At 65.8% G+C, this 107,993-nt stretch carries 126 protein-coding genes, 5 tRNA genes and 1 pseudogene (2 of these 132 only partly in view); 82 read left to right on the top strand and 50 right to left on the bottom strand.

What is annotated here, in order from left to right:
• From ffh to AC23D6_RS13355, 8 genes are all read left to right on the top strand, one after another.
• Window positions 1–1,347, top strand: partial view of a signal recognition particle protein gene (gene ffh, locus AC23D6_RS13390; RefSeq protein ID WP_487749737.1) — the 3' portion only. It extends 24 nt beyond the left edge of the window; the window shows 1,347 of its 1,371 coding nt (coding positions 25–1,371); its start codon lies beyond the left edge, outside the window; the stop codon is at window positions 1,345–1,347.
• 120 nt (window positions 1,348–1,467) lie between these two features.
• Entirely contained in the window at window positions 1,468–2,268 is an 801-nt protein-coding gene (locus AC23D6_RS13385) for an aminotransferase class IV family protein (protein ID WP_487749736.1), read from the top strand.
• A 105-nt stretch (window positions 2,269–2,373) separates the two neighbouring features.
• Window positions 2,374–2,631 carry a 30S ribosomal protein S16 gene (rpsP, locus tag AC23D6_RS13380; protein ID WP_056878379.1) on the top strand — a complete coding sequence of 86 codons (258 nt, stop codon included), beginning with the start codon at window positions 2,374–2,376 and terminating at the stop codon, window positions 2,629–2,631.
• A 35-nt stretch (window positions 2,632–2,666) separates the two neighbouring features.
• Entirely contained in the window at window positions 2,667–3,194 is a 528-nt protein-coding gene (gene rimM, locus AC23D6_RS13375) for a ribosome maturation factor RimM (protein WP_487749735.1), read from the top strand.
• Window positions 3,195–3,257: 63 nt separating this feature from the next.
• The gene (trmD, locus tag AC23D6_RS13370; RefSeq protein WP_487749734.1) at window positions 3,258–4,016 is read left to right on the top strand and encodes a tRNA (guanosine(37)-N1)-methyltransferase TrmD; all 759 of its coding nucleotides are present in this window, start codon (window positions 3,258–3,260) and stop codon (window positions 4,014–4,016) included.
• A 149-nt stretch (window positions 4,017–4,165) separates the two neighbouring features.
• Entirely contained in the window at window positions 4,166–4,558 is a 393-nt protein-coding gene (rplS, locus tag AC23D6_RS13365; protein ID WP_271249440.1) for a 50S ribosomal protein L19, read from the top strand.
• Between the two features lie 116 nt (window positions 4,559–4,674).
• On the top strand, window positions 4,675–5,739 hold the full coding sequence (locus tag AC23D6_RS13360; protein WP_487749733.1) for a hypothetical protein: 1,065 nt from the start codon (window positions 4,675–4,677) through the stop codon (window positions 5,737–5,739).
• A gap of 91 nt (window positions 5,740–5,830) precedes the next feature.
• Window positions 5,831–6,238: an RNA-binding S4 domain-containing protein gene (locus AC23D6_RS13355; RefSeq protein ID WP_487749732.1), complete on the top strand. Its 408-nt coding sequence runs from the start codon at window positions 5,831–5,833 to the stop codon at window positions 6,236–6,238.
• A gap of 47 nt (window positions 6,239–6,285) precedes the next feature.
• Here AC23D6_RS13355 and AC23D6_RS13350 read toward each other — a convergent pair whose 3' ends face one another.
• From AC23D6_RS13350 to AC23D6_RS13335, 4 genes are all read right to left on the bottom strand, one after another.
• Window positions 6,286–6,900, bottom strand: coding sequence for a DUF937 domain-containing protein (locus AC23D6_RS13350; RefSeq protein WP_487749731.1), 615 nt, complete (start codon window positions 6,898–6,900; stop codon window positions 6,286–6,288).
• A 155-nt stretch (window positions 6,901–7,055) separates the two neighbouring features.
• Window positions 7,056–9,302 carry a catalase/peroxidase HPI gene (gene katG, locus AC23D6_RS13345; protein ID WP_487749730.1) on the bottom strand — a complete coding sequence of 749 codons (2,247 nt, stop codon included), beginning with the start codon at window positions 9,300–9,302 and terminating at the stop codon, window positions 7,056–7,058.
• Between the two features lie 395 nt (window positions 9,303–9,697).
• Complete coding sequence (gene mutS, locus AC23D6_RS13340) at window positions 9,698–12,238, bottom strand: DNA mismatch repair protein MutS (RefSeq protein ID WP_487752638.1); 2,541 nt, start codon at window positions 12,236–12,238, stop codon at window positions 9,698–9,700.
• A 29-nt stretch (window positions 12,239–12,267) separates the two neighbouring features.
• The gene (locus AC23D6_RS13335; protein ID WP_487749729.1) at window positions 12,268–12,459 is read right to left on the bottom strand and encodes a hypothetical protein; all 192 of its coding nucleotides are present in this window, start codon (window positions 12,457–12,459) and stop codon (window positions 12,268–12,270) included.
• Window positions 12,460–12,635: 176 nt separating this feature from the next.
• Here AC23D6_RS13335 and AC23D6_RS13330 point away from each other — a divergent pair, with 176 nt between their 5' ends.
• The 8 genes from AC23D6_RS13330 (at window position 12,636) to AC23D6_RS13295 (ending at window position 21,591) form a co-directional block, all read left to right on the top strand.
• Complete coding sequence (locus tag AC23D6_RS13330; RefSeq protein ID WP_487749728.1) at window positions 12,636–15,203, top strand: TonB-dependent receptor; 2,568 nt, start codon at window positions 12,636–12,638, stop codon at window positions 15,201–15,203.
• Window positions 15,204–15,331: 128 nt separating this feature from the next.
• Window positions 15,332–15,823 (top strand): CinA family protein, encoded by a 492-nt coding sequence (locus AC23D6_RS13325; RefSeq protein WP_487749727.1) that lies wholly within the window; start codon window positions 15,332–15,334, stop codon window positions 15,821–15,823.
• Between the two features lie 84 nt (window positions 15,824–15,907).
• Window positions 15,908–16,552 (top strand): transcriptional repressor LexA, encoded by a 645-nt coding sequence (gene lexA / locus AC23D6_RS13320; RefSeq protein WP_487749726.1) that lies wholly within the window; start codon window positions 15,908–15,910, stop codon window positions 16,550–16,552.
• A 187-nt stretch (window positions 16,553–16,739) separates the two neighbouring features.
• Window positions 16,740–17,777, top strand: a complete 1,038-nt coding sequence (gene recA, locus AC23D6_RS13315) for a recombinase RecA (protein WP_487749725.1) — start codon at window positions 16,740–16,742, stop codon at window positions 17,775–17,777.
• Window positions 17,778–17,804: 27 nt separating this feature from the next.
• Window positions 17,805–18,317 (top strand): recombination regulator RecX, encoded by a 513-nt coding sequence (gene recX / locus AC23D6_RS13310; RefSeq protein ID WP_487749724.1) that lies wholly within the window; start codon window positions 17,805–17,807, stop codon window positions 18,315–18,317.
• 93 nt (window positions 18,318–18,410) lie between these two features.
• Window positions 18,411–21,062, top strand: coding sequence for an alanine--tRNA ligase (alaS, locus tag AC23D6_RS13305; protein ID WP_487752637.1), 2,652 nt, complete (start codon window positions 18,411–18,413; stop codon window positions 21,060–21,062).
• A gap of 151 nt (window positions 21,063–21,213) precedes the next feature.
• Window positions 21,214–21,423, top strand: coding sequence for a carbon storage regulator CsrA (gene csrA, locus AC23D6_RS13300; RefSeq protein WP_056878398.1), 210 nt, complete (start codon window positions 21,214–21,216; stop codon window positions 21,421–21,423).
• Window positions 21,424–21,498: 75 nt separating this feature from the next.
• A tRNA-Ser gene (locus AC23D6_RS13295) sits at window positions 21,499–21,591 on the top strand.
• An 80-nt stretch (window positions 21,592–21,671) separates the two neighbouring features.
• Here AC23D6_RS13295 and AC23D6_RS13290 read toward each other — a convergent pair.
• From AC23D6_RS13290 to AC23D6_RS13200, 19 genes and pseudogenes are all read right to left on the bottom strand, one after another.
• Complete coding sequence (locus AC23D6_RS13290; RefSeq protein WP_487749723.1) at window positions 21,672–21,899, bottom strand: helix-turn-helix transcriptional regulator; 228 nt, start codon at window positions 21,897–21,899, stop codon at window positions 21,672–21,674.
• Window positions 21,900–22,483: 584 nt separating this feature from the next.
• Window positions 22,484–22,774: pseudogene (locus tag AC23D6_RS13285) on the bottom strand (DNA cytosine methyltransferase); the annotation flags it as partial.
• 146 nt (window positions 22,775–22,920) lie between these two features.
• Window positions 22,921–23,253 carry a hypothetical protein gene (locus tag AC23D6_RS13280; RefSeq protein ID WP_487749722.1) on the bottom strand — a complete coding sequence of 111 codons (333 nt, stop codon included), beginning with the start codon at window positions 23,251–23,253 and terminating at the stop codon, window positions 22,921–22,923.
• Window positions 23,254–23,464: 211 nt separating this feature from the next.
• Window positions 23,465–23,833, bottom strand: coding sequence for a hypothetical protein (locus AC23D6_RS13275; RefSeq protein ID WP_487749721.1), 369 nt, complete (start codon window positions 23,831–23,833; stop codon window positions 23,465–23,467).
• A complete protein-coding gene (locus AC23D6_RS13270; protein ID WP_487749720.1) occupies window positions 23,830–24,180 on the bottom strand; it encodes a hypothetical protein in 351 nt (116 codons plus the stop codon). Before AC23D6_RS13270 ends, AC23D6_RS13275 begins: the two co-directional genes overlap by 4 nt.
• Window positions 24,173–25,459, bottom strand: coding sequence for a hypothetical protein (locus AC23D6_RS13265; protein WP_487749719.1), 1,287 nt, complete (start codon window positions 25,457–25,459; stop codon window positions 24,173–24,175). The genes AC23D6_RS13270 and AC23D6_RS13265 overlap by 8 nt, the downstream gene beginning before the upstream one ends.
• Complete coding sequence (locus AC23D6_RS13260) at window positions 25,456–25,647, bottom strand: hypothetical protein (RefSeq protein WP_487749718.1); 192 nt, start codon at window positions 25,645–25,647, stop codon at window positions 25,456–25,458. Before AC23D6_RS13260 ends, AC23D6_RS13265 begins: the two co-directional genes overlap by 4 nt.
• Window positions 25,644–25,799 carry a hypothetical protein gene (locus AC23D6_RS13255; protein ID WP_487749717.1) on the bottom strand — a complete coding sequence of 52 codons (156 nt, stop codon included), beginning with the start codon at window positions 25,797–25,799 and terminating at the stop codon, window positions 25,644–25,646. The genes AC23D6_RS13260 and AC23D6_RS13255 overlap by 4 nt, the downstream gene beginning before the upstream one ends.
• The gene (locus tag AC23D6_RS13250) at window positions 25,796–26,281 is read right to left on the bottom strand and encodes a hypothetical protein (protein ID WP_487749716.1); all 486 of its coding nucleotides are present in this window, start codon (window positions 26,279–26,281) and stop codon (window positions 25,796–25,798) included. The genes AC23D6_RS13255 and AC23D6_RS13250 overlap by 4 nt, the downstream gene beginning before the upstream one ends.
• Window positions 26,282–26,445: 164 nt before the next feature.
• Window positions 26,446–26,703, bottom strand: a complete 258-nt coding sequence (locus AC23D6_RS13245) for a hypothetical protein (RefSeq protein ID WP_487749715.1) — start codon at window positions 26,701–26,703, stop codon at window positions 26,446–26,448.
• On the bottom strand, window positions 26,704–27,285 hold the full coding sequence (locus AC23D6_RS13240) for a hypothetical protein (RefSeq protein WP_487749714.1): 582 nt from the start codon (window positions 27,283–27,285) through the stop codon (window positions 26,704–26,706).
• Complete coding sequence (locus AC23D6_RS13235) at window positions 27,285–28,181, bottom strand: ATP-binding protein (RefSeq protein WP_487749713.1); 897 nt, start codon at window positions 28,179–28,181, stop codon at window positions 27,285–27,287. Before AC23D6_RS13235 ends, AC23D6_RS13240 begins: the two co-directional genes overlap by 1 nt.
• Entirely contained in the window at window positions 28,181–28,621 is a 441-nt protein-coding gene (locus AC23D6_RS13230) for a hypothetical protein (RefSeq protein WP_487749712.1), read from the bottom strand. Before AC23D6_RS13230 ends, AC23D6_RS13235 begins: the two co-directional genes overlap by 1 nt.
• A gap of 172 nt (window positions 28,622–28,793) precedes the next feature.
• Window positions 28,794–29,030 (bottom strand): DUF551 domain-containing protein, encoded by a 237-nt coding sequence (locus AC23D6_RS13225; protein ID WP_487749711.1) that lies wholly within the window; start codon window positions 29,028–29,030, stop codon window positions 28,794–28,796.
• Window positions 29,031–29,169: 139 nt separating this feature from the next.
• Complete coding sequence (locus tag AC23D6_RS13220) at window positions 29,170–29,757, bottom strand: hypothetical protein (protein WP_487749710.1); 588 nt, start codon at window positions 29,755–29,757, stop codon at window positions 29,170–29,172.
• A complete protein-coding gene (locus tag AC23D6_RS13215; protein ID WP_487749709.1) occupies window positions 29,754–29,906 on the bottom strand; it encodes a hypothetical protein in 153 nt (50 codons plus the stop codon). Before AC23D6_RS13215 ends, AC23D6_RS13220 begins: the two co-directional genes overlap by 4 nt.
• Window positions 29,903–30,226 carry a hypothetical protein gene (locus AC23D6_RS13210; RefSeq protein ID WP_487749708.1) on the bottom strand — a complete coding sequence of 108 codons (324 nt, stop codon included), beginning with the start codon at window positions 30,224–30,226 and terminating at the stop codon, window positions 29,903–29,905. Before AC23D6_RS13210 ends, AC23D6_RS13215 begins: the two co-directional genes overlap by 4 nt.
• Window positions 30,226–30,447, bottom strand: coding sequence for a hypothetical protein (locus AC23D6_RS13205; RefSeq protein ID WP_487749707.1), 222 nt, complete (start codon window positions 30,445–30,447; stop codon window positions 30,226–30,228). The genes AC23D6_RS13210 and AC23D6_RS13205 overlap by 1 nt, the downstream gene beginning before the upstream one ends.
• Before the next feature lie 878 nt (window positions 30,448–31,325).
• Window positions 31,326–31,883, bottom strand: coding sequence for a hypothetical protein (locus tag AC23D6_RS13200; protein ID WP_487749706.1), 558 nt, complete (start codon window positions 31,881–31,883; stop codon window positions 31,326–31,328).
• 160 nt (window positions 31,884–32,043) lie between these two features.
• Between AC23D6_RS13200 and AC23D6_RS13195 the strand changes: the two genes are divergently transcribed.
• From AC23D6_RS13195 to AC23D6_RS12975, 45 genes are all read left to right on the top strand, one after another.
• A complete protein-coding gene (locus AC23D6_RS13195) occupies window positions 32,044–32,427 on the top strand; it encodes a phage regulatory CII family protein (protein WP_487749705.1) in 384 nt (127 codons plus the stop codon).
• The gene (locus AC23D6_RS13190) at window positions 32,428–32,607 is read left to right on the top strand and encodes a hypothetical protein (RefSeq protein ID WP_487749704.1); all 180 of its coding nucleotides are present in this window, start codon (window positions 32,428–32,430) and stop codon (window positions 32,605–32,607) included.
• Entirely contained in the window at window positions 32,607–32,906 is a 300-nt protein-coding gene (locus AC23D6_RS13185) for a hypothetical protein (RefSeq protein ID WP_487749703.1), read from the top strand. The genes AC23D6_RS13190 and AC23D6_RS13185 overlap by 1 nt, the downstream gene beginning before the upstream one ends.
• On the top strand, window positions 32,903–33,172 hold the full coding sequence (locus AC23D6_RS13180) for a hypothetical protein (RefSeq protein ID WP_487749702.1): 270 nt from the start codon (window positions 32,903–32,905) through the stop codon (window positions 33,170–33,172). Before AC23D6_RS13185 ends, AC23D6_RS13180 begins: the two co-directional genes overlap by 4 nt.
• Complete coding sequence (locus AC23D6_RS13175; protein ID WP_487749701.1) at window positions 33,169–33,330, top strand: hypothetical protein; 162 nt, start codon at window positions 33,169–33,171, stop codon at window positions 33,328–33,330. Before AC23D6_RS13180 ends, AC23D6_RS13175 begins: the two co-directional genes overlap by 4 nt.
• A 3-nt stretch (window positions 33,331–33,333) precedes the next feature.
• The gene (locus AC23D6_RS13170; protein WP_487749700.1) at window positions 33,334–34,326 is read left to right on the top strand and encodes a DUF1376 domain-containing protein; all 993 of its coding nucleotides are present in this window, start codon (window positions 33,334–33,336) and stop codon (window positions 34,324–34,326) included.
• A gap of 2 nt (window positions 34,327–34,328) precedes the next feature.
• Entirely contained in the window at window positions 34,329–35,699 is a 1,371-nt protein-coding gene (locus tag AC23D6_RS13165; protein WP_487752636.1) for a replicative DNA helicase, read from the top strand.
• A complete protein-coding gene (locus AC23D6_RS13160; protein ID WP_487749699.1) occupies window positions 35,696–35,860 on the top strand; it encodes a hypothetical protein in 165 nt (54 codons plus the stop codon). Before AC23D6_RS13165 ends, AC23D6_RS13160 begins: the two co-directional genes overlap by 4 nt.
• Window positions 35,857–36,225 carry a recombination protein NinB gene (locus AC23D6_RS13155; RefSeq protein ID WP_487749698.1) on the top strand — a complete coding sequence of 123 codons (369 nt, stop codon included), beginning with the start codon at window positions 35,857–35,859 and terminating at the stop codon, window positions 36,223–36,225. Before AC23D6_RS13160 ends, AC23D6_RS13155 begins: the two co-directional genes overlap by 4 nt.
• Window positions 36,222–36,620 carry a hypothetical protein gene (locus AC23D6_RS13150; protein WP_487749697.1) on the top strand — a complete coding sequence of 133 codons (399 nt, stop codon included), beginning with the start codon at window positions 36,222–36,224 and terminating at the stop codon, window positions 36,618–36,620. Before AC23D6_RS13155 ends, AC23D6_RS13150 begins: the two co-directional genes overlap by 4 nt.
• Entirely contained in the window at window positions 36,610–36,876 is a 267-nt protein-coding gene (locus tag AC23D6_RS13145; protein ID WP_487749696.1) for a hypothetical protein, read from the top strand. Before AC23D6_RS13150 ends, AC23D6_RS13145 begins: the two co-directional genes overlap by 11 nt.
• A 110-nt stretch (window positions 36,877–36,986) precedes the next feature.
• A complete protein-coding gene (locus AC23D6_RS13140) occupies window positions 36,987–37,298 on the top strand; it encodes a hypothetical protein (RefSeq protein WP_487749695.1) in 312 nt (103 codons plus the stop codon).
• Window positions 37,295–37,606, top strand: a complete 312-nt coding sequence (locus AC23D6_RS13135; protein ID WP_487749694.1) for a hypothetical protein — start codon at window positions 37,295–37,297, stop codon at window positions 37,604–37,606. Before AC23D6_RS13140 ends, AC23D6_RS13135 begins: the two co-directional genes overlap by 4 nt.
• A 9-nt stretch (window positions 37,607–37,615) precedes the next feature.
• The gene (locus AC23D6_RS13130) at window positions 37,616–37,918 is read left to right on the top strand and encodes a helix-turn-helix domain-containing protein (protein ID WP_487749693.1); all 303 of its coding nucleotides are present in this window, start codon (window positions 37,616–37,618) and stop codon (window positions 37,916–37,918) included.
• 30 nt (window positions 37,919–37,948) lie between these two features.
• Window positions 37,949–38,212, top strand: coding sequence for a hypothetical protein (locus tag AC23D6_RS13125; RefSeq protein WP_487749692.1), 264 nt, complete (start codon window positions 37,949–37,951; stop codon window positions 38,210–38,212).
• A 1-nt stretch (window position 38,213) separates the two neighbouring features.
• Entirely contained in the window at window positions 38,214–38,417 is a 204-nt protein-coding gene (locus AC23D6_RS13120; RefSeq protein WP_487749691.1) for a hypothetical protein, read from the top strand.
• A 2-nt stretch (window positions 38,418–38,419) separates the two neighbouring features.
• Window positions 38,420–38,785 (top strand): hypothetical protein, encoded by a 366-nt coding sequence (locus AC23D6_RS13115; protein ID WP_487749690.1) that lies wholly within the window; start codon window positions 38,420–38,422, stop codon window positions 38,783–38,785.
• 49 nt (window positions 38,786–38,834) lie between these two features.
• Window positions 38,835–39,584, top strand: a complete 750-nt coding sequence (locus AC23D6_RS13110; RefSeq protein ID WP_487749689.1) for a ribonuclease H-like domain-containing protein — start codon at window positions 38,835–38,837, stop codon at window positions 39,582–39,584.
• Entirely contained in the window at window positions 39,581–40,096 is a 516-nt protein-coding gene (locus AC23D6_RS13105; RefSeq protein WP_487749688.1) for a hypothetical protein, read from the top strand. Before AC23D6_RS13110 ends, AC23D6_RS13105 begins: the two co-directional genes overlap by 4 nt.
• Entirely contained in the window at window positions 40,093–40,521 is a 429-nt protein-coding gene (locus AC23D6_RS13100) for a hypothetical protein (RefSeq protein WP_487749687.1), read from the top strand. The genes AC23D6_RS13105 and AC23D6_RS13100 overlap by 4 nt, the downstream gene beginning before the upstream one ends.
• Window positions 40,522–40,642: 121 nt before the next feature.
• Entirely contained in the window at window positions 40,643–40,891 is a 249-nt protein-coding gene (locus AC23D6_RS13095; protein ID WP_487749686.1) for a hypothetical protein, read from the top strand.
• A gap of 68 nt (window positions 40,892–40,959) precedes the next feature.
• Window positions 40,960–41,035 (top strand) — tRNA-Thr (locus tag AC23D6_RS13090).
• 4 nt (window positions 41,036–41,039) lie between these two features.
• Window positions 41,040–41,117: transfer RNA gene (locus tag AC23D6_RS13085), tRNA-Met, on the top strand.
• A gap of 5 nt (window positions 41,118–41,122) precedes the next feature.
• Window positions 41,123–41,197 (top strand) — tRNA-Asn (locus AC23D6_RS13080).
• A gap of 24 nt (window positions 41,198–41,221) precedes the next feature.
• Window positions 41,222–41,455: a holin gene (locus AC23D6_RS13075; RefSeq protein ID WP_487749685.1), complete on the top strand. Its 234-nt coding sequence runs from the start codon at window positions 41,222–41,224 to the stop codon at window positions 41,453–41,455.
• Window positions 41,452–41,934 (top strand): lysozyme, encoded by a 483-nt coding sequence (locus tag AC23D6_RS13070; protein ID WP_487749684.1) that lies wholly within the window; start codon window positions 41,452–41,454, stop codon window positions 41,932–41,934. The genes AC23D6_RS13075 and AC23D6_RS13070 overlap by 4 nt, the downstream gene beginning before the upstream one ends.
• A gap of 1 nt (window position 41,935) precedes the next feature.
• On the top strand, window positions 41,936–42,061 hold the full coding sequence (locus tag AC23D6_RS13065; protein ID WP_487749683.1) for a hypothetical protein: 126 nt from the start codon (window positions 41,936–41,938) through the stop codon (window positions 42,059–42,061).
• The gene (locus AC23D6_RS13060) at window positions 42,058–42,558 is read left to right on the top strand and encodes a lysis system i-spanin subunit Rz (RefSeq protein WP_487749682.1); all 501 of its coding nucleotides are present in this window, start codon (window positions 42,058–42,060) and stop codon (window positions 42,556–42,558) included. Before AC23D6_RS13065 ends, AC23D6_RS13060 begins: the two co-directional genes overlap by 4 nt.
• On the top strand, window positions 42,555–42,737 hold the full coding sequence (locus AC23D6_RS13055; RefSeq protein ID WP_487749681.1) for a hypothetical protein: 183 nt from the start codon (window positions 42,555–42,557) through the stop codon (window positions 42,735–42,737). Before AC23D6_RS13060 ends, AC23D6_RS13055 begins: the two co-directional genes overlap by 4 nt.
• On the top strand, window positions 42,734–42,910 hold the full coding sequence (locus AC23D6_RS13050; protein ID WP_487749680.1) for a hypothetical protein: 177 nt from the start codon (window positions 42,734–42,736) through the stop codon (window positions 42,908–42,910). Before AC23D6_RS13055 ends, AC23D6_RS13050 begins: the two co-directional genes overlap by 4 nt.
• A gap of 117 nt (window positions 42,911–43,027) precedes the next feature.
• The gene (locus AC23D6_RS13045; protein ID WP_487749679.1) at window positions 43,028–43,276 is read left to right on the top strand and encodes a hypothetical protein; all 249 of its coding nucleotides are present in this window, start codon (window positions 43,028–43,030) and stop codon (window positions 43,274–43,276) included.
• On the top strand, window positions 43,264–44,526 hold the full coding sequence (locus tag AC23D6_RS13040) for a hypothetical protein (protein ID WP_487749678.1): 1,263 nt from the start codon (window positions 43,264–43,266) through the stop codon (window positions 44,524–44,526). Before AC23D6_RS13045 ends, AC23D6_RS13040 begins: the two co-directional genes overlap by 13 nt.
• Before the next feature lie 20 nt (window positions 44,527–44,546).
• Window positions 44,547–46,655, top strand: a complete 2,109-nt coding sequence (locus AC23D6_RS13035) for a portal protein (protein ID WP_487749677.1) — start codon at window positions 44,547–44,549, stop codon at window positions 46,653–46,655.
• Window positions 46,642–46,926, top strand: coding sequence for a hypothetical protein (locus AC23D6_RS13030; protein WP_487749676.1), 285 nt, complete (start codon window positions 46,642–46,644; stop codon window positions 46,924–46,926). Before AC23D6_RS13035 ends, AC23D6_RS13030 begins: the two co-directional genes overlap by 14 nt.
• 179 nt (window positions 46,927–47,105) lie before the next feature.
• On the top strand, window positions 47,106–48,056 hold the full coding sequence (locus AC23D6_RS13025; RefSeq protein WP_487749675.1) for a hypothetical protein: 951 nt from the start codon (window positions 47,106–47,108) through the stop codon (window positions 48,054–48,056).
• On the top strand, window positions 48,053–48,988 hold the full coding sequence (locus AC23D6_RS13020) for an SU10 major capsid protein (RefSeq protein ID WP_487749674.1): 936 nt from the start codon (window positions 48,053–48,055) through the stop codon (window positions 48,986–48,988). Before AC23D6_RS13025 ends, AC23D6_RS13020 begins: the two co-directional genes overlap by 4 nt.
• 63 nt (window positions 48,989–49,051) lie before the next feature.
• The gene (locus AC23D6_RS13015; RefSeq protein ID WP_487749673.1) at window positions 49,052–49,324 is read left to right on the top strand and encodes a spike base protein, RCAP_Rcc01079 family; all 273 of its coding nucleotides are present in this window, start codon (window positions 49,052–49,054) and stop codon (window positions 49,322–49,324) included.
• 57 nt (window positions 49,325–49,381) lie between these two features.
• Window positions 49,382–49,669 carry a hypothetical protein gene (locus tag AC23D6_RS13010; protein WP_487749672.1) on the top strand — a complete coding sequence of 96 codons (288 nt, stop codon included), beginning with the start codon at window positions 49,382–49,384 and terminating at the stop codon, window positions 49,667–49,669.
• Window positions 49,670–50,302, top strand: a complete 633-nt coding sequence (locus AC23D6_RS13005; protein ID WP_487749671.1) for a phage adaptor protein — start codon at window positions 49,670–49,672, stop codon at window positions 50,300–50,302.
• A complete protein-coding gene (locus AC23D6_RS13000) occupies window positions 50,302–52,728 on the top strand; it encodes a packaged DNA stabilization protein (RefSeq protein WP_487749670.1) in 2,427 nt (808 codons plus the stop codon). The genes AC23D6_RS13005 and AC23D6_RS13000 overlap by 1 nt, the downstream gene beginning before the upstream one ends.
• Entirely contained in the window at window positions 52,725–52,943 is a 219-nt protein-coding gene (locus tag AC23D6_RS12995; RefSeq protein ID WP_487749669.1) for a hypothetical protein, read from the top strand. Before AC23D6_RS13000 ends, AC23D6_RS12995 begins: the two co-directional genes overlap by 4 nt.
• Window positions 52,943–53,386, top strand: a complete 444-nt coding sequence (locus AC23D6_RS12990; protein WP_487749668.1) for a hypothetical protein — start codon at window positions 52,943–52,945, stop codon at window positions 53,384–53,386. Before AC23D6_RS12995 ends, AC23D6_RS12990 begins: the two co-directional genes overlap by 1 nt.
• Complete coding sequence (locus tag AC23D6_RS12985; protein WP_487749667.1) at window positions 53,368–54,018, top strand: hypothetical protein; 651 nt, start codon at window positions 53,368–53,370, stop codon at window positions 54,016–54,018. Before AC23D6_RS12990 ends, AC23D6_RS12985 begins: the two co-directional genes overlap by 19 nt.
• Complete coding sequence (locus tag AC23D6_RS12980) at window positions 54,018–55,382, top strand: hypothetical protein (protein WP_487749666.1); 1,365 nt, start codon at window positions 54,018–54,020, stop codon at window positions 55,380–55,382. Before AC23D6_RS12985 ends, AC23D6_RS12980 begins: the two co-directional genes overlap by 1 nt.
• A complete protein-coding gene (locus AC23D6_RS12975) occupies window positions 55,382–57,313 on the top strand; it encodes a hypothetical protein (RefSeq protein ID WP_487749665.1) in 1,932 nt (643 codons plus the stop codon). Before AC23D6_RS12980 ends, AC23D6_RS12975 begins: the two co-directional genes overlap by 1 nt.
• Window positions 57,314–57,447: 134 nt before the next feature.
• Here AC23D6_RS12975 and AC23D6_RS12970 read toward each other — a convergent pair whose 3' ends face one another.
• On the bottom strand, window positions 57,448–57,735 hold the full coding sequence (locus AC23D6_RS12970) for a hypothetical protein (protein ID WP_487749664.1): 288 nt from the start codon (window positions 57,733–57,735) through the stop codon (window positions 57,448–57,450).
• A 72-nt stretch (window positions 57,736–57,807) separates the two neighbouring features.
• Here AC23D6_RS12970 and AC23D6_RS12965 point away from each other — a divergent pair, with 72 nt between their 5' ends.
• From AC23D6_RS12965 to AC23D6_RS12950, 4 genes are read left to right on the top strand one after another with little or no spacing between them, the layout of a single operon-like run.
• On the top strand, window positions 57,808–58,650 hold the full coding sequence (locus AC23D6_RS12965; RefSeq protein WP_487749663.1) for a hypothetical protein: 843 nt from the start codon (window positions 57,808–57,810) through the stop codon (window positions 58,648–58,650).
• Window positions 58,650–59,468 (top strand): hypothetical protein, encoded by an 819-nt coding sequence (locus AC23D6_RS12960; protein WP_487749662.1) that lies wholly within the window; start codon window positions 58,650–58,652, stop codon window positions 59,466–59,468. Before AC23D6_RS12965 ends, AC23D6_RS12960 begins: the two co-directional genes overlap by 1 nt.
• A complete protein-coding gene (locus AC23D6_RS12955; RefSeq protein ID WP_487749661.1) occupies window positions 59,465–60,349 on the top strand; it encodes a hypothetical protein in 885 nt (294 codons plus the stop codon). Before AC23D6_RS12960 ends, AC23D6_RS12955 begins: the two co-directional genes overlap by 4 nt.
• Entirely contained in the window at window positions 60,349–60,540 is a 192-nt protein-coding gene (locus AC23D6_RS12950) for a hypothetical protein (protein WP_487749660.1), read from the top strand. The genes AC23D6_RS12955 and AC23D6_RS12950 overlap by 1 nt, the downstream gene beginning before the upstream one ends.
• Before the next feature lie 36 nt (window positions 60,541–60,576).
• On the opposite strand, the gene AC23D6_RS12945 is transcribed toward AC23D6_RS12950, so the two are convergent.
• From AC23D6_RS12945 to AC23D6_RS12935, 3 genes are read right to left on the bottom strand one after another with little or no spacing between them, the layout of a single operon-like run.
• Window positions 60,577–60,840, bottom strand: a complete 264-nt coding sequence (locus tag AC23D6_RS12945) for a hypothetical protein (RefSeq protein WP_487749659.1) — start codon at window positions 60,838–60,840, stop codon at window positions 60,577–60,579.
• A complete protein-coding gene (locus AC23D6_RS12940; protein WP_487749658.1) occupies window positions 60,837–61,772 on the bottom strand; it encodes an SOS response-associated peptidase family protein in 936 nt (311 codons plus the stop codon). Before AC23D6_RS12940 ends, AC23D6_RS12945 begins: the two co-directional genes overlap by 4 nt.
• A 2-nt stretch (window positions 61,773–61,774) precedes the next feature.
• On the bottom strand, window positions 61,775–61,963 hold the full coding sequence (locus AC23D6_RS12935; RefSeq protein WP_487749657.1) for a hypothetical protein: 189 nt from the start codon (window positions 61,961–61,963) through the stop codon (window positions 61,775–61,777).
• 63 nt (window positions 61,964–62,026) lie between these two features.
• On the opposite strand from AC23D6_RS12935, the gene AC23D6_RS12930 reads away from it, so the two are divergent.
• The gene (locus tag AC23D6_RS12930) at window positions 62,027–62,365 is read left to right on the top strand and encodes a hypothetical protein (RefSeq protein WP_487749656.1); all 339 of its coding nucleotides are present in this window, start codon (window positions 62,027–62,029) and stop codon (window positions 62,363–62,365) included.
• Window position 62,366: 1 nt separating this feature from the next.
• Here AC23D6_RS12930 and AC23D6_RS12925 read toward each other — a convergent pair whose 3' ends face one another.
• Complete coding sequence (locus AC23D6_RS12925; RefSeq protein WP_487749655.1) at window positions 62,367–63,536, bottom strand: tyrosine-type recombinase/integrase; 1,170 nt, start codon at window positions 63,534–63,536, stop codon at window positions 62,367–62,369.
• A gap of 274 nt (window positions 63,537–63,810) precedes the next feature.
• A tRNA-Arg gene (locus AC23D6_RS12920) sits at window positions 63,811–63,887 on the bottom strand.
• A gap of 252 nt (window positions 63,888–64,139) precedes the next feature.
• Here AC23D6_RS12920 and AC23D6_RS12915 point away from each other — a divergent pair.
• Window positions 64,140–65,711: a right-handed parallel beta-helix repeat-containing protein gene (locus tag AC23D6_RS12915; RefSeq protein WP_487749654.1), complete on the top strand. Its 1,572-nt coding sequence runs from the start codon at window positions 64,140–64,142 to the stop codon at window positions 65,709–65,711.
• 223 nt (window positions 65,712–65,934) lie between these two features.
• The gene (locus tag AC23D6_RS12910; protein WP_487749653.1) at window positions 65,935–67,332 is read left to right on the top strand and encodes a TIGR03013 family XrtA/PEP-CTERM system glycosyltransferase; all 1,398 of its coding nucleotides are present in this window, start codon (window positions 65,935–65,937) and stop codon (window positions 67,330–67,332) included.
• 31 nt (window positions 67,333–67,363) lie between these two features.
• Here the strand turns inward: AC23D6_RS12910 and AC23D6_RS12905 are convergent, their stop codons facing one another.
• Window positions 67,364–68,278 (bottom strand): glycosyltransferase, encoded by a 915-nt coding sequence (locus AC23D6_RS12905; protein ID WP_487749652.1) that lies wholly within the window; start codon window positions 68,276–68,278, stop codon window positions 67,364–67,366.
• Here AC23D6_RS12905 and AC23D6_RS12900 point away from each other — a divergent pair.
• The gene (locus AC23D6_RS12900) at window positions 68,265–69,299 is read left to right on the top strand and encodes a polysaccharide deacetylase family protein (RefSeq protein WP_487749651.1); all 1,035 of its coding nucleotides are present in this window, start codon (window positions 68,265–68,267) and stop codon (window positions 69,297–69,299) included. The genes AC23D6_RS12905 and AC23D6_RS12900 overlap by 14 nt on opposite strands.
• A gap of 27 nt (window positions 69,300–69,326) precedes the next feature.
• Here AC23D6_RS12900 and AC23D6_RS12895 read toward each other — a convergent pair whose 3' ends face one another.
• Genes AC23D6_RS12895 through AC23D6_RS12880 form a run of 4 tightly spaced genes read right to left on the bottom strand, consistent with a single transcriptional unit; the run spans window position 69,327 to window position 73,151 of the window.
• A complete protein-coding gene (locus AC23D6_RS12895) occupies window positions 69,327–70,382 on the bottom strand; it encodes a GNAT family N-acetyltransferase (RefSeq protein WP_487749650.1) in 1,056 nt (351 codons plus the stop codon).
• Window positions 70,383–70,385: 3 nt separating this feature from the next.
• A complete protein-coding gene (gene nadE, locus AC23D6_RS12890; protein ID WP_487749649.1) occupies window positions 70,386–71,366 on the bottom strand; it encodes an NAD(+) synthase in 981 nt (326 codons plus the stop codon).
• On the bottom strand, window positions 71,363–72,877 hold the full coding sequence (locus AC23D6_RS12885) for a class I adenylate-forming enzyme family protein (RefSeq protein WP_487749648.1): 1,515 nt from the start codon (window positions 72,875–72,877) through the stop codon (window positions 71,363–71,365). Before AC23D6_RS12885 ends, nadE begins: the two co-directional genes overlap by 4 nt.
• Window positions 72,878–72,896: 19 nt before the next feature.
• Window positions 72,897–73,151: an acyl carrier protein gene (locus tag AC23D6_RS12880; RefSeq protein ID WP_487749647.1), complete on the bottom strand. Its 255-nt coding sequence runs from the start codon at window positions 73,149–73,151 to the stop codon at window positions 72,897–72,899.
• Window positions 73,152–73,291: 140 nt separating this feature from the next.
• Between AC23D6_RS12880 and AC23D6_RS12875 the strand changes: the two genes are divergently transcribed.
• A complete protein-coding gene (locus tag AC23D6_RS12875; RefSeq protein WP_487749646.1) occupies window positions 73,292–74,524 on the top strand; it encodes a PQQ-dependent sugar dehydrogenase in 1,233 nt (410 codons plus the stop codon).
• A gap of 8 nt (window positions 74,525–74,532) precedes the next feature.
• On the opposite strand, the gene AC23D6_RS12870 is transcribed toward AC23D6_RS12875, so the two are convergent.
• From AC23D6_RS12870 to AC23D6_RS12860, 3 genes are read right to left on the bottom strand one after another with little or no spacing between them, the layout of a single operon-like run.
• Window positions 74,533–75,477, bottom strand: a complete 945-nt coding sequence (locus AC23D6_RS12870) for a methyltransferase domain-containing protein (protein ID WP_487749645.1) — start codon at window positions 75,475–75,477, stop codon at window positions 74,533–74,535.
• 35 nt (window positions 75,478–75,512) lie between these two features.
• A complete protein-coding gene (asnB, locus tag AC23D6_RS12865; RefSeq protein WP_487749644.1) occupies window positions 75,513–77,474 on the bottom strand; it encodes an asparagine synthase (glutamine-hydrolyzing) in 1,962 nt (653 codons plus the stop codon).
• Window positions 77,475–77,528: 54 nt separating this feature from the next.
• Window positions 77,529–78,716, bottom strand: a complete 1,188-nt coding sequence (locus AC23D6_RS12860; protein ID WP_487749643.1) for a glycosyltransferase — start codon at window positions 78,714–78,716, stop codon at window positions 77,529–77,531.
• Between the two features lie 92 nt (window positions 78,717–78,808).
• Here AC23D6_RS12860 and AC23D6_RS12855 point away from each other — a divergent pair, with 92 nt between their 5' ends.
• From AC23D6_RS12855 to AC23D6_RS12845, 3 genes are all read left to right on the top strand, one after another.
• Window positions 78,809–79,843, top strand: coding sequence for an acyltransferase family protein (locus AC23D6_RS12855; RefSeq protein ID WP_487749642.1), 1,035 nt, complete (start codon window positions 78,809–78,811; stop codon window positions 79,841–79,843).
• An 88-nt stretch (window positions 79,844–79,931) separates the two neighbouring features.
• The gene (locus tag AC23D6_RS12850; RefSeq protein WP_487749641.1) at window positions 79,932–81,440 is read left to right on the top strand and encodes an oligosaccharide flippase family protein; all 1,509 of its coding nucleotides are present in this window, start codon (window positions 79,932–79,934) and stop codon (window positions 81,438–81,440) included.
• Window positions 81,437–82,066, top strand: coding sequence for a GNAT family N-acetyltransferase (locus AC23D6_RS12845; protein WP_487749640.1), 630 nt, complete (start codon window positions 81,437–81,439; stop codon window positions 82,064–82,066). The genes AC23D6_RS12850 and AC23D6_RS12845 overlap by 4 nt, the downstream gene beginning before the upstream one ends.
• Window positions 82,067–82,076: 10 nt before the next feature.
• On the opposite strand, the gene AC23D6_RS12840 is transcribed toward AC23D6_RS12845, so the two are convergent.
• From AC23D6_RS12840 to AC23D6_RS12815, 6 genes are read right to left on the bottom strand one after another with little or no spacing between them, the layout of a single operon-like run.
• Entirely contained in the window at window positions 82,077–83,171 is a 1,095-nt protein-coding gene (locus tag AC23D6_RS12840) for a GNAT family N-acetyltransferase (RefSeq protein ID WP_487749639.1), read from the bottom strand.
• Window positions 83,168–84,310, bottom strand: coding sequence for a GNAT family N-acetyltransferase (locus tag AC23D6_RS12835; protein WP_487749638.1), 1,143 nt, complete (start codon window positions 84,308–84,310; stop codon window positions 83,168–83,170). Before AC23D6_RS12835 ends, AC23D6_RS12840 begins: the two co-directional genes overlap by 4 nt.
• Entirely contained in the window at window positions 84,294–86,354 is a 2,061-nt protein-coding gene (locus tag AC23D6_RS12830; RefSeq protein ID WP_487749637.1) for an NAD-dependent epimerase/dehydratase family protein, read from the bottom strand. Before AC23D6_RS12830 ends, AC23D6_RS12835 begins: the two co-directional genes overlap by 17 nt.
• 28 nt (window positions 86,355–86,382) lie before the next feature.
• Window positions 86,383–87,558 carry a glycosyltransferase gene (locus tag AC23D6_RS12825; protein WP_487749636.1) on the bottom strand — a complete coding sequence of 392 codons (1,176 nt, stop codon included), beginning with the start codon at window positions 87,556–87,558 and terminating at the stop codon, window positions 86,383–86,385.
• The gene (locus AC23D6_RS12820) at window positions 87,551–88,162 is read right to left on the bottom strand and encodes a class I SAM-dependent methyltransferase (RefSeq protein WP_487749635.1); all 612 of its coding nucleotides are present in this window, start codon (window positions 88,160–88,162) and stop codon (window positions 87,551–87,553) included. Before AC23D6_RS12820 ends, AC23D6_RS12825 begins: the two co-directional genes overlap by 8 nt.
• Window positions 88,163–88,185: 23 nt before the next feature.
• Complete coding sequence (locus AC23D6_RS12815) at window positions 88,186–88,857, bottom strand: hypothetical protein (RefSeq protein WP_487749634.1); 672 nt, start codon at window positions 88,855–88,857, stop codon at window positions 88,186–88,188.
• A 186-nt stretch (window positions 88,858–89,043) separates the two neighbouring features.
• Here AC23D6_RS12815 and AC23D6_RS12810 point away from each other — a divergent pair, with 186 nt between their 5' ends.
• From AC23D6_RS12810 to AC23D6_RS12770, 9 genes are all read left to right on the top strand, one after another.
• Complete coding sequence (locus AC23D6_RS12810) at window positions 89,044–90,111, top strand: polysaccharide deacetylase family protein (RefSeq protein ID WP_487749633.1); 1,068 nt, start codon at window positions 89,044–89,046, stop codon at window positions 90,109–90,111.
• Window positions 90,112–90,133: 22 nt separating this feature from the next.
• Window positions 90,134–91,429 carry an O-antigen ligase family protein gene (locus AC23D6_RS12805; protein WP_487749632.1) on the top strand — a complete coding sequence of 432 codons (1,296 nt, stop codon included), beginning with the start codon at window positions 90,134–90,136 and terminating at the stop codon, window positions 91,427–91,429.
• Complete coding sequence (locus AC23D6_RS12800; protein ID WP_487749631.1) at window positions 91,426–92,979, top strand: oligosaccharide flippase family protein; 1,554 nt, start codon at window positions 91,426–91,428, stop codon at window positions 92,977–92,979. Before AC23D6_RS12805 ends, AC23D6_RS12800 begins: the two co-directional genes overlap by 4 nt.
• Window positions 92,976–94,322, top strand: a complete 1,347-nt coding sequence (locus AC23D6_RS12795; RefSeq protein ID WP_487749630.1) for a phenylacetate--CoA ligase family protein — start codon at window positions 92,976–92,978, stop codon at window positions 94,320–94,322. Before AC23D6_RS12800 ends, AC23D6_RS12795 begins: the two co-directional genes overlap by 4 nt.
• A 7-nt stretch (window positions 94,323–94,329) precedes the next feature.
• Complete coding sequence (locus AC23D6_RS12790; RefSeq protein WP_487749629.1) at window positions 94,330–95,475, top strand: glycosyltransferase; 1,146 nt, start codon at window positions 94,330–94,332, stop codon at window positions 95,473–95,475.
• Between the two features lie 28 nt (window positions 95,476–95,503).
• Window positions 95,504–96,145, top strand: coding sequence for a polysaccharide deacetylase family protein (locus AC23D6_RS12785; protein WP_487749628.1), 642 nt, complete (start codon window positions 95,504–95,506; stop codon window positions 96,143–96,145).
• 84 nt (window positions 96,146–96,229) lie between these two features.
• Window positions 96,230–97,426: a hypothetical protein gene (locus AC23D6_RS12780; RefSeq protein WP_487749627.1), complete on the top strand. Its 1,197-nt coding sequence runs from the start codon at window positions 96,230–96,232 to the stop codon at window positions 97,424–97,426.
• Entirely contained in the window at window positions 97,423–98,214 is a 792-nt protein-coding gene (locus tag AC23D6_RS12775; RefSeq protein WP_487749626.1) for a glycosyltransferase family 2 protein, read from the top strand. The genes AC23D6_RS12780 and AC23D6_RS12775 overlap by 4 nt, the downstream gene beginning before the upstream one ends.
• Window positions 98,215–98,216: 2 nt before the next feature.
• A complete protein-coding gene (locus AC23D6_RS12770) occupies window positions 98,217–99,140 on the top strand; it encodes a glycosyltransferase family 2 protein (protein WP_487749625.1) in 924 nt (307 codons plus the stop codon).
• Window positions 99,141–99,143: 3 nt separating this feature from the next.
• On the opposite strand, the gene AC23D6_RS12765 is transcribed toward AC23D6_RS12770, so the two are convergent.
• The 7 genes from AC23D6_RS12765 to AC23D6_RS12735 all read right to left on the bottom strand — a co-directional run.
• Window positions 99,144–101,147, bottom strand: coding sequence for a heparinase II/III family protein (locus tag AC23D6_RS12765; protein WP_487749624.1), 2,004 nt, complete (start codon window positions 101,145–101,147; stop codon window positions 99,144–99,146).
• Between the two features lie 262 nt (window positions 101,148–101,409).
• Entirely contained in the window at window positions 101,410–103,269 is a 1,860-nt protein-coding gene (locus AC23D6_RS12760) for a heparinase II/III domain-containing protein (protein WP_487749623.1), read from the bottom strand.
• A 10-nt stretch (window positions 103,270–103,279) separates the two neighbouring features.
• The gene (locus AC23D6_RS12755; protein WP_487749622.1) at window positions 103,280–104,581 is read right to left on the bottom strand and encodes an outer membrane beta-barrel protein; all 1,302 of its coding nucleotides are present in this window, start codon (window positions 104,579–104,581) and stop codon (window positions 103,280–103,282) included.
• Window positions 104,582–104,601: 20 nt separating this feature from the next.
• Window positions 104,602–105,339: a P-loop NTPase family protein gene (locus tag AC23D6_RS12750; RefSeq protein ID WP_487749621.1), complete on the bottom strand. Its 738-nt coding sequence runs from the start codon at window positions 105,337–105,339 to the stop codon at window positions 104,602–104,604.
• 38 nt (window positions 105,340–105,377) lie between these two features.
• Window positions 105,378–106,970: an XrtA system polysaccharide chain length determinant gene (locus AC23D6_RS12745; RefSeq protein ID WP_487749620.1), complete on the bottom strand. Its 1,593-nt coding sequence runs from the start codon at window positions 106,968–106,970 to the stop codon at window positions 105,378–105,380.
• Complete coding sequence (locus tag AC23D6_RS12740; RefSeq protein ID WP_487749619.1) at window positions 106,970–107,590, bottom strand: XrtA/PEP-CTERM system exopolysaccharide export protein; 621 nt, start codon at window positions 107,588–107,590, stop codon at window positions 106,970–106,972. The genes AC23D6_RS12745 and AC23D6_RS12740 overlap by 1 nt, the downstream gene beginning before the upstream one ends.
• Window positions 107,591–107,685: 95 nt before the next feature.
• Window positions 107,686–107,993, bottom strand: partial view of an NAD-dependent epimerase gene (locus tag AC23D6_RS12735; RefSeq protein ID WP_487749618.1) — the 3' end only. The gene runs 700 nt beyond the window's last position; 308 of the gene's 1,008 nt are visible here — the last part of the coding sequence; the start codon falls outside the window, past its right edge — the gene reads right to left on this strand; its stop codon occupies window positions 107,686–107,688.

The raw sequence follows: 107,993 nt of genomic DNA, 5'->3' as shown, positions 1-107,993 counted from the left end.
CTCTCCGGCACTATCGAACGCCTGCGCGGCCGTGGCCGCCTGAGCGAGGAGAACATCCGCGAGGCCACCCGCGAGGTCCGCATCGCCCTGCTGGAGGCCGACGTCGCCCTGCCGGTGGTGCAGGCGCTGATCGAGCGAATCAAGGTGCGCGCCGTGGGCCAGGAGGTGCTGAAGTCACTTACGCCCGGTCAGGCGCTGATCAAGGTGGTCCGCGACGAGCTGACCGCGGTGATGGGTTCGCAGGCCAGCGATCTGAACCTCAACGTGCCCGCGCCCGCCGTCATCCTGATGGCCGGCCTGCAGGGCGCCGGCAAGACCACCACTGTCGGCAAGCTGGCCAAGCACCTGCGCGAGAAGCGCAAGAAGAAGGTCATGGTGGTCAGTGCGGACGTGTACCGCCCGGCCGCGATCGAGCAGTTGAAGACGCTGGCGCAGCAGGTGGACGTGCTGTTCTTCCCGTCCGACGCCGGCCAGAAGCCGGAGGACATCGTGCGCGCCGCCATCGACGATGCGCGCAAGTCCTTCGTCGACGTGCTGCTGGTCGATACCGCCGGTCGCCTGGCGATCGACGAGGCCATGATGGCCGAGATCAAGGCGCTGCACGCGGCGGTCAAGCCGGTGGAAACGCTGTTCGTCGTCGACGCGATGACCGGCCAGGACGCCGCCAACACCGCCAAGGCCTTCAGCGAAGCGCTGCTGCTCACGGGCGTGGTGCTGACCAAGACCGACGGCGATGCGCGCGGTGGCGCGGCGTTGTCGGTCCGCTACATCACCGGCAAGCCGATCAAGTTCATCGGCGTGGGCGAAAAGCCCGACGGCCTGGATGTGTTCCACCCCGAGCGTGTGGCCAACCGCATCCTCGACATGGGCGACGTGCTGTCGCTGGTCGAGCAGGTGGAGCAGAGCGTCGACCGCGAGAAGGCCGAGAAGCTGGCCGCGAAAGTCATCAAGGGCAAGAAATTCGACCTCAACGACATGCGCGACCAGCTGGAGCAGATGCAAAACATGGGCGGCATCGGCGGCCTGATCGACAAGCTGCCCGGCATGGGCCAGATCCCCGAGCATGTGAAGCAGCAGGTGCAGCAGGGCAAGGAAGTGCCGCGCATGATCGCCATCATCAATTCCATGACGAAGAAGGAGCGCCGCAATCCGGCGCTGCTCAATGGCTCGCGCCGCGCGCGCATCGCCAAGGGCGCCGGCCTGACGCCGGCCGACGTCAACAAGCTGATGAAGCAGTATCAGCAGATGGAAAAGATGATGGGCAAGCTCGCCGGCGGCGGCATGAAGGGCATGATGCGCAACATGAAGAGCATGATGGGCGGCCGGGGCGGCATGCCGTTCCGCTAAGGCTTTCGCTTGTTGTGGGAGCGACGTAAGTCGCGACCGTACACCTACAGCTTTCATGATGTTTTCTTTGCCGCGGTGGCGACTCACGTCGCTCCTACAAGGGAATCAGGAGTCGCCCGCATGACCTCGGCCTTCCTCAACGGCAAGCCTGCCACCGCCGACGACCTGCGTGCGCTTGCGCTGGCCAACTACGGTCACTTCACCTCGATGCAGGTGCGCGACGGTGCCGTGCAGGGGCGCGACCTGCACGTCGAGCGACTGGAAACCGCCACGCAAGCGTTGTTCGGCACGTCGCTCGATGGCGCGTCTGCGCTGCGGCAGTCCGCGCATGCGATGGAATCGGTCGGGCTGCGCGACGCGTCCGTGCGCATCACCGTGTTTTCCCTGCATTTCGACTACCGCGATCCGGCGCGCGCGGTGACGCCGCATGTCCTGATCACGTTGTCGCCTCCCGCGGCGAGCGAAAAGCCGGCGCTGCGCGTGAAGACCTACCCGTTCGTGCGTCCACTGCCGCAGTTCAAGCACGTGGGCACGTTTCCGCTGTTCCACTATCGCCGGCAGGCGCTGGCGGACGGCTTCGACGATGCGCTGTTCGTCGATCCGGCGGGGCAAGTGGTGGAGGGCTCGATCTGGAACCTGGGCCTCTGGGACGGCGACACCGTCATCTGGCCCGAGGGGCCGGCCCTGCGGGGCACGGCCGAACGGCTGCTGCAGGCCGCCCTGACCCGGGCCGGCGTGCCGCAGCGGTCGACGCCGGTGCCGCGGGAAGACCTCGGGCGGTTCAAGGCCGCTTTTGCCTGCAACGCCAGTGGGTTACAGCCGGTGGTGGGTGTCGACGCTGTCGCATGGGGCATTGATACGGCCCTGATGACACGAATGGCGGGGGCGTTGGAAGCCTCGCCTTGGGAGCCACTTGCCTGACCGGGAAGGCCGAAGACCTCAGGTGGGTTTTCCAGACCGATTCAATGGCTTAGAATAGCCGGCTTACCTCGCCATTCTGGCGACTGGGCAACACTGGAAAACACCATGGTCAAGATCCGTCTCACCCGCGGCGGCGCGAAGAAGCGTCCGTTCTACCACATCATCGTCACCGACTCGCGCAGCGCGCGTGACGGCCGCAACATCGAGCGCGTGGGTTACTACAACCCCGTCGCCGCCGGCAACGAAAAGCGCGTCGAGCTGGACATCGCGCGCGTCGACCATTGGGTCGGCAATGGCGCCCAGCTGACCGAGAAGGTCCGCAACCTGTACAAGGAAGCCACCAAGTCCGCTCCGGCGGCCTGAGTGGTCCGGCCGCGCTTCGCGCGCGGCCTTTTCGCATGAGCCAAGAGCGCCCGACCGATCCGCAGAAGATGATTCTGCTGGGCAGGTTCCTGGGCGCTTTTGGTGTGCGCGGCCAGGTGAAGATCGAATCCTGGACCGAGCCGCGCGACGCCATCTTCCGCTATCAGCCGTGGACGCTGCGCGATGCCCGTGGCGGCGAGCGCGAGCTCACCGGCGTGCGTGGCAAGGCGTCCGGCAAGCACCTCGTCGCCACGCTGCCCGAGATCGAGGACCGCGACGCGGTCGAAGCGCTGCACGGCATCGAGATCCACGTGCCGCGTTCGGCGCTGCCAGCGCCGCAGCCTGGCGAGTTCTATTGGGTCGACCTGGAAGGCCTGCGCGTGGTGAACAGCGACGGCACCGACTTCGGTACGGTCTCCCACCTGTTTTCCACCGGTTCGAACGATGTGCTGGTGGCGCGCGGCGACCGTGAACGGCTGATTCCCTTCGTCGAACCCGATTTCGTCCGCTCGGTGGATTTCGAGGCGGGCGTGGTCACGGTGGACTGGGACCCCGAGTTCTAGCCGCTTCGCCGGCGACCGCCTTGGCGGTTACCCTGCTTCCCCAACGAGCTGCAGCCGATCGCCATGCGCATCGACGTCATGACGCTGTTTCCCGACTTCATCGCTCAGGCCGCGGCCGTGGGTGTGGTCGGGCGTGCGCAGGAGCGCGGGCTGCTGTCGCTGCACGGCTGGAATCCCCGCGACTACGCCACCGGCGGCTACCGTCGCGTGGACGACCGTCCGTTCGGCGGTGGCCCAGGCATGGTGATGCTGGTCGAACCATTGCTGGCCTGCCTGGCGGCGGTGCGCGCCGCGGATCCGGCGCCGGCGCCGGTGATCTACATGAGCCCGCAGGGCGCCCCGCTGACGCAGAAGAAGGCGCGCACCCTCGCCGCCCTGCCGCGCATGATCCTGCTTTGCGGACGCTACGAGGGTGTGGACGAGCGGTTCCTCAAGGCGGAAGTCGACGAGGAACTGTCCATCGGCGACTACGTGCTGTCCGGCGGCGAACTGGCCGCCGCCGTGGTCATCGACGCTGTGGGGCGGCTGCAGGAGGGCGCGCTGAACGATGCGGACTCCGCCGTTCAGGACAGTTTCGAGGGCGATGGTCTGCTGGATTGCCCACACTACACCCAGCCATCGAGCCATCCGCTGGGTGATGTGCCTGCCGTCCTGCGCTCGGGCGACCACGCCGCAATCGCGCGCTGGCGGCGGCAGCAGGCCCTGGGGCGGACCTGGCTCCGTCGCCCGGACCTGCTGGACGAAACCGGCCTGTCCAAGGCCGACCGGGCCCTGCTGGATGCGTTCCGTGCCGGCCTGGCAGGGCAGGATGGGTCAGGGTAGCCACCCGGGCGGAAAATCCGGTAGAATGCGCGACCCTTGGGCGGTTCACGCCCCCGGACCCTATAAGAATATCGTGCAGCGCAATCCGGCGACTGCATCAGTTTCCGTTGTCGCAAGACACGATCACGCATACAAGCATTGGTGCCAACATGAGCAAGCTCCTCCAGGAATTCGAAGCCTCCCAGATCACGCGCGAGCTGCCCGCGTTCGGCCCCGGTGACACGGTCGTCGTCAACGTGAAGGTGAAGGAAGGCAATCGCGAGCGCGTGCAGGCGTACGAAGGCGTCGTCATCGCCAAGAAGAACGCCGGCCTGAACTCCGCCTTCACCGTGCGCAAGATCTCGCACGGCTACGGCGTGGAGCGCGTGTTCCAGACCCACAGCGCCTCGATCGACTCGGTCGAAGTCAAGCGCCGCGGCAAGGTCCGCGCCGGCAAGCTGTATTACCTGCGCGACCTGGAAGGCAAGGCTGCCCGCATCAAGGAAGACCTGGCCGCCAACGCCGCCGCCAAGGCCGCACGCCTGGCCGCCGCCGCAGAGTAATCCTCGTCGGTTACGCGTCCTAAACGGCCACCTTCGGGTGGCCGTTTGCGTTTGGGCGTTACGTGTTCACTCCTGATCGCCGAGGCGATCCGTCATTTTGCCGAACGAGCGCCTGCATGCCGAACACCCCATCCACGCCGATCTTCCGTGCTCTCGTGGTGATCGGCGGCCTTCTCGCGGGGGGCAGCATTCTTGCCGCTAACTCACCCAGCAAGAATGTCACGCTGGACACCCTCTCGCCGCTGGCGTCCGCCCCCGAGCTGACGTCGCGCCTGCTGTCACCGGTGACGCAGGACCGCATCGCCAAGTTTCGCGAGAAGGTGAACGTCAGCCTCAAGGAGCAGACGATCAAGGTAGGTGAGGAACCGTTCGAAGTGTTCGTTCCTGAACCTGCCGCCGACGGCACGTACGGTCTCATGGTTTTCGTCTGGCCCGCCGACGACATCCAGGTGCCCGAGGGTTGGTGGCGGGTGTTCCGCGACGAACACATGATCTACGTGGCATCGCGGAGGTCGAGCAACGTCGAAAACATCTTCGACAGGCGTGTGCCGCTGGCGCTGCACGGCTACGAATACGTGCGCAGCCGCTACGCCATCGATCCCGCGCGGGTTTACATCGGCGGTTTCTCGGGCGGCTCGCGGACCGCCCAACGCGTGGCGATGGCCTACCCGGATGTGTTCAGCGGCGTGTTCCTCGTGGGGGGCAGCGACTCCTTGGGCGGGGAGAGCGGCTTCACCCTGCCGTCGGCGGCGCTGTCGCGCCTGATGCAGCGGCAGACGCGCTTCGTGTTTGCGACCGGCGGCAACGACTTCCCCAACCGGGCCAAGGATGCGCGCACGCGGAAGAATCTGGAGGCGCTGTGCATGCAGGGCCTGCGGGTGGTCCCGCAGAACGGCGTGGAGCACTGGGTGCCGGACGGCCGAGGTTTCCGGCGGGTGATGAACGAACTGGAACGACCGGTCGACGCGACGCCCGACGCTGACACGTGCCTGGCGGGCCTGGACCACGACATCGGCAGGCAGCTCGATCAGGTGGCGGCAAAGGTGGACGAGGGCAAGCTCGACGAAGCCCAGCGATTGCTGGCGCAGGTTGACGCGCAGTACGGCGGGCTGGCCGCACCTCGCAGCGTGGAATTGTCGCGCGCCATCGCCAACAGGGCGGGGCTTTATGAACTGCCGTAGCGCCTCGCAGTGCGCGTCCTGACAATGGCATGATGGTCCTGCATTATCGCGCTCCAATTCTCCAGCTTACGCTACGCGCCACCGATTCACGATGCAGAAACAAGAATCCACGGTTGAGGCCACCCGCCTCGATATCTGGCTATGGGCGGCACGCTTCTTCAAGACCCGCAGTCTTGCCAAGCATGCCGTCGAGACAGGCAAGGTCGACGTGGGTGGGCAGCGGGCGAAGTCCTCGCGCGCGGTGCGTGTGGGTGATGTGTTGGCGATCACGCGCGGCGAGGAAACCTATGAGGTCGAAGTGCGCGGGGTGAGCGACCAGCGCGGTCCTGCGCCCGTGGCGCGGATGCTGTACCTCGAATCGGAAGCGTCGCGTCAGAAGCGCGAAGCGGTCCTCGCATCACGGCGTGCAGAGCGCGCCGGTTACCAGGCACCGGAATCCAAGCCCGACAAGCGGGCGCGGCGCCTGATCCGCGCGCTGGGCGACATCGACGCGATGTAAAAAAGGGCGCCGAGGCGCCCTTCTTCTTCTTGCATCATGCGGGCCGCTCAGCGTCCGCCACCGAACATGCCGCTGCCCATCTTCAGGATGTCGCCCAGGCCCAGCTGTCCGTCACCATCCTGATCCAGCACCGCACCGAGCAGGCCACCGCCTAGGCCGCCTTGCTGCTGCACCTGGCGCTGCTCCTGGCCCAGCACTTCGGCCAATCCCAAAGGATTGTTCTGCGCGCCGCCCTGGGTCATGCGCTGGGCGATGAAGGCGAGCACGATCGGGGCAAGGATCTTCAGCAACTGGCCGGCACGTTCGCCGCCCAGGCCGGTCGCCTGGCCGAGGCCGAGTTCCGCGCGGTTCTGTTGGCCGCCGAAGACATGACCGAGGATGCCGGCACCGTTGGCTTGCGGCGACGCCGCGCCGCCCAGGACCGCACCCAGCACGCTGCCGATATCCAGACCGCTGTGGTTGCGCTGCAATGCGCCGAACAGCGCTTCCGCGCCTTGCGGCTGTGCCGTGTTGCGGCCCAGTGCGCCCAGCAGCAGCGGCAGCGCGGCGCCGACGGCGGTGGAAGCCTGCATCTGGCCGATGCCAAGCTGTTGCGAGACCTGCTGCATCGGCGCGCCCTGCAACTGGGCGAAGAGTTCTTCTGCGAGGGAAGCGGTGCTCATCGTGCGTTCGTCCTCCTGGACGGGTGGGAAGCCGCGGATGATGCTAGCGCCAATCTGACCGTTTACCGACTCACAGTTGCAGCGGCCCGACCGACGGAAACGACGACGCCGCATGCCTCGCAGGTCATGCGGCGTCGAAGGCGCGGCGTGCGCGATCAGCGCAAGTCGAAGCGATCCAGTTCCATGACCTTCACCCACGCGGCGGCGAAGTCCTTCACGAACTTGTCCTTGCCGTCCGCGCTGGCGTAGACCTCGGCCACGGCGCGCAGCACCGAATTGGAGCCGAACACCAGGTCCACCCGGCTGCCCGTCCACTTTTTCGTCCCCGTCTTGCGGTCGTGCCCGGCGTAGCTGTTCTCGCCGGTGGGCTTCCACTCCGTGCCCATGTCGAGCAGGTTGACGAAGAAGTCGTTGCTGAGCGTGCCCGGCTTGTCGGTGAGCACGCCCGCGTCGCCACCATCGGCGTTGGCGCCGAGCACGCGCAAGCCGCCGACCAGGGCGGTCATCTCGGGCGCGGTCAACGTCAGCAGCTGCGCCTTGTCCACCAGCAAGTGTTCGGCGGGGATGGCGGAGCGCCCCTTGAGGTAATTGCGGAAGCCATCGGCGAACGGTTCCAGCACGGCGAACGATTCCACATCCGTCTGGTCCTGTCGTGCGTCGGTGCGGCCCGGTCGGAACGGCACGGTGAGCGCGATGCCCCCGGCCTTTGCCGCCTGTTCGATGCCTACACCGCCCGCCAGCACGATCAGGTCGGCCAGCGAAACCTTCTTGCCGCCGCTGGCGTCCAGGTTGAACTCCATCTGGATGCGCTCCAGCGCTTTGATCACCTTCGCCAATTGTTCCGGCCGATTGACCGCCCAGTCCTTCTGCGGCGACAGGCGAAGGCGCGCGCCGTTCGCGCCGCCGCGCTTGTCGCCGCCGCGGAACGTGGACGCCGACGCCCAGGCGGTGGACACGAGCTCCGCCACGGACAGACCGGCCGCGGCGATCTTGCCTTTCAACGCGTCGATGTCGGCCGCGTCGATGGTCGCGTAGTCGGCATGGGGCAGGGGGTCCTGCCAGATCAGCTCTTCCTTCGGCACTTCGGGGCCGAGGTAGCGGACGCGCGGGCCCATGTCGCGGTGGGTCAGCTTGAACCACGCGCGCGCGAATGCGTCGGCGAACGCCTGCGGGTTTTCGAGGAAGCGCTTGGAGATCGGGCCGTAGATCGGATCGAAGCGCAGCGACAAGTCGGTGGTCAGCATCTTGGGGCGCTGCTTCTTCGTCTTGTCATGCGCGAACGGCACATCCTCCGGCGCGTCCTTGGCGACCCACTGGTGGGCACCGGCGGGCGACTTCTCCAACTCCCATTCGAAGCCGAACAGGTTCTCGAAAAACTTGTTGCTCCAAAGCGTCGGTGTCTGCGTCCAGGTCACTTCGATGCCCGAAGTGATGGTGTCGCCGGCCTTGCCGCTGCCGAACTTGTTGTGCCAGCCGAAGCCCTGTTGTTCCAGATCGCCGGCTTCGGGTTCGGCACCCACGTTGTCGGCCGGGCCGGCACCATGGGTCTTGCCGAAGGTATGGCCACCGGCGATCAGCGCAACGGTCTCTTCGTCGTCCATCGCCATCCGGCCGAAGGTATCGCGGATGTCCTTCGCGGCGAGCAATGGATCGGGATTGCCGTCGGGGCCCTCCGGGTTCACGTAGATCAGGCCCATCTGCACGGCGGCGAGCGGGTTCTCCAGCCGGCGCGAGTGCACGTCGCCATCGGCGTCGTCATCGGACACCAGCACGCCGGCATCGCCGGGCTTCTCGACGCCTTCCGAGCCATGCGCGTAACGGATGTCGCCACCCAGCCATGTCGTCTCGCGGCCCCAGTACACGTCCTGGTCCGGTTCCCACACATCCTCGCGGCCGCCGCCGAAGCCGAACGTGCGGAAGCCCATCGTTTCCAGCGCGACGTTGCCGGCCAGGATCATCAGGTCGGCCCAGGAAATCGCCTGGCCGTACTTCTGCTTCACCGGCCACAGCAGCCGGCGCGCCTTGTCCAGGCTCACGTTGTCCGGCCAGCTGTTGAGCGGTGCGAAGCGCTGCTGGCCCCGTCCGCCACCGCCACGGCCGTCGCCGATGCGGTAGGTGCCCGCGCTGTGCCACGCCATGCGGATGAAGAGACCGCCGTAATGGCCGAAGTCCGCCGGCCACCAGTCCTGCGAGTCGGTCATCACGTCGCGCAGGTCCTTCTTCAGCGCGTGGTAGTCGAGCTTCTTGAAGGCCGCTGCGTAATCGAAACCTTCGTCCAGCGGATTGGAACGCTCGGAGTGCTGGTTCAGCAGCTCCAGCCGCAACTGGTCCGGCCACCAGTCGCGGTTCCCGGTACCACCGCCGGCGGATGCGTGGAACGGGCATTTGGATTCGGTCGTCATGGATTTCCTTCCTTTGGCGGTGGATGAGCGGACGGGAGTTGGAACACGCGAAGGCGACGCAGGCGGTCCCCGACAGGGCCTGCGTATGGATTGGGTCAGGGAGGCGGAGCGGGAGGATCCGCAGGTGCGGCGTCGGGACGGACCGTCGTGGGAAGCATGGGCTCACGTCCTCGGGGCGTTGGCGAATGTCGACCAGACTAGGGACTGCGGACGATCAATGAAAATCGTTTGTGGCAAACAATCCGATAGCGTCATTCAATGGTGCGTTGCGCCATCAGATGCCCCAAAGAGCGCCACGATACGCCGCGTGCGTTACGCAAGTGTTGTAGCCACGTGCGCGCATCGCCCCTGCAGGAGCGCAGGACCGCCGGCGAGGGCGGCACCGCTGCGCAAGGTCAGAGCAGTGCCTTCAGGCGGTAGAGCGCTTCGAGGGCCTGCTTGGGCGTGAGGTCGTCGGGGTCGAGCGCCGCCAGCGCTTCCTGCGCGGCCGAGGGCGCGGCGGCGAAGAGTCCGAATTGCTGTGGAGCATCCAGCGCCTGGGGCGCCATGTCCGATGCGTGCGTTTCGCGGCCGCGCTGTTCCAGTTCCGCCAGGCGCCGGCGCGCCTGTTGCAGCGTGGCCCTTGGCAAGCCGGCGAGCGCAGCGACCTGCAGGCCGAAGCTGCGGTCCGCCGCGCCTTCCTTCACCGCGTGCATGAAGACCAGCGCATCGCCGTGCTCGACCGCATCAAGGTGGACGTTGGCGATGCCGCTGCCGGGCTCGCCGGCCAGCGCGGTCAGTTCGAAATAGTGCGTGGCAAACAGCGTGTAGCAGCGGTTCGCCGTCGCGAGATGGCGGGCCACTGCATCGGCGAGCGCGAGGCCGTCGTAGGTCGAGGTGCCGCGGCCGATCTCGTCCATCAGCACCAGCGACTGCGCGGTGGCGTGGTGGAGGATGTAACTCGTCTCCGCCATCTCGACCATGAAGGTCGACTGGCCGCGGGCAAGATCGTCGCCGGCGCCGATGCGGGTCAGGATGCGGTCGATCGGACCGAGCACGGCGCGCGAGGCGGGCACGAAGCTGCCGATGTGGGCCAGCAGCACAATCAGCGCGTTCTGCCGCATGTAGGTGCTCTTGCCGCCCATATTCGGGCCGGTGATCACCAGCATCCTTCGCGCCTCGTCCAGGCGCAGGTCATTGGGTTCGAACGGCTCCTTGCGCACGGCCTCGACGACCGGATGGCGGCCGCGCTCGATGCACAGTCCGGGCGCGTCGCTCAGTTCGGGCTGCGCCCAGTCCAGTTCCTGCGCACGCTCGGCGAAGGCGGCCAACACATCGAGTTCGCTCAGCGCGGCGGCGCAGCGCTTGAGCGGTTCCAGGCGCGCGTTGAGGGTGTCCAGCAGGGCGTCGTAAAGCAGCTTCTCGCGCGACAGCGAGCGCTCTCGCGCGGAGAGCACCTTGTCCTCGAACTGCTTCAACTCTTCGGTGATGTAGCGCTCGGCGCCGGTCAGGGTCTGCCGCCGCGTGTAGTGCACCGGCGCGCGTTCGGCCTGGCCCTTGCTGATCTCGATGTAATAGCCGTGCACGCGGTTGTAGCCGACCTTGAGCGTGGCGATGCCGCTGCTCTCGCGCTCGCGCGCTTCCAGGTCGACCAGGAACTGGTCCGCATTCGTACTCAGCTGCCGCAGTTCGTCGAGTTCGGCGTCGTAGCCGTTGGCCAGTACGCCGCCGTCGCTGAGTTTCGGCGGAGGCTGCGGCGCCACGGCGGCGAGCAGCAGGGCTGCGGTGTCGTCGTGCTCGCCCAGCGCGGTGGCGAGCGCCTGCAGGCGCGGTGAGTCGAGGGGAACCAGATGATTGCGGACGTCCGGCAGCAGTGCGAGGCCATCGCGCAGCGTGGACAGGTCGCGCGGGCGCGCCGAGCGCAGCGCGACGCGAGTGAGGATGCGCTCGAGATCACCAAGTGCACGGAACCCGGTCCGCAGGTCCCGTTCCGCACCGCCCATCAGCGTGGCTACGGCGTGGTGGCGTTCGCCGAGCACGCGACGGTCGCGCAGGGGTCGGTGCAGCCAGCGTCGCAGCAAGCGGCCACCCATCGGCGTCACGGTGGTGTCCAGCACGCCGAGCAGGGTGTGCCGGGTATCGCCATCGACGCGGGTGTCGAGTTCCAGGTGCCGGCGGGTGGCGGCGTTCATCGCGATGGCATCGCCGGCCGACTCCACCGCGATCGCGGTGAGGTGCGGCAGCCGCTGCTTCTGGGTTTCTTCCACGTAACCGAGCAGCGCACCGGCGGCGCCGGTCGCCAGTGCCTTGTCGTCGATGCCAAAGCCGGTCAGGTCGTGCAAGCCGAAGAAGGCCAGCAACTGTCGACGCCCGCTGTCGGGATCGAACAGCCACGGTGCGCGCCGACGAAGGCCGGTGCGCTGCTGCAGGAAGGCCGGGAGCCCTTCTTCGTCGGGGACCAGCAGTTCGGCCGGTTCCAGTCGCGCGAGTTCGGCCTCCAGGGCGTCGTCGCTGTCGACTTCGTTGACCATGAAGCGTCCGCCGGCCAGATCGGCCCAGGCCAGGCCATAGCCCGAGCGGCCGCGACTGATGGTCATCAGCAAGGTATCGCGACGTTCGTTGAGCAGGGCTTCGTCGGTCACCGTGCCCGGCGTGACCACGCGGACCACTTTGCGCTCCACCAGCCCTTTCGCCAGCGCCGGGTCGCCGATCTGCTCGCAGATGGCCACCGACTCGCCCAACGCCACCAATCGCGCCAGGTAGCCCTCGCAGGCATGCACGGGCACGCCCGCCATCGGGATCGGCGCACCGCCGGAACTACCGCGCTGGGTCAGGGTAATGTCGAGCAGCCGGGCGGCCTTGCGGGCATCGTCGTAGAACAACTCATAGAAATCGCCCATCCGGAAGAACAACAGCAAGTCCGGGTACTCCGCCTTGGCGGCGAAGAACTGCTTCATCAGGGGCGTGTGTTCCGACTTGTCTTTGCTCACGAGGTCAGCAGGGAAGGGGAGGCAAAAGGACGCTGATTGTAGCCGCTGGCCGGTCCCACGCCGGCGCCCTGCAGAAGCCCCATGGCACCGCATCGGCCGTGCGGTGGGCCGCCTTCCGAGTCCAGATGGAGCATCGCGGCGTAACCGAAGTTCCGCACGATCGTTCGAAAAATCAGTGGGTTATCCATGCCAAAGTGATGTCCTGCGTATCGACGCAGTGCAGAATGCCGCGCTGTGAAGCGGGTGTTAATTTCGCATTGACGCAAGGGGAGTTGCGTTCGTCATCGGCGGCATCGCCGCCCGTCAACATCGGGATCACTGCAAGTACGCGTCGCTCAGAACATGACCCTTGGGAGGGGAGAACATGGTCACTGCATCACCCAGGCATAAAGCGCTTTCGCTCGCCGTCTTCGCTGCGCTCTGCAGCTCGCATGCCTATGCGCAACAAGCCGCCGCACCGGCTGGTGAAGAGGAGCCCACCACGCTGGCCACCATGACGGTGACCGCGCAGAAGCGCGAGGAGGCCATGCAGGATGTGCCGATCGCCGTGACCGCGTTGCCCGAACAGCTGTTGCAGGATACCGGCGTGCGCGACATCAAGGACCTGCAGGTTCTGGTGCCCGGCCTGACGGTGACCAGCACGCAGAGCGAGGCCATCACCACCGCGCGCATCCGCGGTATCGGCACCGTCGGCGACAACGTCGGCCTGGAGTCCTCGGTCGGCGTGGTGATCGACGGTGTTTACCGCCCGCGCAACAGCGTGGGTTTCGGCGATCTCGGCCAGCTTGAGCGCATCGAAGTGCTGAAGGGCCCGCAGGGCACGGTGTTCGGCAAGAACACCTCGGCCGGCGTCATCAACGTGGTGACACGCCGTCCCGGTTACACGCAGAGCGCCGAAGGCGAAGTCACCGTGGGGAACTACGGCGCGATGGGCGTGTCCGGCAGCTACAACGATGCGCTGGGCGAAGCGGGCGCCTTCAACATCTACGCGGCGAAGCGCAAGCGCGATGGCTGGATGGACGTGCGCACCGGCAGCGGTCCGCGCCAGGAAACGGACGATTACGACCAGAACTTCCACACGGTGCGCGGCAAGCTGCTGCTGGAGCCGACCGACACCCTGGATATCCTGGTGTCGGGCGACTTCACCAGTCGCGAAGAGAATTGCTGTACGGCCGTGCAGACGACGGTCGGCGCGACTGCCGCCATCCTCAACCGCCTGGTGAATGGCCAGGCCGTGGCTGCACCGGGCGACGATCCGTTCGATCGCGTCGCTTACAGCAACCGTCCGACCACGCAGGACATCAAGGACAGCGGCGTCTCGGTGGAGGTCACCTGGGACTCGCCCTGGTTCGGCAATGCCACGCTGACCTCGATCACCGCGCAGCGCAAGTGGGAGGCCATCAACGGCCTGGACTACGACTTCAGCACGGCCGACATCCTGTACCGCAACGCGGACGAGGACGAATCCTTCACCGGCTTCGACACCTTCAGTCAGGAATTCCGCCTGACCGGCGCCACCGATCGGATCGATTGGATGGTGGGTGCGTTCTATTCCGATGAGGACCTCGACCGCACCGAGACCTACCGGATCGGCCCGCACTACGAGCCCTACCTGTCGGTTGCGCTGCTGTCGATCATCAATCCCGCGTTGGGCCAGTCGCCGACGGCGCCGCTGTTCCTGTCGCAAGCCAGTGGTCGCCCCTTCGGCACCGTGTTCGCCGGCCTGGGCGCGCTGGATACCTATCAGCAGAACGCGAAGAGCACCGCGCTGTTCACCAACAACACTTGGCATGCCACCGATGCGCTCGACATCACCCTGGGCCTGCGCTACACCCGGGAGAAGAAGCACCTGATTTCCAACTACAGCAATCCCAACGGCGGCGCCGGCTGTGGTGCGATGCTCGCCAACCCGGCGCAGGTGGTGGCGGCACTCGTGGCGCGCGGCCTGACCGTCGCCCAGGCATCTGCCGCGGCGCCCACCGTCGTGGGCTACGGCTGCCTGCCGTGGGCAAATCCCCTCCACAACGCGCCCACGCGCGACACCGTGCAGGAGCGCGAGGAGAAGGAATGGTCGGGTACGGTGAAAGCCGCGTACCGCTGGAACGACAACATCATGACGTACGCTTCGTTCGCGCGCGGCTACAAAGGGGGCGGTTTCAACCTCGATCGGGTGCAGTCGTCCAACGGGCTCAGCAGCGGCAGTGCGAACGGCATCATTCCGGTCCTGGACACGTCGTTCCCGGGCGAGTTCGTCGACAGCTATGAACTGGGGACGAAGACCACCTGGCTGGACGGCAACCTGTTGTTGAATGCCACGTTGTTCCACCAGAAGTATGAGGACTTCCAGCTCAACAGCTTCCTCGGCACGAGCTTCGTCGTGCGTTCGATCCCGGAGGTCACCTCGCAGGGCCTCGACGCGGAACTGCTGTGGCAGCCGCGCTCGATCCGCGGGCTGATGTTTCAGAGCGGCCTGATGTACGCCGATACCAAGTATGGGGACAACATCCCCGGCGGCGACTTCGTCGCCCCGACCGGCGCGCTGTACAAGCTGCCGGGTGCGCAGATGAGCTTCGCGCCGAAATGGTCCGGCTCCGCGTCCGTGACGTACGAATGGGACGTGGGCAGCCTGATGGCGCGCTTCAACATCGGCGCCAAGTACGTGTCCAAGTACAACACCGGCTCCGACCTGGATCCGGAGAAGATGCAGGATGCCTACACGGTGGCCAACGCCCGCTTCGGCATCGGTGCGCAGGACCAGCGGTGGATGCTGGAATTCTGGGGCACCAATATCACCGACGAGGACTACGTGCAGGTCGGTTTCGACGGTCCGCTTCAGAACGTCTCTCCGGCACCCAACAATCCCTTCAACACCTTCAACGCGTTCCTGGGTGCGCCCCGCATGTATGGCGTAACCCTGCGCGTCCGCTACTGATCCCCCTTCGCTGATCGTGGCGAGCGGCCCGCCCCTGGCGGGCCGTTTTCTTTCCTGCGCCCTGAACCGGCGCGACAGGCGGTGGGGAAATGGGCTAAAACACGCATACCCCACCTGCAGGAACCCTGATGTCCGCTCCCTCGGATGAAGCACTGCGTGTCCTCGCCCAGGCGCTGGGCGAGCAGCTGCGGCTCGCACGCGACCGCCTGGTCACTGCGGAGAGCTGCACGGGTGGGTGGATCGCCAAGTGCGTGACCGACATCGCCGGTTCGTCGGACTGGTTCGATTGCGGCATGGCCGCCTACAGCTATGAAGCCAAACAGGCGCTGCTGGGCGTGCGTCCACAGACGCTGGAAACCCATGGCGCGGTGAGCCGCGAGACGGTCATCGAGATGGTGTCGGGCGCGCTGGTCAACTCCGGCGCCAGCATCGCGGTGGCGGTGACCGGCATCGCGGGGCCCGGAGGCGGCAGCGAGGACAAGCCGGTGGGGACGGTGTGGATCGGCTGGAAGCGGCGCGGCGGGTATGCCCGGGCGGAGGTGTTCCACTTCGAGGGCGATCGCGACGCCGTCCGCCGTCAGACGGTCGAGCGCGCGCTGACGGGACTGGCCCGGGTCTAGCAACCGTAGCGGGGTCCGCCGGCGTCGATGCCCGATAAGGCAGGGTATTGCCACGCGCTACAGTTAGTAGTAATACTACTAACCATGGACCTGACCGATACCCAGATCGCCATCCTCGCCCTGATCGCCGAGCGGCTCGAGGCCGAAGGCATGCCGCCCTCGCAGGCTGAGATCGCCAAGGCGTTCGGCTTCAAGGGGGTCAGAGCGGCCCAGTATCACCTCGAAGCCCTGGAGCAGGCCGGCGCCATCGAGCGCGTGCCCGGCCGTGCACGCGGTATCCGGGTCCTCAAGGCGCCGCCGTCGCCGCAGCCGTATCTGGCGTTTCCGGCCGCCGCCAATGACGAAGGCCTGCGTATTCCGGTGCTTGGGCAGGTCGCAGCCGGTGCCCCCATCGGGGCTGACGCAGACCACCACGATTACGTCCTGCTCGACCGCGCGTTCTTCGCCCCGGCGCCGGACTATCTGCTTAAGGTGAAGGGCGATTCGATGCGCGATGAGGGCATCTTCGATGGCGACCTGATCGGTGTGCACCGCACGCGCGACGCCCGGTCCGGCCAGATCGTGGTGGCGCGCATCGACGATGCCATCACCGTCAAGCTGCTGAAGATCGGCAAGGACCGTATCCGCTTGCTGCCGCGCAACCCCGACTACGCGCCGATCGAGGTGTTGCCGGACCAGGATTTCGCCATCGAAGGTCTCTACTGCGGCCTGGTGAGGCCGAACCGGTGACCGCACCGGTCCTCTTCGTGTTTCCCGGCTCCGCCGAACGGCGATTCCCGACCGGCGCGGGCGGCGATTCCCGATCCACGGGTGCCTGGCTCGACGTTAATGTCGTCCATGCCCGCTCCGTCGCAGTCCGTGCGATGGCCCCCCTCCACACTGATCGCACCTGACCACTTTGACTAGGACCACGACGATGGACGAGAACAAGAAGCGCGCCCTTTCCGCCGCATTGACCCAGATCGAGCGCCAATTCGGCAAGGGTTCGGTGATGCGCATGGGCGACCGGGTCATCGAGCCCGTCGAGGTCATCCCGACCGGTTCGCTGATGCTGGATCTGGCACTGGGCATCGGCGGCCTGCCCAAGGGACGTGTGGTCGAGATCTACGGTCCCGAGTCCTCCGGCAAGACCACGCTGACCCTGCAGGCCATCGCCCAATGCCAGAAGCAGGGCGGTACGGCGGCCTTCATCGATGCCGAGCACGCACTGGATCCGATCTATGCCGCGAAACTGGGCGTGAACGTGGACGACCTGCTGCTGTCGCAGCCCGATACCGGCGAGCAGGCGCTCGAGATCGCGGACATGCTGGTCCGGTCGGGTTCCATCGACATCGTGGTCATCGACTCGGTGGCCGCGCTGACGCCGAAGGCGGAAATCGAAGGCGAGATGGGCGACCAGCTGCCGGGCTTGCAGGCCCGCCTGATGAGCCAGGCGCTGCGCAAGCTGACCGGCAACATCAAGCGCTCCAACACGCTGGTGGTCTTCATCAACCAGCTGCGCATGAAGATCGGCGTGATGATGCCCGGCCAGAGCCCCGAAACGACCACCGGCGGCAATGCGCTGAAGTTCTACGCCTCGGTCCGCCTGGACATCCGCCGCATCGGCGCCATCAAGAAGGGCGATGAGATCATCGGCAACCAGACCAAGATCAAGGTGGTCAAGAACAAGCTGGCGCCCCCGTTCAAGCAGGTGGTCACCGAGATCCTGTACGGCGAAGGCATCAGTCGCGAAGGCGAGCTGATCGACATGGGCGTCGAGGCCAAACTGGTCGACAAGGCGGGTGCCTGGTACGGCTATGCCGGTGAGCGTATCGGCCAGGGCAAGGACAATGCGCGGACCTTCCTGCGCGAGAACCCGGCGGTAGCGGCCAAGCTGGAGGCGGAACTTCGCGAGAAGTTCCAGCCTGAGGAAGCCAAGCGTGATGAAGGCGCGGACGACGACAGCGACGAATAAGGCTGAACGTCTGGCGACGGGGTGCCCATGATGACGGGCGAGCATGCAGGGAGGCGCAAACCCCGCCGCCGGGGCGGCAGCGAGCAGACGCCGCTCCAACGTGCGCTCGGCCTACTGGTCCGGCGCGAACACTCCCGGCGGGAACTGTCCCGCAAGTTGACCGCACGCGGCATGGACGCGGCCGATGTGCGATCGGCCGTGGACAGGTTGGTGGACGAGGGATGGCAGAGCGACACGCGCTTTGCCGAAACCCTGGTCCGCAGCCGGGCCGCCGGTGGCCATGGCCCGCTGCGGATCCGGGCCGAACTTTCTACCCACGGGCTGGATCGTGAGGCGGTGGAAACCGCCATGGCTACCTTCGACGGCGACTGGACCGAAACGGCGTGCGACCTCGTCCGCCGGCGTTTCGGTCCAGTTGACCCCACCGATCTCGCGCAAAGGCGCAAGATCGCCGATTTCCTGATCCGTCGAGGCTTCGACGGTGCCAGTGTCAGGGCCGCCAGCCAGGCAGGGGCGGAGGACTGGGACGGGGCGGCCTGATAATCTAGCGCATTGGGTTGCTTCCGCCCGGCCGCACCCGCATGTAGCGGGTATCGCGGCGCCAGGATGCGCCTTCCAGCCAATGCCTGCCAGATGACCACGTCCAAAACCTTCAGCACCCGCCAGATCCGCCAGGATTTCCTCGATTTCTTCGCCGGCAAGGGCCATACCATCGTGCCTTCCGCCTCCCTGGTGCCCGGCAACGATCCCACCTTGCTGTTCACCAACTCCGGCATGGTGCAGTTCAAGGACGTGTTCCTCGGCGCGGAGAAGCGCAGCTATGTGCGGGCGGCCGACGTGCAACGCTGCCTGCGGGCGGGCGGCAAGCACAACGATCTGGATTCGGTGGGTTATACGGCCCGGCACCATACGTTCTTCGAAATGCTGGGCAACTGGTCTTTCGGCGACTACTTCAAGAAGGAAGCGATCGCCTGGGCGTGGGAACTGCTGACTGAGGTGTGGAAGCTGCCGAAGGAGCGCCTGCTGGTCACGGTCTATCACACCGATGACGAGGCTTACGACCTCTGGCACACCATGATCGGGCTGCCGGCCGAGCGCATCGTCCGCATCGGCGACAACAAGGGCGCGCCTTACGCGTCGGACAACTTCTGGCAGATGGCGGACACCGGTCCCTGCGGTCCGTGTACCGAGATCTTCTACGACCACGGCGACCACATCGCCGGGGGTCCTCCGGGTTCCCCGGACGAGGACGGCGATCGCTACATCGAGATCTGGAACAACGTCTTCATGCAGTTCGATCGGCAGCCCGACGGTACCTTGGTGCCATTGCCGGCGCCGTGCGTCGATACCGGCATGGGTCTGGAGCGTCTGGCGGCGGTGCTCCAGCACGTCCATACGAACTACGAAATCGACCTGTTCCAGGCACTGATCCGGAAGGCGTCCGAACTGACCGGCACAACCGACCTGGAGAATAAGTCCCTCCGCGTCATCGCCGACCACATCCGCGCCTGCAGTTTTCTGATCGTCGATGGCGTGCTGCCGTCCAACGAGGGGCGTGGTTACGTGCTGCGCCGGATCATCCGTCGCGCGCTCCGCCACGGCTGGATGCTGGGCGTGCGGCAGCCGTTCTTCCACAAGATGGTCGGCACCCTTTCCGACTTGATGGGTGATGCGTATCCGGAGTTGCCGGCGGCGCGTGACTTGGTGGAGAAAGCGCTGAAGGCGGAAGAAGAACGTTTCGCCGAAACGCTGGATGCCGGCATGCGCATTTTCGACGACGTTGCTTCACGCGTATCCGATGGTGTGATTCCGGGTGCGGACGCTTTCCGCCTTTACGACACCTATGGCTTTCCGGTCGACCTGACCGCGGACATCGCGCGTGAGCGCGGGCTGACGGTGGATATGGCCGGTTTCGATGCGGCGATGGAGCAACAGCGCGAGACCGCCCGTGCCGCTGGCAAGTTCGCCTCCAACACCGGCTTGCCGGCCGAGCTGGTCGCGCAGATTTCGCCGACGGGCTTCCTGGGTTACGACCAGCTTGATGCCGGCGGCCTGCAGGTCGTCGCATTGTTGAAGGATGGTCGTCCGGTGGCGTCGATCGATGCGGGCGACGAGGCCGTGGTAATCCTGGACCGCACGCCGTTCTATGCGGAGTCCGGTGGTCAAGTGGGTGATACCGGGGTGCTGGTCGAGCAGGGCGTCGCGTTCGATGTCGCCGATACGCTGAAGTTCGCGGGCCAGTTCCACGGCCACGTCGGTCGCGTCGCCAAGGGTAGCCTGAAGGTCGGCGATCATGTGGTCGCATCGGTCGACGCCACGCGCCGCGCCAGCACCATCCTCAACCATTCGGCCACGCACCTGCTCCACGCTGCGTTGCGCGAGGTGCTGGGCACGCATGTCCAGCAGAAGGGTTCGCTGGTGGCGCCGGACCGCCTGCGCTTCGACTTTTCCCACTTCCAGCCGCTGACGGCCGCTGAGCTGACCGAGATCGAGCGCCGGGTGAATGCGCAGGTCCGTGCCAACCACGAGGCCGAAGTTCACCACATGGGCATGCAGGAGGCGCTCGATTTCGGCGCCATGGCGCTGTTCGGCGAGAAGTACGGTGAGCACGTCCGCGTGCTGAGGATGGGCGGCTATTCCACGGAGTTGTGCGGTGGCACGCATGTCGGCCGGACCGGCGATATCGGCCTGTTCAAGTTGGTCGGCGAGAGCGGCGTATCGGCGGGCGTCCGGCGCATCGAGGCTGTGACCGGGCAGGGCGCACTGGACTACGTGGCCGATGAGGAACGTCGCCTGGCGGAGGCAGCCGCCCTGCTGGGTGGCAATGCGGCCGAAGTGGTCGAGAAGATCCGGGCGCTGACCGACCGGCAAAAGAAGCTGGAGCGCGAGCTGGAGTCGCTGAAGGCCAAGGCGGCTTCCAGCGCCACCTCGGACCTGGCCGGTGCGGCAGTGGAGATCGGCGGCGTCCGCGTCCTGGCTTCCCGCCTGGAAGGTTTTGATGCGAAGGCGCTCCGCGACGCCATAGATCGCCTGAAGCAGCAACTCGGTGACGCCGTGATCGTGCTGGCCGGCACCGCGGAGGGCAAGGCGGCTCTCGTCGCCGGTGTGAACGGCGCCGCAACCGGTCGGGTCAAGGCCGGGGAACTCCTCTCACACGTCGCCAGTCAGATCGGGGGCAAGGGCGGTGGTCGCCCGGACCTCGCCCAGGGTGGTGGTGAGGACGGGCCCGCCCTTGCCACGGCCCTTCAGGGCGTTCCTGAATGGGTTCAGCAGCGCCTCGGTTAATCCGCTTATTGGACCATCCGGTGCTTGCGGCCGTGCGCCTTCGGCCGCTAACATGCTTTAGGTTCATGAATGTACCAGGAAGCCGCAGCCCCCTTTTCACGGGGCGGGCGCGCCCCCGGCACTATCCTTTGCCGGATTACGGAGAAGAAACATGTTGATCTTGACCCGCCGTGTCGGCGAAACCCTGATGATCGGCGATTCGGTCACGGTGACCGTGCTTGGCGTCAAAGGCAACCAAGTGCGTATCGGCATCACCGCGCCCAAGGATGTGGCCGTGCATCGCGAAGAAATCTATCAGCGCATCCAGCGTGGCGAAGAGATCGGTTCGCCGTCGGCGTCCGAGAACGTCACTTCGGAGTGAATGTGTTTGCCGCCTGCGCGGCGAGCCGCTATTCTATGTGGCCGCTGCAGCACGGCTGCGGGAGCGGAAAGACCCGGAGTGATGCCCGAGTGGCCGAAGGGGCTCCCCTGCTAAGGGAGTATAGGGTCAAAAGCCTTATCGAGGGTTCGAATCCCTCTCACTCCGCCAAGTCAAGACCGAAAGCCCGCAACCATGCGGGTTTTCGCGTTTCTGGGGTCGTTGCCCCATGTTTCGCCCCACACTTCGGATCAGGCTGCAGCGGAGTGCTGCTGCTCGGCTTCGGTGGTCTGCGCGAGGATCCATGCCTCGACCTCATCCGATCGCCACAGCGACTTGACGCCGATCTTCCTGGGCCGCGGGAACGTGCCCCGCTGCATCAGGCGGTAGATCATCGCCACGCTCAGGCCGACGCGCGCTTTCACGTCCTTGATCGGCAGCAGCGACAGCGGTGTAGGGTTGTTCTCTGCGGCGGTCATGCTGCCTGCCTCATGCGTTGGTGTTCGATGTCGAGGAAGCTGGCGACGAACTCGGCCGCTTCCTGCGGGACGATGGCGTTTCCGTAGGCGCGCAGTCGTCCCACGCGGCCGGGTATCCCATGAGCCAGCGGGAATGAGCCGGACTCAACTGGCCGCCACTTTCCATCCCGGCAGAGCAACCAGTCAGCAGCTCGCCAGAATCCGTGTAGCGGGCCGGGCCCGTGATCGCCGCTGCCATCGACAAGTCCTGCGGCGAGGCCTTGCGATCGATCTCCGAAAGCGCCCCTTCCGTCGTGCGAACGTTCTTCTCGCCGTCCGCTGCTCGTGGAGTCGGCCAGCCGGACAACTCGACCGTCTTGCGGCTGCTGTCGTTGTTCCCGGCCGCGTTGTTGCCATTCTGCGCTGGCGTACCCGCCATGGGCGTCGGCCATCCCGCCAGCCACGCCACGCGGCCAAGCAGGGCGTTCAGTGGCACGTTCGCCCGCTCCTTGCCGTCCTTCCAGTCGCGCGTGGTCGGTGTCGGCCTGGCCGACACCACACCAGTAGTTCCGATCTCGGATGTGCGGCGCACCGATGCCCGCAGCCGGAAACGGGACACACCCGAAGGCGTAACCCACGGTTTCCAGGTCAGCGTGTACAAGGTCGACCCAAGGCTCTGCGTCCTTGCTCGCAACCTGTTCTCCAAACACGATTGCAGGTCGGCACTCGCGGATGAGATGGAACCAGGCGGGCCAGAGATGCCGCTGATCGTCAAACCCAGCGCCTTTACCTGCCGCGGAGAAAGGCTGGCAAGGGCAGCTGCCAGTCCAAACCCGTCGGTTGCCCCAGCCTGCATGTTTGAGAGCAAGCTCCCATCCAGCAATCCCTGCGAACATGTGCACCCGGTCGTACTGCAGAAGTGATTTCGGGGAGATGTCTTCGATGGATCTGTCACAGATGACTCCGGGCGTGATTTGTCCTGCGTCCATGAGGTTGCTGAGCCAAGCGCAGCAGTACGGATCGATTTCGTTGTAAAAAGCCTTCATGCGCGCGATGCCTTCTGATGCATGGCAACCCGTGCGGCCCATGCCAGGAAGTCGCTGACCGACATGTCGCGCTTTGCGAAATTGCATTGAGGACAGCACGGCACGACGTTGCCGGCCGCATAACCAAGGCTGCTGTCGAGCCTGTCGATGCCATTGACCAGAACACCTGTTTGGCGCCCCTTCGCCTTAGCAAGCGTGCTTGGCGGGTGTCCGCAGTAGTGGCAATCCGAAAGGAACAGCTCGCGCGTCTGCTGTGCGGTCAGTTCGAAAGCGTGGCTCTTCCTGGCTGCGTTGCCGGAATAGATCTCGTGCCGTCTCCTGATTGCCATGTCTTCGCTGCTGGGTCGCTCCCTGGTGCGCCACGTTTCCTTCCGCGCGCAGGAGCCACATCGCGTTGCGCGGCCGGTTCGAAGCCTGCTGACGCGATGCGTGCAGGTTTCCCCGCAATCACACAGGCAAACAGCTACGGGGTGCACGCCCTTCGAACCACGCCGTAGTGCTGTGACAACCAAAGAGGCGAATCGATCGCCGATGGACACCTCAGCCATTGGCCCCACCCCCCGCCCCGCCAGGAGCGTGCATGGCGGCGTCGATGGCGGCGTCTAGCTGTTCAAGGTAGTACGACGTTTCTTCATCGCATACAGCTAGCGTCCCACCGTTGTCCCGCAGCCACCGATACCGAGCAGCATCCCCCGCGTCCCTCAGCAGCGCGGCTCCGTGTTCTCTCAGCCAGTTGACGGCGGCGGCAATGGCTTCCGCGGTAGCTTCGTTGTCGTACTCCGTGTGCCGGATGTTGGCGTCGCACACATAGGCTTCGGCGTTGTAAACCCTGCGCTCTTGGTCTACGAACCACTCGCCGGGAGCGGCCCTCTCCAGCTTCTCCAACACCTCGGCGAGGGCGCTAGTCATGGGGTCACATCCTTGAACTGGAACTTCTTGTTGTAGCCGAGCCATTTGGTGGACACGTCCTCGGTCAGAATCACCGGCCGCCACGACTTCGGATCGCTTGCCCAGCCGAGCATCACGCGATCACCGACGCCGGCCCCATGATCGAACTGCGGATAGCAGAACGTCAGGATGTTGTCCTTGCGGTTGACCCAGCCGTCATTAGGGTGCGCGGCCTTGTACCCTTGGCGAATCAAGTCCTGAACCCATGCGCGCTCCTCATCGCGGCCCTGGCGCACGATCTTCACCCACGCATCCACGAACTCGGGAGCACCACGGCACAGGCCCTCCATCTGGTTCCAATCAGTCATGGGCCCCTCCCGCTGCGGTGGTCAGGGCAGATTCGATGGCGCGGAGGGCAATGGCCGTTGTGTTGTTGACGAAGCCTTCTCGGATTTGTTGGGCCCCCACAGGATCGAATCCATCGCGCTCGTACTCAGCCGCCAACAACTCCCTCGCCCACTCCCCCACCGACGCGCTGGGCTGAGGGGGGGTGGGCTTTGCGGTATGGGAGTTGTCGCCGCCGCGCAGGATGTTGATGGCGTGCCACGCGTGATAGGCCCAGTACGCGTCCTCATCCTTCTCGCGGCTCGGGGGCGAATCCTCAACGTCTCCGGCCTCATATTCCAAGTTCCCGATCACGCCATCCAGCGCATACCGCTGAACTTCGTTCAGAGTCCCGAAGATGTGCACGTACTTCAAGACCTCCGCTGCGGGCTGCGGCAATGGAGCGTGCTGACGCAGAAGATGAATCGCACTGGTGTATTCGTCAGCGCCGGGGTTGAAGTCAGCCAAGGTATCCAGCGCGGCCCTATAAGCTGCGGCCTGTAGCGGGTCGCGCCGACCGCAGGATTCGCATTCACCCTGCGCCAGGGGTTCGGGGGCAGTCACGCCAGACGGCGGATTCTGCGCGAAGTAGTGACCGACGACGCCAAGGAACAGAGGCTCGTCAACGAGGCCGGTAACGAAGTCCACCAGCACGGCGCGCTCCTCATCTGTCAGCGGTCCGCGTTCGCCGGGCTCGTATATCTCGGCCAACTCCGCCATGACTCTGGACACGTCCGTAAGCTCCAGACGGTCGTCCACGAAAAGCGGATCGACCTCTTCCGCTGGCGCTGAGGGGGCGGCTGCGAGCATGGCGTTCCATGCGCATTCGGTTCGAGTCAGCGGCGAGCCTAGGCCGTCTGCCGCAGCACTTCCACGCTGAAGCATCGTCATCGTCGGCTCCCTCGGCACCTCCACCCAATCGCCCGGAAGGGGTCGGGCGGATAGGGCGCGAACCAGCGGGCCGTACTGACGCGCGAGGCTCGCGATCTGCGACACCACGTCGCACAGTGCCGGCCGACTTGCCGCGTCTTCCTCGCCGTTCAGCGCAACGTCGATGCTGCGGGCGTGGCGGTACACGTCATCGGCCGCGAACCAACTGCCGATATTGTGGCCGTCCGCCAAGCCGCGCTGGTACATCTCGCGCATCTGGTGGGCGGTGTAGCCATATACCTGTGACACGCCGCCAGTGTTGTGCAGGAACAGATAGCCAGCACTTGCCGGCAACTCAGGCAGCCCGCGCTCTGCGGGGGTGGGTTCGTTCATGGCGCACGCTCCAACACGTAGGCGGTGAAGGTTTCATTGGTGTAGACCTCTTGGCCGGTATCGACGTTGCGGAATCTCCATACGTCGCCAGGGCCTGCGGGGTACTGCAAGACCACGGCGCGCATGATCCAGTTGATCCCCTGGTCGTCCTTGTTCAGTTGCACGATGTCGCCGATCTTCAGGCTCATGCGGCCGGCTCCTTGCGGATGGCGTAGCTAATACGGTCGGCGTGAAGTTCCACGCGGCCAGAGGTGACGGCAGCCCAAAGGATTTGGATAGCGCCGAGAATGCCGATATCGAACGTCACCGTTACCGTTTCCGGAATCTCGATCTGGCTCATTTCGCGCGGGCTCCGGTGAGGGCGGCTTCACCGTCTATTCCGGGACGCATGTCGGTCTTGCCGAATGCGGCCAGGTGCCAGTTCGCCAGCGCTGCGGCGGTCGTGATGATGTGATGCTCTGCCTTCGTGGCATCGCCTGCGGCGTGTGCGTGCAGCGCTTTGCCGGCTAGGTAGCCAACCAGCCAGAACCAATCGGCCGGCGCTTTCCCTGCATCGTGACTGCTGCCCCAGCGCTGGCGCTGGTGTTCCGCCTCGGTACTGACGGCGCGCAGGAAGTCGTCGGCTTGCGGCGTGTTGATGATCGCGTTAAGGCGTTCCACCTCCGCCTCCAGCGCCGCGACCGTGGCGGCGGAGTAGAGGGGTTCGGTGTAGCCGTCCGCTCGGTCCTCGCGAAACTTGGGCACGTTCCTCCGATACATGCCGGCGTACTGCCAAGCCACCGGAGTCGCACGCGCCGCGTTGTCGGGGGTCGGGGTGTCCATCTCTTCTCCTGGGTGGGGCGGGCCGGTGCTGATCTCCGGCTTGCTACTCGGTGCCTGCAGGGCTCCGGCCTTGTGTCCGGACCTTTGGCGCATCACGGGAAATCGCCCGTCGCACTGCTGCGCATCAGCCTGCGCATCAGCCTGCGCATTCCGCCCCGTGGTCGTCAGAACGGCACGTTGTCGGAGTCGTCTTGCTGCGGCGCTCGGCGCTGCGAACGCTGCTCACCGTCGCGCGGCTTCGGCTCGTAGAAGTTGATCCAGCCGTTGAACCCGATCGGCAGGCTTTCCAGCTTCATCGTCATCGAGCCGTCGTCACGGGCGAACAGGGCGCCAACGTTGACGTAGCGGGTCTTCTCGTTGCCTTCGCGGTCGGTGTACTTCTCGCCGGCATACACGGCGTCATGGGTCTTCTTGAGGGCCATCTAGGCTGCTTCCTTCATGTGGGTGGTTGCGAACTGATAGAAGCCGGCAGCCAGGCGCATGCAGTCGTCGTGCAGTGCCTTGTAGCGGCACATCTCGATCAGATGCGGCTCGCTGACGGTGTAGGTCTTCGGAGCGTCCTTGAGCGGCTTGATCGGAAAGACGTTCCAGCGGAAGACGTCGGCGTCGAAGATGTCCAGGTAGAACCGCCACTGGCAGCCTTCGATGTATTTCTCGACGTTGAGGTTGGCAGTCGTCTTGTGGTCGTCGACGCGCCGGCCCTCGATCCCGTCCACTTGACCGGAGACTTCCAGTGGTCCGTACATCGCCGAGCAGCGCAGTTCGCGAATGGTCGGCAGGTAAAGCGCACTATCGAAGTCCAGTCGGAACGTGTAGCCGTTGGCCTGCAATGTGTCGTACTCGCCAGGCGCCAACGTCTCCATCGCCGCATGGAACGCCGTGCCGGCCAGCATGGCTTCGGACGGCTCGTCGACGGTGATGTACCGAATCAGGTCGTCCGGGGTGGCGTCCGGATCCTCGCGCCACCGCCGCCACGCCTCGATGTTGGAGACGCGGGCCAACATCACGCAGCCTCGGCCGACTTGGCGGAGAATGTTGCCGCCTTGCTGTCGAACACCAGGCCGCGCTTGTCTGCCGCCTGCATGAAGAGCCGCTTGATGGCTGGGGCTTGCTCCTTCAGTGCTGGCAGCTCGCTGTTGAAGTCTTCTGCCGTCTCCAGGAGAGCGAAGGCCTCCACCCAGCCTTGCTGGACGCGCGCAGCTTCCTGCATCGCTTCCGTCTGCTGGTTCATCTGCGACTTCGTCTCGGTGATCAGGTCCGCCAGGAAGGTCGGCGTGATCGGCGTCGGGATATCGAGCAGGTCGAACTGGCCCGGGTTCTTGCCGAAGGCTGATTCGGTTGGGTCGAAGCTGAGGACGCGCTTGCCGGACTTCACGAACACACGACCGATGGCGTCGGCAGACTTCAGAATCTCGTCCTTGCTGCCGCCCTGCACGTCCAGACGGGCCTTCACTTCTTCGCCGTCCATCTTCTCGGTGCCGTGGGCGATCAGCACCACATCCTTGCCGGATTGGTGAATCAGCTTTGTCCACGCCAGGAAGCGCTGCTTCAGCTTGCCCCAGCCCTGCTGGGAGAGAACGCCCGCCTTGGCCATCTTCGCGTCGTTGGCGATGATGTCAGCCGACAGAGCGTCGAGCAGACGGCCCGCGGTATCGACCACGATCGTGGAGAAGGGCGCCAGGTCAGACGCGGTCAGTCCCGCCACGTCAGCCCAGGTGTTCACCCGCACGGTGTCCTTGCGGCCAAGCGCACGATGCGCGCCCTTGTCGAAGTCGAAGAGGAGGGGCTTTTCAGCAGAGAAGGCGAGGGTGGTCTTGCCTGCACCGGGGTCGCCGTAGATCACAAGCGTGATGTTCTCGACGGTGATCGGTTCTTCTGCGGAAAGGATCTTGAGTGCCATTAGGTTCTCCCATTGATGATCTGATTGACTGGCCAGCCAGCCCTGTAGCGATAGATGAGCGTGGGCAGAGAGACGGATTTTTCTCGGCCCCACTGCGAGAGAGTCAGCGCCCGGCCGTCGTACTCGATGACCGTCTTGCTGATGCCGCCGCCCGGCACCCGGAACGCTCTCCTGTTCTGGTTCTGCTGTTCGATGGATTCCCAACGACAGTTGGCCGCGCAGTAGTTGCCGTCGTTGTCAACTCGACCCAGGGTCGACCCTGCAGGTCGTTCGCCCATGTCAGCCAGGAAATTGGCAAATTCATTCCACTCCGGAGCGACCGATATCCCGCGACCACCGTAGTTCGGGTAGGTCGCATGGTTCCGGTCCTGACACCGCTGCCTCATGGCTCGCCACGAATGCCAGGTCGGTGTCAGCGTTTGTCTGTGCTTGATGGTCATTACCACCCCGGGCAATCCGCCATTTCCGGCAGGTAGTCAGGTGAAAGAGGCTCGGAGCCGCCGTCCGATGGAGAGAGAGGGGAGGAACGGTCGGCTCCGAAGAAGGTGTCGAACTGGGCGCGCCAGTCCGGTGCAGGCTGCGGGTTGGACAGCGGGGTGACGGAGCGGGTGATCACTTCGGCGGCTCCGGAAGTGGCATCCAGTGGGTAGGTCTGCCCCCACGCAGCGCATACGGACCCAGTTTGTTGTCTGTCACGCACCAATGGCCGTTGAAGTCAGATTCGCCGTCACCCTCTTCATGCCAAGTATCGGTGGCGTCGTCTTGCAGCCAGGCCACGAACTGCTGACCACTGGCAAAGACCAGAACCGGGGTGTTCTTCGGCGCTGTCTCAATCGGTTCCCACTTCATCTTCAACCTCTCACTGCGCCAGAGATGGGGCGCGGTTGTTCCATGTAAGGACGGGATGCGGCTACCGTGATGACGCCCAACAGGCCCAGCACGATCACCAGCGTTTCAATGCGGCGTTGGCGGCGGAGGGAGGCGAGGGTCATGCGGACACCTCGCAGATAGAAGCTGCGGTCGCGCCATCCTCCCGGCCTTCCGACAGCACACCGATAGCAGGGGGCCTATTCCCGTTCTCGATGTTCTCTCCCACCCCGAAGCGGCGGGCTAACCTCACAAACGCTGGCCGGACAGAGCTACTGTCCTTGTCGCGCCTGCTTTTCTCCCAGCGCTGCAGGCGCCGCCAGTGGCGATGCCCGATGCGCTTGAGATCCTGATAACCGAGCGTCCGGCAGCAACTGATCGAGCCGAACACCGTTTGCATGAAGAAAGAAAGGCGGTCGTAGCCTTCAAGGCTGTAGGAGCTGAAGTGACCGTCGGCGGTCGCGTACTCCTCGTACCCTTGCGAAAACTCGACCTGACCACCGGTGCCGTACAGCCAGAGCTTCGATAGTGAAAGCGCCTTGCCGAAGAAGATCTGCGAGAGGATCGCGAACTCAGCGTCGGACTGCGGCAGCGGGCACTTGAAGTGGGCCGGCGAAACGCCGCGCGTCATCGGGAACGGCGGAATCCACGTCGTTCCGCGGAACGATTGCTCGGACTGGAAGCGGTATCGATACCGACGAGCCTTCACGCATTCCCCCTCGGCGACCAGCGCAACTCATCGCGGCGCAGGTCGATATCAGCGTTTCGGCTCAGCAGCCCAGCGACAGGCAGCACTTCGGCGCGCGTCGTCTCGGGCCAGGTGCGGTAGTTCCGGCGGTCGAAGCGGTCGGATGTCATGGCGCACCCCCGTTGAGCTTTTCGAACTCGTCATCGCGCATGCGTGCCATGCGTGCGGCGTGCTTCTGCAGCGTTTTCAGCACTTCGGCCAACGCCGAACTGGTGACCACTTGGCTGGCGACTTGCAATGCCCAATCCGCCTCGGCGAGGTCGTAGACGATTTCCCCGACCTCATCCTCGTTCCACAAGTGGCGCGCGACGTTGCCAGCCGCGTCATCGAGGCCGAACGCCGGCTCTACGCAATCAGGGCTATTCGGGTGGTTGCGGTTACCCGGCAGGTCACCCGGACCGGGCATGCGTGCGTAGTTGAGGGCGGCCATCAGCGACGCTCCTCGCAGACGTCGCCCTCGGCCAACTTCGCCGGGGTGAGGGTGGGGAGCCACGAGCACACGCGGTACTGCGTGCCGTCACCGTGCGCCTCAGCCAGGTTGGTCAGCTGCTCGCAGGTGCGGTCGGCTGATTCCTGGTCGACGAAGGGCTTCAGGTCGCGCCAACCGTCTTCGGTCAGCACCTGCAGCAGGTGGGTGGTGTCTTGCTTCACGGCTCTCTCCTTCCGCTGTGCGTTGGAGAGAAGTTTAGCCAGCCGCTAAACGATGTCAATAGCCAGAAGCTAAATATTTCGCCTGAAGCTAAACTTGCCGACCAGCGGCAAGTCGCCTATTCAGCTAGAGCTGCATGTCCCGCGTGGAGTTCTTACCCATCTGCACAGTCAGGCTATTTGCGCGGTCAACCGCCGCGGCAGAGCCTCGAAGAGAGAATCGAACGGCCTTGAATGTCCCGGCCTCCATTGGCACCGCAAAACCAATTCGGCTTCCAGTCCTCACGAGGTTGTCGATGGCCTTGTAGTCCTCAAAGGTCATCCAGAAGCCATATCCACCATTTGGCGCAATGCACCTGACTTGGAGGCTTTGTGCGCCGGCGTCTGAGTTGGCAAGTACTGGGTATGAATCTCCAATCCTGCACTTGTCGGCGATGCTGAAGGCATAGACGCAGTTTTGGCTGTCGTGGAAGCACAGCAACCCGAGTGATCCGCCACTGTCGTTGCGGACTTCGGCAGTAATTCCCCCGTCTCCGACACCGACCTCCCAGTCCCCGTGTCGCTCCTGGGCAGACGCTCCGAACGACACGGCCACTAGCAAAGCAATAGCTACCCCGCGCATACCCCCTCCCTAAGGGCCCTCCACCAGGCCCGCTTCGTCAAAACCGATCCCCTCGACTCGACACTCTCGGCCCCGCTCCATCTTATTGACTAAAGCGAGTAGGGCGTCATCGTCTAGGCACTCAACAGGAACCCCTTTCGTCTCCTGCCTGACCAGCCACCGCAGCCAATACATCCGGGACAAGTCGTTGATCCGGCTGTACATGTAATCCCTAGTTACAGGATCAATTCCTGACGGGGCAGGGGCCGTCGGGACGTGCTTATGCAGATTTCCTGGCCCGACGACGCGCAGGCTCGCCTTCGCCCCCAGCTTCCGCCTTGCCCGCTGCGCCACCAATTCCGCCAGCTTGTCCAGTTCGTTGTGCTTTTCCACGGTCACCCTCCGTTGCGTTCTTGACCTTCAAAAATCTCAGTACATCGCTATCCGAGATAGTCGTGAGGTCTTCGGCCAGCACGGCATTGACTGCCTGCGCCAGAAGGTCCGCATCTTCTTCAGGGTCGAAATCGTCTTTGCCGGTGAGGGCTTCGACGGTGCGCTTCGCCAAGTGGATAGCAGACTTCAGCGTGGCAGCCTCCAGTCGCGCCGGTTGCGACGCCTGACGGTGGGTGTTGTCCAGCCAGTTCGCCGGCTTCTTCTGTGCCGACTCGATCTTCCGAGCGACGTCGTCCCCTATCCGCTTGCCGGCCTTCAGCTGGCTAAGCATGGACGGACTCTGATCTAGGGCGATGGCCTGCTCCTTCTGGCTCAGGCCCCCAAGGGCCGGAGAGGTCAGAAGGGCGGCCAGGTTCTTGCGCCGGATCTCATAGATGTCGTCCATCCGAAAAGCGTAACGACCGCCCATCGGAAAGGGTTTAGCTGGTAGCTTGACAGATGACTTTAGCGCGTGGCTAAATCGACCCACGGCTCGGCCTCTCAGGTTCGGGCCTCAATTGGGCCTATCCGCCATCCCTCAACGCGAGTCAACACCAGTGAATACGATGAACCAGAAAGTCATCCCGATGCTCTCCGCCGTCCCGGCGCCCGAGCTTCTGGACGAGGCCCTGATCGAACGCTGCCAGTCCTTCGTGCAGGTTCTCGGGGTCGCCCGTTCGCAGTCCCGAGTTCATCCGAGCGACAAGTCGATCGCCGCCGAGCTGGGGCTCCAGCCGTCGGTGTGGTCCCGCATCTGCAACAAGCCGAAGGATGCACCGGCGTACACGCCGGAGGACAAGCTGCCGGCCCTCTGCGGTTACCTGGGCAACGTGGGCGTCCTGCAGTGGCTCTGCTACCGCGTCGGCTATCGCCTGGTGCCGATCGCGGAAACCCGCGCCCAGCGTCTGCGCCGTGAGCTGGCAGAGCTGGAACTTGCGGAGGCGGCTTGAATGGACGCAGTCCTCGCCGGAGCCCTCATCTCCATCCAGCGCTATCAGGCCGCTGAGCCTCAGCCCGCGCCGCCGTCGAACGTCATCGAGTTTGCTCCCGCCGCTGAGCGCCAGCGCCAGAAGCGCGCCGCCCAGTGGCTCCGCACCTACACGCGGCCGATGCCGCCGGAGGCTGCGTGATGGCGACATTCTTTGTGGGGCAGAGGGTGCGGGTAGTTCGTCGTGACGAAGGCAGCCGAGTGCGTTGCCTGCCCAATGGTGCACAAGGCGTCATTGTTGAGCGCGGCTCGTCAGTGGATTGGCGAGTGAGATTCCCCGGCCACCGCAACGCCCGCATAGGCGGGGATCTATTTCCAATGTTCTCCCACGAGCTGGAACCGATCCTGGATCAGAAGCACGAAGCCTGCGACGAGGAATTCAAGCGCGATATGGACGCGCTTCTTGACCGGTGCAGGGCGGGCGAGGGCGTCCCCGCATGAGCATCGCCGCCTACGAGGACTGGTTCGATACCTGCGAAGCCACGGGCAAGCGCATCTACATCAGCGCGAGCAAGGCCCACGTCTACGCCCAGCGGATCCAGGTCAAGAACAAGCGTAACGGTGACCGTCATGCCGTGCACGCGTTTCGCTGCGAGCACTGCGATCACTGGCACGTGGGCCACATGGTCAGCGGCGGAAAGCAAAAAGGCGGGATCTCGCCGAAAGCCGTGCGGCAGGCTGAGTCCATGGAGGACTTGGCCGCATGACCCGCATCGAGTGGATAGAGCACTGCCTGGCCGTCATTCGCGCCAGCCCGGAAATGACCGGTGAAGAGATCAGGGCGCACTACAGCGCCGTAGCGGAAGTGAAGCACAGGGACGACCAACGCCGCGAGGCACAGACGGACTTGTTTAGCAGGGGGTAGGGGATGAATTACTACAAGCGCCATCTTGGGGACTATGCGAAGGACACGAAGCATCTTTCGTTGCTGGAGCACGGCGCCTACACGTTGCTGCTTGACTACTACTACGCCACCGAGAAGCCCATCCCGGATGGCAGGTGTGAGCGCGTGGCGGGAGCTTCTACCGAGGCTGAGCGGAACGCGGTGCAGTCTGTGCTGCGGGAGTTCTTCGTGCTGAGCGACGAAGGCTGGAGTCATGGGAGGGCTGAGTCAGTCATTGCCGACGCGATAGGGAAGACGTCAAAGGCGGTTGATTCCGCCACTACACGTTGGGGCACAACGAATGATGCAGCCGCCACCAGGGCGCAACGTTTGTCCCGCGCGCGTGAGAAGGGCACTCACACGAAACTTGAGTGGGAAGTTCTTGTGAACGTCTGCGGAAATGCCTGCGTTCGCTGTGGTGCCGAAGGCGTCGTCAAGGATCACATCACCCCCATTTATCAGGGTGGATCAGACGCCATCGAGAACTTGCAGCCGCTTTGCCGGAAGTGCAACAGCAGCAAGGGCCCAGAAAACAAGGACTTGCGCCCAGAAGACTGGAAAGAACGCCTGCAAGAATGCCTGCGAAACGCCTGCGAAACGCCTGCTAGCCATAAGCCACTAGCCACTAGCCAGTTAAAAGCAGAAGAACCTAAAGGTTCTTTGTCGCCAGCCGGCGACGACGAACCGCCATGCCCTCACCAGGAAATCGTGGCGCTCTACCACGAGCTCCTGCCGGCCAACCCTCGCATCAGGGTCTGGGACAGCGCTCGTGCCGCTGCGTTGCGGACCCGTTGGCGCGAGGACGAGAAGCGGCAGAGCCTGGACTACTGGCGGCGGTTCTTCACCCACGTTGCGGCCTCGGACTTCCTGACCGGGAAGCGTGAGGGCAGCGGAGGGCGGCCGTTCCTGCCCGGCCTAGAGTGGATGGTCAAGGCGGCCAACTTCGCAAAGATCATCGAGGGGAGGTATCACTCGTGAACATGGAACAACTCCGTGTTCCGCCGTGTGCTATCGAGGCGGAGCAGAACGTTCTTGGCGGGCTGATGCTGGCGCCAGAGAAGCTGGCGGAAGTGGATGGATGGCTTGAGCCAGAAGACTTCTACCGTCGCGATCATCAGCTCATCTATAGCGGCATTCGATACTTGGCCGAGAAGGACAGGCCCTTCGATCCAGTGACTGTCGGCGAGTGGTTTGAGTCACAGGGGCAGCTGGATCTAATCGCCGGTGGCTCATACCTGGTCGAGCTTGGCGCGACTGTGTTCTCGGCAGCCAATCTCGTTGCCTACGCCGAGATCGTTAAGCAGAAGTCGAAGCTACGTCAAGCAATTGAGATCGGGACAGAGATAGTCAATGCGGCGTTTGACTCTCGGGGCCGAGTCGCAGAGGACATCCTTGGGGAAGCGCAACACAAGATCTTAGGACTCTCGCCGACCCTCAAGGTCGGGCCGAAGCCCTACCGGGAGCTGATGGCGAAGTGGTGGAGACAGTTCAAGGAGAGGGCGAGTGGAACCGCTCCAATTGGCCTTCCCACGCCCTGGAAGGACCTGAACGACCACATTGGCGGCCTAGAGGATGGGCGCGTTTACGTGTTAGCGGCCAGGTCAAACATGGGCAAGTCCATCGCCGGGCTACAGCTGGCGCGCTTCACCGCCTTGCGGGGCAATCGCGCCTACCTATCGTCCATGGAGATGACGGACGAACAGGTGGTCAACCGAGATCTTGCGGGCGTCATGTCCATCTCCCACAAGTGGCTCCGCAAGCCGGACGAGGACGATGGGGAAAACTTCGCCAAGGTAACCGAGGGCGTAAGGGCGCTCAGGGAAATTGACCTTCTCGTTGACGAGTCGCCCCAACTGTCATCTCGCGCATTGTCGTCACGGGTTCGCCGCGAACACATGCGCAAGCCGGTCCGTCTCGTGGTGGTAGACCATCTTCACGAGATGGAATTGCCTGGAAAGCAAGGGGAAGTGATCGAGCGCGGTCAGGCTCTGCGCGACATCAAGAAGCTTGCCAAGGACATCGGCTGCCCGATTGTGGTTCTCGCTCAGTTGAATCGAGGGGCGGCCAAGACAGAGAAGGGGAAGGTCAGTAGGCCAACCATGGTTGACCTGCGTGGTTCTGGCGCGATCGAGGAAGTGGCGGATGCGGTGATATTCCTGCATCGCTGGGACTACTTCGATGCGAATGATCGTCCCGGTCTGGTCGAAATGATCATTGGGAAAGGCCGAGACGTGGAGACTGGACACGTGATTCCGCTTCGTAATCGCTTCGACCTTATGCGGCTGGACGACTGGGGGACAGACGCGTGGGAGAGGGCTGATGCGTCCGCCGCCTGGGACAACACTCTGTGAGCCGCAAGCCCTCCCAACCCAAGCCTTTCGTCCCGTCAAACAAGGACTACCGCGTAAGTGAGACTCGCACCGGCAAGTTGAACGGCAAGCCGGTTTTCGAGATCGATGCCGAGAAGATCGCCCGCCTGCTGGCGGATTACCAAGTGTGGGGTGTGAAGTGATCAACGACGACCTTGACCGTAAGCGCACCACCGACCAGAACCGGAAGATGTGGCCGATGCTGACCGACTTTGCGCGGCAGATCGATTGGCCGCACACGAAGGGCGGTAAGTGGCAGATCGCAAAGATGCCGCCGATGTCGTGGAAGGCGGTGCTGACCGCGGCGTTCGAGCAAGAGATCGAGATGGCGCAGGGCCTGGAGGGCGGTCAGGTCATGGTTGGCGCCAGCACGTCCAACTACGGCGTGAGGAGGTTCGCCGACTTCATCAACTTCCTGTACGCGACTGGCAGCGAGCGCGGCGTGGTGTGGTCTGAAAAGTCGGAGCAGGTAGCGCGTGAGTACGCGCCGAAGGACAAGGCAGCATGATCGCCAAGCGCAAGCCGGCAACGCGGCCGGAACAGGATTATCAGGACGCAGCCCGCGAGCTTGGCTGCGTGGTCTGCCGCAAGCGTATTGACCAGGGTGTGCAGGCCAACGTCCAGTGCGGCGCCACGCATATTCATCACCGCAACTTCAACGACTGGCACGGCGCAAAGCAGCTGGGGCAAGCCTACGTCGTGGCGATGGGGGCCTGGCACCACGACGGTGTGTTGATCGAGGGCTACTCAACCGACGACATGCGGGAGCAGTTCGGTCCGAGCTTCAAGAGCGCGGCCGACTTTCGGGAGTGGACATACGACGTGCTGCCTGGCTACGGGCGTGGAACCGAGGCATGGCAGCGATACCAAGATGAACTGCTGGAGAGATTCGATGAGCGCTAGGGCGCAGTGGCTGGAAACAGAAGACGCAATCATTCGTGCCGTCTACCCGCGACAGGGTTGGAAGGGCTGCATAGAGCGCCTCACTGGCAGGTCGAAGTTCAGCATCTATCAGCGGGCAAACCGCCTCGGCGTCACCAGCTACACGAAGGAAAGCAACGTGCCTGCGCTGGCGGTGGAAGCGGATCCGGAAGTTGGTATGGCATTCAACAACTGGCGCGGCGCCCAACCTGGGCAGCTGCAGGGGAGGGCGTGGTGATGGGGGTCAAATGTGCTGCGTGTCAGGAGCGTGGGCAGACGTGGAACGGTAGCGCACCCCGCTGCGCGTTCGATGGCCGGCCGTTCTCTGATAACTGGAACTGCGCGACCGTGAATCTGATTCGCGAGTTGGTTTACGAGGGCCAAGAGCTGCCTTGTGGAGTCGATTACCAGTATTGCGACGACATGAAGTACGCGACCGTGAAGGTTGACCACATCGAACTTCCGAGCGGTCCCGCAATGGCCCTCTGGGTCGCTTGGTACAAGAGCCGTGGCTCGACTGACTCGATATGGCTGCTGGACTCTGAAGGGCCGCCAAGGTTCCCAACGGAAGCGGACCTGATCGCGGTAGCTGACGCCTTCGCGCCGACGTACCGCCTAACTACCAAAGGCCGCGAACTACTGGAGCAGTCCAAGAAATGAGCACCCCCACAGCAAGGACGCTGGCGAAGCTGCGCAAGGAAGGATGGAGGCCGTGGGTGGTGGAGAAGTGGAACGGCCACACGAAGACGCGGCTGGATCTCTACAACATCGGCGACGTGCTGGCGATTCGCGGCACGGAAACGCTGCTGGTGCAGGCGACGAGCTACAGCAACGTGTCGTCGCGGGTGAAGAAGATCGCGGAATCGGAACACATCGCCGCAATACGTGAGGCGGGTTGGCGGGTGGAATGTTGGGGCTGGCACAAGGTCGGGCGGTTTTGGCAGGCCCGGGTCGTGGATTGCAGTTAGGGGGTTGAGATGAGTAGGGCATTGCTGGTGATCGCATTCGCGCAGGCGCTGGGACGACAACCAACTGATCAGGAGCGCGCCGACTTCCTGGCCGCGCTCGCTGAGCAGGCCGGCGGCGAGTACCTGTACATCCCCAAGCTTCCGCAGTCGGAAGTGAACGCCGAGGAGGTGTGGAAGCTGCGCGGTGAGGGGAAGTCAGTGAGGGAGATTGCCGACTGTCTGGGCTGTAGTCGCTCACCCGTGATGCGCGTTCTGCACCAGCCAACGCTGTCACTCGTTTCCCCCTACGAAGGTGACAAGGAAGCCGCTTAACTGGCATCACCCCAACAAGGAGTGATGCAGATGGGCCGCAAGATCACCGTCACCACGGAGAAAGAAGTTCCCGGTGAGATCAACGTGTCGATCAGGGTGGTGCGCAACGGGTACATCGTGACGCCCGGCGTCCGATACCAGGGGACGCAGGTCTACTTCATGGATAGCGAAGGGGCTATTCGATCGTCTGGCGAGAACCATCCGGCGGGCGTTGATCGCGTCTTCTCCAACCTGGTTGACCTTTACGCTTGGCTCCGCGACAACTTGGAGCCCGTCGAGGAAGCGGCTGCCTGACATGGCCGTCCACTGGCACCAACTGCCCGACGGCAAGACGCGCATCTCACGAGATTTCGTGTCGCCATCGGCGGCGCAGCGTGGTGCCAGTCTTCTCGAATCGGTGTGCGACGAGGCGTTCCAGCCTGTGCCGCAGCCACCACTCGACGAACACAACCCCGCCGCCTACGCGGCAGCTTCCGCACGACTGACTGACGAGGAATAGAGATGATTAGCCCTTGGAGCATTTATTGGATTCTTCAGCTTGATTCGATTCGTGACCTGTTGAGCGCCGGGATACTGCTGTCTGGAGTCTCCCTAATTGTGGCTGCTGTAATGGCGCCATTGCTGTTCGACGGTTACTCGGACTTCAAGCTGACGCCTAAGCAGGTCTTTCGGCCGATCTTGGGCTGCCTAGTGTTCTGTGGCGTTGCTTACTCGATCACGCCATCCACGAAGACAGCGGCCGCGATGGTGATCATTCCGGCCATTGCGAACAACGAAGCAGTTCAGAAGGAAGCTGCCGACCTGTACAGCCTCGCAAAGCAGGCGCTGACCGAGGCGATCAAGCCCGACGACGAGCCGAAGAAGTAAGGACGCACCCCAAGGACAACCGCCGCAGGGATGCGGCCCAAGGATGGATATGCGACTGCTGACAATCGACATCGAAACTCGGCCTATCGAGGCGCGTACCTGGGGTCTGTGGGGCCAGAACATTGGCATCAACCAGATCACCAATGCGGGTGGCCTGCTGTGCTTCGCTGCGAAGTTCCACGGCGAGCGCCGCGTCCATTTCCATAGCGAGTGGGCGGACGGCGAGAAGGGCATGACACGCCAGCTTCACCGCCTGCTGGACGAAGCGGACGCGGTGGCCGGCTGGAACAGCGACAAGTTCGACATCCGCTGGATCCAGGCCCAGTTTCTGAAGCATGGCCTCGCCAAACCCTCGCCCTTCGCCAAGGTCGACCTGATGAAGTCGGTCAAGAAGCAGGTGTACTTGCCGAGCTACAAGCTGGACTTCGTGGCACGGTGGCTGGGCATCGGCCAGAAGGTGCGCACCGGTGGGTTCGACCTGTGGTCCGACGTGCTGGCCGGAGACGAAAAGGCGCGCAACCTCATGCGCCGCTACAACATCGGCGACACGCGGCTGACTGAGCAGGTGTTCGACCGCCTGAACGCCAAGGGGTGGGTGCTCGGGTTGCCGAACGCGAGCATCGAGGGTGGGTTGTGCTGCACGAATCCGACGTGCCAGTCGGAAAATCTGATCCGCCGCGGCTACAACCAGACGAAGACGCGGAAGTACCAGCGCTGGCAGTGCAAGGACTGCGGTACGTTCATGTCCGAGACGCACAGCGTTCCCGGCGGCGCCGCCAAACTGAAGCAGGTGGCGTGATGGGCGCACTCCAGAAGATCGAGGTGGGCGACTACGACGTGCGGGGCACAGACCTGCGCGCGTACTACGCCAGTTTCACCAGGCGCGCATTGCCCGAGGGTGCGCTGTGGCGGCTGTCGCTGGCGTCGTCCTGCTTGCCCGAGCGGCACCCGGGCTACAAGGCGTGGCTGACGATGGTGTCTGGGACTGAGCGGTTCTGCCCGGACCTGCAGGCATGGGCGGTCGGACTGGGCGCCACCATCGCACGGATGAAGCCCAGGCTGCGGATGCGCAGCCGGCAGTACGTGGCGAGCTACAACCACGAGTGGGGGCGGCAGGCGAGTCTGGACGGGCTGTGCGTGGCCCTGTTTGGGTCGGAGCCGGCCAGTCTGCGGGAACGCGCCGATGAGTTCGGCTGCGACCGTGAGGCGTACCAGCGAATCAGGGACTTCGTCGCCGGGGCCATCGTCCTCGCGGCGTGGCAGTACGAGGACGCGCTCCGTTGGGCGCATCGAGTGGCGAGGGACGCATGAGCTACGTAGAGATTCGCGCCATCGACTACGATGAGTCGCGCGAGCTTTTCACGCAGCAGGACACCTTCACCTACAAGCCTGAGCGCGGCTGGGCATTGGCGCAGCGGGCGTGTCTTTGGGTCTTGGCGCGCATCGGGTGCCACAACACGTATGAGCGCCTGAAGCACACGCGCTATCTGATTCCGACAGATGATGTGTTTGGCGCCATCGTGGCCCAGATCGACGCCCGTGAAGCCATCGCTTACCGGGATGCGACCACGGTCTATATGGGGCCGGAAGACCTGCAACGGATCATCGGGGCAGACGTGGGTAGGAATTACATTGAGTTCCACGCCCGAGGCAGCCTGGGGGTGGATGGCGCGGTCCGGGTGTTCGGCCTTAACGTCAAGGTGATCCCCTGGATGCGCGGAATCCTCGTTGTCTGAGTTACGCCCGCCACAAAAGAGAAGAGATGGGATAAGGAAAGTATAGAAAGGAAGATTTCGGGTGATTCGTCGCCCGCCCGGCTGATCCCAAGTGCGGACGCCGGGTTCTCTAGGAGCCGCCATGACCGACACCGAAGACGAAGAGCTTGATGTCGAGTGGTCGGCGGCCGAGCCAATCGTCCTTCACGAGGACTCGGTGTGGATTCCGGACCCGGACGCCCTGCACCACGACAGTGGGGAGCAGGAGGGCGTGTTGGCGGTGATGCTGAAGGCCGGGTGCATCTGGTACCTGGATGGCACGACCCGTCAGTGGTTCAACGCGGAGAAGGACGGGGCGAAGAAGGCTAGGCCGCTTCGTCCGGTGAATTGAATTGTAAGGCTTCACGCCGTAAGTACCCGCTAGGCATGGGGAAGTGCCGGCGGGAATCGTAAGTCTTCGCCGCTCTAGCTCAATTGGCAGAGCGATGCCTTTGTAAGGTATCGGTTGCAGGTTCAAGTCCTGCGAGCGGCACCAAATCGGAAAGGTAGAGCAGTCTGGCAGCTCGTCGGGCTCATAACCCGAAGGTCGCAGGTTCAAATCCTTGCCCTTTCCACCAAACCCGGACGGGTAGCTCAGAGGTAGAGCAAGCGGTTGTTAACCGCTCGGCCGCAGGTTCGAGCCCTGCCCTGTCCGCCAGCTACACCACAGGGGCCACATGAAGTGAAAGACCAAGCAGCCGAGGCGACCATTGCCGCCGTCGCACAGAAATTCACGGTCGGCGGAGGCGCTACGGCTGCCTACGGCGGGATCACCGCCAACGACCTACTGGCCTACGTGGGCGCGATCGTTGCGGTCTTGGGTCTGGTGATCCAGTGGTACTACAAGCGCAAGGACGACCGCCGGCAGGAAGAGCTGCACAAGGTGCGGCTGGCTGAGGCAAGGGACGAGGAATGAAGGCTCGCTTCATCGCTGTGCCGGCAGTTGTGGTGCTCGCCATCGTGGCGGCCCTCGGCGTCAGCGAGAAGCGGGTACACAAGACGTATTGGGACCACTTAGGGCAGGTCTGGACGGTCTGCGCTGGGGTAACCGGTCCGGGTGTGGTGCCGGGGAAGACGTACACAGACGCCGAATGCCGGGACATGGAGGTCACCTACGTGACCCGCATGCTCAACAGCATGGGGCGGTGCGTCACGGGGAGCTTCGACTTCCACGTCATCAAGGCGTTCGGGCATTTCGCCTACAACGTGGGCACAGCCAACTTCTGCAACAGCTCGGCGGCTCGCCTGCTGAACGCTGGAGACGTGGCTGGCGCCTGCAAGCAAATCCTTCGGTGGACCTACATCAAGGGCAAGGACTGCCGAGATCCGCGCAACAAGTGCGCCGGCATCCCCAAGCGCCGCGAGTGGGAATACCAAACGTGCATGGGGAACTGAAATGCTGATCCTTGGCCTGATTGCCGGGTTCCTGCTCGGCGCTGCAACCGTCATCGGCCTGGCCGCACTCAGGTTCGCCCGGGGCAACTGGGGCGAGCAGGACGACACGGACCAGGCGGGCGCGTGATCCTCGCCGAACTCCGCGCCAACGCGTGGAAGATTATCGCCGGCATTGCCGCAGCGCTGGCGGTCGCTGCGCTGATAGGCCTTCTGTACTTTCGTGGGATTTCCGCTCTTTCCGATGCCCGCGCCGCAAAGGCCGAGCAGGAGAGAGATTCGGCTCGCCAGGAGGTCGTTTCGCTGAAGGAAACGCTCGAGACCGAGCGCCGGCGAGCGGACCAGATGGCGGTGATCGCCAAGGATTACGAGGAGCAGAAGGATGCGGCAGCGGCTGAGTCTGATCGGATCATTGCTGATCTGCGTAGCGGCAACCTGCGGCTTCGGAAGCTGTGGCAAGCCTCGGCAGCCACCGCCGAGCTGTCCCAAGCTGTCGCCTCCGCCGCCGAGCCTGATGAAGGCGCCGCAGACCGGGAACAAGGTGCGGCAGATCTTGTTCGAGCCGCAGACGAGTGCGACGCCCAAGTCCGCGGGCTCCAGCAGGTGATCGAGGCGGATCGGAAATGAAGGCGTCAGAGCTGATCGCGGAACTGCAGAAGGCGATAGCCGAGCATGGCGACTTGCCGGTCTGCGGGTACTTCGAGTGTTACACGATCGAATCCGAGCGGGTCGAGGTGGCCGACGGTCCGAACTGGATCGAGGGTCATCGTGTCGATGCTCCAGTATTCATTGTGGTGGAAGGATGACCGAAACCCGCTATGCCTCCCGCAAGTTCCTCCTGGCCTGCGCCGCTTGGCTGGCCGGGGTGGTGTTCTTCTCCATCGGCAAGATCGACGCAGCCCAGTGGCTGAGCCAATCGGCATGGGTGCTGGGGTTGTATCTGGCGGGCAACGTGGCGGACCAGGCGGTGACGAAGTGAGTGGGAAGGGCGACACGCCGCGGCCGTTCGCGGTAGACGACAAGACGTTCTCGGACAACTGGGAGCGCACGTTCGGAGTCAAGGCATCGTCCAACTCCAAAACAGAGGCAGATAGAGATGGCGGGCAAGGGAAAGCCCAAGACGGGCGGCAGGCAGAAGGGAACGCCTAACAAGCTGAATGCGGCGCTGAAGGAGATGATCCTGCAGGCCGCCGAGCAGGCGCACCCCGAGGGCACGGTCGGCTATCTCAAGCTGCAGGCGATGGAGAACCCGTCTGCGTTCCTTTCGCTGCTGGGCAAGGTGCTGCCGATGACCTTGGCCGGCGACCCTGAAAGCCCTGTGACGGTCGTTCAGTGGCTGAAGTAATCACGATCGACTATCGGCCTAGGCCGCAGTCGGTCGCGTACCACAACCGGGAAGAGCGCTGGGCCTGCTCTGTGGCGCACCGCCGGTTCGGCAAGACGGTGCGAGAGATTAACGAGCTCATCAAGCGCGCGGCGCTGTGTGAGCTCCCCAACCCACGTTACGCCTACCTGGCGCCGTACTACGGGCAGGCCAAGGCGATCGCGTGGGACTACCTGAAACACTACGCCAGGCCGATCACGGCGGGCAGGCCGATGGAGTCGGAACTGTCCGTGGAGCTGGTCAATGGGGCGCGCATCCGGCTGTTCGGGGCAGACAACCCCGATGCGCTTCGCGGCCTCTACCTGGATGGCGTGGTGCTGGACGAGTACGGCGACATGCGGCCGTCGGTGTGGGGCGAGATCATCCGCCCGCTGCTGACGGACCGGAAAGGCTGGGCAAGCTTCATCGGAACGCCGAAGGGCAAGAACCACTTTCACGCTCTGGCGGTGCAGGCGAGGTCGGACCCGTCCTGGTTCTACCAAGAGCTCAGGGCCAGCGAGACGGGCATCGTCGATGAGGCAGAGCTGGAGGATGCCCGCAAGGCGATGACCCCTGAGCAGTTCGCCCAGGAATTCGAGTGCGCCTTCGACGTGCCGGCGCTGGGTGCGATCTATGCAACTGAGCTCGCCCAGGCGCGAAAGGACAAGCGTATCGGGACGGTGCCGTATGACTCGGCAGCCCTGGTGCACACAGCATGGGACTTGGGGGTGGGCGACGACACGTCGATCTGGTTCTACCAGAACGTCGGCCGCGGCATTCACCTGATCGACTACTACGCGTCCAGCGGGAAGCCGATCACGCACTACCTGGGTGTCCTGAAGGCCAAGCCGTACAACTACGGCTCGCATTACGTGCCGCATGACGCAGAGGCCAGGGAGCGCTGGACCGCTACGACCATGACTGAGGTGGCGGCGTCTCAGGGCTTCCGGATGACTGTCCTGCCACGCGAAGGTCTGGAGCAGGGCATCAACGCTGCGCGGATGCTGTTCAGCCGCTGCTGGTTCGACGAGCAGAAGTGTGAGGACGGTATCGCCAGCCTGATGAACTACCGGCGCGACTACAACGACAAGCTGGGCGAGTTCAAGGTCGCCCCCGTGCACGACTGGGCCAGTCACGGCGCGGACGCATTTCGCTACCTGGCCATGGCCAACGCATCAAGCAAGCCCTTCGACGGCCACCCGCTGAAGTATCCGCGAGCCGGCATCGCATGACGACCCACTAAGGGACCGACTTGACCAAGAGCAAGATGACCGACGGCGAGCTCTGCGCGCTGATCGACCGCCAATGCGAAAACTCAATCGGCGCTGACGACTTCTACGCCCAGCAGCGACGCACGGCGATGGAGTTCTACATGGGCGAGGCCAAGGGCGCGCTTGCCCCGCCCGAGGTCGAGGGCCGTTCCACGGTCGTTTCCAAGGATCTGATGGAGACGGTCGAATGGGCGATGCCGGCGATCATGGAGGCGCTGACCGGCGCTGATGACGTCGTGTCGTTCCGGCCGACCCGCCCAGGCGATGAGCAGGCCGCCGATGACGCCACGGTCTACATCAATCACCTGCTGTACGAAGAGAACGAGGGTTTCGTCACCCTGCACGACGCCATCAAGCAGGGCCTGATCGGCCGCTTCGGCGTCTGCAAGGTCTACTGCGACGAATCCTGGGAAGAGAAGGAAGAGCGTTACGAGGGCCTGAGCTCAGACGAAGTCGAAGCGCTGGGCCTGGACGCGGACATTGAGGTGGTGTCCGTTGAGTTGACGGGCGTTGTACCGCCCGAAGGCGTGGTCGACAGTGCCAGCCTTGAGCAGTTCTCCGTAGTCGCAAAGCGCCGCGAGAAGCTGCGTCGGTTCGTGGTGGAAGGAGTCCCCCCGGAGGAGTTCCGGGTGAGCAAGGATGCTCGCACGTTGCAAGCGGCCGAGTTCGTGGCCCACGAGGTGGAGCGGACCGCGTCCGATCTGATCTCTGAGGGTTGGCCGAGGGAAGAGGTAGAGAAGCTGCCCCGCGGTACGGACTACCGCACGCAGAACGACGAGGCCGCCCGCCACAGTTACGACGGCACCTGGGAGACGGACGCCAACGAGGGCGACCGCTCGCAAGAGAAGATCGTCGTCACCGAGGCCTACATTCGGGTCGACTCGAATGGCGATGGCGTGGCGGAGCTACGCCGGGTGAAGAAGGCCGGGACGTACATCCACGAGAACGAGGTCACGGATGACCACTGCTTCTCGCTGTTCACCCCCATTCTGATGCCCTACAAGATCATCGGTCTGTCGATGCACGACATGATCGAGGACTTGGTCCGGATCAAGACGGCACTGACTCGCCAGGTGCTGGACAACGTCTACCTGAGCAACACCCCGATGAAGGGCGTTGTCGAGGGGCAGGTCAATCTAGACGACCTGCTGAATGCCCGTCCGGGCGGCATCGTCCGGATGAAGAACCCCGAGGCGATCAAGGAGCTGCAGACCCCGTTTGTTGCGGGCGCTGGCCTGCAGCTTCTGGAGTTCGTCGACCAGGTCCGCGACACGCGATCGGGCGTAACCGAGATGAACTCGGCACTCAACGCGGACAGCCTGAGCAAGGGCAGCATCGGCTCCGACGGCGTCCAGGCCATGATGCAGGCCGGCAGTCAGCGCATCCGTCTGATTGCCCGAGTGCTGGCCGAGACGGGCGTCAAGCGGCTCTACATGCTGCTGCTGAAGCACGCCACGCAGTACCAGGACCGTCCGGCACAGGTGCAGGTCAACGGCCGCTGGTTACAGGTTGACCCGCGCGAGTGGGTGCACGGTTTCCGTCTGCGGGTGAATGTCGGCGTCGGTGCGCTGGAGAAGCGCCAACAGGTCGCCAACCTGACCACGCTGGGCGGTATTCAGGAACGTCTGATGCCGCTGGGCATCGTTACCCCGCAGAACGTCCATGCGACGGCTACGGATCTCGCCAAGGCGATGGGCTATCACGACCCCGAGCGCTATTTCACCCCACCAGGCCCGCAGCCCCCGCCGCAGCCTCCGGTCGAGCTCCAGCTTGAGCAGATGAAGCAGCAGGGCGCGCAGCAGTTGGCCCAACTCAAGGGGCAGGTCGACATCGAAGTCGAGCGCCTGAAGCAGGAAGCCCAAGCGGCTCAGGCGGCGCAGGAGACGCAGCTAGAAGCCGAGCGCAATGCGGAAGAGCTCCGCAACCAGATGACGCTGGAGCAGTACAAGGTCGACCGCCAGATCGAGCTCGAAACCTTCAAGGCGAACTTGGCCGCGCAGACCGATATCCGCAAGGCCGAGATTGCCGCCCAATCCTCCGTCCTGAGCGCATCCCTGCAGCCGCAGGAGGCTGGCAATGGACAGGACTGAGACTGAAATCGCACGCGGCGAGCGCGCAAAGCAGCTTCTGGAAGACCCGCTACTGTCAGAGGCGTTCGCCCTCATCGAACTGGAGTATCTGAAGGCATGGCAAAACAGCCCAGCAAGGGACGTCGAGGGGCGGGAAGCCCTGTTTCTGTCGATCAAGAACCTGGAGAAGGTGCGCGGGCACCTGTTGCAGGTGATGGACTCCGGGACGCTGGCGAAACTGTCGCTGGCCCAACGAGCTGGCCAGTCGCTGAAGCGCGCCTTCTCGAAATAGAGGCCGAGCACGGTTTGTTGGGGCGGATTGTTGTCCCGTTTGACGATTTTCCGGCTGTCTATACGAGGCCGTTCTTCGGTTGTCCCGTGGAGCGGGGCGATCGTTTCACAGTGCTGACCTGCAAGGGAACTTGGGAAAGTTAACCCGTAGCGGGGACGCACTCACATGGAGTGTGGCGGATGACGAGTCAACCGGAGACGGAACTCAACGGCGGTGAAGAGCTCAACGAAGACGCTGCGATTCTGGAGCAGCTAGCCCGTAGGCGGGAGCAGGCGAGCCAGGAAGGGCAGGAGGTCGGCGAAGAGCAGGAAGAGGCGGAAGTTGAGGCCCAGGAAGAGGCCGAAGACGAAGACTCCGCGCCGGTGGTCGAACAAGACCCCGAGATCGACCTTGGTGACATCAAGGTCAAGAAGTCGGAGCTAAAAGCCGGCTACATGAAGGACGCTGACTACCGGCAGAAGACCGCTGAGGTAGCCGAAGCCAAGCGAAACGCACAGGCTCTGCAGGATCGAGTCGAGCAGGAGCGTAACCACTACGCCAACCAGCTGGACACGCTCATCAGCCAGTTGCAGACGCAGCTTGTCGGTGACCAACAGGCTCTCGCGGAGTTGGCGGCGACAGACCCTGCCGAGTGGGTGCGCCAGAACGCGGCCTACCAGCAACGATTCCAGCGGTTCCAGCAGGCCTTGGGTGAGCGCCAAGTCATCGAACAGCGCGCCCAAGAAGAGAAGAACCGCAAGCGCAACGATTGGATCCGATCCAACTCAGAAGCGCTACACGCCAAGCTGCCTGAGTGGAAGGATCCGGCGGCGCGGACCAAAGAACTGGACGAGATGGCCGCCTACCTGCGCCAGCAAGGCGTCAGCGAGGAGGACATGGAAACGTTCATGGATCACCGCGTCTATCTGATCGCCCGCAAAGCGTGGTTGGCTGAGAAGCAGCAGGCTGCGCGCGTCGCGGCCAAGGACAAGCAAGTCAAGCAGCCGCCACCGAAGCCCCTCAAGGCCGGTGCGGCACAAACCGAAACCAAGGTCAGTGATGCCCTGGCTGAGGCGCAGAAGCGCGCCAAGTCGGGCCGGGAAGAAGACCTCCTGCATCTCATGGCCGTCAAGCGAAGGATCGCTCAGTGACCATCATTGCCAATACCCTGACCACGTACACCGCTGTCGGTCTGCGTGAAGAGCTGTCGGACGTCATCGACAACATCAGCCCCACCGCCACCCCGTTCTACTCGGCCCTGCGCAAGAAGAAGATCGTCTCGCGTAAGCCCGAGTGGCTGACGGACTCCCTGGCGACCGCGGCGAACAACGCCGTGATCGAAGGTGACGACGTGACATCGTTCACCGCCGTGGCGCAGCCGACCCGCTGGGACACCTACGCCCAGATCAGCACCAAGAACTTCATCATCTCGCGCACCGAGAACATCGTCGACAAGGCTGGCCGCGACAAGGAAGTCGACTACCAGACCCTGAAGAAGACCAAGGAGATCAAGCGAGACGTCGAGGTCGCGATCATCCAGAACACGACCTACAACGCTGGTGCGGCTGCGACTGCACGTCAGACGCGTGGTCTGGCCGGCTGGATCCGCCAGGGCTCGGTCGGCGCAGGTGCCGGCGTGTTCCCGGTCCCCAGCACCAATACCGCTCCGGTCGCGGGCACGGGCCGCGCATGGACGGAAGCGCTGCTGAAGGACATGGCGTCGGACGCTTACAACGCCGGCGGTGAGCCGACCCTGCTCATCTTGCGTCCGCTGGACAAGCAGCTGACCTCGGCGTTCGCCGGCAACGCGACCAACTTCAACCAGGCGTCGGGTAACACGATCAACGCCGCCTATGACTGGTACGTGTCGGACTTCGGCAAGTTCAAGGTCGTGCCGGATCGCTTCTGCGATGCTGCCGCGTACCTGATCGACCTGGAGCATGTGTCCTTCGGCACGCTGGACCCGCTGACCCGCTCTCCGCTGGCCAAGACCGGCGACGCCGACAAGATGTTGCTCACCATGGAGTACGCGCTCCTGATGGACAACCTTGACGCGCACGCGGTCGCTCGCGACCTGACCTGATCGATCGGTTAGCTGTACTTCGGAGGGGCCGGGAAACCGGCCCCTCCTTCTTTTGGAGGATCAATGGCAACCATCGCTCTAGGCATCATCACGAAAGCGAGCAACCAGTGCCCTGTGCTGCCAGATGGCGGCAAGGCCATCACCCCCAGCGATGCGGACACGTTCCAGGGACCGGTCGCTGTATTTGTTGGCGGCGCAGGTGTCGTCACCTGCACGCCGGCCAACGGCGGCGCGGACGTCGCAATCACCATGCCGGCCGGTGGCATCGTTCCGTTCCGCGTTCTCGCAGTGAAGGCAACGGGCACCACGGCCACGCTGCTGGTGGCGGTGTACTGACATGGCGCACAACACGGTTACCAACACGACCCCCGCACGGACGAAGGTGAAGGTCTGATGGAACTGAAGACGGTCAACGTCGTCGAGCAGGACGGCGTTATCTACCACCAGGAGGCTCAGGACGTCGAGCCGATCCTGCGTCACGTGAAGTACCTGCGCGACACGGGGCAGACGGGTGACAAGGAGATGCGCCACGCGGCCAAGATCCCATGGGCCGTTAGCGAGGCATGGCGTAAGGCCCGCGGACTGACGTTTCACGAGATGCTTGCCAATCCGGCGATCGCTACAGCCTTCCTCAACAGCGAGGAAGTACGCCCGTATCGAATCTGGCAGGGCCAAGCCTAAATGGCCTTCTCCAGCTACAACGAGTTCCGCGCAGCCACGCTGCTGATGATCGACGGCGACGACGTCCAGTCGAACATCCAGCCGGCGACGGTCGACCTGATGATCTCCCTGGGCGAGTCCATCGTGCACTACGGCAACGGGGCAGGCCTGGGTCCGCTGCGTGCGTCGACCATGGAAGCGAGCCTGACCGGGACCGTCACGGACAATGCGGTCGCGATTCCAGCTAACTGCATGGAACTCGTCATTGCGTGGCTGGACGACGGCGACCCGTTGGACATGTGCGACGAGCGCGACCTGCGACGTCGGCTGCCCTGCATGGATGGTGGAGAGCCTCGGCAAGCTGCCCAGGCTGGCGAGTCGATCATCTTTTCGCCGGAAGCCCCCGATGGCGCCCTGCTGGGTGGCCGCTATTACGCCAAGCCCACACCCCTGAAGGACGGGCTGCATGCCACATTCAACCGATATCCCGAGCTCTACCTGTACGCAGCGCTGCTGTCGTCGGCCCCGTTCATTGGTTTCGACAAGCGTATCCCGGTCTGGCAGGGGTACTACGCGACTCTGCTTGACCAGGCGAACAGCCAGGAGCGCATGCGTGTGAAGGGTGGCGGACGGCTGAGGCAGGTTCCGCGCTAATGCGTCGCCCCATCAACACCGTCAACGGGACCTACAAGGACCCGAACCGGATGTATTCGGCGCAGGACGCGCTGAACGTCATCCCGATCATGGCGGAAAAGGGCGGGACGCGGACGGTGTCCAAGTACGTGGACGCGCCCGGACTCAAGCCGTTCTGCCGGATTGGCCAGAACGGAGGCGAGGCGGGCTTCGTGGCCGCGGGTGCTGGGCGCGGACTGCGGGTGGTGGACGGCAAGTTGTACGCCGTCGCGGGCCGCAACCTGTGGCAGATCACCTCGGCGGGCGTGTCGGTCAACTACGGCACGATCCCGGGCGTCGGACGCGTCTCGATGGCGCACAACCAGCGCGGCCTGGGCAACGAGCTGGCGATTGACAACGGCCAGTCGCGCTACGTGTTCAACACGCAGACCCAGGTGCTGCAGAAGGTTACGGATGAGTCCTTTCCGGGGTCGATCAAAGCATTCTTTATAGACGGATCGATCGGGTATATCGATCCGCAGGGGCGCTACTGGGGTCACTCAGATGTCGCGGACGCGCTGTCGTACCTCTCGCTGAATCGATACTTTGCGGAGGGTCAGCCGGACCGAATTGTGACTGCGCACGTTGCGGCCCGCGAGGTCTTCATCTTCGGAGACCAGACCACAGAAGTGTACGTTAAGGCCCCATCCGCAGATGGCATCGCACCTTTTGAGCGGGGGACCAACACGTATTTGCAGGTTGGTTGCAGTGCCCGCGACTCGGTGTGTTCGGTTGGAAAGGTGGATGTGTTCCTCGACCAGAATCGCACAGTTCAACTTCTGGACGGCTACACCACGATCCCGATCAGCACCGCGGTCATCGACTCAGCCCTGCAGGCGTGCACCAAGCAGCAGATCGCCAGCGCCTACGCCTTCGCGCTGGAGTCGGAAGGCTTCCAGATATACTACCTGACCGTGCCGGGCAAGTTCACCTTCGGGTACGATTTCAAGAATCGCGAGTGGCACCGTCGCAGTTCTACAGGGCTGGACTGGTGGGCCGTCACCGACGTGGTGCAGTGGAACGGCCGCTGGTACGCGCTGGATAGCCGCCGCGGCGACATCCTCGAATTGCGCTGGCGGGATTACCCCTTCGACGTGCAGGAAAAGCTGGTGCGCGAGTGGGTGACCGGAGACATCAGCGCCGACCAGAACCCGGTTTTCATCCACGAGCTTGAACTGCTGTTCGGCTGTGGCGGTCAGGCCTACACGGCTATCGATTTCCCCGATCAGCCGCTTGGGCCGGCGATCAGTGGGTCGGCGCCGGATGGCTCTATCGGCATCGCCTACCCCGGCTACACCTACACGGTAACGCCTGGCGATGCGCCTATCGCGCGCACCATCCTGCGCTCCGGGTCGACCGACTTGGAGTCACTTGGTCTTTCGTGGGACCAGGGCACCGCATCCATCGGGGCCGACACGCCCACCTCATACGGCACGGTGACGCTCAACCTGCGCACGTTTGACACCAACGGGCTGTTCACGGATCACACCGACACGTTCGAGCTTTCTCTGCCGCTACTGGTCTACGGGGCCACGACTTCCATTTCTCGCAGCCTGCTAGTGGTGCCAAACGGCACGGATTGGTCGGGCCCACTGCTAAGCACGGCCGACAGTCAAGGAAATGTCCTCGGTGTCAGCGGTGGCAGGTTCCTGTCTTGGAGCACGGGCTCGCTTGATTACTCCGATAACTTCTTCTCCACGAAGACAGACTCGGCAAGTTCGCTTGGCGGGGCTGGTGGGGCGCGTGGCGGCGCTTCGAGGGGTGGGGTCGTCCTAATCGGCGGCGGTCTGAACGGCATGTACCGCAGTACCGACAGGGGCGTCACGTTCTCGAATCTCGCCTATCCCGGAAACCCTCGCGGACAGCACGTCGCCGTAAACAGTAGCGGCGTGTGGGCGACCATATCCCAGTACGAAACTGCTGGGTTCACCAGCGACACTGACGGCGCCACGTGGACTGCCCGTAGCGCACACGGCGTCACGCTGAGTTCCGGCGGGATGATGGTTGCGGTTGGTAATTGGTTCGCATTCTGCGGACGCGACAACGCTACGACAAAGCCTGTGTTCGTGCTTACCCAGGACTTTGTCAGCTTTACGAAACACGTTCTTTCTTCAGCTACCGGCACAGTCGCCACCGCCGTCGAGGGAGTGTTGGATGGAGACGAGTACAAGTGGGTGATCGGCACGAATGACGGCCAGTTCTTCTACAGCAGCGATACCGATGTGCCCGTTGTTGCATCCGGCTCGCTTGGCGTGGGAGTGAACAAGATCATCAACACCGGCTTGCTTTGGATCGCGGGCGGCGGGACGGGTGGGCAGGTCAAGACCAGCACTGACCGAAACATTTGGACGGCCCAGACTCAGCCTTTCGGCTACGACATCATCGATATGGCGAGGTACGTCCCATGAGCGATCGCAAGGTAACGCTGTTCGTCAGCAAGGACGGTGGGCACAACTTCGGCCCTGCGCGTGAGCAGAGCTTGGGGGAGCTGGGTCAGTACCAACACCGAGTCCGGTTTCGCCGGCTGGGGCGTTCGGAGCAGTTCTGTTTCAAGGTCCGGGTGACCAGCCCGATTGTGATGGATCACATTGGCGCTGTAGCTGACATGGAGGCCGGTGAGTGATGGATCTGACGCTCACGGAAGGAGCGATCACGCCGACCTATGATCAGATCCGCACGTTGGAGGCCGAGATTGCCAAGCTTCCACCGGCAGAGCTGGTGGAGACCCACCACTTCGCCCATGGCATCTATGGGCGCGAGTTGTTCATCCCGGCCGGCACGGTGCTGACTGGGAAGATTCACCGAGACTCCACGCTCAACGTGCTGATCCAAGGCTGTATTCGCGTCACCAGCGAAGACGGCACGGTGCGGGAAATGGAAGCCCCTGCCGTGTTCGTCTCGCCGCCAGGGTGCAAGAAGGTCGGGTTTGCGATCACCGACACGCGCTGGCTCAACGTCCACCCCACCAAGCTGACGGACCTTGCTGCCATCGAGGCCAAGTTCATCGTCCCCGAAGAGCCACTTTTGGAACATGGAGGTTCCGAACAATGTCTTGGGCAGCAGTAGCCGGCGCGGCAATCACCGTCGTAGGCGGTGCGATCAACAACAGGAACGCCAAGAAGGGCCAGCAGGCGGCGCTTCGTGGGCAGGATGCAGCCACGGCAGAGCAGGCGCGTCAGTACGACCAGAGTCGCGAGGACATGCTGCCCTGGCTTCAGGCTGGACAGCGCGGCCTGAACCAGCTTGAGCGGCTTAATTCTGGCGACTTCTCGTCGTTTCGCGAGTCTCCTGACTACGAGTTTCGTCGGCAGCAGGGGCTTAGAGGCTTGGCCGAAATGGCGTCTGCTCGCGGCAACTTTTTCGGCGGGCGGATGGATAAGGACATCATCGACTACAACCAAGGGCTCGCGACCCAAGCTTACGGCGACTACTACAACCGCATCGCAAGCCTCACCGGAGTTGGTCAGACGCAGAGTCAGAGCCTCGCCAGCCTGGGGCAGAACTACGCCAACAATGTCGGCAACCTGGCGATCGGCCGCGGCCAGCTGCAAAACCAGTTCTACCAGCAGCAGGGAGACAACTACAGCCAGATCGGCGCCGGCATCGTTGGCGGTCTGAACAACTGGTATCAGAACAACAGCGCCCGTAACGGTGGCGGCACGGGCTGGTATCTGGGCAACAATCCGGGGAAGGGCTGATGGCGAATCTGTTGGAACTGGCCGGCTATGTCCAGAAGCAAGGCGAGCTTGGCCGTCAGCGTGGCGAGCAGTCGCGTTTGGCGAGTCTCGCTTCTCAGGCCTACACGGCGCCACGTGCTGATCGGCAAGCACTATTGGGCCAGATGGCGCAGACCAGCCCGGATGCGGCCGTGTCGCAGCAGAAGATTTTCCGCCAGGGCGACAGTGACCGCATGGCCGACCTGTCGCGCAAGGCGAAAATCTTCGTAGGTATGGCCGAGTCGGGCAACTCGCAGGCGGTCGCCTCGCTGTACCCGCAGATCGCGCAGGAGGCCCGTGACCTAGGCCTTGGCGACATTCCGCTCGAGTACAGCGACGCGTTCCTGCCGGGGTTGAAGCAGTTCGCGGCCATCCTTGACGATGGCCAGGCGTCCGAAGTTGGCGTGCAGTCCACCTACGTGGACGCGCAGGGCAATCGTGTGGCCATCTTGCGTGACGGCTCTACCCGCACGCTCGGCCAGAACGCCCCGAACAACCAGATCATCGACACGGGCAACGGCTTCTACGGTGTCAACAAGGGCAATCTGAGTGCTGCGCCGGTCATGGTGGGCGGCCAGCCGCAACAGGCTCCGCAACCGTCGCTACAAGCCGGCCTGTACCAGACCCCGGCCGGCATGGTACGCATTGGTGACGACCTGACGCCCGAGATGCAGCAGGCAGCGCTTGCCGACATCCAGGCAGGCGGCACGGCGCAGAATGTCCAACTTCCGCCGCGCAACGTTGGGCCGCAGCAGTTTGGTGGTGGCCAGCAGTTGCGGAGTGCGCCGAAAGCGCAGGCGCCGTCGGAACTTGAGCGCCGGCTTCAGATGGCAGACCAACTTGGGGCGACGCCTGAGGAAAAGCGCCGCATGGTCATCGGCGGCAACTCTGGCCGAGACGCCCAGCGGATCAGCGCCAAGGATGCGACCACAGCGCGCCAGAAGATCACCCAGATCCGTGCGGCACGCCAGCAGATCCAGTCCGCACGCCAAGCGTTCCAGAAGTTGCGAGGCACGTTCTCTGCGGGTCTCGGCGGCCAGTACCTGCCGACTCCGGAAGGCCAGGCATTTGACCGCGCCATCGCCAACTTGGCGCCGCTGATCACCGCTGTCACCCGCGTCCCCGGCGTCGGTGCGATGTCGGACTACGAAAGCAAGCTGCAGAACGCTGGTCTGCCGTCCCGTGGAACCTACGAGGACGTCACTTTGCAGCAGTTCCAAGACCTCGAAAACCTGCTGAATACCGTCGAGGGTGGCTACAACGACCTCTTGAGCGGCGGCCAGGCTGCGCCGACCGCTGCCGACGAGGAAACCTCCGTGGATGACCTGCTGAGCCTGTATCGCTGATGGCGACCATCGAAGAGCTGGAAAACGGATTGCGGAAGGCGCATGCGGCGGGTAACACGGAACACGCCCGCCGGTTCGCGGAAGAGATCCGTAAGATGCGGGCAGCCCAGCCGCAGCCACAGGGCCGTGTCAAGCAGCAGCCTACGCCCCAGCGCCCTAGCGGCCGCTCCGGCAGCGCCTACCAGGACTACATGGCCGGCGTGGGCAAGTCCATCGTCGACACTGCGCGCGGCGCGTATCAGTACGGCGTGGATGCGGTGGCCGGACAGGATGGCGGTGTGCCGTCGGGCTTGTCCGCGATCCTGAATCTCGCCGGGCAGATCCCAGGTGTCGGCGATCGCGCCCGACAGGAGAGCGCTAAGCTCCGCACGGAAGAGGCCGAGCGTCGTCGGCTGTCACCTAGCATGGCTGAGGATCCGGCTTTCGCATTCGGCAACGTTGTGGGCACGGTCGGTCAGATTTTCACTCCAGGCGCTGCCCTGCGCGGGTCGAGGGCAGGCCAGGTGTTCATGCCGACTACCGCGCGTGGCAATGCCTTGCAGGGCTTGGCGCTGGGTACGGCCCAGCCTGTCGCGGCCGAGGGCGAGCGCCAGGTGAATCAGGGTATCGGCGGCCTCGCTGGATTCCTTGGCGTCAAGGTACCTCAAACTGTTGGCGCCACTGTCCGCCCCGTTCGCAATGCCTTGATGGACCTTCTTGGACAGCCGACAGCCACGGGAGTCGAGAGCCGTGCTGGCCGCATGATCGCTGACGAGGCTGGCGGAATTCGTCCTCTACTCACCCCTTCGCCATCGGCTGTGCAGGGCGCGCGCCGCAGTCTCGCCGAAGAGTCACTCAATCCGGGTGTCGCTCGGCTGGAGCGGCAGATGCGCGGAGCTGGGCCGGCAGGCGTGTTCACTGACCTCGATCGGGCCAATGCGGCGGCGCGAGTCGCTGCCATTCGCCAGATCGCCGGGTCGGAAGCAGATATGGCGGCGGCAGAGTTGGCGCGCGATTCCGCTACTAGCCGGCTTCGCGACGCTGCCTTTGCTGAGGCTGACGATATCGCCGCGCAGGCGTACCGCTACGGCGCAACTCCAGGCGGGAATGTGAAGGATCTCAGGGCCGGGTTCAATCAGCTTGCCGCCAACCAAGGTGGCCGCAGCACGGTCCAGCGAAGCATTGGGTCAGTTGTTGATGAGCTGGACAATGCTGAGCCAAGCGCCCAGGGCCTTTATCAGGTTCGGAAGTCCATCAATGACCTAATTGAAGGAAAGGCCGGGACCGAGAAGTCATTTGCGAAGGCGGCCAAGGCCGAGCTAATGCAGATGCGGGGGATGGTTGACGACGAGCTGAGTCACATTGCCCCGTCGTTTGACGAATACCGCGGCGCCTTCCAGTCGATGAGCCGTCCGATCAATCGCATGCAGATCGGTAAAGAGCTGCTGAAGCGTGGCGCTCGTGGTGGTCGACGCGACCCAGAGACCGGTATCCGTCCACTTACGCCTGACGCGTTCGGCGGACTCGCCAATGATCTTGATGCCGTCGCAAGCCGCGCAACTGGCTTCTCGAAAGCCAAGGCAGCACAGATTCTCAGCCCCGAAGACATTGCGACGATCAAGGCTGTACAAGATGACTTGGATCGCCAGTACTTCCGCTCGACCGCAGGGACTGGTGGAAACTCTGTCACGCAAGAACGGCAGGCTCTTGCGCGCAGAATGGGCAGGGAGACACTCAAGTCCCTTCCTCTCGGCGTGGGTCGCCTTGCAGAGGGGTTGGAAGCGATCGGTGAGCGCAGACTCAACGAAACGCTTGCGCGTCTTCTCGCGAATCCAGATGAAGCGCGCCGCGTGCTGTCGAGCCTGAGTCGTCAGGACAAAGCTGCGGTCAACAAGGCGCTACTGCAGATCTCGGCCCGTACCGGTGCGAGCGTCCCCGCGCTCACGGAATAGCCATTCCTTGAGCTTGCCGTCTGGAATGAAGCGGCCGAGGAAGTGCGAGCCCTTGTAGACGACCACGTAGTAGCCGAAGGCGAGCAGCAAGATTGCCGCTCCCTTCAAGAGTAGTGCCGCTACCCAGGCTTCCACTACTGGCTCCGCACCACGCAGCGGAAGCGCAACGTGGCGTCTGGGAATCCACCCAGCGGTCGGGCCTGTTTGGAGTCTGCCGCGATTGTTTCGACGACCTTGCCCTGCTTGGCGCAGTGCTCGGTGGCGATGCGGTAGTTCTCCTCCTGCAGCTTCGTGCTGTTGACCATGCCGGTCTTGCCGCGCGCGGACAGTCGATAGCCGTCTGGACCGTCTGGTTGGACGGTTGGTGTGGTGGCGCACCCCGCGATTAGTAGGGCGGCAGCGGCAAACAGAAGTTTGTTCATGCGGTCCCCTCCGTAGGCCCGCCGACATTACCACAAGCCCCACGGATGGGGCGATTTTGACAAGGAAAGTCAATGAGCTACCGGTTTCCGGACCCCAATCCGGTCATGATTTCGCTGTTGGGCACGGAGTCGGCCGCAGGCGGCACGCTTCAGTTCTACGACTACCAGACAACGACCCCGAAGGCGACGTACAGCGACCGCGGTCTGACGACGCCAAACGCCAACCCGGTGGAGCTGGACGCGTCTGGCCGGGCTGAGACGGAAATCTGGCTGAATGGGGAGTACACCGTCGTATTGCGGGCCGCGGACAACACGGTCATCTGGACGCGCGACGTCGTCCCCGAAGTCAGCCCGACGACTACGTTGCCGGACCCGACCACGCTTCCTGGCGGCACAGTCCAGAGCAACGGCACCGGCTACGAGCTGGTGCTGGTCGAGGGTTTGCCGGATCCCACCGACTCGGCGGGCAAGATGGTGGTTGTCAACTCCACCGGCACCGGTTTCACGCTGCAGGATCAGCCGGAGGAGCCGGAGATCCCAGACCCCGAGATCGTCATCAACGACGCGTCGCCCTATTCGGTGCGCATCGGTGTCTCTGACGACACGACGAAGTTCCTGAAGCAGTACGGCTCAGGAACTGTGCCGTCTGCCGGCTCTCGGACGTCGAGCGTGACCATCACCCCGTCGGTTGGCGTGGATAAGGTGTTCGGCGTCTTCATTACCCCGCGTACCTCGTCCGTTGGCGCGTTCGGAATCGGAGCGACCCACTCCACCGGCGGTTACACCATTGGAACGCCCATGACTTCCTTCTCCGTCACGATCAACTCGGCCGACGACGGCGGCGACAGCGGCTACACGATCGACAACGCCTGGAACTTCGACTGGTGCGTTGAAGGAACCGTGACGGTTACCTGATGGCCGACTCTCCCGACCTTCCTGGCGCACGGGAGTGGCGTGTAGGGCCGGACGGACGCCTGCCGCTGGAATACTGGAAGTTCCTGCGCAACCTCCTCACCTATGTTCGGCAGACGCAGGGCAACACGACCGATCTGTCGGCAATCTCTGCGCGCCTTGATGCTCTGGAGGCGGCAAGTCAGAGCGGAGTGAGCGGGCGGGCTAGTGTGCAGGCCATACAGCAGGAAGCCGAAACGGTTCTGCAACTGGTAGGCGACCTCGTCGTCCCAGGCTCGTCGCGCTACTACGGAACCAACCCCGTGGGCGCCAAGGGCTGGCACGACCTTATTCTGTCTGCTCTTGCCGACGTTGACCTGGTCACGACGCCCCCGGCAGATGGCGATGTGCTGACGTGGGACGACGCAGCCCAAAAGTGGGTGCCAGGCGCAGCAGGCGGCGGCGGTGGTTCTGCTGAGGGCGGGATCCTAATCGAGTTCGGAACGCCTTCTGATGACTCCCCCGTCCTGCCCGTAGGCACCAAGGCGCAGGCGATAGCATCGGCGAGCTATGAGTTGACCGGCGAGTGGGAGCTGTGGTGCTACCCGTCCGGCTCGGTTCAGATCGACGTATGGGTCGACGACTTCGCCAGCCTGCCGCCGACCGATGCCGATTCCATCTGCCCGGGTGACGAGCCTGCAGTGGCCGCATCCATTTCCGCGACCGGCTCTTTCGCCGGACCCGTGACGGTCAACCGCACTGACGGCGTGACCGCAAACATCGACTCCAACTCCGGCGTGAAGTGGGTAAGCCTGCTTCTTAAAGGCACCAAGACCGCATGACGACTCAATCCTGGAACACCGTAATCACCCATACGACGGACGCGCAGTTTCGCGCGTGGGGTTCCGAGCTTAGTGCGCGTCTAGCGGCTATCGGCCTCGTCCAGACCGCCGATACGGGGCAAATCAACTGGGGCTCCGTCACGCGCCCAGGCACGAACACGGCCGCCGGCTACGAGATCTGGCGCTTCAACGACAGCCTTCAGGGCTCGGCGCCGATCTTCCTCAAGATCGAATACGGGACTGGCTCATCTTCGAACACGCCCGGAGCGTGGATCACTGTTGGCACCGGGTCAAACGGTTCCGGCACAATCACGGGCACAGCGACCACGCGCGTACAGTGTTCTACAAACGCAAACGCAACTAACACGGTCACGAATTATCAAAGCTACGCCTGCGCGGTTGATGGTCTGGCCTGGGTTGCAAACAAGTTTGGGTATACATCAGGCAAGGCGTCGATAGGATTCGCGATCTGCAGGACGTGCGATGCAGCCGGCGCACCAACTACGACCGGCTTCGTGGTCTATACGTGCAATACATCCTCGGTAGCATCAAGCCCGCCTGCAGCTCAGGCGATTAGAACAGCGGCAACTGCTGTTGCCTTTGCAGCCAATACAACTGGACTGTATTCGTTCGTTGTTCACGGTGTTACTTCGTCGGTTGACGGTTCAGACACGCAAGCCTACCTGCACTGGATGCCAACACCCAAGGTGCTCCCGGTGTTCGGCCTGTGCTCCATGATCCAGACAGAGGCAACTTTCGGGACCTCTTTCTCTACGACCATAGTCGGATCGACGGCCAGAACTTACCTGTCTGTTGACACGAGCATGGGCAATGCGGGGGCTGGTTCTCCGAACGCTTCTCTCTGCCTGATCTACGAATAATGGCCGTCAAAGCCGCTCAGACCATCGCGTGGGCAACGCCGACCGTCTTTCCGCAAGGGCAGGCGGTTTCATTGGTGACTGCCTCAATGGGAGTCATGCCCGTCAACATGGCCAACGTCGTGGCGGCGCCTGAGCCCACCGACGTGCTCGCGCCCGATCCGCCCCCTCAAACCAGCATCACATTCGGCTAAGTCGCCTTCGCCACCTGGTGCTGTGTCACTCAGGTTCTAGGCGTTGGGCTTCTGGGGCCGCGATCCGTAAAGCTGATCGCAACCAGCTGACCGCATGTCGGCAAGAATCTGCGGAAGTCCGTTAGCGAGGCTTTCGAGCACCTGGTAAGGGATAAAAACGGGGATGTCGGCATTGACCGGCTCTTCGTCGCGACCTGCGACCTTCGAGCGGAATACGAACCGCGCAGCGCCAAGCTCTGGCACGATCTCGGTGACGTTGATGTGATACGCGATAGTGAACTTCTCTTCTTCAGTGCTCATGCTGCTTTCGCCACCTGGTGCTCGTAGTATGGGTGCTGCTTGTCGTCGAAGATGGCGTAGAAGTCGGCCAGTGATCGGCCTTCCGGGTTCAGCCACTCCCCGATGTGCTCGGGCTTGATGTTGATGATCGTGCGGTCGTGACCGGCTTCGGCGACCTCAGGCTCAGGGTCGTCAGTGATCGCGGCGAAGGACAGCAGGTCCGGCTCCTGCCCGGTCGGGTCTGTCCAGTGGGACCACAGGCAGGCGATGAACATCGGGCCGCCGTCGCGCGGGGTGAAGGCGAGCACCTGGTTCTTGCCGTCGACCTCGACGTTCTCGTAGAACACGTCGGCGATGATCAGGCCGTGTGACTTGCCGAACTCGCCCTTCCAGAAGCCCTCGAGGTTGTCGCGCCGGGCGTTGTAGGTGCCTGGGTACTTCGTGTCGTAGAACGCGGGCTTGCCGCAGGGTCGGCACTGGTAGCGCATCGGCTTGACGACGTACTCGCCTGCCTCGTGGATCAGCACCGGCACGTAGTACTGCGGGAACATTCGGCTGTCCGAGGGCTTGGGTTCGCGCCGCTTGAGGGCATCAATGCGCGCCTGGATCTTGCCCATCTTGTCCGTGCCGATGCGCACGTCATCCTGCGCCTTCTTGGTCGTCTTGACCTGCAGCGCCCGCTCGCCGTCGGCCACGCGCTTCTTCTGCTTGAAGAGCTCCTGCTCCAGCTCGGCCATCTCCCGGGAGTCGTAGTCGCGGATGATCTCGGCCAACTCCTCCGGCCCGTCGTTCAGAATCTCGATCTCCATCGCCCGTGGCACCTTCGGCCGCTTGGCGTACGGGCTCTTGGTCTGGTCCCAGTACAGCTTGACGTAGTCCTTCGCCTTGATCTTCAGGCCCGTGGCCCGAATGAACTTTTTCAGCTCGGCGTAGACCTGGGCGGAGTAGCACATCGTCAGGCGTCCGCAAGCAGCCCACGGCGGGCGAGCTCGGCCTGCAGGGCACTGTCGATCGCCTCCGCATCCTCGTCCGCCACCCCATCCAAGAGGGCGTCCCGCGCCGTCTCCACGGCTTCCAACGCCGCCACGAAGGCAGCCCATTCCGGCCCGTTGAGCCGTTCCTGCGCGATCGATTGAATGTCCATGCGGCGAATATACCCCCGGTCCCGTCTCATCCCATGTGACGAGCAGCGGGGTAGCATTTCGACATGCACTCCCTCCCGCCCGGCTTCGAGTTCAAGCGCTACGTCGACGGCCCGGGCCTATATCTGGACGGGCGGGTCATCGCGACAGCATGCCCGGCGAACGGGGACCCCGGCGCGCCGTGGCGGCTGTGCATCAGTCCGAAGGGCTCGCCCCGATACGAGTTCCTGCGCGACGAGGACGCCTGCCTGCGCTACATGGCGGCCTGGGCGACGAAGTGGGAGGCCGAGATACGACAGGCGCGGGTCGACGTTGGGACTGGCCATCTTTACGGCGACGTCCGCGCGCCCGAGACGCCCAGCCGGCATCCACGGGGGCGTTCGCGCCGGCACTCTGGGCTGTGACTTAATCGGGCACGGTCGTGCCCAGGGTAGGTATCAGGTACGCCGCCCAGGCATCCATCACCTGCCGGCGCTTCTCGATCAGCGTCCCGCGCCGATAGGCCGCCTCGGCCTTGTTCCGGATCGCGTGCGCCAGCGCCATTTCGACCACCTCGTTCGGGTGGTCGGTCTCTTCGGCGGCCCAGTCCCGAAAGCTCGAACGGAACCCGTGCACCGTGAAGGGCAGGCCCAGGCCGTTCGGCCGCGGCTTCTGTAGCAGGTAGAGCATCGCGTTCTCGGTCAGGGTGAACGGTGGGACGTCCCGGGGCAGGCCGCGCAGGATCTCCAGCGCCGGCTCGGACAGCGGCACAACGTGCTCGCGGCCACCCTTCATGCGATCGGCCGGGATCGTCCACAGAGCGGCGTCCAAGTCGAACTCGGGCCAGGCCGCCCCGGTCGTCTCGTTCGTGCGCACGGCCGTCAGGATGGTGAACCTCAGCGCCCGGCGTGCCCGGCCGTCCCGCTCCGCCAGCTTGGCCATGAAGGCCGGGACCTGGGGGTAGGGCATCGCCGCGTGGTGGTCGGGCTTGGTGACCTTGGACGGCCGCGGCAGCAGGTGATCCAGATGGCCCTTCCAGCGTGCCGGGTTGTCGCCTGTCCGCAGCTGGTGGACCTTCGCCCAGTCCAGCACCCGCTCGACCCGGGACCGAACCCTAGATGCGGTCTCCGTCTTGCTGGCCCAGATCGGGCGCAGGCAGGCCATCACGGCGATGGTGTCCACGTCGGCCACGGCCATGTCCCGCGGCGGCCCGTAGTCGCGCAGGGACTGCGCCCACTGCTCGGCCTGAGCGTCGTTCCTCCAGCTCGGCCGCAAGCTGTCGATCAGCGCGTCGACGCACTCCCCGAACGTCTTGCCGGTGGCCTTGGCGGCCTCCCGGTTCGCGATGGGGTCCTCGCCGGCGGCCAGCATCCGGCGCTGCGCCTGAGCCGCGGCCCTGGCTTCCTGAAGGGTCACCACGGTGGCCGAGCCCAGCCCCATCTCACGCCGGCGCCCCCGAAGCTGGTAGCGCAGCACCCAGGACCTGGCCCCGGTCGGGCCGATCAGCAGGTAGAGGCCGCCCCCGTCTGGGTGGTAGCCTGAAGCGGTCAGGGTCTGCGCCGCCCGGGCGCTGAGTCGATTCGTCGGCCTAGCCATTCTGCCCCGCCATCTGCCCCATGCTTGGACGGTCGAACACCGTAGAAGCGAGTTTCAGGGTGTGGAGTCTCAGGCAATGCGAATCAGTCACTTAGTTGCAGCCGGTAGATGCTCGTATAAGCAAGAATCGGCCTCTCACTCCGCCAGTTTGACGAGAAGGCCCCGCATTGCGGGGCCTTCTTTTTTTGTCGCTTGAAAGCATCGCGCGCGCGTCGGCAGCGCCTTCGCGAAGACGAAAAAAAACAGGCAGACCTTCGTCTGCCTGTTTCGAAAATGGCGCGCCCGGAGAGATTCGAACTCCCGACCGCCTGGTTCGTAGCCAGGTACTCTATCCAGCTGAGCTACGGGCGCGTTTCGTTAGACGCGGAATTCTGCACGAAGCGGTTTCACCCGTCAATAACTTCCCGGCAACATTTTTGAGTGCCTCACGGCCGGATATACGCGCTCCCGTCGTGATGGAAGGCGATCCTCTGCTGGATTTGAGGAAGGCGTCTCACCCGCTCTGCCGAATCGGGGCCCGGATTAGCAGCGTATTCACGCCCGGACAGTGAGAATGGCGGGGCAGGGGATACAGAACGCGCGTAGTCGCGGGAGTCGAATTTGATGCTTTTTTCCAAACCCCTGCTCGGGCTCGGGCTGCTGGCCGCTGTGCCGCTGAGTGCAGCCGCGGCGACGTACAACGTCGGACCCGGTCGCCAATACACGCAGCTCACCACGTTCTTCAACAGCGTCAACCTCGCGCCGGGCGACATCGTCGAGGTGGACGGCAATGCCACCTATGCGGGCAACATCGTGGTGGGCGACGACGACAGCGGCACTGAGGCAAACCCGGTGACCATCCGCTGGCGACGTGTCGCGGGCGCCACGCGGCCCTTGCTGTCGGGCGGTACGCATACGATCAAGTTCCAGCAGTCCAACCACATCGTCTTCGAGGGCTTCGAAGTCACGGGCGGCACCAGCAGTTGCATCTTCAGCGAAGCCCATAACGCGACCGTCCGCGACGCCTATGTGCACGACTGCCCCTCGCACGGCATCCTCGCGGCGGATCAGAACTCGGGGTCGTTCACCCTGGAATACAGCGAGATCGCACGCTCCGGGCAGGGCGATCGCCGGCATGCGCTCTATATCCAATCGGACGAGGTCACGTACCCGGATACCGTATTCCGCATGCGCTACAACTACGTGCACAGCGCCACCGGCGGCGTGCTCGTGCGCGTGCGCCACCAGCGCGCCGAGATCCACTACAACTGGATCGAAGGCTCCGACCTGCACGAAGTCGAGCTGATCGGACCGGACTGCGAAACGCAGAAGGCCGGCTGGACCGCCGACTTGCGCCGCGAGGATGCCGAACTGGTCGGCAACGTCATCATCCACCGCTCGACCAGCCGTTCCGGCAATGCGCTGCGCATTGGCGGCGACCTCAACGGGCGCAACCAGGGCCGCACGCGACTGGTGAACAACACCATCCTGCTGGACCGTTCCGGTTCGGCGAACGCCGTGCTGGTGCAGCTGGGCCAGGGCTCGCTGGAGATGCACAACAACGTCGTCTACCAGCCGGCCTCGGGCAGCGCGCCCGCCATCGTGCGTGAAAACCCGGCGAGCAACGTGGATACCCCGTTCTGCGGTCCGCAGAGCCGCGAGCCGTGGTCGGATGGTCGCAAGGTGGCCGGTTCGAACAACTGGGTGCAATCGGCCGCGACCCTGGTGCCGGCCGAATGGAGCGGCACGCTGCGCGGGACCGACCCGATGTTCGTCGACCTGGCCCAGCGCAACCTGCGCCCGCGCGCGGGCAGTCCGCTGCTCAACGCGGGCAACAACACGCCGGCTACGCCGTCTGCGTTCCCGTTCCCCTCGCCACAGCTGTTGCCGGCCTTCGATCCCCCGCTCCGGACCAAGCTCGCCATCGGCGACGCGCACGCCCGCCTGTTGCTGGAGAACCGGATCGACATCGGTGCGTTCGAGCAGTTCGACATCGACCAGGTCTCCGACCCGATCCGCGTGAACGGCTCCCAGCCGTTGGTCCATGGCGCTTCGGGCAGTGCGGCCCAGCCGGTCACGGCCTCCCAGCCGGCGTTGACCTCCCCCGACGCCTCCGCGCCGATCCCGCCCCGGGACCGTCCCCGCTGGCGGCAGTCGCCGGTGACGCGCTATCGCCGGGGCGTGGTCAGGCCCTGACCGTCGAATTCCCGTGGTAACCCCAGGCCGCCCTTCGTGGGCGGCTTTTTTTTGGTTGTCCGGCGATGGCGTCAAGTCGCGTTGGAACTGAGGTGTCGGACATGTATGCGCAATGGGACGAGGCGGTCACAGGCCCCGGAGGGGGCGCCACCGTCGGCGTCGGAACGAACGTAGCGCGGCCTGGCGGGGTAGCCGGGAGCCGTGCCGCATCAGGGGGATGTCGATGAAGGCAACACACAAAAGCCGCAAGGACCGGGTGATCCGGTTCCTGTGGCTGGGGGAAGTGGTCGTGCTGTTCGCGGCCGTGATGGCGGCGGTCTGGATCCGCTTCCACACCGAGCCGGAATACCAGGTGAAGTTCCTGGAGCAGACGCCGTGGCGCGCGGTCCTCGTGGCCCTGGCCATCACCGGTGCGATGACGGCGTTCGGGCTCTACCAGACGCATGTACGGCACACGCGGATGGACTTCGTGCTGCGCGTGACGCTGTCCTTCGCGTTCGGCGGCATCGCGCTGGTGGTCCTGTATTACCTGTTGCCCCAGGCGTATCTGGGGCGCGGCGTGTTGGCCATCTCGCTGGGCATCGGCCTGGTGGGCATCGTGCTGGTGCGCGTGGCGTGGGTGCACCTGTTCCATTCGGACGTACTCAAGCAGCGCGTGCTGATCCTAGGCGCCGGCCGTAACGCCGATCTCATCAATTCCTGCATGCGCCGCCGCTCGGATCGCCGCACATTCACCGTGGTGGGCTTCGTACCGGTGCCGGGCCAGCCGGTGCAGGTGCGGGAAGACCTGCTCATCCATCGGGGCGAAGAAGGCTTGCACGACCTTGCCGAACGGCTGCAGATCGACGAGTTGGTGATCGCGCCAGACGAACGTCGTGGCGGCCTGCCGATGGAACAGATGCTGCTGTGCGTGCAGCGCGGCATGTCGGTCGTCGACCTGTCCAGCTTCTTCGAGCGCGAGGCCGGCATGGTCCAGCTCAATGCGGTGGATCCGTCCTGGCTGGTGTTCTCCGGCGGCTTCGATTACTCCACGCCGCGCCGCCTCAGCAAACGCTTCTTCGACCTCGTCGCGGGCAGCGTACTGCTGCTGGTGAGCTGGCCGCTGATGATCCTGGTGGGCCTGGCTGTGTGGCTGGAATCAGGCGGGCCGGTGTTCTACAGCCAGACGCGCGTCGGCGAACGCGGGCGCCATTTCACCCTGACCAAGTTCCGCAGCATGCGGGTGGACGCCGAAAAGAACGGCGTGGCGGTCTGGGCCAGCAAGGACGACGATCGCAGTACGCGCGTCGGCCGCATCATCCGCAAGACGCGCTTGGACGAGTTGCCGCAGATCATCGCGGTGTTGCGCGGCGACATGAGCTTCGTCGGTCCGCGTCCCGAACGGCCGCATTTCGTGGACATGCTCAACGACGAGGTGCGGTACTACGGCGTGCGCCACAGCGTGAAGCCGGGCCTCACGGGCTGGGCACAGCTGCGCTATCCCTATGGTGCTTCCGTGCGCGATGCGGAAGAGAAACTGAAATTCGATCTCTTCTACGTGAAGAACCACGGACTGGTGTTCGATCTGATGATCCTGCTGCAGACCGTGGAAGTGGTGCTGTTCGGCCGTGGTGCGCGCTGAGCGTACGCGGCCGACGTGCCGGGCCGCCGGATCAGCCAGGCACGAGGCCCCGCAGCAGGCGCTTGATGCCGAAGGGCACGAGCGCCTTGATCTGGCCGCGCAAGTCCGCGTCGCGGGTCAGCCGCCAAGCACGCCGCGCAAGCGTGGCCCCTTCCTTCCAGCGGCCGCGGATCAGCATGCCGCGCGCATTCCGGGCGTAGGTGCCGGCGAGTGCTTCGTCCAGTTCCCGGTCGTCGACGCTGCCGCGCGCGCCGGCGATGGCCGCCTCCATCACACGCACGTAGTCGTCATACGTGCTGTTGGCCGCGGACAGGCCGTCGTGGCCACGCATCGCGCGCACGAGCGCCTGTTCCACCACGCCGATCTTCCAATGACGCGCGACGCGCAGGTGGAACTCCAGGTCTTCCGCCGTGCGCAGTCTCTCGTCGAAGCCGCCGAGCTGTTCGACGACCTCCCGGCGCATCAGCACCGAAGCGGGCGCCAAGGCCGGGTTGTGCAGCACCCAGCGCAACACCCAGCCATCCTCGCGCAGGGTGTCGCGCCGACGGAACACGTCGATGTGTCGATAGTCGCTATCGACACGCTCCACGTCGCACACCACCATGCCGAAATCGGGGTTTGCCTCCAGAAAGGCCACCTGAAGTTCGGTTTTCGTGGGCAGCCAAAGATCGTCGCTGTCGAGCAGCGCCAGATAGCGCCCTTGCGCCAGCCGCAACCCGTGGTTGCGCGCAGCGGACACGCCCGCGTTCGGTTGCCATACGTAGCGGACGCGATCACCGTAACGCGCACGCAGCATGTCGTCGGTGCCATCGGTCGAGCCATCGTCGATCACGATGATCTCGTCGACGGGCATGGTCTGCGCGAGCACGGAATCGAGCGCGCGCGGCAACAGGTCCCGACGGTTGTACGTCGGTATAATCACTGAAACTTCGATGCGGGCCGCCATGCTGAAGGACGTCTCCAAGAAGCTGCTCTATACCAGTGGGCTGCTCGGTCTCTACCACCGGCTGCGCAATGCGGACAGCCTGACCGTCGTGATGTTCCATCGTACCCTGAGTCCGGACGATCCGCGCTGGACCACGTGCGATCCGGACTACACGTTGGCCACGGGATGGCTTGAGCAGTCGCTGGCCTTTTTTCGCCGGCATTACAACGTGGTGTCGCTGGAGCAGGTGCTGGCGTCGCGCCGTGCGGGCGCGGCGCTGCCCAAGCGCGCGCTGTTGATCACCTTCGACGACGGCTGGGCCGACAACGCCGACTATGCGTTGCCCGCGCTGGAACGGGCGGGCCTGCCCGCATTAATGTTCGTCGTGGCCGATGCGGTGGGCACGCGCCAGCCGTTCTTCCAGGAGCGGCTGATCGCGGCCTGGCGGCGCGGCGCGGTGACCGTGTGCGAACTGTCTGCCGCATTGCCTGCGGGCGAGGCCGGGGCGACAGCGACAGGCGACGAGTCTTTGACCGCGTTGCGCGCCGTCATCGCGCGCCTGGAAGCGCTCGATGCCGACGTCAGAAATCAGGTGCTCGCACCCTTCATGGCCAAACTCGACGATGGCCACCGGCACATGGTTACGGTGGACGAGTTGCGGCGCCTGCAGGCCGGCGGCGTTGCGCTGGGCCTGCATGGCAAGACGCATACGCCGATGAAGCTCGCGCCCGACCTGGATGCGGAATTGTCGGGTGCGCGTGCATCGCTGGCGCAGCAGCTGGGGCAGGCGCAGGCGAATGCAGAATCCATGTCGTTCCCGCACGGCTCGTTCGATGCGGGCATCGCCCAGCGCGCGCGCGAGGCGGGTTACGAGCTGGTATTCACCAGCGTGCCCGTACTGAACCCGACCGCAGCCGGCGTGGGCTGGCTACTGGGACGCACCGGTTTCGAGACGGATACCGTGGTGGATGCGCGGGGCCGTTTCCGCGACGACTTGCTGGCGCTGTACCTGTTCCGTCGGCAGGCGCGCCGCCTGGCCTGATCATGCCCCGCATCGCGGGGCCTTGCGTCATTCGTCTTCGTCGGCCGAGGTGAGGAAGATCGGCGCGGACGCGAAGGCCGCGTCCGGCGAGGTCCAACGCATGAAGACCGGACGGCGGCCGCGTTCCACGAAATGGACTGCATGCCAGCCCGCGCGCTGCGCGTCCGGTGCGCAGATTTCCACCGAGACCGCGCTGCAGCCCAGCTTGCGCGCCGCGTGCAGCAATTCGCCGACATGCGCTGCGGCCATGCCGTGTGCGCCGTCCACTGACCAGAAATCGCGCACGTGCAAGGTGCCGTCGATGCGCTGCACGGCGAACCAGGCCAGCAACGCGCGATCCTGCTCGCGCTTCACCAGCAGGTAGCGCGTGGTCGCCAGCGGGGATTCATCGAAGCGCCAACGCAGATGGGCGACGTCACGCACCGCCATCACCCCGTCATCCTTGGGCGATTCTGCCCATACGGCGTCGATGCGTGCGTCGGCATGGTCCGCCCAAGCGGAGCAGAGCGCGGGGCCACGAAGGCGCACGAAGGCATCGCGGCAGGCGATCGCCACGTCCGCGGCCCAGCCGACGGGCCGGGTCAGCCAGCCCGGCACGCGGCCGCGCAGATAGCCGGCATGGCGCAGCACGCGCGCGTAGCGGACCAGATGCGCGGGTTGCGCATATCCGATCCGCTTGAACACCGGCGCAGCCTTGGGATTGGGAAAGCCGTACAGCACGTCCAGCGATGCGTCGGCAGCGGCGATCAATCCCTGCTGCAGCATCAGCGCCGGACCCAGGGAGCGGTGCTGCGGCAGCACCGCCAGGTCGACCAGCACGCCGGCACGAAGTTCGCGGTCCCGCCACACGAGGCGGCGACGACCGGCGGACGCAGTGCCCACGTGCGCCTCGCCCGGGACGTCGAGCAACAGCTGGAGCAGCGGCTCGCCATGCGGGCACCGCAGGTAGAACCACTCGTACTTTGCCGTCATCCGGGCGTCCTGGCCCAGATTGCCACGCCACAACGACAGCACCGTCTCGCGATCGCGCGCCGGATCGCCGGCTTCCACGAGGTACTGCGGCGGGGTGGGCATGGCGTTCATCGCTCAGTCCAGTTCGGGAACGTCGCCGGCCAGCACCGGCGCCATGTGCAGGTACTTCGTAGTCCGGCGCTTGTTGCGGATGTCGTCGTAGACGGCCTGCGCGTGTGCCGGCGTGATGCCCAGGGCGATGGCGAGTTCGCTGGCCGGGCGATCGTGGTTGAGCGCCCAGATCGCGAGGTCCATCTGCTGGTACGGCAGGGCGAAGTAGAACTCGTCCTGGCCCTGGCTCAGGCTGTAGGTGTCGGTGGTGGGAATCGCCGCGCAGACGCGCTCCGGCAGGCCGAGGTGGCGCGCCATGCCGTAGACCTGCGACTTGTAAAGGTGCGCGATCGGCTTGACGTCGGCCGAGCCGTCACCGTTCTTGACGAAGAAGCCCTGGTCGTATTCGACCCGGTTCGGCGTGCCGACGACGCCGTAGTTCAGGCGATCGGCGTGGAAATACTCCAGTGTCTTTCGGATGCGCTGCTTGAAATTGGTCGCGGCGACGATGGTCAGGTAGTCGGCCAGCGCGAGGTCGCGCTCGTGCATGGCGCCGTCCGGCGACTGCGCGATCAGGCGGAAGCGATTGATGCGGCCTTCGGTGCCGCCGTCGATGACAATCTTGAACTTCCAGCCATCGCCGTACTCGGGCAGGGTGTTGCGCACGGCTTCGTCGCGGGCGCGGTAGCAGCCGATCGCCGCCAGCGCGGGGGCGATGTCCACCGTTTCGGTCCGCACGCCCAGGTGCTCGGCGAGGATGCGCGCGCGCGCGGCGCTGTCGTCGGAGGAATCCTGTTCGGGCAGGATCAGCGTGAACACGCGGTCGGGCCCCAACGCGCGCACCGCGAGCGCGGCGCTGACCGAGCTGTCGATGCCGCCGGAGATCGCGACCACCAGGCCGCGCCGGTGCAGTTGGCGCGCGGTGATCTCGCGAAGGCGCGCAGCGATGCGGTCGGCTTCGCTCTGGTAGTCGATGTCGAGGACGTGGTGATCGAGCTGGCTCATGGGCTTGCGGTCTGCTCCGTCAGTTGGACACGTCGGACCTTGCCGGACGCAGTGCGCGGCAGGGCATCGACGAAGGTGATGAGTCGGGGGATCTTGTAGGCGGCCAGGCGCGCGCGGCAGTGCGCCTTGATGCGGTCTTCCGCGCGCGGCAGCACCTCGTCGGCGACGACGAAGGCCTTGATGACCTGGCCGAGCGCGTCGTCGTCGACCCCGACCACCGCCACTTCGCGGATGCCGGGCAGTTCGGCGATGACTTCTTCCACGTCGGTGGGGTGTACGCGGTGCGCGCCCGTCTTGATCATGTCGCTGCGACGGCCCTGCAGGAACAGGTAGCCGTCCGCGTCCACGTAGCCGAGGTCGCCGGTGTGCAGCCAGCCGTCGCGCAGCACGGCTTGGGTGGCGGCCGGGTTGTTCCAGTAGCCGAGCATGATGCCCGGCCCACGCACGCAGATTTCGCCGCCCTGGCCGACGCCGGCGGCGGTGCCGTCCTCGGCGAGGATGCGCCAGTGGGTGTCCTGCACGGGAATGCCGACCGATCCGCGCTTCTCGTCCAGGCGCTCGGGCGGCAGCCAGCTGATCCGCGAGGTCGCCTCGGTTTGTCCGTACATCAGGAACAGGCGTGCGTCCGGCAGCAGGCCGCGCACGCGGTCGGCGACGGCGGATGCCATCGCACCGCCCGCCTGGGTCAGGTAGCGCAGCGAAGCCAGGTCGTGGCCGCGGCGCTCCAGCATGTCCAGCAGCAGCACGAAGGTGGACGGCACGCCCGAGAAGCCGGTCGCGCGATGGCGCTGGATCGCATCCAGCACCTGGATCGGGAAGACCATGCTCGGCCCCAGCACGATGCACGCGCCGCTGGCCAGGTGGGTATGCAGCACCGATGCGCCGTACGCGTAGTAGAACGGCAGCACGCTGACCACCGTATCCTCGGCCGAAAGCGCGAGATAGGCGATCACCGCCCCGGTGTTCGCCGCCACGTTCGCGTGACTGAGCATCACGCCCTTGGGGTCGCCGGTGGTGCCGGAGGTGTAAAGCAGTTGCGCCAGCGTCGCGTCGGCATCGCCGTCAGTCGCGAAATCCGTGTCGTCGCCGTCCACCTGCGGCAAGGCCGTTTCCGGGACGAGTTCGATCGCCAACGGAGCGGGCGCAGCGCCCTCCCACTGGGCGAGCGTCTGGTCCATGTCGCGGTGGCCGGCTTCCTGCACGACGAAGCGCGCGCCAGCGTGCCGCAGCCACGGGCCGAAGTCGCGCGAGCGCGCCTGCGCATTGAGCGGCGTGACCACGCCGCCAGCCAGCCACGTGCCGTAGATCGCGACGGCGGCCTCGATGCGGTTCGGCAGCACGAGCGCCACGCGGTCCTTCGGTTGCAGGCCGGCGCGGCGCAGGTAACGGGCGAAGCCGCACGCCTGTGCCCAGAAGTCCGCGTACGTGATCGTCCGCGCGCCGTCGATCATCGCGATGCGCTGAGGGGCGCTGCGAGCGTTCCGGGCGAGGCGGGCGGTCAGGCGCTCCATCGGCAGGCGGTGGCTGCGCTCAGACAGCGACGGCGAGCTTGCGCGAAACGAACGCGTCGACGGTCTGGATCGAATCGAAGTTCGCCGGCGTCATTTCCTCGGCTGCGATCTGCAGCTTGAACGCGTCTTCCAGGAAGAAGACCAGCTCATGGATGCCGGTGGAATCGATGATGCCTCCCTGGATCAGCGAGTCCTGGTCGCCCACAGCGGCAGGATCGTCCGAGAAGAGGAAGTTCTGCAGGATGAAGGCTTTGATCTGTTGCTTCTGCGGCATGGTGTCCCCGGCATTTCCTGTTCCGTTGCTGTCCAGATGAACGGCGGTTCGGACGTTCACCGGCCAAGCGGGAAGGGGGGGGCAGGGCGGACATTCCCGGTGCTACCATCGCCGCCCGACGTCACCGACGGGAGTCCACGATGCGTGCACCGTTCCTGATCCTGGCCCTCGTGGCGCTGGCCGGCTGCCGGCAGAACGCGCCGGTGGCGGAACCCGCCGCGCCGCCGCGTGCCGTGCAGGATCCTTCGCCGAGGGCGTACGCCTCGGAAAAACAGGCGTTCGTGGTCTCCGAACAGATCGTAGGCCTGGACCATCCGTGGTCGATGGCGTTCCTGCCCGATGGCGGAATGCTCGTTACGGAACGCGCGGGTCGACTACGCAAGATAGGAGCCGATGGCCAGGTGTCGGCGCCCGTCGACGGGTTGCCGAAAATCTTCGTCGACGGCCAGGCCGGGCTGCTCGATGTCGCCCTGTCCCCCGGTTACTCCACCGATGGCCTGGTGTACCTGGCCTTCGCCGAACCCACCTTCCGCGGCAACAAGGCCGGGACCGCGGTGGTACGCGGGAAGCTCCAGGGCAATGCGCTGGTCGATGCGACCGTCGTCTACCGGCAGGAACCGAAACTTTCGCACGGCACGCACGTGGGCGCGCGGCTGGTCTTCGATGACGAGGGCCATCTGTTCGTGACTCACGGCGACAATCGCGTGGGTGCGGCCACCGCGCAGGAGTTGGACAAGCTTTCCGGCAAGATCGTGCGCATCAACGCCGATGGCACGGTGCCGGCCGACAATCCCTTCGTGGCCAAGGCCGGCGCACGGGGCGAGATCTGGTCCTACGGCCATCGCAACGTGCAGGGCGCCGCGCTGCATCCGGTCACCCGCCAGCTCTGGGCTACCGAGCATGGCCCGATGGGGGGCGACGAACTCAACCTGCCCAAGGCCGGCCTCAACTACGGCTGGCCGGTGGTCACGCATGGCGTGGACTACAGCGGGCGTCCGGTGCCGGGCTCGCAGGGCAACGCCGCGCCGGGAATGGAACCACCGCACCATGTGTGGATGAAGTCGCCCGGCCTCAGCGGCATGGCGTTCTACACCAGCGATGCGTTGCCGGGGTGGAAGGGCAACCTGTTCCTCGGCGCACTCGCGTCGAAGGCGCTGATCCGGCTCGAACTGGACGGCGACCGCGTCGTGCACGAGGAGCGCCTGCTGCTGGATCGCAACCAGCGCATCCGCGACGTGCGGCAAGGCCCGGATGGTGCGCTCTATGTGCTCGTGGATGCGCCTGCGCCTGACGGCAAGCTGCTGCGTATCGCCCCCGCACCGGCACCCGAAGCGGGGGTTGCGCCCGCAGCGCCGGTGGCAGGCGCTCCCTAGCGCGATCTTCAGCCGGCCGCTGCCGATGCCGGCTTGCGCGCGATGAAGTCCACGCTGGTGATGCAGAGTTGTTCGGCCGGCACATCCGCGAACTGTGGATGCACCGGCATGGCGGCCAGCTGCTTCATCCGTTCCGCTCGCGTGGTGCGCGTATCGAGGTCGATGTCGAAGCCATGCCGGCGCGCGCCGTCGACGAACCAGTGCGCGCGCAGGCGGTTCTGGTAGAGGAAGGCGTTGTTCCAGCGCTGCCATTCCTCGTCGGAGTAGCGCAGGTAGTTCAGCTGGTGGACGTTGCGGTCCACGTAGGCGTAGTGGTCGCCGCAATTCACCGAATGGAACATCACCCCGCGCGGCGACAGCACGCGCATCGACTCGGCGTACATCGCGTCGATGACTTCCGGCGGCACGTGCTCCAGCACGCTGTTGGAGAACACCACGTCGACATCGCCGTCCGGCAGCTGGCTGCGGGTGGCATCGGCAGGCGCGCGGTAGTGGATCACGCCCTCACTGGCCGTCTCGAGGTTCGCGCCTTTTCGCAGGGCATCGAGCAGCCGCCGATGACGGCCCTCGACCTCCGCCAGCGGCGTGCCCGCCACCGTGGCGATGCGCTCGAGAAATCCACCCAGTACTTCCGCGCACCGGATCGTCAGGTCCATGCGCAGGTGCGGGTTGAGGTCGTACGTGGTCACGCGCGCCGCACCCGCCAGATAGCAGGCGAACGGGAACGTGGGATACCAGCCGGTCCCGATCTCGAAGGCGCGCACGCCCGGCAGCACGACGCCTGCATCGCGCAGGTGGCCGACCATGATTTCCCAGTCGTCCACCTTGCTCGCGAGTTCGCCATCGAAATCGCGCAGGCCGCCGAAGCGCCGCTGCAGGTGGAAATGCAGCGCGTGCCCACCCGGCAGCCCGCCGAGAACCTTCTGGATGATGCCCTTGACCCGCCAATCCATGCCTTGATCCCCTCGATCTGCCGCGCGGCAGGTGGTTACGCGATCGCCCCGGAGGCCTGTGCGGCAGTGGCCGGCGCCAAGCGCGCCTCCACGGTCTGCCGGTGCACCAGCATCGTCGACAGCACGCCCATGAACGCCTGATTGTCGCCGAAGCCGGTGGCGCGCCCCTGTCGGCACTTCTCCACCAGTCGTCCGACCGCTGCGGCGTCGAAATAGCCCGCCTCGCGGATCGCTTCGGGCGACAGCAGGTCGGCCACGTAATCCAGCGGCTTGCCATCGAAGAAAAAGCTCTGGCTGTCCGGCGCGCGGTACGGCTGCTTCGTCCGTTGCGCGATGTCCGGCGGCAGCAGGTCGGCCAGCGCGCGCCGCAGCAGGTACTTCTCGGTCATGCCTCGGATCTTGAAACTGGGCGGCAGCCGGTTGGCGAATTCGATGACGCGATGGTCGAGATACGGGAAGCGGCCTTCGATCGAGTTCGCCATCGCCACGCGGTCGCCCTGCGACGACAGCAGGTAGCCCGCCAGCAGCGATTTCGCTTCGACGTATTGATCGCGGGCCAGGTCGCTCCAGCGCGCCATGTCCGGGGGCAGCGTCTGCTCGTAGGCGTCCAGCGCATCCCAGCGCGTGGCGGTGGCGCGCAGGTCCGGCGAGAGGAACGCGAGTGCGCGCTGCGACGTGGTCCAGCGAGGCACGTGCGCGAAGATCGGCCGGTGCAGGTGCTCCATGCCCTGGCCGAAAAACGACTGCGCGAACGCCGGGTTGCTCACCGGGGAGTGCTGCAGGTAACCGTACAGCTTCTCCAGCAGGCGCGGACGCATCTTCGAACCGGGCTGGCGCGCCCAGAAGCGACGGATCTTCGCTTCCTTGAACAGATCGTAGCCGCCGAACACCTCATCGGCCCCTTCGCCGGTTAGCACCACCTTGTAACCGTGGCGGCGCACGCTGCCGGCCAGCAGCATCAGCGGAATGGGCCCGGTGCGCAGCACCGGCGTCTCGGTGTGGCGGATCAGCCGCGGCAGTGCTTCGCCGATGTCGCGGCGGGTGCAGGTCAGCGTGGTGTGCTCGGTGCCGAGGTGCCGCACCATCGCCTGCTGGTATTCGCTTTCGTCGAACTCGCCGTCTTCGAACGCCACCGAGAACGTACGCACCGGCGTATCGGTGAAGCCGCGAATCAGGGCGACGATGCCGGACGAATCCAGGCCGCCGCTGAGGTAGGCACCTACCGGCACGTCGGCGCGCAACTGCAGGCGCACGGCGTCGACCAGCAGTTCGCGCAGTTCGGCGGTGGCCTGTTCCAGCGTCAGCGGATAGCGCGCGGGCGACGTGTCCTGCGCATCGGGGAAGGTCCAGTCCCAGTAGCGGCGCAGATGCTGCCGGCCATCGCGCTCCACCGAGAGCACATGGCCCGGCGGCAGGCTCTGCACGCCCTGGTAGAGCGTTTCCGGATCGACCGGCGCCCAGTACGTCAGCGTCTGCAGCAGGGCCTGCGGTTCCAGGTGCGCGCATTCCGGCAGCACGGCCAGCAGCGACTTCACTTCCGAGGCGAACCACAGGCGCCCGCGTTGACGCGTGTAGTACAGCGGGCGGATGCCGGCGCGGTCGCGCGCGAGCACGAGGCGCTGTCGTTCGCTATCCCACAGCGCGATGGCGAACTGGCCGTTGAGGTGCTGGACGAAATCCTCACCGTAGCGGTCGTACAGGTGCACGATCACTTCGGTGTCCGAGTGGGTGTAGAACCGGTGGCCCTTGGCTTCCAGCATCTGCCGCAGTTCGACGAAGTTGAAGATCTCGCCGTTGAAGACGGTCCACACCGTGCGGCGCGGGTTGTGGATGGGTTGGTCGCCGGTCGACAGGTCGATGATCGACAGGCGCGCATGCGCCAGGCCGATGCTGGGTGCGGCGTGGAAGCCGAAACCGTCGGGCCCGCGATGTGCCAGCGGATGGATCATCCGCTCCAGCGCATCGCGCGCGCTGGCCGAGACGACGTCGGGACCCATGAAACCCGCGATTCCGCACATGTGCCGTATCCCCTGTCCGTGTCCGTGTTGGTGTCAGGCCGAATCGGCCGCGTAGCCGGTGCGCGCCGTCCGTGTGCCGGCGACCGCGTCCTCGCAGGCCTGCAGCGTGTCCCGCGCCACCTGCTGCCAGTCGCGGGAGAAACGTTGTGCGAGCGCCGCTTCGTCCAACTGCCGGTCGAGCGCCTGCGCCAGCGCGTCGGCCAGCGCATCCGCATCGCGGGCCGGCACCAGCAGGCCGCTGGCGGCATCGACCACTTCCGGAATGCCGCCCACCGACGTGGCCACCACCGGGCGACCGCAGGCCAGCGCCTCGACCAGCACGTTGGGATGGCCTTCGGAATAGCTCGGCAGGGTCACCAGGTCGGAGGCAACCATCCAGCGCGCGACCTCCGCGGGGGACTGGCTGCCAGCCAAGTGCAACGGCAGGCCGGGCTCGGCGACCAGAACCGCCGCGAGTTCGGCCTGCATCGGGCCGTCGCCGACGAACACGACCCGGGCCTGCGGCCGCGCGGCGGCCAGCCGGCGCGTGGCGTGCAGTAGTTCGCGCAGACCCTTCTCCGGCACCAGGCGGCCGACATAGAGGACGATGTCTGCCTCCTGCGGCAGCCCGAGCGCATCGCGCGCGGCGCGGCGGTCGCCGGGGTGGAACAGGGCGGCATCGCAGCCGTTGGGGATCGCCCGCACGCGCTCCGGGTCCGCGCCGTACTGGTTCACCGCCACACGGCCCAGGTCTTCGCTGACCACCAACAGGCGCTGCGCGGCGCGCACCACCGGCTGGGTCAGGCGGCGACTGATCGCATCGCGCACGCGCAGGTCCGAACCGCGCGCGCCCGCCACGAACGGCACCCCGGCCGCGCGCGCGGCGCGCATCGCGCCATAGCCGTCCGGGTAAAGCCAGTAGGCCAGCACCACGTCAGGCGCGAAGGCCCGCACCGGCCGCGCCAGCGCCTGCGCGCACAGGTGGCCGTTGAACGGGCGGCTCACCGCGGGTAGGGCGGGGTAGGTGACGTAGTCCACGTCGCAGCCCGGCGCGACCTGGCCGGCGTCGGCGGCGCGGTACAGGTAGCTGCGCGGCTGCGCCCAGCGCGGGTAGGTGGCGATGGGGCTGAGTACCTTCACCTGGGCCAGGCGCGAGAGCTCGCGCACGGTCTGGTACACCGGGCGGCCGCGATTCGGTTCCCCGGCGATCGGAAACTGGGAGGTGACGATCAGGATGCGCATGCGGGGACCGGAGTGATGGCGGCGCCGGACTGTCCGCCGCATGGCGTGGTTGGCGTTGTAAAAGCCGAGTCATGCCGATGCAGGGGGATAGGGTGGGTCACGAAACGTCTTCGCCCTCGCGGATGGTGGAACTGGATGCCCTGCGCGGTATCGCCGCGGTCGCCGTGCTGGGTTACCACTTCACAACGCGTTACGAGGAGCAGATCGGCCATGCCAAGGGCATGCCGGTGGACCTACTGGCGGGGAAGTACGGCGTTTACCTGTTCTTCCTGATCAGCGGCTTCGTGATCTTCATGACGCTGGAGCGTACCCGCACCGCGGCGGATTTCGTGGTGTCCCGGTTCTCCCGCCTGTTCCCGGCGTACTGGGTGGCGGTGCTGCTGACCGCCTGCGTGGTCTACACCGCAGGCCTGCCGCTGCAGCAGCTGCCCGCCGGGCAGGCATTGCTCAACGTGACCATGGTGCAAGAGATCCTGGGCGCGGAGCACCTGGATGGTTCCTACTGGACGCTGCAGATCGAGTTGTTCTTCTACGTGCAGATGCTGTTCTGGTACGTGTTGGGGCAGCTGAAGCGGATCCACTGGATCATCGGCGGCTGGCTGGTGCTGGCGACCATCGAAGGCCTGTGCGAGAAGTACCACTGGCATTTCTCGTACTGGGTGCGGGAACTGATGATCCTGCGCTTCATCCCGTTCTTCGCGATCGGCATCCTGTTCTACCGCCTGCACCGCTATCCGTCGGAATGGCGGCTCAACCTGACGATGCTGCTGTGTGCGCTGCTCGCCATCGCCATCGGCGAGCGACCGATCTTCCTGCCGGTGGCGCTGGTGTGCTGCGGGATCTTCACGCTGTTCATCCGCGGCAAGCTGGCATTCCTGGATACCCGGTTCTTCGCGTTCCTGGGGGCGATCTCGTACACGCTGTACCTCGTCCACCAGGCCATCGGCTTCGTCGTGATCCATCACCTGGAACGCGCGGGCGTGCCGGCCTGGCTGGCCTGCGTGGGCGCGGCCGCGGTCTCGCTGGCGCTGGCCACGCTGCTGCACCGGCTGGTCGAACGGCCGGCCATGGAATGGATCCGCGGCAACTGGAAGGCGACCCGCATGCACACGCTGGCCAACCGATGAGGCAAGCTTGCCAAGCGGCGCACGTCGCGTCCCGAGCTGCTGCCGACAAGGACATCCGCTTGCCCCACCGCTCCGATACCGGTCGCGCATGACCGCCGACGCCGCCACGCACGGCCTGTTCGCCAGGGTCGCTTCCTCCGCTGCCTACGGCATCGTCGGCGGCCTGTTGGGACGTGCCGTCGGTCTGGTGGGCACGCTGCTGGTCGCGCGCCACCTGACGCCTGACATCGTCGCCGAGGTGACCGTGGCGACCGTCATCGCGCTGACCGGCAACTGGGTGGCGGCATGGGGCTGTGGCCAGTACGTGGTGGTGAAGGGCGACCAGGGCCGCGAAGCGGTCTTCGCTGCCAGCGTCGTCTACCTGATCGCCGGGCTGCTGATGATCGTGGGCCTGTGGTTCGCCGCGCCGGCGCTCGCCGCGTGGCTGCAGGCGCCGCGCGTGGCGGAGTACCTGCCCGGCGCGCTGCTCGGCATCGGCATCCGCCGGATCGGTGCGATCCCCGACAAGCTCCTTGCCCGCGAGTTGCGCTTCGGCCGCATCGCCGCCGGCACCGCGCTCGGTGACATCGTCTACGCCATCGTGGCGGTGACCCTGGTCAGCACGACGACGCTGGGCGGGCAGTCGATGATCCTCGCCTTCATCGCGCAATCGACGGTCATCGCCGCCGTCACCGTGTCGGCGACCGGCCTGCGCAGCTGGCTGGCGCCGGTGAGGATTCCGCTCGCGCGCCTGCGCGACCTGCTGCGTTTCGGCGCGCCGATCACCGGCGAAGTGGTGTTGAGCGAAGGCGCGCGCTACTGGGACAAGCCGTTGATGCTGCGCCTGGTCGGCGCACACGATGCCGGCAGCTATGGCCTGGCGTTCAACCTGGCGCAGTTGCCCGCGGTCTACGTGGGTGGCCACATCGGCACGGTGATGATGCCGGCCGTGGTGCGTGCAGACCCCGCCGAGCGGCCGGCATTGATGGTGCGCGCGTTGACCTTCACCGCGCTGGTGCTGTTCCCGATGTCGGCCGGCCTGGCGGTGTGCGCGCCGACACTGGTGGACGCGCTGCTGCCACCTACCTGGGCGCAAGTGGCGCCGCTGCTGAGCATCTTGGCGATCGCGTCGCTACCGGGGTCGGGCAGTTTCATCCTCTCGGCCTTCCTGGCCGCGCACGCGCGCAACCACCGCCTGATGTGGATCGAAGTCGCGACGATGGCGGCACTGATCGCGGCGCTGTGGTCGCTGTCGAAGGGCGGCGTACTGTGGGCCTCCGCGGCGATCGGCGTGGCGGCGCTGGTGCAATGGGGGTTGACGGTGCAAGCCTGCCGCATCGATGGCCTTAGCCTGCGTGGACTGGGCAGCGCGCTGTTGCGCATCGCGTTGGCGAGCGCGGTGATGGTGCTCGCGGTGCTGGCGTGGCGCGGTGCGCTGGGCTCGGCAATGGCCGCGCCATGGCGACTGGTCACCGAGGTATCGGTCGGTGTGGTTGTGTATGGTGTGGGGCTGTGGGGATTCGCGCGCGGCCTGGTCGGGGACGCGCTGGCAGGCATCGGGATGTCGCGCTTGCGGATCCCCGGGCTAAGGACGCGGCAAGGGGAAGGCACGTCATGATCGAATTCAACGCCATCGCGCTGTTGCGCCGGCGCGCGGCGACCAGCTGCCAGCTGCCGCTCGCCGACGACCAGCGTTTCCTGGAGATGCGCGAAAGCGACAAGGCACGCCTGGTCCAGGCCTATCGCGCCAACGGCATGTCCGGCAAGCCGGAGCGCCTGCAGCGTCGTTATGACCACGGCATGCGCTGTTTCGCCATCGAGGAAGGCGAACGGCTGGTCGCCTGGTTCTGGGCGCTGCACGGTGTGCCCCGCTACATGGACGAATTCGCCTGGCAGATTCCGTTGAACGAAACCCAGGTATGGCTGCGCGACGCGTTCGTCGTGCCCGAGCGGCGTGGGCGCCGCCTGTTGCTCGCGATGATGGGCGTCGGCATGACGGTGGAGTCCACGCCGATGGAGTACTTCTCGGATGTGAGCGTCTCCAACCGGCCGTCGCTGCGCGCGCATGCGGCCATGGGCTTCAGCCGCTTCGCCACGGTGCGCAGCCTGCGTGTCGGCAGCAGCCGATGGTGGCGCAGCCTGCCGCCGGAAGGCCTGCCGTCGCCCGCACAACTCCGACCGGATCAGACGCACCTGCGCATGTCCGCCGAAGAAATCGCCTGGCATCACGCGCAGATCGCGTGAGCCTCACACGCTAGTCGTCGTGCCCCAGCCGGTAGGCGAGCGGGCGCAGCGGGCGTGCGCCGGCCGTGGCGAAGCGGTGCAGGCGTCCCGTGTGCAGGATGCCGGAGACCATCGGCTGCCGATCGGGCAGCAGGTCGGCCATGTAGGACGTCTCATGCGCCTGGCTGTCGAACAGGGCGAGCTCCGGCCATTGCCGGTCCAGCGCCTGCAACAGGTGCCATTCGTTGAGCTTGCCGGGGCTGCTCGCGGCGAACTCGGGATCCCACCCGGTCTTGAAACCGCTCAGGCCGTTGCCGAGGTGCAGATTGCTGCTGCTGGCCACCACCTGCTCGCCGCACAGGGTTTCCACGAACACCATGCCGCCACTGCCGGCCAGGCGCGGCACCAGTTCCAGGAAGAACGTGCGTTCGCCTTCCGAGGCCAGCATGGAGCTTCCGCGCTCGCCTTTCCAACCGGCGTCTTCCAGGGTCAGGTGGCGCATGGCCGCGGCGGCATCCGCGTCCGCGCCCTGCAGGATGCGCAGGCTGACGTCGCCGCGTTCCTGCAGGCGACGCAGCCGCCGGCGCAGGTCCTTGGCGGTGGCGCTGCGAACGCGCGCCGCTGCCGGCACGTCATCGGGATGGCGGCGCAGCACCGGTCGCTGCGACAGCGCGGTCTGCGTCCAGGCCAGGCCGGCCTGATCGCGCAGCGCCGCCCAGAATTCGCCGTCGCCGGCGACGTTGTGCCACACGATCGCGCGGTCGCGTAGGGTGCCCTCGCGCATGCGTGCGGCGAGGGCGCCAGCGACCTCACCCGCTTCGCCGGGCAGGTGAAGCACGCCGGATTGGAACGCATGCTGGTGCCGGTAAGCGCGCCAATGCGGCACCGGCACGAACAGATTCGGTGCGCGGCGCTGCAGGCAGGTGAGGCCGAGCAGGGTGTCGTCGCGTTCCACCGTCAACACGACCGGCGGCGCATCCGGGGTCAGCCACCGTGCGGCGGCCAGCACGAAGCCCGGATGCAGGAACGGCACCGATGCGGCGGAATGTTTCGCCAGTTTTTCCCAGGCGCGCAGATCGTCGTTGGACAGGTCATCCAGCGGGCGCAGGCGCGTGCGCAGGCTCACGGCACGATCTCTTCGCCGCGACGGCGACGGTAGAGGTCGACGATGCGCGCACGCCAGCCCACACGGTCCACCGACAACCAGCCCATGCGGCCTTCGGCCATCGCCAGCGCGCGCTTGTAGTCCACGTGGCCGGCCATCAGTTCATAGCGGTCGAAGCCGTTGCCGAGGAATTCATTGATCGCGCTGGCGAGCAGCAGCAGGCCCGGACTGCCGGCCTGACCCACCTGCCGGTAGTCGATGCCGGCCTGGTAGAAGCAGCTCGTGCCGCGCCATACCAGGTGGTAGAGATAGCCCACCGTCGCGTCGCCGGCCTCCAGCCGCATCAGGTGCACGCCGGCGTCCGAGGTGGAGGCGGCGATCAGCGCGCGGTGGAACGCGACGATGCGCGGATCGCCGAACGCGCCGTGCTCGCCGCTGTCTTCGTCCCAGTGCGCCTGGTGCAGGCGGACCAGCTCGTCGAAGAACGCCAGCCGGTCCGGCTGCGTCACCGCCGTGCTGCAGGCGAGCGGGCCGAATTGGTCCGCCAGCTTGCGCGCGGTGCGGCGCAGGCGCGCGCGCGTGCTGCTGCCGGGCACGGTGCTCACGTAGTCCTGCTGGGTGGACCGCAAGCTGGCCAGGTCCACGTAGGGCGTGGGCCGCGTCATCATCTGCAGGCGCAGCCGCGGCGAACGCAGGCGTTCCAGCGGAATCCCGTCCATGTCCAGGCCGGGCAAATAGAGCGTCAGCCAGTGGCGTTCGCGATGTTCGAAATGCGCCACGCACGCGGCCAGCACGTCGTGCTCGCAACCGTCCAGCGACAGCACGCCGTTGAACTCGATCGTGATGCTGTCCGCCACGCGATCGCCTATCTGATGCAGGCGGACGTGCTTGAGGCCGAGGGCGAACCATCGGCGCTGCTCGACCACGATGCCCAGGCCGACGCATTCGTCATCCAGCCACACCGACATCAGGCGCGCGCGCGGCAACGGGCACAGTGTGCGCAGCCAGGCGCCGATCCAGATCCAGCTCTGGAAGAAGCTGCAACGGCTGCGTGTCTCCAGCGCGTGCCAACGCGCTTCCAGCACGTCCATCGCCGGCAGGCGCTCGACCCGCACGTCGTAGCGTGCGGCCGACGCGCCCGTTTCAGCCGAATGTCGCATCCAGGCCCTTCTCCACGCCGGTGCGGGGCGTCCAGCCCAGTTCCGTGCGCGCGGCAGTGGTATCGAAGTTGGCGAGCGGTCGCAGCGAACGCACGCGGTAGCGCGTCAGCGGCACGTCGCGGTGGAGGATCTTGCCCAACTGCTCCACGCCGAAGCCCAGCAGCATGAACGTCCAGCGCGGCACGCGCACCACCTTGACCTCGTCGCCCAGCTTGCGGCGGCAGCGCGCGAGGTAGTCCTGCTGGGTGATGCGCGAGGTGTCCACCACGTTGAACACGCGCTGCATGGGCAGCGGCGCTTCCGCGGCGCACACCAGGGCGTCCACCACATCGTCCACGTACACCAGCGGCAACGCGATCGCACCGTCGCCGACGGCCACCCAGCGGCCGGCCAGGCCGATGACGCCATTCGGGGTGACCTTCTCCGCGCCCGGGCCGAAGATCTGGCCCGGCCGCACGATGACGGCGGGCAGGCCATGCTGCGCGATGGCGTCCAGCACCATGCGCTCGGCCGACAGCTTGGTCTGGGTGTAGGCGCCGCGCCATTCGGGGTGCGGTTCCAGCGGCGAAGACTCGGTCATCACTGCGGCCGGATCGCGACCCGCGTGATCGAACACGCTCATCGAACTGACGTAGACCAAGCGCGCGGTCCCTTCGGCCACGCAGGCGTCGATCATGTTGCGCGTGCCCCACACGGTGCCCGCTTCGAAGTCGCGCGGACCGCCACGCATCGCGGCGCCCACGTGGTAGACCAGCGGCACGCCGCGCACGGCGTGGCGGACGATGCGAGGATCGCCCAGGTCGCCGACGACGGTCTGGATGCCCGCATCGGCCGTGTAGGCCGCCACCGGACGCCGCACCAGCACGCGCACGGTTTTGCCCTGTTCGCGCAGGCGCGAAACCACGCGCTTGCCGAGGAAGCCGGCCGCACCGGTCACCAGCACGTCGGCAGGCGGCAGATCGACGTAACGCGATTCCAGCAGCGCGAGGCGCTCGGCGTCAGGCGCGGCGCAGGCCGGTTCCAGCAGGCGCGCGATGCGCAGCGCATCCTCGCCGGTGAACGGCGGCGAGGCGTTGTCGCGCGCGGCGCGCGCGAACTCGACGGCGCCGCGGCGGATGCCGGGCGACGGCTTGAGCATGCCGGTGGCGAAGCGCACCACGTTCCACGGCACCCGGAACACATCCTTGACCGCGCTGAAGAACGCGTTGGCGACGATGCCGATGAACTTCGGCCCCGGCAGCACGCGGTGGATGCGGCAGGTCTGCAGGAAGCGATCGACTTCGATGGTGCCGCGCGTACCGCGGACGAACACGCGGTTCTCCATCGGGCGCGCATTCCACGACAGCAGCAGGCGACCGACGCCGGCGCGCGCCTGCGCGTGCGCCTGCCATTCGTCGAAGTGCAGGTTCGGATCGGTGCCGCGGGCCTGGTAGTCGACGCGCAGGTCGTGCACCGGGCCGAGGAAGGCTTCGATGGTGTAGAGACCATGCACGCCGAGGTCGCGGAACGGATAGGACCCCTGGGTGACCGAACCCGGTAGCGGACCGCCGGCATACGGCGGGTACTCGGAATTGCGCACGATCTCCACCGACACCACGTCGCCGATGCGGCCGTCGTGCACGGCCTGCACGGCCTGCATCAGCACCGGATCGAACAGGTCGGAGTGGTTGACGCCGAGCTGGACCTTGCGGGTGCGCGCTGCGGCGATCATGGCCTCGCAGTCCTCGACGGTGTCGGCCATCGGTTTCTCGACCAGCACATGGCAGCCCATCTCCATCGCCTGCAACGCGATGGCGGCATGGAAGGCCGGCGGGGTCAGCACGTAGACAGCCTGCGGCTGCAGGTCGGCCAGCTCGTCCAGGCGCGCGGCGACGCGCTTCACGCCGAAGCGGTCGGCCAACGCTTGCGCGGCGGGCAATTGCGGATCGCAGATGCCGACCACGTCGACGAAATCCAGCTGCTTGAGCGCGGCCAGGTGATGGGTGGCGACATACCCGGCGCCGACGAGGGCGACGCGCAGGCGGGTGGAGGCGGGTGGGGTCATGGGGAGAGGATCATCAGGAAATAGGGTGTCATCGGCCATCGAGCGCGCGCGCGACCGCGGCCAGCACGTCGTCGACGCGGCGGTCCCAGGTCTGCGCAGCGACCGCGGCCACGCGGGCCTCGGCGGCGGCATCGCTGTCTTCGGCCAGCGCCTGCTCGAGCCCGGCGAGGAAACCCTCGCGGTCTTCGGCGATGCGGACCCACTGCGCGAACTTCGCGATCTCGGGGTTGTACGTGCTCACCACCGGCTTGCCGGTGGCCAGGTATTCGCGCAGCTTCAGCGGATTGGCGTTGGCGACCTGGCGGTTCATCCGGTACGGGATGATCGCGGCATCGAATGCTTTCGCCCATGTCGGGAGCGTGGCATAGGGTTGCGGCCCGGCGAGGCGCACATTGGGCAGCGCGCGCAGCGCCGACACGTCGGCGGCGGCATGGCCGACCAGCAGGAAGCTCCAGTGCGGTCGCGCCTGCGCCAGCCAGGCGATCAGCTCGATGTCGATCCACTCGTGCAGCGAGCCGATGTAGCCGATCACCGGACCGGACAGGCCGCGCGCGCCTTCGGCGATGGGCGTTTCCGGTGCGCGCGCGGTGAGGAACAGGTCCAGGTCCACGCCGTGCGGCGCGTACGTGGTGGTGGGGTTGAGCGCCTGCTTGGCAGGCAGCAGCGCGGGCGGTGCGACGAACAGCTGGTCCGCGGCGCGGCTCAGTGCATCGTCGCGTTGGCCGATCAGTTCGGCGTCCACGCCGGGATGCGCGGCGTAGTCGTCGATGCAGTAGTAGACGCAGAAGTCCTCGCCGAGACGATGGGCGAGGAACCCGGGATGCGGCACCACGAACCACGAGAGATAGCGGCCGATGCCTGCCTTGCGCAGCGCGCGCCGCACGGCCCAGCGGCTGAAGACGCGATTGAAGGCGTCGACGCCGGGAATGCGGCGGAACGGCAGCTGCGGCACAGTGCAGTGCCACAGGCCTTCGCGCACCTGCACGGGCGGCTTCAGCGCGGCGGTCAGCTTGCGCCAGGCGCGCTTGAGGTCGCGTCCGGACGTCGTCGGTGCGCGCATGCCCGGCGAGTCCACATAGAGCACGGGCATGCGCTGCGCCAGGCGGGTGGCGACGTGATGGCTGCTGGTGCGGTTCTCCGCGTTCCAGTCGTTGCCGAAATACACCACGCCGCGCCCCTGCAGGGCGGCCGAGGGGTCACTCATCGCGCCACCAGCCGATCAGCCAGGCGGTGCCGCCGTAGTGGATCCAGGTTTTCTGCAGGCCGGGGATGGCCTCAACATGCGGACCCACGCGGCCGCACGCCGGCGCAAAGAACGTCACCAGGCCGGCGCGTCCCAGATGACGCATGCGCGCGATCGTTGCGGCGGGATCGCTCAGGTAGTAGAGCACTTCGCAGGCGGTGACCAGGTCGAAGCGGTGACGCTCCTCGCCCCACGGCTGCTGGAACAGGTCGGCCGCCGCGAAGTGGGCCTGCGGCAGGCGCGCGCGGGCGCGCTCGATCGCGGCGGGACTGACATCGAGGCCGTACTGTTCGTCGCTGAGCTTGGCCAGGTACTGGGTCTGGTGGCCCTCGCCGCAGCCGATCTCCAGCACCGAGCCGACGCGGCCGAAGGCCTGCGCGATCACCCGGTTGGTGGCCTCGAAGCGCGCGCGCTCCATCGGCGATTCCATGTTCCAGGGGTCCGGCATGCGGTACGCCAGTTCCAGGCGCGCGTGGTTGTCGTTGCCGCCCACGCCGCGTAGGGCGTACTTCATCCACAAGCGGCGCTGGGCCTTCCTCAGCAGTTTGGCGGTGTCGCTCCACATGTCCCTGTCCCCTTCGCCGTTGTTCAACCGCAGCTGGCCGCGCCGTGCGGGCCTTCGCTGGCCTGGTGCGCGGAATCCCGGCCCACCTCGAGCGGCCGCGCGGGCGCGCTGTACCAGCCGGTGACCTTGCCGCACTCGAAGTCGACCCAGGACGGCCCGTACTGCCAGCGCGCAGCGTGTTCGGTCGTCGGTTCACCCAAGATCCGCCGTGCCTGGTCGAGGTCCATGCCCAGTTCGAGTTGCTGCGGCGAACGCGGCTGCCACGCGACGGAGGCGCTGTCGCCGGGACTACCAGGGTCCAGGGTCGGGATCGAGGTGCGGTTCGCGCCCAGCCAGTAGAGCAGGGCGGCCAACAGGGCGCCGATCAGCAGGTAGCGGCGACGCGAGCGCGGCGGCTCGAGGCCATCATCGTCTACCGGCATCGCAGGTGCGATCCGCTCCAGGCGCGGCGCATGCGGGCGCGGCGACGCGGCCGGGGCGCCCGGTAGGCGGCCGTGCACGCGATGGAATTCCAGCGCCGATTCGTACAGGCGGTTCAGCCGCTGCAGGCGGGGCAGGTCGGCGTCCGCGCCCTGCGTATCGGGGTGGAGCACGGCCACGCGCCGGCGATAGGCCTGCTTGAAGGCGGCCATGCCGCACTCGGCATCCAGCCCCAGCTCTTCGTACATGCTGACGAAGTCGGTATCGTCCGACATCAGTGCTGCGCCCCTGTCTCGCTGCCACGCCGTCGCGGCGCATGATTTCTGCTTTCCCCATTCATACGTGATCCGGGGGCCGATCCGGCCAGCCTGCGGACTGGCCGCTCGCATGTGCATTCTGCGTATTCAGGGGGACAGGCAAGGTTGCCGGAACTGCGGAAGATGATGGCCAGGGGATCATCGATGAGCGTGGCCGCGCGCGTCGGGCGCCGGCAGTTGCTGGCGCGCTGGTGCCATCGCCTCGGCGCGCTGCCGTTCCTCCAGCGGGTGCGGCCCAAGGCGCATGGCGAGCTGCGCGTGCTGGCTTACCACCGTGTGCTCGAATCGCAGGAGCCGCAGGGCTTCAGTTTCGATCCGGAGCTGATCAGCGCGTCGGCGGACGACTTCCGCCAGCAGATGCTGCACCTGAAGACCCACTTCGTGCCGATGCGCTTCGACCAGATCGTGGACCTGATCGAGCGCGGCAAGCCGCTGCCGGAAGGCGCGGCGCTGGTGACCTTCGACGACGGCTACGACGACAACTACCGCATCGCCTTCCCGATCCTGCGCGAGCTGGGCATGTCGGCGATGTTCTTCGTGTCCACCGGCCACATCGATTCGGGCCGGCCTTACGCCTACGACTGGCTGGTGCACATGCTGTGCTCGGCACCGGCCGGCGCGCGCGTGCACGTGCCCGAGCTGGACGTGGACTGGACGGTCGAAGCCGACCTCCACGACCGCCGCCGCCAGGCCGCCGACCTGCTGTACCGCGTGAAGCTGCTGGACGACGACGGCCAGGCGACCCTCGTCGCCCGGCTGGAATCGGACTGGGGCATCCCGCGCGCGGCCGGCCATCCGGACTGCAAACCCATGACCTGGGACCAGCTGCGCGAGATGCAACGCGATGGCATGGAGATCGGCTCGCACGGCGTGGACCACCGCATGCTGGCCAAGTTGCCGCTGGAGCGGATGGTGGCCGAGGTGCAGGGCTCCAAGGATGCGCTGGAACGCGAACTGGGCGTGCCGGTGCAGGTCATCTCCTACCCGGTGGGGGGGCCGGATGCGTTCAACCACGACACGGTCGAAGCCGTGCGCGCGGCGGGCTTCCGCCTGGCCTGCAGCTACGTGGCCGGCATCGGCCGGCTCGGGCCGCGCACGCAGTTTTCGCTTCCCAGGCTGCCGGTGGAGCGCCACATGGACATGCCTTGGTTCAAGGCCATGATGGCGATGCCGGAATTGTTCACCTATGCCTCGCGATTGCGCACAGGCTGAGGCACGGGAGCGACAGGGGATCATGTTCTTTTTCATGTTGGTGTACCTCGTCCTGGTGCTGATCAGGCCCCAGGACTACCCGGCGGTGGCCGAATCACCGGGTCCGCCGATGCAGTCCATCGCGCTGGTGCTGGCGGCCGGGCTGTTCCTGTTCTCGCAGCGCAAGTCGTTCAACCAGCCGCAGTTCCTGCTGATCCCGATCTTCCTGTTCATCGCCATGGTGTCCAAGGTGGTGAACGGCTGGGCGGGCGGCGCGCTGTTCGTTTTCTTCGTCTTCGCGCCGGTGCTGCTGGCCTATGTGCTGCTTGCCAACACGGTGGATACGCGTGCGCGGATGCAGGCGGTCATGGGCGTGTTCGTGATCTGCGCGTCGGTGTTGGCGGTGCACGGCATCGAACAGGCCAGCACGGGCATCGGCTGGACCGGCGTCGAGCTCTCGCAGGGCACGCGCATCCAGTACGTCGGCATCTTCAACGACCCCAACGATCTGGGCATGCTGTTCGTGATGTGCCTGCCGATGGCGTTCTACCTGAGCTCCCGGGGCGGCTGGCTGGGATTGAAACGCCTGTTCTGGTGGACCGCGATCGCGCTGCTGGTCTGGGGCTGCTACCTGACCAACTCGCGCGGCACCCTGCTGGCGCTGGTGGCCATGCTGGGCGTGTACATCTGGCGCACGCGCGGCATCTTCTGGGCCGGCCTGCTGGGCGCCGGGGCACTGGGCGGGCTGATGATGCTGCCCTCGCGCATGCAGGAGATGGACGTCTCCGAGGCCTCGGCGATGGGTCGCGTGGAATCCTGGTACGAAGGCATCCAGATGTTCATCGGCAGTCCGGTGTTCGGCATCGGCGCCGGCGGCTACTCGGACCTGCATGAGCTGACCGCGCACAACTCCTTCGTGCTGGTGCTGGCCGAGACCGGCATCGTCGGCTTCACGGTCTGGCTGGCGATCGTGGGGTACTGCTTCCGGATGATGATGGCCATCGTCGACCGCGACGACGACATCATCGACGACGTGCCGATGGACGTGCCCGACGAGGTCGCGCTGAAGGAGTGGCGCACCGACAAGGCGCTGAGCCTGTGCATGCTGATCTCGCTGGTCGGCTTCTTCACGGCGGCCTTCTTCCTGAGCCGCAGCTACGTGGTGATCCTGTACCTGCTGGTGGCGATGGTCGTGGGCCACTACACCCGCATGCGCAACACCTATCCCAGCCTCCCGGCGTTCTCGCTGGAGAAGGACATCATCCGTTGGCCCGCCTATGCCGTAATCGGCGTTATCGGCCTGTATCTGACCGTCAAGGTCCTGTTGGCGATGGCATGAACGAACGCTCGCGCACGCTCAGCAACACCCTGTTCTCCTCGGTGGGCATGTACACCGAGTACGTGCTGGGCATGCTTACGTCCATCATCATCGCCCGCCACCTGGGTCCGGACGGCTTCGGTACCTACAGCCTGGTGATCTGGCTGGTGGCGATGGGTGTGGCGACCACCAACTCTGGTACGGCCAGCGCGGCGATCAAGTTCGTCGCCGAACTGCGCGGCGCGGGACACCTGGAACAGATCCCGTACGTGCTGAGCTACCTGCGCAAGGCGCAACGCGTGTTCATGCTGTTCGTGCTGCTGGCCGGCGCCGCGTTGTTCATCTTCGCCGGCGACCATGTGGCGCCGGGCATGAACCACACGCTGTTGCTGGGCTTCCTGATCGTGGGTGTGGCGCTGCGTTCGTCGTATATGTTCAACATCGGCGTGGCGAAGGGGTTCGAGAACTTCCGCGCGACGGCGATCGTGGCCTTGGTGTCCACGCCGATCAACCTGCTGCTGGTGATCGCGGCGTGGCAGTTGGACGCGCCGGTGGAATGGCTGCTGGCGGTGTTCTCGCTGTCGGGCATCGTGTTCTACGTGATGTCGCTGCGGCAGATCCGCCCGTTGCTGCCGCCGCGCCAGCCCGGCGTGGTGCTGCCGGCGGCGCTGCGCGCGCGGATCAGCCACCACATGCGCTGGACGGCGCTGACCGTGTCGGTCAGCTTCCTGGTCGCCAGCGAGGTGGAGGTGATGTTCCTCAACCTGTACGCGGACAGCCACGACGCCGGCCAGTTCAAGGTGGCCTATCAGCTGGCGGTCGGCGCGGCGGCGCTGGTGCCGGGCGTGTTCGGTGCGCTGCTGCTGCCGATGATGGCCAACGCCCTGAGCCAGGGACGCGAAGTCGCCGCCCGCCGCTTCGTCGGCACCACGCATTACCTGTCGCTGCTGGCCGTGCCGTTGATGGCATTCGGGCTGGTGTTCGGCGACGACGTCATCCACCTGCTGTACGGACGCGAATACTGGGCCGCCGGGCCGCTGTTCTCAGCCTGCCTGTTCGCCACCTGCATGACGACGATGGCGCAGGGCGCGTCCAGCCTGCTGGTCAGTGCGGACCGCCAGCGCAGCATCCTGGTGCTCGCCATCACCAGCGGCACGCTGAAGCTGACGCTGGCTGCTGTACTGATCGCGCACTTCGCCCTGGTCGGTGCGGTGGCGGCCTATCTGACCGTGGCGGCGGTGAACGCCACGCTGTACCTCTCGCTCGCGATCAAGGTCAGCCATGCGCGACCTGCCTGGGGGGCGTTGGGGCGCGTGTTGCTGGCAGGTGCGCTGGCCGCGGCGCTGGCCTGGCCGTTGCGCGGGCACCTGGTGCCGTGGGCCGCGGTGCTGCTGGGCGGCGTGCTGCTGGTGCTGTCGTATGCCCTCTTTACGCTGTTGTTGCGCTGCTGGACGCGCGACGACATCGAACATCTCCAGCAGCTGCACCGGCGCTTCGCCGCAAGCCGGCCGCGCGCGGGCGCACGGCTGCTGGCCTGGGCGCACGATCGAGCAGGGGAGGGGATCTCATGACCGGTCTATACGAACCGCTGTTCCGCCACGTGCTGTTCCCGGCCTACGAGTCGGGCATGCGCGGGCGCAAGACGCTGGCCTACCTGCGCGAGTACGAGCGCCAGCAATGGCTCGAGCCCGAGCAGATCGACGCGTTGCAGTGGCAGAAGCTGCAGCAGCTGATCCGCCACTGCTGGGACCACGTGCCCTATTACCGGGAGACGTGGACCGCACTGGGCATCTCGGCGCCGGACGACATCCGCGACCGCGCGCATTTCGCCCGCTTGCCGGTGCTCGACAAGCCGACGATCCGCGCCAACTTCGACCGGCTGATCGCGGCGCCGTACAAGGATGGCCTGCTGTACAAGACCACCGGCGGCTCCACCGGCGAGCCGCTGCGCTTCGGTTACACGCGTGAGAGCTACGAGCGTCGCGTAGCGGTGATGTGGCGCGGTTACGGGTGGGCGGGTGCGCGGCTGGGGCAGCGCACGCTGTATCTGTGGGGCACGCCGATCGGGGCGCAGAAGCGCAAGGACCGGCTGTACCACAGCGCGTTCAATCGTTGCATGCTCAATGCGTTCGAGATGGACCGCACGCGCATGGCCGAGTATGCCGATGCGATCGACCGCTTTCGCCCGGAGACCATCGTGTCCTACGTCGCGCCGATCGTGGAAATGGCGGACTGGCTGATCGCCAATGGTCGGCGGGTGCATGCGCCGGCGCGCATCCTCGGCGCGGCGGAGGCCTTGCATGCGTCGCAGAAGCAGCGCATCGAGCAGGCCTTCGGTGCGCCGGCCTACAACACCTACGGCTGCCGCGAGTTCATGCTGATCGCCGCGGAGTGCGAACACCGCGACGGCCTGCACGTGAACGCCGACCACCTGGTGGTGGAGCTGGGCCATGGCGCCGACACCGGCACGGACGGTCCGCGCGAACTCGTCGTCAGCGACCTGCACAACTACGGCATGCCGCTGCTGCGCTACGTCAACGGCGACCTGGCCACGCCGGGTCACGGGCGCTGCGCCTGCGGGCGCGGGTTGCCGCGGCTGGCCAGCGTGGACGGACGCAAGCTGGATGCGCTGCGCACCCCGGACGGGCGGTTCGTGCCGGGCGAGTACGTCGTCTATGCCTTCCTCGGCGCCACCGGCGTACGCCGTTACCAGGTGGTGCAGAAGCGGCTGGATGCCTTCGAGATCCTGATCGTGCGCGACGACGGATTCGACCCGTCGGTGATCGAACTCGTGCGCCGCGAACTGGTCAAGGTGGTGGGCGACAGCGTCGCCCTGGATTTCCGCTTCACCGACGAAATACCGCTGACGCCGACCGGCAAACAGCGTGTCACCGTGTCTGAACTAAGGGGTTAGGACCAGCGTGGAGATTGTGCATTTCGTCGAGAACCTGGATCGCGGTGGCCTGGAGCGCACCGTGGTGGACCTGATCGCGAGCCAGCGCGAAGCGGGGCACCAGTGCCGGGTGATCTGCCTGTTCAAGCTGGGCCTGCTGGCGAAGGAACTGCTCGCCAGCGGCGTGCGCGTGGAGGCCTGCGGCAAGCGCCCCGGGCTGGACCTGCGTGCGCTGCGGCGCGCACGCGCGCTGATCCGGCAGTCGCCGGACGCCGTGCTCCACACCCACAACGCGATGGCGCATTACTACGCGGTCATCGCCTCGATGGGCCTGCCGTTGAAGTGCCGGATCAATACACGCCATGGCATGGGCGGGCGCGCGCGCAGCGGGCGGCAGGAATGGCTGTATCGCCAGAGCATGCGCTTCACCGACTACGCTGTCGCTGTCTGCGAGGCGGCGCGCGAGCGCTTCGCCGCGGAGGGCGTGGAGCCGCAGCGCGGCCTGCTGTCGGTGCCGAACGGCATCCGCCTGGAGCGCTTCAAGCCTGCCGATGCGGCCGGGCGCCAGGCGCTGGCGACAGAACTGGGGTGGCCGCAGGGAAGCCGCATCGTCGGTACGGTCGGACGGCTCCAGCCGGTGAAAGACCACGCGTTGCTGCTGCGTGCGTTCGCGAAGGTCCGCATGCAGGTGCCAGAGGCCGTGCTCGCCATCGTCGGCGACGGACCGCTGCGCGGCGCGCTGGAAGCACAGGCCGAGCAGGCGGGCCTGTCGGATGCGGTGCGCTTCCTGGGCGACCGCCACGACGTGCCGCGGCTATTGACGGGCATGGATGTATTCGCGCTCTCGTCGGCGAGCGAAGGCTATTCGATCGCCCTGCTCGAGGCATGCGCGGCGGGGTTGCCGATCGTGGCCACCGACGTGGGCGGCAATCGCGAAATCGTCCGCGACGGCATCAACGGGCGGCTGGTGCCGGCGGCCGACGTGGCCGCTCTGGCGACGGCGCTGATCGCGCTGCTGCGGGGAGGCGACGAAGCGGGCAGGATGGGCCGCGCGGGCCAGGCCTGGGCGCAGGCCGAGGCCTCGTTCCGGACCATGGCCGAGCGGTACCATGGCCTCTACGATGCGCAGGAGTGCGACTCGTGCACCATGGCCGTGCAGGGACGCCTGTCGTGAGCCGTCTTTCCACCGCCTACGCATCGCCATGAATCCACGCCCGCGACGACTCAAACTGCTGCGCTTCCTGCCAAACGGCTGGCTGGCGACGGCGGGCCCTGCGCAGCACGGGCGCACGCTGTATCTCACCTTCGACGACGGCCCGCATCCGGAGTTCACGCCGGAGCTGCTGGACCTGCTGGCCGAGCACGACGCCAAGGCCAGCTTCTTCCTGATCGGCCGCGAAGCCGAAAAGCATGCCGCGCTGGCGCGGCGGATCGCCGCTGAAGGCCACACCCTGGGCAACCACTCGTACTCGCACCCGATCTTCGATGCGCTGACGCTTGCGCAGCAGTTGGAAGAAATCGAGCGCACGGAACGGGTACTGCACGGCATCGACGGCCGCGACCGGCACGCGTTCAGGCCGCCGCGCGGCGTGCTGACCCTGCCGATGCTGGCGCGCCTGGTGGGACGGCGTCACCGGATCGACTACTGGTCGTACGACAGCATGGACTACAGCCGGCGGCCCGTCCCCGAGCTGCTGGAGACGATCCAGCGCCACCCGGTGCGCGCCGGCGACATCGTGCTGATGCACGACGACAGCGCGCATTCGCTGGCGTTGCTGCGTGAATTGATCCCGGCCTGGAAGGCGCAGGGCTTCGAACTGCGCGCGCTGCCGCACCTGCATTGATCCCCCGTTGGCCGGTGCGCCGCCGTTGCCACGTTATCGATGATGACGGAGGCGTGAGCGCACGCCGGAAAGCAAGGGGGATGCTTGAACATTCTGGTGTGGCTGGCGGTTCCGCTGGCGGCCCTCGCGGCGGCGGCGCTGATCGTGTGGAAGCTGCTGCGTTCGCGCAACATGGAAATCTGGATCGGCAGCTACCTGCGCCGGCCGCGGGTGACCGCGACCCCGGGTCCGGTGCACGTGATGTTCTGCTTCGTCGACCACTTCGAGCCGATGTGGCACGGCGCCGACGAAGCCAAGCAGCGCGAACGGGTCGACCGCTGGTGCCGCGATTACCGCACGCTGGCCGGTCGCCACCGCGATGCCGACGGCCGTCCGCCACAGCACAGCTTCTTCTACCCCGAGGAAGAATACGTCCCCGAGTACCTCGACAAGCTGGCCGCGCTCTGCTCGGACGGCTTCGGCGAGATCGAGGTGCACCTGCACCACGACAACGACACCGAGGCGAACTTCAACGAAGGCATGGCGCGCTTCTGCCGCGTTCTGCATGAGCGCCATGGCGCATTGCCGCGCGATCCCGCCACCGGCGAGTTGCGCTTCGGCTTCATCCACGGCAACTGGTGCCTGGACAACTCGCGTCCCGACGGACGCTGGTGCGGCCTGGACAACGAACTGATCCTGCTGCGAGACCTGGGCTGCTATGCCGATTTCACCCTGCCATCCGCGCCCAGCGACACGCAGACGCGCACGATCAACAGCATCTACTACGCGACCGATGACGCGCACGCGCCCAAGTCGCACGACACCGGCGTGCCGGTGCGCGTTGGCGGCCAGGCCACGGGCGACCTGATGCTCATCCAGGGGCCGCTGGGACTGAACTGGAAGGACCGTCGCATGGGCCTGGTGCCGCGCATCGAGAACGCCGACGTGCGCAAGGGCCAGCCGCCCACCCCCGAGCGCGTCGATGCCTGGGTGCGGGCGGGCGTCCATGTGGAAGGCAGGCCGGAATGGGTCTTCGTGAAGATCCACACCCATGGCACGCAGGAAGGCGACATCGACACCTTGCTGGGGCCGCCGGTGGATGCGATGCACGACTACCTGGAATCGGCCTACAACGACGGCAAGAAGTACGTACTGCATTACGTCAGTGCGCGCGAGGCCTACAACATCGTGAAGGCGGCCGAGGCCGGCATGCAGGGCAATCCCGGCGACTACCGCGATTTCCACCTGCCGCCCCCGCGTGCCTCGTGGGCCGGTGGCCGCCAGGCGAAGGCCGCCGCATGACCGCTGCCGCATTCGCGACGGACACCGGCCTCCCGCGCGTCAGCGTGGTGATGCCGGTGTACAACGCGGAAGCGACCATGGAGCGCTCGATCGATTCGGTGCTCGCGCAAAGCCATCGCGAGGTCGAACTGATCCTGGTCAACGACGGCTCGCGCGATGGCTCGGCCGCGATCATGGACGCCTACGCCCGTCGCGATCCGCGCGTGGTGGCGGTGCACCAGGCCAATGGCGGCGTCGCCGCCGCGCGCAACCGCGGCTTGCAGGAGGCGCGGGGCACCCATGTCGCCTTCCTCGACAGCGACGACTGGTGGGACCCGGACAAGCTCGCGCTGCAGCTTGCACACATGGCGCGCACTGGCGCGCGCGTCTGCTATACCGCCTACCAGCGCGTGGCCGAGGATGGGCGCGCGCTCACGATGGTGGTGCCGCCGGAGCGCGTCGACTATGCCGGCATGCTCTACAGCAACCGCATCGGCAACCTCACCGGCATCTACGAACGCGCGCTGGGCGATGTGGCGTTCCAGAAGATGGGCCACGAGGACTACGTGTTCTGGCTGGACCGCGTGCGCCGCGCCGGCCATGCCGAGCGCGTACCGGAGGTGCGTCCGCTGGCGTACTACCTGGTGCGTGGTGGCTCGGTGTCGGCGAACAAGCTGCGCGCAGCCGGCTGGCAATGGCGCATCTATCGCGAGACCGAACGGCTGAACCTGCCGCGGTCGGCCTGGTGCATGCTGCATTACATGGCGCATGCGCTGCTGAAGCGAAGTCCCGTCTCGAGGCCGGCCTGATCATGGCACCGTCTTCCCCCGTGACGGCTGCCGATTACACGGTCGTGATCCCCGCCTTCAATGCCTCGGCGACGCTGGCGCGTGCGCTGGACAGCGTGATGGCGCAGACCGTGCCTGCCCGGGACGTGATCGTCGTGGACGACGGATCGCCTGATCGCGCCGACATCGCCCGCATCGTCGCCGGCTATGGCGGCCGCGTGACCCTGCTGCTGCAGGCCAACGCCGGTCCCGCGGCGGCGCGCAATGCCGGCGTCCGTGCGTCGGCCGGCGCGTGGATCGCGTTCCTGGACGCGGACGACAGCTGGTTGCCGCACAAGATGCAGGCGCAACTGGCGCTGGCCGCCGACGCGGATGTCGGCCTGCTGCACGGCGCCGCCCGCATGGACCGCCTGCCGCTGCCGGCCGAGATGGGCTTCGATCTGTTGTGGCGCGCCAACCGCATCTGCACCTCGATGACCGTGGTGCGCCGGACGGCCTTCGAGCGGTTGGGCGGCTTCTTCGAAGCGCCGGAGTTGATCGGGGCCGAGGACTACAACCTGTGGCTGCGCATCGCGCACGCGGGCTGGCGGGTGCGGGCCTGCGAGGGGCTGGTGGGCCACTACACGCCTGCCGAAGGCAGCCTGACCAGCCGCATCGAACGCTGCGCGCTGGCCGAGATACGCAATGCCAAGGAGCTGGGCGAGTTGCTGGGGCTGTCGCGTCGCGACATCCGCTGGAAGTTGCGTGCCATCCGCACCGACTTCGCGCGCCATCTGATCCACGCCCGCGATCCCTTGCCGGCCCGACGGCTGCTGGTGCGCGCCCTGTTCGAGCGGCCGACCCTGGAGCGGATCGGCCTGATGTCGGTCAGTTACGTGCCGACGCCGCTGCTCGACATGCGTCGCCGCCTGCGCAACGGCGGGCGGCGGACGCTGTCCAGTCTCTGAGGATCAGATCTCGCTCAGCTCCACTACGTAGCCGGTGGTGCCGCCCTGCACGTCGATGCGGTAGCGGGCGCCGTCTTCCACGTACTTGCCGGTGCTGAAGTTCGAGTTGATCGTCGCGTTGGCCGGTTCGAGCACGCGCACGCGCAAGCGGCCGGCCGTGGCCTCACGGCTGTTCACCAGGGTGGGCGCAACCGGCACGTTCACCTGGAACGTCGCGGTGGTGCCGCTGGTGATGCTGAAGGTGTCGCGGACGGTCAGGCGGCGGTTGGCGAAGTTGAAGTTGCGCTGCCAGTTTGTCACGGCGTCGTTGTTGCAGAACGAAGGCGTCAGGTTGGCGTCCGCGGTGAAGGCGCCGCCGCTGCCCGGCGTGACCGTCATGGTCGAGGCCCGCGTGGTGGATTCGCATTGGCGCGCGACCGTGCCGTTGCGGACGAAGCGCACCAGGTTGTGCACGTCAGTGCCCTGGTTGATGCCGCTGTGGCTCCAGATGTTGGCGGTGACGGCCAGCCAGTCGCCGGAGAACAGGGTGAACGAGCCCTGGTCCTGATGCGCATGGCTTTCGTTGTACGGGCCGGCGACGATCGCCACCCACATCGCGTCGCGCGTCCAGCCGGTACGGGCGAACAGGTGGCCGGTGCCACGCGCGTGGTAGATCAGGTCGGTGGGCACCGTTGCGGTGGTGCCGGCCGGCAGCAGGTCGTAGCGGTAGTTGAAGCCCGAACCCATTCGCGCGATCGAGATGTTATTCAGCCACCAGGTCGCCTGGTTCTGGATCACCGGATTGGTGTTGACCGAACGCGCTTCGAGCACAAGGCGGCGGTGATAGTCGTACAGCTCAGGCACCGAGCTGCGCGCCTGGTCCCCGATGGGCGCAAAGCGGTCCATCGTCGGCACGGTGGCGTGGATCCAGTACGGGATGCTGTCGGACGCGTGGCTGTTCGCGTTGGCCAGGTCGAAACCCGTCGCATCGCGCCAGATGCGATACAAGGAGAACAGGCGCATGTGCGAGGTGCCGTAGCCAGTGCCCTCGCTGCTGCCACCGCCCGGCAGGCGCGCGAAGTACGTCTGCAGCGCGGCCAGCTTGTTGTCGCGCAGGAAGTTGAACCACGTGCTGCTGCCGCTGGCCAGTCCCCAGTACATCGTCGCTTCGACGAAGCTGTAGTAGTAGTTGTTGCCGGGATTGGTCACCGACCATCCCGACCACGGATGGCTGCGGCCGCCCCATTGGGCGTTGTTGTAGTTCCACACATTCCAGACCGCCTGTTCGGCGTACGCCGACCAGCGCGTGCGCTGGCTGGAGGTGATGCTGCCGGCGCAGGCGGTCATGGTCGAGGCGACGTCGGCGATCATCGGGCCGACTTCCAGATACGAATCGCCGGCGACGGCGGGGCGCCCGCCCGCGGCGATCGCGGATTCGGCGGCCGTGACCTGTTCTTCCACCATCTGAATGGCCAGCGTGCAGTACTTGGCCTCGGGCGACAGCTGGTACATCAAGGCCGCTTCGGCGGCGCTGAAGCCATACCCGCGGTTGCCGGCCACGGCGGAGTCCACCCAGCCCTTGAAGCGGGTGTAGGCGGCGGAGCTCTTGTCCACGGCCGGCACGGGCAGGGGCAGGTTCACCACGCGGGGACGGGACGAATTGGAGCTCACCCGGCCGCCGCTGCTCAACACCGGGCTGCTGTCGGGGGTGCCGGACGCGGGGGAGGTGCCTGCGTTGCCGCCCAGAGACGGCACGACGGCGCCACGTTCGCGCGCGCGGCGCGCGACCTTCGCGGAGGCAGTGGTGCGGGTCCAGAAACGGATGATGTTGTCGCGCCCTGCGTCACGCAGGTCGCCGAAGTCGTCTTCGACCTGACTCCAGACACCGGAGGCGAGGACTTGGGCGCGTTGGCCGAATAGGCCACCGGCGGCGCTGGCGGCGGTCAAGGTGACAAGTGCGGCGGCACCCAGGAGCAGGGCGATGGGCAGCCGGCGGGCGGAGCGGGGGGAAGCGGACGTGCGCAACAAGGGGGGTTCTCCTGAAAAGAAAACCGCGCACGATAGAAATGGAAGACGACAGCCCTGAGGCTGGTGACTACCCGCTGCAGCGCCCCCTCGCTACATGCGATCCGCGCAACGGCGGGGCGGATCATAACGTGGGGCATTTTCCGAAACGGACGCCCTGGGTCACAGAAATGTGAACCGGTTCAGCTGACGGCAGGGGAGTTCACGGGAGTGTGATGGCCTGCCCGGTGTGTCCCGAAGGGGGCGGGCACGACGGTGGCCGCCCTTATTTTTCGCTCAGTTCGACCGTGTAGCCTGCCTGGCCCCCGGCCACGTCCACCCGCCATCCCCGGCGGAACTCCTGCGCGTCGTCGTCGCTCCAGGTGTGCACGCGCAGGGTCGCATTGGCGGGTTCCAGCACGCGGATGCGCAGTCGCCCCGCGACGGCTTCGTTGCCCTGGACCACCGGACGCTCCGGCACATTGACCTGGAAGATGGCGCGGGTGCCGGCGCCCAGGCGGAAGTCATCGCGCACCAGCAGCTTGCGCCCGGCGAAGTCGATGCGCCGCTGCCAGGACTGCAGGGCGGGGTTGTCGCGATAGACCGGGGTGAGGTCGGCGATGGCCGTCACGCCGCCGTCAGGCCGCGGGGTCACCGTGACCTTCGAACGGGAACGGGCGGACTCGCACTGGTGCACGACGGTATCGCCCCGCGGCGCGGCGCACTGCTGCGCGTCGGCATTGGCGCGTTCGAACCGCACCACGTTGTGCACGGGGGTGCCCTGCTGGATGCCGCTGTGGGTCCAGATGTTCTCGGTGACCGCCAGCCAGTCGCGCGAGAACAGCGTGAAGCTGCCCTGGTCCTGGTGGGCGTGGCTCTCGTTGTACGGGCCGGCGACGAAGGACATCCACATCGCGTCCTTGCCCCAGTCCGTGCGCGCGAACAGGTGGCCCGCGCCTTCGGCGTAATAGACCAGGGCCTTGGGCGGGTCGTCCGCATCGCCTGCCGGCAACAAGTCGTAGCGGCTGTTGAAACCCTGGCTCATGCGCGGCACCGAGATGTTGCGCAGCCACCAGGAGGAGAGCGCGAGCGCCTCGGCATCGGTGGTCAGCTGGCGCGCTTCCAGCACCAGGCGGCGGTGGTAGTCGAACAGCTCCGGCACCGAGCTGCGCGCCTGGTCGCCGATGGGCGCGAAGCGGTCCAGCGTGGGCACGGTGGCATGCACCCAGTACGGGATGCTGTCGCGCGCATGCGTGCTGGCCGCCGCGAGGTCTTCGCCGGTGCTGTCCTCCCACAAGCGGTAGAGGCCGAACAGGCGCATCTGCGCCGCGCCGTAGCCGGTGCCTTCGCGGCTGCCACCGCCGGGGAGGGCAGCGTAATAAGCCTTCAGCGGCGGCAGGCGCCGCTCCCGCAGCTCTTCCATCCAGGTCGGGCTGCCACTCACCAGCGCCCAGTACATCGTCGCCTCGATGAAGCTGAAGTAGTAGTTGTTGCCCGGGTTGTCGATCGACCAGCCTGTCCACGCGTGGGTGCGGCCGCCCCATTGCGCGCGCGCCGGGTTCCACACGTTCCAGACGGCCTGCTCGGCATAGGCGGACCAGCGCTGTTGCTGGGCCGGCGCGATATCGGCGCGGCAGGCATGCAGGGTCATCGCCAGGTCGGCGATCCGCGGGCCGACTTCCAGATAGGAATCGCCCGAGATCGCGGGGCGTCCGCCCGATGCGATGGCGCTCTCGGCTTCGCCGACTTCCTGCTCGACCATCCGCACGGCCAGCTTGCAGTACTTGTCGCCGCCGCCGGACAGCGCCATCAACGCGGCATCGCTGGCGGAGAACGCATAGCCGGGACTGCCCGACACGGCGCTGTCGACCCAACTCCGGAAGCGACCGAAGGCGGGGGAGCGCCGGTCGACGGAGGACAGATCGATTTTCAGCTGATCCACGCCGGTCGCGACGGCCGGCGCGGCGGCTGCGGTCGGTGTCGCGGCGGCTGGCGGGGGGGTGGCGGCTTTCTCGGCGGGCTGCGCCGTGCTTTCGGGCGCATCCGCGGCGCCGCAATGGCCGATGGCGGCGGCCACCAGCGCGAATCCGAGCAGGATCGCGCTGGGAATGCCGTGGGTCTTCAGCTTGGAAGGCGAGGCGTGCATGCCGGTGCCCTCAACGGTTGGAGTAGGCAACGCTCAGGTAAACGATGTTCTGCGCCACGTCCTGGTTCAGGTCGGTGCTCTCGCGCTTGTAGCGCTCGGCATTCAGCCGCACCGACCAACGACGCACCCACTGGTATTCCAGGCTCGCACCCACGCGCGTGGTCTTGTCCTCGCGTCCGAGCTGGGTGTAGTCCAGGCGTTCCCACGTGGCGTAGCCGCCCAGCGACAGTCCGCGCCGCATCAGCCAATGCAGGTCGAAGCGCGCGCCGCGCGTCTTCTGGTCGAACTCGTCCGAATCCACGTAGTCGCGCTTCTGCACGAACGGCGCCAGCGAGAAGTTCAGGCGCGTGCCGGTGAAGCTGTAGCCCAGGTCCAGGCTGCGGACCTCGTAGGGCGACGCATTCACCACGGCGTCGCCGGTCAGCACGTTCGCCGGCACGGTGGATTCGGACTGGATGCCGGCCAGGGCGTCGGTAGCGGTGTCGGAGAACTGGCTGGAGACGACCGCCGTCAGCTGACTGCGCGGCGACAGCGTCCATTCGGCGTCGGCGCGCAGCAGCGGTTCGGAGCGCGATTCGCCCTGCCGGTAATCGATGCGCGAGTAGCCCACGTCGGCGCCCAGCTGGAAGTTGGCCAACTCGCGCACGTAGCGCCCGTAGACGTCGTAGCGGTTGTAGTCGCGCGCGACGATGTCGTCGTCGAAATCCACGCGCTGGGCCTGCACGTTCAACGACACGCGGCTGGTCGGGCCCAGCTCCTTGATCGTGCGCACGGCGGCGGCCAGACGCTGGGAATTGAATTCCTCGGTCACCTCGGCGTCGCTGTCGACGTACCGCAATTCGGCCTGGCCATGCAGCGAGGATGTCCAGTTGAACAGCAGCGTCGGGCCGATCGAGAACACGTTGACCTGCTGGCGGTTGCCGGGGCCGTCGGGCACCAGCGAGTCGACCGGCTGCACGGTGAGGTTGTCCTCGGCCAGGAAGAACAGGCGCTCGGGAATGGCGACCCAGTTCAGGCGCCCGGACAGGGTGCCGTCGACGGTGTCGGCGAAGATGTCGTCCTCGTAGTCGCGGTACTCCGCGCGCCCGTCCAGGTTCAACTGCAGGGCGGAGATGTTCTCGGTGATGCTGAAGCCCAGGCCCGCGCGCAGGTAGCGTTGCTCGATGGGATCGCTGGGCGCCATCGTCACGTTGCTGTTGCGTTCCATGCCCAGGTCGACGGTGTAGTCGACGCGGGCGGCGACGGCGTGCCCGGAAAACGCGGCCAGCACGGACGCGGTGAGGGCCGAAAGGCGGAGGCGGGTGGGTCGCATGCCGATGCTCCTTGGCGTCCTCAGGGAATTTCGTTGAACACCACGCCGGCCACCTTGTCGGCGGGGAAGCTGCCGATGGCCTTCTCCAGCTTGTCGGGGGTGACCTTGCCGTAACCGGCCACCAGCACGACCAGGTCCGCCAGTTCCGACAGGATGCGTGCATCCGGCGAGCCGAGTACCGAGGGGCTGTCCAGCACCAGGTAACGGTCGGGATACCGGCTGCGCAGCGAATCCACCATCGCGCGCATGCGGAACGAACTGAACGCCTCACCGGTCATTTCGCGCTGCCGGCCGCTCGGGATCAGGCGCAGGCGCGGCACGCCGGTGCGGTACAGGATCCGGCCCAGGTCGGCGTCCGAGTTCTCGAGGTAGTCGATCAAGCCGCCATGGCCGGCATCGACGTGCAGGGCGGTGTGCTGGGTGGGGTGCAGCGCGTCGCAGTCGATCAACAGCGAACTCTTGGTGTCGTCGAACGCAAAGGCAGCCGCCAGGTTGCGGGCGACGAAACTGCCGCCGCAGCCGTTCGTGACCGGCGCCACCAGGGTGACGAAGTTGCGCTCGCCGCCCAGCGTCAGCAGGCGGGTGCGCAGCTCGCGGAAGGCGTCGGCCTGCTCGCGCACCGAGTCGTTGCGGTGGATGACGCGACGTTCCTCGAGCTCGCGCGGCGTCAGTGCCTTCGGCTCGTCCATGAGGGCCAGCGAGCGGGAGGGTTCGGCGCGGTGGGGCACGCCGTGCAGTCGATCGTTGTCCGGGGTCACAGGCTTTTCCAGAGTGGCGTGTGGGTGCATGGCGGGCCTCAGGCGGCAGCGAGCTGCTTGAGGCCGAACGCCAGCCCGTACGCGAGGATGACGAGCGCCAGGATGCCGACGCTCATCGCGTTTCGGCTCAGTTCCTGCCGGCGATCACGCGGCGAGTGGTACGTCGGCACGACGGTCAGCAGGGGACGATCGGTGATCCGCTGCAACTGTGCGGCCGACCGGATGCGGGGGTCGAAGCGCGCCCGCAGGAACAGCAGGCCCAGCGGAATGCCCACCGCCATCAGCAGCCCACCGATGGCGAAGTGCATGAAGCGCAGGCCGGTCGGGCGCAGCGGCATCGTCGCCGGATCCTGCACGCGCAGGGTCAGGCCGCGCTCCTCGCGGTCGAGCTGCATGGAGACGCGTGCGTTCTCGCGACGGCGCAGCAGGTCCTGGTAGATGTCGCGGTTGACTTCGTAGTCGCGGGTCAGCTCGGCGAGCGCACTCTCCGATTCGGCGATGCGGCGGCTGCGATTGAGCTCGTCGCCCAGCATCGATTCGGCGATCGCCATGCGCGAAGCCGTAGCGGCCACTTCGCGGCGCGTCTGCGCCTGCTGGCTGCGCAGCTCCTGGTACAGCGGATTCATCTGCGCTTCGTCGAACGGGCTGGCACCCTGCGGCGCGGATGCGCGACGGTTCTGCTCGTTGGTCATGGCCTGCTGCAGGTCCGCCATCTGGTGGCGGATGCGGACCACGTCCGGGTGCTGCTCGGTGTAGTTCAGCAGCAGGCGGTCCAGCTGGCCCTGCAGCTCCAGCAACTGGGCGCGATACAGGCTTTCGCGCGTCTGCACGGCGGTCACCGCGGACTCGCCCGACAGCTGCGAGGCGATGGCGCCTTCGCGCGAACGCTGTTCCAGCAGCGCCATGCGGGTCTGCTCGACCGTCGTGCGCAGCGCGCTGATGCGCGTGTTGGCGTCGGTGGCGCTGCCCGGCTGCGCATCGGTATTGGCCGAGCGGTACTGGCGCAGGCGCTCTTCCGCCTCCAGCAGTTTGGCGTGGTAGTCCTGCACCTGCTTGTCGATGAACTCGTAGGCCTCGCGGCTCTCGCGCTCCTTCGCCGCCAGGCTTTCCCTGATGAACATCTCGCCCAGGCGCTCGGTGACGTCGTAGGTGCGCTTGGCGTCGCTGTCGCGGTAGGTGATCTGGATCAGGTTCGGGCGCGGGCTGGTGATCGCGATGCGGCCCTTGATCTGCTCCATCAAGCGATCCTGTTCGATGGCGCTGGGCTGGTCTTCCAGCCAGCCACCGGTCTTCATCGCGTCTTCCAGCACTTTGCGGCTGTAGATCACCTGGCGCGCGATGCCCGCGCGGTCGACGACCTCGGTGGCCACGGCGCGGCCTTCCAGCAGCGGCTGGATGATGTCGCTCTCCTGCGCCAGGATCGTGGTGGAGGCGGTGTAGTTCTTCGGCAGCACCAGCAGGCCCACCACCAGCGTCAGCAGGGCGACGGCGGCGAAGATGCCGACCAGCGCGACGCGATGGCGGCGCGCTTCGCGGATCAGGATCGGCGCCAGGTCGTTGGGCGACAGGGCAGTGGAGGGTGCAGCCGGCGCGGCATAGCCGCGCCGTGCGGGAAGGTTGCTCTGGCTCATCAGAAAGTGCGCTCGGGAACCGTGATGACGTCGCCAGGCGACACCGTGTAGTTGGTGCTCAGGTCGCCGCGGTTGAGGATGCGATCCAGGCGCACGGCGTAGGTGCGCGTTTCCTCGGGCGTCTTGCGGTGCAGGTCGGAGCGGTCGGCGGCGGCGAACTCGGTGACGCCGCCAGCGGCGAGCACGGCATCCAACACGGTCATGCCGGGACGGTAGGGCAGCGAGACGGGCTGGCGGACGGCGCCGGTGACGCGCACGCGTGAGAGGTACTCATGGCTGCGCAGATCGGTGAGGATCACCGCCACCTGCGGGTCGCGCACGTAGGTGGCCAGGCGCTCCTGGATGTCCTTGGCGACCTCGGCCGGCGTGCGGCCGCCCGCGGACACATCGCCCACCAACGGCACGGAGATCATGCCGTCGGGACGCACCGGCACCGTGATGCCCAACTCGGGGTTTCGCCACACCGAGACCTGCACGATGTCGTCGACGCCGATGTGGTAGGCGTCGGTGGCCAGCGTGCTGGTGGTGGGCGGAGCGCTCTCGCTGCCGGACGACGTCGCGCAAGACGCCAGGAACCCGGTCAAGAGGAGGGCGCTGAGGCCGGTGAAGACGCGTTTCATCGAGGATCCCCTGTAGCTGCTGATGCCCACTACAACGGGGGCAATGCGGGAATCCGGCCAATGCCGGGCGCACGTCGGCGCCCGGAGGGCAAGTGTCAGACCTGGTAGAACGCGCGGTACCACTCGGCGAAACGGCGTACGCCCGTTTCGATCGGCGTCGAGGGCGAATAGCCGGTATCGCGGCTCAGGGCCTCCACATCGGCATACGTGTCGGGCACGTCGCCCGGCTGCAGCGGCAGCAAACGCTTTTCCGCCTTGCGGCCCAGACAGTCCTCCAGGACCTCGATGTAGCGCAGCAACTCCACCGGCTGGTGGTTGCCGATGTTGTAGACCCGGTACGGCGCCAACGAACTGGCCGGCGTCGGTGCCAGCGGGTCGTAATCGGGATCGGCGCCCGGGACCC

This window comes from Pseudoxanthomonas sp. G3 (assembly GCF_057654715.1).
The sequence above is the reverse complement of the archived record's forward strand: the minus strand, read 5'-3'. Positions and strand labels throughout refer to the sequence as shown.

What these genes read in the sequence shown, in the direction of transcription:
- AC23D6_RS12755 (WP_487749622.1), bottom strand. Translation starts at nt 104,581, where the DNA reads ATGCGACCCACCCGCCTCCGCCTTTCGGCCCTCACCGCGTCCGTGCTG.
- AC23D6_RS13190 (WP_487749704.1), top strand. Translation starts at nt 32,428, where the DNA reads ATGGACGCAGTCCTCGCCGGAGCCCTCATCTCCATCCAGCGCTATCAG.
- AC23D6_RS13120 (WP_487749691.1), top strand. Translation starts at nt 38,214, where the DNA reads ATGGCCGTCCACTGGCACCAACTGCCCGACGGCAAGACGCGCATCTCA.
- AC23D6_RS12965 (WP_487749663.1), top strand. Translation starts at nt 57,808, where the DNA reads ATGAGCTACCGGTTTCCGGACCCCAATCCGGTCATGATTTCGCTGTTG.
- AC23D6_RS12770 (WP_487749625.1), top strand. Translation starts at nt 98,217, where the DNA reads ATGGCACCGTCTTCCCCCGTGACGGCTGCCGATTACACGGTCGTGATC.
- AC23D6_RS12950 (WP_487749660.1), top strand. Translation starts at nt 60,349, where the DNA reads ATGGCCGTCAAAGCCGCTCAGACCATCGCGTGGGCAACGCCGACCGTC.
- AC23D6_RS12845 (WP_487749640.1), top strand. Translation starts at nt 81,437, where the DNA reads ATGATCGAATTCAACGCCATCGCGCTGTTGCGCCGGCGCGCGGCGACC.
- AC23D6_RS12985 (WP_487749667.1), top strand. Translation starts at nt 53,368, where the DNA reads ATGTCTTGGGCAGCAGTAGCCGGCGCGGCAATCACCGTCGTAGGCGGT.
- AC23D6_RS13130 (WP_487749693.1), top strand. Translation starts at nt 37,616, where the DNA reads ATGAGTAGGGCATTGCTGGTGATCGCATTCGCGCAGGCGCTGGGACGA.
- AC23D6_RS13355 (WP_487749732.1), top strand. Translation starts at nt 5,831, where the DNA reads ATGCAGAAACAAGAATCCACGGTTGAGGCCACCCGCCTCGATATCTGG.
- AC23D6_RS12905 (WP_487749652.1), bottom strand. Translation starts at nt 68,278, where the DNA reads ATGGCGGCCCGCATCGAAGTTTCAGTGATTATACCGACGTACAACCGT.
- AC23D6_RS13050 (WP_487749680.1), top strand. Translation starts at nt 42,734, where the DNA reads ATGACCGAAACCCGCTATGCCTCCCGCAAGTTCCTCCTGGCCTGCGCC.
- AC23D6_RS12895 (WP_487749650.1), bottom strand. Translation starts at nt 70,382, where the DNA reads ATGAACGCCATGCCCACCCCGCCGCAGTACCTCGTGGAAGCCGGCGAT.
- AC23D6_RS13385 (WP_487749736.1), top strand. Translation starts at nt 1,468, where the DNA reads ATGACCTCGGCCTTCCTCAACGGCAAGCCTGCCACCGCCGACGACCTG.
- rpsP (WP_056878379.1), top strand. Translation starts at nt 2,374, where the DNA reads ATGGTCAAGATCCGTCTCACCCGCGGCGGCGCGAAGAAGCGTCCGTTC.
- nadE (WP_487749649.1), bottom strand. Translation starts at nt 71,366, where the DNA reads ATGAGCCAGCTCGATCACCACGTCCTCGACATCGACTACCAGAGCGAA.
- AC23D6_RS13005 (WP_487749671.1), top strand. Translation starts at nt 49,670, where the DNA reads ATGGCCTTCTCCAGCTACAACGAGTTCCGCGCAGCCACGCTGCTGATG.
- AC23D6_RS13200 (WP_487749706.1), bottom strand. Translation starts at nt 31,883, where the DNA reads ATGGACGACATCTATGAGATCCGGCGCAAGAACCTGGCCGCCCTTCTG.
- AC23D6_RS13250 (WP_487749716.1), bottom strand. Translation starts at nt 26,281, where the DNA reads ATGGACACCCCGACCCCCGACAACGCGGCGCGTGCGACTCCGGTGGCT.
- AC23D6_RS13100 (WP_487749687.1), top strand. Translation starts at nt 40,093, where the DNA reads ATGAGCTACGTAGAGATTCGCGCCATCGACTACGATGAGTCGCGCGAG.
- AC23D6_RS12915 (WP_487749654.1), top strand. Translation starts at nt 64,140, where the DNA reads ATGCTTTTTTCCAAACCCCTGCTCGGGCTCGGGCTGCTGGCCGCTGTG.
- AC23D6_RS12830 (WP_487749637.1), bottom strand. Translation starts at nt 86,354, where the DNA reads ATGACCCCACCCGCCTCCACCCGCCTGCGCGTCGCCCTCGTCGGCGCC.
- AC23D6_RS13045 (WP_487749679.1), top strand. Translation starts at nt 43,028, where the DNA reads ATGGCGGGCAAGGGAAAGCCCAAGACGGGCGGCAGGCAGAAGGGAACG.
- AC23D6_RS13055 (WP_487749681.1), top strand. Translation starts at nt 42,555, where the DNA reads ATGAAGGCGTCAGAGCTGATCGCGGAACTGCAGAAGGCGATAGCCGAG.
- AC23D6_RS13210 (WP_487749708.1), bottom strand. Translation starts at nt 30,226, where the DNA reads ATGGCCGCCCTCAACTACGCACGCATGCCCGGTCCGGGTGACCTGCCG.
- lexA (WP_487749726.1), top strand. Translation starts at nt 15,908, where the DNA reads ATGGACCTGACCGATACCCAGATCGCCATCCTCGCCCTGATCGCCGAG.
- AC23D6_RS13245 (WP_487749715.1), bottom strand. Translation starts at nt 26,703, where the DNA reads ATGGCCCTCAAGAAGACCCATGACGCCGTGTATGCCGGCGAGAAGTAC.
- AC23D6_RS12960 (WP_487749662.1), top strand. Translation starts at nt 58,650, where the DNA reads ATGGCCGACTCTCCCGACCTTCCTGGCGCACGGGAGTGGCGTGTAGGG.
- AC23D6_RS13030 (WP_487749676.1), top strand. Translation starts at nt 46,642, where the DNA reads ATGGACAGGACTGAGACTGAAATCGCACGCGGCGAGCGCGCAAAGCAG.
- AC23D6_RS13175 (WP_487749701.1), top strand. Translation starts at nt 33,169, where the DNA reads ATGACCCGCATCGAGTGGATAGAGCACTGCCTGGCCGTCATTCGCGCC.
- AC23D6_RS12825 (WP_487749636.1), bottom strand. Translation starts at nt 87,558, where the DNA reads ATGAGTGACCCCTCGGCCGCCCTGCAGGGGCGCGGCGTGGTGTATTTC.
- AC23D6_RS12885 (WP_487749648.1), bottom strand. Translation starts at nt 72,877, where the DNA reads ATGGAGCGCCTGACCGCCCGCCTCGCCCGGAACGCTCGCAGCGCCCCT.
- AC23D6_RS12740 (WP_487749619.1), bottom strand. Translation starts at nt 107,590, where the DNA reads ATGAAACGCGTCTTCACCGGCCTCAGCGCCCTCCTCTTGACCGGGTTC.
- mutS (WP_487752638.1), bottom strand. Translation starts at nt 12,238, where the DNA reads ATGAAGCAGTTCTTCGCCGCCAAGGCGGAGTACCCGGACTTGCTGTTG.
- AC23D6_RS12745 (WP_487749620.1), bottom strand. Translation starts at nt 106,970, where the DNA reads ATGAGCCAGAGCAACCTTCCCGCACGGCGCGGCTATGCCGCGCCGGCT.
- AC23D6_RS13165 (WP_487752636.1), top strand. Translation starts at nt 34,329, where the DNA reads ATGGAACAACTCCGTGTTCCGCCGTGTGCTATCGAGGCGGAGCAGAAC.
- AC23D6_RS13000 (WP_487749670.1), top strand. Translation starts at nt 50,302, where the DNA reads ATGCGTCGCCCCATCAACACCGTCAACGGGACCTACAAGGACCCGAAC.
- AC23D6_RS12785 (WP_487749628.1), top strand. Translation starts at nt 95,504, where the DNA reads ATGAATCCACGCCCGCGACGACTCAAACTGCTGCGCTTCCTGCCAAAC.
- AC23D6_RS12760 (WP_487749623.1), bottom strand. Translation starts at nt 103,269, where the DNA reads ATGCACGCCTCGCCTTCCAAGCTGAAGACCCACGGCATTCCCAGCGCG.
- AC23D6_RS12975 (WP_487749665.1), top strand. Translation starts at nt 55,382, where the DNA reads ATGGCGACCATCGAAGAGCTGGAAAACGGATTGCGGAAGGCGCATGCG.
- AC23D6_RS13010 (WP_487749672.1), top strand. Translation starts at nt 49,382, where the DNA reads ATGGAACTGAAGACGGTCAACGTCGTCGAGCAGGACGGCGTTATCTAC.
- AC23D6_RS12930 (WP_487749656.1), top strand. Translation starts at nt 62,027, where the DNA reads ATGCACTCCCTCCCGCCCGGCTTCGAGTTCAAGCGCTACGTCGACGGC.
- AC23D6_RS13025 (WP_487749675.1), top strand. Translation starts at nt 47,106, where the DNA reads ATGACGAGTCAACCGGAGACGGAACTCAACGGCGGTGAAGAGCTCAAC.
- AC23D6_RS13135 (WP_487749694.1), top strand. Translation starts at nt 37,295, where the DNA reads ATGAGCACCCCCACAGCAAGGACGCTGGCGAAGCTGCGCAAGGAAGGA.
- AC23D6_RS12900 (WP_487749651.1), top strand. Translation starts at nt 68,265, where the DNA reads ATGCGGGCCGCCATGCTGAAGGACGTCTCCAAGAAGCTGCTCTATACC.
- AC23D6_RS13235 (WP_487749713.1), bottom strand. Translation starts at nt 28,181, where the DNA reads ATGGCACTCAAGATCCTTTCCGCAGAAGAACCGATCACCGTCGAGAAC.
- rplS (WP_271249440.1), top strand. Translation starts at nt 4,166, where the DNA reads ATGAGCAAGCTCCTCCAGGAATTCGAAGCCTCCCAGATCACGCGCGAG.
- AC23D6_RS13185 (WP_487749703.1), top strand. Translation starts at nt 32,607, where the DNA reads ATGGCGACATTCTTTGTGGGGCAGAGGGTGCGGGTAGTTCGTCGTGAC.
- AC23D6_RS13265 (WP_487749719.1), bottom strand. Translation starts at nt 25,459, where the DNA reads ATGAACGAACCCACCCCCGCAGAGCGCGGGCTGCCTGAGTTGCCGGCA.
- AC23D6_RS13225 (WP_487749711.1), bottom strand. Translation starts at nt 29,030, where the DNA reads ATGAAGTGGGAACCGATTGAGACAGCGCCGAAGAACACCCCGGTTCTG.
- AC23D6_RS12925 (WP_487749655.1), bottom strand. Translation starts at nt 63,536, where the DNA reads ATGGCTAGGCCGACGAATCGACTCAGCGCCCGGGCGGCGCAGACCCTG.
- AC23D6_RS12945 (WP_487749659.1), bottom strand. Translation starts at nt 60,840, where the DNA reads ATGAGCACTGAAGAAGAGAAGTTCACTATCGCGTATCACATCAACGTC.
- AC23D6_RS13145 (WP_487749696.1), top strand. Translation starts at nt 36,610, where the DNA reads ATGAGCGCTAGGGCGCAGTGGCTGGAAACAGAAGACGCAATCATTCGT.
- AC23D6_RS13230 (WP_487749712.1), bottom strand. Translation starts at nt 28,621, where the DNA reads ATGACCATCAAGCACAGACAAACGCTGACACCGACCTGGCATTCGTGG.
- AC23D6_RS12860 (WP_487749643.1), bottom strand. Translation starts at nt 78,716, where the DNA reads ATGCGCATCCTGATCGTCACCTCCCAGTTTCCGATCGCCGGGGAACCG.
- AC23D6_RS13180 (WP_487749702.1), top strand. Translation starts at nt 32,903, where the DNA reads ATGAGCATCGCCGCCTACGAGGACTGGTTCGATACCTGCGAAGCCACG.
- AC23D6_RS12815 (WP_487749634.1), bottom strand. Translation starts at nt 88,857, where the DNA reads ATGTCGGACGATACCGACTTCGTCAGCATGTACGAAGAGCTGGGGCTG.
- recX (WP_487749724.1), top strand. Translation starts at nt 17,805, where the DNA reads ATGATGACGGGCGAGCATGCAGGGAGGCGCAAACCCCGCCGCCGGGGC.
- AC23D6_RS13170 (WP_487749700.1), top strand. Translation starts at nt 33,334, where the DNA reads ATGAATTACTACAAGCGCCATCTTGGGGACTATGCGAAGGACACGAAG.
- AC23D6_RS12990 (WP_487749668.1), top strand. Translation starts at nt 52,943, where the DNA reads ATGGATCTGACGCTCACGGAAGGAGCGATCACGCCGACCTATGATCAG.
- AC23D6_RS13330 (WP_487749728.1), top strand. Translation starts at nt 12,636, where the DNA reads ATGGTCACTGCATCACCCAGGCATAAAGCGCTTTCGCTCGCCGTCTTC.
- AC23D6_RS12940 (WP_487749658.1), bottom strand. Translation starts at nt 61,772, where the DNA reads ATGTGCTACTCCGCCCAGGTCTACGCCGAGCTGAAAAAGTTCATTCGG.
- AC23D6_RS12880 (WP_487749647.1), bottom strand. Translation starts at nt 73,151, where the DNA reads ATGCCGCAGAAGCAACAGATCAAAGCCTTCATCCTGCAGAACTTCCTC.
- AC23D6_RS12805 (WP_487749632.1), top strand. Translation starts at nt 90,134, where the DNA reads ATGTTCTTTTTCATGTTGGTGTACCTCGTCCTGGTGCTGATCAGGCCC.
- AC23D6_RS13070 (WP_487749684.1), top strand. Translation starts at nt 41,452, where the DNA reads ATGAAGGCTCGCTTCATCGCTGTGCCGGCAGTTGTGGTGCTCGCCATC.
- AC23D6_RS13195 (WP_487749705.1), top strand. Translation starts at nt 32,044, where the DNA reads ATGAACCAGAAAGTCATCCCGATGCTCTCCGCCGTCCCGGCGCCCGAG.
- AC23D6_RS12980 (WP_487749666.1), top strand. Translation starts at nt 54,018, where the DNA reads ATGGCGAATCTGTTGGAACTGGCCGGCTATGTCCAGAAGCAAGGCGAG.
- AC23D6_RS12875 (WP_487749646.1), top strand. Translation starts at nt 73,292, where the DNA reads ATGCGTGCACCGTTCCTGATCCTGGCCCTCGTGGCGCTGGCCGGCTGC.
- AC23D6_RS13110 (WP_487749689.1), top strand. Translation starts at nt 38,835, where the DNA reads ATGCGACTGCTGACAATCGACATCGAAACTCGGCCTATCGAGGCGCGT.
- AC23D6_RS13015 (WP_487749673.1), top strand. Translation starts at nt 49,052, where the DNA reads ATGGCAACCATCGCTCTAGGCATCATCACGAAAGCGAGCAACCAGTGC.
- AC23D6_RS12955 (WP_487749661.1), top strand. Translation starts at nt 59,465, where the DNA reads ATGACGACTCAATCCTGGAACACCGTAATCACCCATACGACGGACGCG.
- AC23D6_RS13350 (WP_487749731.1), bottom strand. Translation starts at nt 6,900, where the DNA reads ATGAGCACCGCTTCCCTCGCAGAAGAACTCTTCGCCCAGTTGCAGGGC.
- AC23D6_RS12775 (WP_487749626.1), top strand. Translation starts at nt 97,423, where the DNA reads ATGACCGCTGCCGCATTCGCGACGGACACCGGCCTCCCGCGCGTCAGC.
- AC23D6_RS12935 (WP_487749657.1), bottom strand. Translation starts at nt 61,963, where the DNA reads ATGGACATTCAATCGATCGCGCAGGAACGGCTCAACGGGCCGGAATGG.
- AC23D6_RS13150 (WP_487749697.1), top strand. Translation starts at nt 36,222, where the DNA reads ATGATCGCCAAGCGCAAGCCGGCAACGCGGCCGGAACAGGATTATCAG.
- AC23D6_RS12795 (WP_487749630.1), top strand. Translation starts at nt 92,976, where the DNA reads ATGACCGGTCTATACGAACCGCTGTTCCGCCACGTGCTGTTCCCGGCC.
- rimM (WP_487749735.1), top strand. Translation starts at nt 2,667, where the DNA reads ATGAGCCAAGAGCGCCCGACCGATCCGCAGAAGATGATTCTGCTGGGC.
- AC23D6_RS13260 (WP_487749718.1), bottom strand. Translation starts at nt 25,647, where the DNA reads ATGAGCCTGAAGATCGGCGACATCGTGCAACTGAACAAGGACGACCAG.
- AC23D6_RS13255 (WP_487749717.1), bottom strand. Translation starts at nt 25,799, where the DNA reads ATGAGCCAGATCGAGATTCCGGAAACGGTAACGGTGACGTTCGATATC.
- AC23D6_RS13125 (WP_487749692.1), top strand. Translation starts at nt 37,949, where the DNA reads ATGGGCCGCAAGATCACCGTCACCACGGAGAAAGAAGTTCCCGGTGAG.
- AC23D6_RS12810 (WP_487749633.1), top strand. Translation starts at nt 89,044, where the DNA reads ATGAGCGTGGCCGCGCGCGTCGGGCGCCGGCAGTTGCTGGCGCGCTGG.
- recA (WP_487749725.1), top strand. Translation starts at nt 16,740, where the DNA reads ATGGACGAGAACAAGAAGCGCGCCCTTTCCGCCGCATTGACCCAGATC.
- AC23D6_RS13280 (WP_487749722.1), bottom strand. Translation starts at nt 23,253, where the DNA reads ATGGCAATCAGGAGACGGCACGAGATCTATTCCGGCAACGCAGCCAGG.
- AC23D6_RS12800 (WP_487749631.1), top strand. Translation starts at nt 91,426, where the DNA reads ATGAACGAACGCTCGCGCACGCTCAGCAACACCCTGTTCTCCTCGGTG.
- AC23D6_RS13360 (WP_487749733.1), top strand. Translation starts at nt 4,675, where the DNA reads ATGCCGAACACCCCATCCACGCCGATCTTCCGTGCTCTCGTGGTGATC.
- AC23D6_RS12850 (WP_487749641.1), top strand. Translation starts at nt 79,932, where the DNA reads ATGACCGCCGACGCCGCCACGCACGGCCTGTTCGCCAGGGTCGCTTCC.
- AC23D6_RS13335 (WP_487749729.1), bottom strand. Translation starts at nt 12,459, where the DNA reads ATGGATAACCCACTGATTTTTCGAACGATCGTGCGGAACTTCGGTTAC.
- csrA (WP_056878398.1), top strand. Translation starts at nt 21,214, where the DNA reads ATGTTGATCTTGACCCGCCGTGTCGGCGAAACCCTGATGATCGGCGAT.
- AC23D6_RS12820 (WP_487749635.1), bottom strand. Translation starts at nt 88,162, where the DNA reads ATGTGGAGCGACACCGCCAAACTGCTGAGGAAGGCCCAGCGCCGCTTG.
- katG (WP_487749730.1), bottom strand. Translation starts at nt 9,302, where the DNA reads ATGACGACCGAATCCAAATGCCCGTTCCACGCATCCGCCGGCGGTGGT.
- alaS (WP_487752637.1), top strand. Translation starts at nt 18,411, where the DNA reads ATGACCACGTCCAAAACCTTCAGCACCCGCCAGATCCGCCAGGATTTC.
- AC23D6_RS12835 (WP_487749638.1), bottom strand. Translation starts at nt 84,310, where the DNA reads ATGCGACATTCGGCTGAAACGGGCGCGTCGGCCGCACGCTACGACGTG.
- AC23D6_RS13325 (WP_487749727.1), top strand. Translation starts at nt 15,332, where the DNA reads ATGTCCGCTCCCTCGGATGAAGCACTGCGTGTCCTCGCCCAGGCGCTG.
- AC23D6_RS13115 (WP_487749690.1), top strand. Translation starts at nt 38,420, where the DNA reads ATGATTAGCCCTTGGAGCATTTATTGGATTCTTCAGCTTGATTCGATT.
- AC23D6_RS13270 (WP_487749720.1), bottom strand. Translation starts at nt 24,180, where the DNA reads ATGACTGATTGGAACCAGATGGAGGGCCTGTGCCGTGGTGCTCCCGAG.
- AC23D6_RS12995 (WP_487749669.1), top strand. Translation starts at nt 52,725, where the DNA reads ATGAGCGATCGCAAGGTAACGCTGTTCGTCAGCAAGGACGGTGGGCAC.
- AC23D6_RS13095 (WP_487749686.1), top strand. Translation starts at nt 40,643, where the DNA reads ATGACCGACACCGAAGACGAAGAGCTTGATGTCGAGTGGTCGGCGGCC.
- AC23D6_RS12970 (WP_487749664.1), bottom strand. Translation starts at nt 57,735, where the DNA reads ATGAACAAACTTCTGTTTGCCGCTGCCGCCCTACTAATCGCGGGGTGC.
- trmD (WP_487749734.1), top strand. Translation starts at nt 3,258, where the DNA reads ATGCGCATCGACGTCATGACGCTGTTTCCCGACTTCATCGCTCAGGCC.
- AC23D6_RS12870 (WP_487749645.1), bottom strand. Translation starts at nt 75,477, where the DNA reads ATGGATTGGCGGGTCAAGGGCATCATCCAGAAGGTTCTCGGCGGGCTG.
- AC23D6_RS13290 (WP_487749723.1), bottom strand. Translation starts at nt 21,899, where the DNA reads ATGACCGCCGCAGAGAACAACCCTACACCGCTGTCGCTGCTGCCGATC.
- AC23D6_RS12910 (WP_487749653.1), top strand. Translation starts at nt 65,935, where the DNA reads ATGAAGGCAACACACAAAAGCCGCAAGGACCGGGTGATCCGGTTCCTG.
- AC23D6_RS13215 (WP_487749709.1), bottom strand. Translation starts at nt 29,906, where the DNA reads ATGACATCCGACCGCTTCGACCGCCGGAACTACCGCACCTGGCCCGAG.
- AC23D6_RS13065 (WP_487749683.1), top strand. Translation starts at nt 41,936, where the DNA reads ATGCTGATCCTTGGCCTGATTGCCGGGTTCCTGCTCGGCGCTGCAACC.
- AC23D6_RS13275 (WP_487749721.1), bottom strand. Translation starts at nt 23,833, where the DNA reads ATGACTAGCGCCCTCGCCGAGGTGTTGGAGAAGCTGGAGAGGGCCGCT.
- AC23D6_RS13240 (WP_487749714.1), bottom strand. Translation starts at nt 27,285, where the DNA reads ATGTTGGCCCGCGTCTCCAACATCGAGGCGTGGCGGCGGTGGCGCGAG.
- asnB (WP_487749644.1), bottom strand. Translation starts at nt 77,474, where the DNA reads ATGGGTCCCGACGTCGTCTCGGCCAGCGCGCGCGATGCGCTGGAGCGG.